The 85,613-nt window shown below is 68.4% G+C and carries 81 protein-coding genes and 2 pseudogenes (1 of these 83 only partly in view); 46 read left to right on the plus strand and 37 right to left on the minus strand.

What is annotated here, in order from left to right; all coding sequences use genetic code 11:
- Positions 1-79: the final stretch of a nuclear transport factor 2 family protein gene (locus tag Q5425_RS35640; protein WP_308676775.1), read on the plus strand. The gene continues 413 nt to the left of window position 1, outside the view; 79 of the gene's 492 nt are visible here — the last part of the coding sequence; its start codon lies off the left edge, out of view; its stop codon occupies positions 77-79.
- Positions 80-600: 521 nt separating this feature from the next.
- On the opposite strand, the gene Q5425_RS35645 is transcribed toward Q5425_RS35640, so the two are convergent.
- Entirely contained in the window at positions 601-1,167 is a 567-nt protein-coding gene (locus Q5425_RS35645) for a TetR family transcriptional regulator (protein WP_308676776.1), read from the minus strand.
- Between the two features lie 83 nt (positions 1,168-1,250).
- Here Q5425_RS35645 and Q5425_RS35650 point away from each other — a divergent pair, with 83 nt between their 5' ends.
- Together Q5425_RS35650 and Q5425_RS35655 are read left to right on the plus strand one after the other, a co-directional pair.
- On the plus strand, positions 1,251-2,132 hold the full coding sequence (locus Q5425_RS35650; RefSeq protein WP_308676777.1) for an aldo/keto reductase: 882 nt from the start codon (positions 1,251-1,253) through the stop codon (positions 2,130-2,132).
- 192 nt (positions 2,133-2,324) lie between these two features.
- Complete coding sequence (locus Q5425_RS35655) at positions 2,325-3,296, plus strand: DJ-1/PfpI family protein (protein ID WP_308676778.1); 972 nt, start codon at positions 2,325-2,327, stop codon at positions 3,294-3,296.
- Here Q5425_RS35655 and Q5425_RS35660 read toward each other — a convergent pair.
- Positions 3,293-3,859 (minus strand): hypothetical protein, encoded by a 567-nt coding sequence (locus tag Q5425_RS35660; RefSeq protein WP_308676779.1) that lies wholly within the window; start codon positions 3,857-3,859, stop codon positions 3,293-3,295. The two genes, Q5425_RS35655 and Q5425_RS35660, sit on opposite strands and share 4 nt — an antisense overlap.
- Before the next feature lie 134 nt (positions 3,860-3,993).
- On the opposite strand from Q5425_RS35660, the gene Q5425_RS35665 reads away from it, so the two are divergent.
- The 3 genes from Q5425_RS35665 to Q5425_RS35675 are packed head-to-tail and all read left to right on the plus strand — an operon-like array spanning position 3,994 to position 5,104.
- Complete coding sequence (locus Q5425_RS35665; protein WP_308676780.1) at positions 3,994-4,146, plus strand: hypothetical protein; 153 nt, start codon at positions 3,994-3,996, stop codon at positions 4,144-4,146.
- 18 nt (positions 4,147-4,164) lie between these two features.
- Positions 4,165-4,479, plus strand: a complete 315-nt coding sequence (locus tag Q5425_RS35670; protein WP_308676781.1) for a hypothetical protein — start codon at positions 4,165-4,167, stop codon at positions 4,477-4,479.
- 31 nt (positions 4,480-4,510) lie between these two features.
- Positions 4,511-5,104 carry a class I SAM-dependent methyltransferase gene (locus Q5425_RS35675; protein ID WP_308676782.1) on the plus strand — a complete coding sequence of 198 codons (594 nt, stop codon included), beginning with the start codon at positions 4,511-4,513 and terminating at the stop codon, positions 5,102-5,104.
- Positions 5,105-5,688: 584 nt separating this feature from the next.
- Here Q5425_RS35675 and Q5425_RS35680 read toward each other — a convergent pair.
- A complete protein-coding gene (locus Q5425_RS35680) occupies positions 5,689-6,660 on the minus strand; it encodes a LysR family transcriptional regulator (RefSeq protein ID WP_308676783.1) in 972 nt (323 codons plus the stop codon).
- A 31-nt stretch (positions 6,661-6,691) separates the two neighbouring features.
- On the opposite strand from Q5425_RS35680, the gene Q5425_RS35685 reads away from it, so the two are divergent.
- Together Q5425_RS35685 and Q5425_RS35690 are read left to right on the plus strand one after the other, a co-directional pair.
- Complete coding sequence (locus Q5425_RS35685; protein ID WP_308676856.1) at positions 6,692-7,915, plus strand: NAD(P)-binding domain-containing protein; 1,224 nt, start codon at positions 6,692-6,694, stop codon at positions 7,913-7,915.
- Positions 7,916-8,302: 387 nt separating this feature from the next.
- A pseudogene (locus Q5425_RS35690) lies at positions 8,303-8,893 on the plus strand (FAD-dependent monooxygenase); the annotation flags it as partial.
- Positions 8,894-9,747: 854 nt separating this feature from the next.
- Here the strand turns inward: Q5425_RS35690 and Q5425_RS35695 are convergent.
- The 3 genes from Q5425_RS35695 to Q5425_RS35705 form a co-directional block, all read right to left on the minus strand.
- On the minus strand, positions 9,748-10,140 hold the full coding sequence (locus tag Q5425_RS35695; RefSeq protein WP_308676785.1) for a hypothetical protein: 393 nt from the start codon (positions 10,138-10,140) through the stop codon (positions 9,748-9,750).
- A gap of 186 nt (positions 10,141-10,326) precedes the next feature.
- The gene (locus Q5425_RS35700) at positions 10,327-11,475 is read right to left on the minus strand and encodes an ATP-binding protein (protein ID WP_308676786.1); all 1,149 of its coding nucleotides are present in this window, start codon (positions 11,473-11,475) and stop codon (positions 10,327-10,329) included.
- Positions 11,476-11,492: 17 nt separating this feature from the next.
- Entirely contained in the window at positions 11,493-12,155 is a 663-nt protein-coding gene (locus Q5425_RS35705; protein WP_308676788.1) for a response regulator transcription factor, read from the minus strand.
- 110 nt (positions 12,156-12,265) lie between these two features.
- On the opposite strand from Q5425_RS35705, the gene Q5425_RS35710 reads away from it, so the two are divergent.
- From Q5425_RS35710 to Q5425_RS35725, 4 genes are read left to right on the plus strand one after another with little or no spacing between them, the layout of a single operon-like run.
- On the plus strand, positions 12,266-12,754 hold the full coding sequence (locus Q5425_RS35710; protein ID WP_308676789.1) for a hypothetical protein: 489 nt from the start codon (positions 12,266-12,268) through the stop codon (positions 12,752-12,754).
- A 4-nt stretch (positions 12,755-12,758) separates the two neighbouring features.
- Positions 12,759-13,847, plus strand: coding sequence for a peptidoglycan-binding protein (locus Q5425_RS35715; protein ID WP_308676790.1), 1,089 nt, complete (start codon positions 12,759-12,761; stop codon positions 13,845-13,847).
- The gene (locus Q5425_RS35720) at positions 13,844-14,536 is read left to right on the plus strand and encodes an ABC transporter ATP-binding protein (protein WP_308676791.1); all 693 of its coding nucleotides are present in this window, start codon (positions 13,844-13,846) and stop codon (positions 14,534-14,536) included. The genes Q5425_RS35715 and Q5425_RS35720 overlap by 4 nt, the downstream gene beginning before the upstream one ends.
- Before the next feature lie 5 nt (positions 14,537-14,541).
- Positions 14,542-15,753 (plus strand): ABC transporter permease, encoded by a 1,212-nt coding sequence (locus Q5425_RS35725; RefSeq protein WP_308676857.1) that lies wholly within the window; start codon positions 14,542-14,544, stop codon positions 15,751-15,753.
- A 145-nt stretch (positions 15,754-15,898) separates the two neighbouring features.
- Here Q5425_RS35725 and Q5425_RS35730 read toward each other — a convergent pair whose 3' ends face one another.
- The 4 genes from Q5425_RS35730 to Q5425_RS35745 form a co-directional block, all read right to left on the minus strand.
- Positions 15,899-17,200 carry an MFS transporter gene (locus Q5425_RS35730; RefSeq protein ID WP_308676792.1) on the minus strand — a complete coding sequence of 434 codons (1,302 nt, stop codon included), beginning with the start codon at positions 17,198-17,200 and terminating at the stop codon, positions 15,899-15,901.
- Entirely contained in the window at positions 17,197-17,805 is a 609-nt protein-coding gene (locus Q5425_RS35735) for a DUF5825 family protein (RefSeq protein WP_308676793.1), read from the minus strand. Before Q5425_RS35735 ends, Q5425_RS35730 begins: the two co-directional genes overlap by 4 nt.
- Before the next feature lies 1 nt (position 17,806).
- Positions 17,807-19,639 carry a RiPP maturation radical SAM C-methyltransferase gene (locus Q5425_RS35740; protein WP_308676794.1) on the minus strand — a complete coding sequence of 611 codons (1,833 nt, stop codon included), beginning with the start codon at positions 19,637-19,639 and terminating at the stop codon, positions 17,807-17,809.
- Between the two features lie 1,119 nt (positions 19,640-20,758).
- On the minus strand, positions 20,759-21,331 hold the full coding sequence (locus Q5425_RS35745; protein ID WP_308676795.1) for a TetR/AcrR family transcriptional regulator: 573 nt from the start codon (positions 21,329-21,331) through the stop codon (positions 20,759-20,761).
- Between the two features lie 102 nt (positions 21,332-21,433).
- On the opposite strand from Q5425_RS35745, the gene Q5425_RS35750 reads away from it, so the two are divergent.
- Both Q5425_RS35750 and Q5425_RS35755 read left to right on the plus strand, forming a co-directional pair.
- Positions 21,434-22,351 (plus strand): zinc-binding dehydrogenase, encoded by a 918-nt coding sequence (locus Q5425_RS35750; RefSeq protein WP_308676858.1) that lies wholly within the window; start codon positions 21,434-21,436, stop codon positions 22,349-22,351.
- An 816-nt stretch (positions 22,352-23,167) separates the two neighbouring features.
- Positions 23,168-23,551 (plus strand): nuclear transport factor 2 family protein, encoded by a 384-nt coding sequence (locus Q5425_RS35755; protein WP_308676796.1) that lies wholly within the window; start codon positions 23,168-23,170, stop codon positions 23,549-23,551.
- A 52-nt stretch (positions 23,552-23,603) separates the two neighbouring features.
- Here the strand turns inward: Q5425_RS35755 and Q5425_RS35760 are convergent, their stop codons facing one another.
- The 6 genes from Q5425_RS35760 to Q5425_RS35785 form a co-directional block, all read right to left on the minus strand.
- Positions 23,604-24,575: a LysR family transcriptional regulator gene (locus Q5425_RS35760; protein WP_308676797.1), complete on the minus strand. Its 972-nt coding sequence runs from the start codon at positions 24,573-24,575 to the stop codon at positions 23,604-23,606.
- Positions 24,576-24,952: 377 nt separating this feature from the next.
- Positions 24,953-25,162 carry a hypothetical protein gene (locus Q5425_RS35765; protein WP_308676798.1) on the minus strand — a complete coding sequence of 70 codons (210 nt, stop codon included), beginning with the start codon at positions 25,160-25,162 and terminating at the stop codon, positions 24,953-24,955.
- A 142-nt stretch (positions 25,163-25,304) separates the two neighbouring features.
- A complete protein-coding gene (locus Q5425_RS35770) occupies positions 25,305-26,744 on the minus strand; it encodes a hypothetical protein (protein ID WP_308676799.1) in 1,440 nt (479 codons plus the stop codon).
- A gap of 28 nt (positions 26,745-26,772) precedes the next feature.
- Positions 26,773-28,257 (minus strand): hypothetical protein, encoded by a 1,485-nt coding sequence (locus tag Q5425_RS35775; RefSeq protein WP_308676800.1) that lies wholly within the window; start codon positions 28,255-28,257, stop codon positions 26,773-26,775.
- Between the two features lie 523 nt (positions 28,258-28,780).
- Positions 28,781-30,232, minus strand: a complete 1,452-nt coding sequence (locus Q5425_RS35780) for a S8 family serine peptidase (RefSeq protein ID WP_308676801.1) — start codon at positions 30,230-30,232, stop codon at positions 28,781-28,783.
- Between the two features lie 1,035 nt (positions 30,233-31,267).
- Positions 31,268-32,161 carry an NAD(P)-binding domain-containing protein gene (locus Q5425_RS35785; RefSeq protein WP_308676802.1) on the minus strand — a complete coding sequence of 298 codons (894 nt, stop codon included), beginning with the start codon at positions 32,159-32,161 and terminating at the stop codon, positions 31,268-31,270.
- A 189-nt stretch (positions 32,162-32,350) separates the two neighbouring features.
- Between Q5425_RS35785 and Q5425_RS35790 the strand changes: the two genes are divergently transcribed.
- Positions 32,351-32,695 (plus strand): helix-turn-helix domain-containing protein, encoded by a 345-nt coding sequence (locus Q5425_RS35790; RefSeq protein WP_308676803.1) that lies wholly within the window; start codon positions 32,351-32,353, stop codon positions 32,693-32,695.
- Positions 32,696-34,851: 2,156 nt separating this feature from the next.
- On the opposite strand, the gene Q5425_RS35795 is transcribed toward Q5425_RS35790, so the two are convergent.
- On the minus strand, positions 34,852-35,715 hold the full coding sequence (locus Q5425_RS35795) for an alpha/beta hydrolase (protein ID WP_308676804.1): 864 nt from the start codon (positions 35,713-35,715) through the stop codon (positions 34,852-34,854).
- Positions 35,716-35,834: 119 nt separating this feature from the next.
- Here Q5425_RS35795 and Q5425_RS35800 point away from each other — a divergent pair, with 119 nt between their 5' ends.
- Positions 35,835-36,398, plus strand: coding sequence for a TetR/AcrR family transcriptional regulator (locus Q5425_RS35800; RefSeq protein WP_308676805.1), 564 nt, complete (start codon positions 35,835-35,837; stop codon positions 36,396-36,398).
- 403 nt (positions 36,399-36,801) lie between these two features.
- On the plus strand, positions 36,802-37,353 hold the full coding sequence (locus tag Q5425_RS35805; protein ID WP_308676806.1) for a permease: 552 nt from the start codon (positions 36,802-36,804) through the stop codon (positions 37,351-37,353).
- Between the two features lie 153 nt (positions 37,354-37,506).
- Here Q5425_RS35805 and Q5425_RS35810 read toward each other — a convergent pair whose 3' ends face one another.
- Entirely contained in the window at positions 37,507-38,097 is a 591-nt protein-coding gene (locus Q5425_RS35810; protein ID WP_308676807.1) for a zinc-binding dehydrogenase, read from the minus strand.
- Positions 38,098-38,492: 395 nt separating this feature from the next.
- Here Q5425_RS35810 and Q5425_RS45910 point away from each other — a divergent pair, with 395 nt between their 5' ends.
- From Q5425_RS45910 to Q5425_RS35820, 3 genes are all read left to right on the plus strand, one after another.
- The gene (locus tag Q5425_RS45910) at positions 38,493-38,876 is read left to right on the plus strand and encodes a phospholipase A2 (protein ID WP_396135330.1); all 384 of its coding nucleotides are present in this window, start codon (positions 38,493-38,495) and stop codon (positions 38,874-38,876) included.
- Between the two features lie 3 nt (positions 38,877-38,879).
- A complete protein-coding gene (locus Q5425_RS35815; RefSeq protein WP_308676808.1) occupies positions 38,880-39,110 on the plus strand; it encodes a hypothetical protein in 231 nt (76 codons plus the stop codon).
- Positions 39,111-39,212: 102 nt separating this feature from the next.
- The gene (locus Q5425_RS35820; protein ID WP_308676809.1) at positions 39,213-40,553 is read left to right on the plus strand and encodes an FAD-dependent oxidoreductase; all 1,341 of its coding nucleotides are present in this window, start codon (positions 39,213-39,215) and stop codon (positions 40,551-40,553) included.
- Positions 40,554-40,790: 237 nt separating this feature from the next.
- Here the strand turns inward: Q5425_RS35820 and Q5425_RS35825 are convergent, their stop codons facing one another.
- Positions 40,791-41,645 carry an NAD(P)H-binding protein gene (locus Q5425_RS35825; RefSeq protein WP_308676810.1) on the minus strand — a complete coding sequence of 285 codons (855 nt, stop codon included), beginning with the start codon at positions 41,643-41,645 and terminating at the stop codon, positions 40,791-40,793.
- Positions 41,646-42,011: 366 nt separating this feature from the next.
- Here Q5425_RS35825 and Q5425_RS35830 point away from each other — a divergent pair, with 366 nt between their 5' ends.
- Positions 42,012-44,804, plus strand: a complete 2,793-nt coding sequence (locus Q5425_RS35830; protein WP_308676811.1) for a BTAD domain-containing putative transcriptional regulator — start codon at positions 42,012-42,014, stop codon at positions 44,802-44,804.
- 355 nt (positions 44,805-45,159) lie between these two features.
- Positions 45,160-48,477 (plus strand): BTAD domain-containing putative transcriptional regulator, encoded by a 3,318-nt coding sequence (locus Q5425_RS35835; protein ID WP_308676812.1) that lies wholly within the window; start codon positions 45,160-45,162, stop codon positions 48,475-48,477.
- Here the strand turns inward: Q5425_RS35835 and Q5425_RS35840 are convergent.
- The 4 genes from Q5425_RS35840 to lxmK all read right to left on the minus strand — a co-directional run bounded on the left by Q5425_RS35840 (position 48,451) and on the right by lxmK (position 51,906).
- A complete protein-coding gene (locus tag Q5425_RS35840) occupies positions 48,451-49,674 on the minus strand; it encodes an MFS transporter (protein ID WP_308676813.1) in 1,224 nt (407 codons plus the stop codon). The genes Q5425_RS35835 and Q5425_RS35840 overlap by 27 nt on opposite strands.
- A gap of 18 nt (positions 49,675-49,692) precedes the next feature.
- Complete coding sequence (locus Q5425_RS35845) at positions 49,693-49,848, minus strand: hypothetical protein (RefSeq protein ID WP_308676814.1); 156 nt, start codon at positions 49,846-49,848, stop codon at positions 49,693-49,695.
- 97 nt (positions 49,849-49,945) lie between these two features.
- Positions 49,946-50,770: a T3SS effector HopA1 family protein gene (locus Q5425_RS35850; protein WP_308676815.1), complete on the minus strand. Its 825-nt coding sequence runs from the start codon at positions 50,768-50,770 to the stop codon at positions 49,946-49,948.
- Between the two features lie 89 nt (positions 50,771-50,859).
- On the minus strand, positions 50,860-51,906 hold the full coding sequence (gene lxmK, locus Q5425_RS35855; protein ID WP_308676817.1) for a class V lanthionine synthetase subunit LxmK: 1,047 nt from the start codon (positions 51,904-51,906) through the stop codon (positions 50,860-50,862).
- 48 nt (positions 51,907-51,954) lie between these two features.
- On the opposite strand from lxmK, the gene Q5425_RS35860 reads away from it, so the two are divergent.
- From Q5425_RS35860 to Q5425_RS35915, 12 genes are all read left to right on the plus strand, one after another.
- Positions 51,955-52,692, plus strand: a complete 738-nt coding sequence (locus Q5425_RS35860; RefSeq protein ID WP_308676818.1) for a GNAT family N-acetyltransferase — start codon at positions 51,955-51,957, stop codon at positions 52,690-52,692.
- 173 nt (positions 52,693-52,865) lie between these two features.
- Positions 52,866-53,810 carry a ParB/RepB/Spo0J family partition protein gene (locus tag Q5425_RS35865; RefSeq protein ID WP_308676819.1) on the plus strand — a complete coding sequence of 315 codons (945 nt, stop codon included), beginning with the start codon at positions 52,866-52,868 and terminating at the stop codon, positions 53,808-53,810.
- Positions 53,811-53,825: 15 nt separating this feature from the next.
- Positions 53,826-54,251 (plus strand): Os1348 family NHLP clan protein, encoded by a 426-nt coding sequence (locus tag Q5425_RS35870; protein ID WP_308676820.1) that lies wholly within the window; start codon positions 53,826-53,828, stop codon positions 54,249-54,251.
- Between the two features lie 228 nt (positions 54,252-54,479).
- The gene (locus Q5425_RS35875) at positions 54,480-55,169 is read left to right on the plus strand and encodes an aspartyl/asparaginyl beta-hydroxylase domain-containing protein (RefSeq protein WP_308676821.1); all 690 of its coding nucleotides are present in this window, start codon (positions 54,480-54,482) and stop codon (positions 55,167-55,169) included.
- A 13-nt stretch (positions 55,170-55,182) separates the two neighbouring features.
- Entirely contained in the window at positions 55,183-56,577 is a 1,395-nt protein-coding gene (locus Q5425_RS35880; protein WP_308676822.1) for a B12-binding domain-containing radical SAM protein, read from the plus strand.
- A 37-nt stretch (positions 56,578-56,614) separates the two neighbouring features.
- Positions 56,615-57,385 carry a hypothetical protein gene (locus Q5425_RS35885; RefSeq protein WP_308676823.1) on the plus strand — a complete coding sequence of 257 codons (771 nt, stop codon included), beginning with the start codon at positions 56,615-56,617 and terminating at the stop codon, positions 57,383-57,385.
- Positions 57,386-57,435: 50 nt separating this feature from the next.
- Positions 57,436-58,713 (plus strand): hypothetical protein, encoded by a 1,278-nt coding sequence (locus Q5425_RS35890; protein WP_308676824.1) that lies wholly within the window; start codon positions 57,436-57,438, stop codon positions 58,711-58,713.
- Positions 58,622-59,623, plus strand: a complete 1,002-nt coding sequence (locus Q5425_RS35895) for a radical SAM protein (RefSeq protein WP_308676825.1) — start codon at positions 58,622-58,624, stop codon at positions 59,621-59,623. The genes Q5425_RS35890 and Q5425_RS35895 overlap by 92 nt, the downstream gene beginning before the upstream one ends.
- Positions 59,620-60,930 (plus strand): class I adenylate-forming enzyme family protein, encoded by a 1,311-nt coding sequence (locus tag Q5425_RS35900; protein ID WP_308676826.1) that lies wholly within the window; start codon positions 59,620-59,622, stop codon positions 60,928-60,930. The genes Q5425_RS35895 and Q5425_RS35900 overlap by 4 nt, the downstream gene beginning before the upstream one ends.
- Positions 60,923-61,231 carry a phosphopantetheine-binding protein gene (locus Q5425_RS35905; RefSeq protein WP_308676827.1) on the plus strand — a complete coding sequence of 103 codons (309 nt, stop codon included), beginning with the start codon at positions 60,923-60,925 and terminating at the stop codon, positions 61,229-61,231. The genes Q5425_RS35900 and Q5425_RS35905 overlap by 8 nt, the downstream gene beginning before the upstream one ends.
- Entirely contained in the window at positions 61,228-61,944 is a 717-nt protein-coding gene (locus tag Q5425_RS35910) for a 2OG-Fe(II) oxygenase family protein (protein ID WP_308676828.1), read from the plus strand. The genes Q5425_RS35905 and Q5425_RS35910 overlap by 4 nt, the downstream gene beginning before the upstream one ends.
- Positions 61,934-63,214: an MFS transporter gene (locus Q5425_RS35915; protein WP_308676829.1), complete on the plus strand. Its 1,281-nt coding sequence runs from the start codon at positions 61,934-61,936 to the stop codon at positions 63,212-63,214. Before Q5425_RS35910 ends, Q5425_RS35915 begins: the two co-directional genes overlap by 11 nt.
- Positions 63,215-63,627: 413 nt before the next feature.
- On the opposite strand, the gene Q5425_RS35920 is transcribed toward Q5425_RS35915, so the two are convergent.
- Together Q5425_RS35920 and Q5425_RS45915 are read right to left on the minus strand one after the other, a co-directional pair.
- A complete protein-coding gene (locus Q5425_RS35920; RefSeq protein WP_308676830.1) occupies positions 63,628-64,104 on the minus strand; it encodes a hypothetical protein in 477 nt (158 codons plus the stop codon).
- A 39-nt stretch (positions 64,105-64,143) separates the two neighbouring features.
- On the minus strand, positions 64,144-65,109 hold the full coding sequence (locus tag Q5425_RS45915) for a site-specific integrase (protein ID WP_396135324.1): 966 nt from the start codon (positions 65,107-65,109) through the stop codon (positions 64,144-64,146).
- Positions 65,110-65,115: 6 nt separating this feature from the next.
- Between Q5425_RS45915 and Q5425_RS35925 the strand changes: the two genes are divergently transcribed.
- Positions 65,116-66,054 carry an aminoglycoside phosphotransferase family protein gene (locus tag Q5425_RS35925; RefSeq protein WP_308676831.1) on the plus strand — a complete coding sequence of 313 codons (939 nt, stop codon included), beginning with the start codon at positions 65,116-65,118 and terminating at the stop codon, positions 66,052-66,054.
- Between the two features lie 68 nt (positions 66,055-66,122).
- Here the strand turns inward: Q5425_RS35925 and Q5425_RS35930 are convergent, their stop codons facing one another.
- The 4 genes from Q5425_RS35930 to Q5425_RS35945 form a co-directional block, all read right to left on the minus strand.
- Positions 66,123-66,311: a hypothetical protein gene (locus Q5425_RS35930; protein WP_308676832.1), complete on the minus strand. Its 189-nt coding sequence runs from the start codon at positions 66,309-66,311 to the stop codon at positions 66,123-66,125.
- A gap of 302 nt (positions 66,312-66,613) precedes the next feature.
- Positions 66,614-67,360, minus strand: coding sequence for a dienelactone hydrolase family protein (locus tag Q5425_RS35935; protein WP_308676833.1), 747 nt, complete (start codon positions 67,358-67,360; stop codon positions 66,614-66,616).
- Positions 67,361-68,383: 1,023 nt separating this feature from the next.
- A complete protein-coding gene (locus Q5425_RS35940; RefSeq protein ID WP_308676834.1) occupies positions 68,384-68,578 on the minus strand; it encodes a hypothetical protein in 195 nt (64 codons plus the stop codon).
- A gap of 143 nt (positions 68,579-68,721) precedes the next feature.
- The gene (locus tag Q5425_RS35945) at positions 68,722-69,093 is read right to left on the minus strand and encodes a helix-turn-helix domain-containing protein (protein ID WP_308676835.1); all 372 of its coding nucleotides are present in this window, start codon (positions 69,091-69,093) and stop codon (positions 68,722-68,724) included.
- A 56-nt stretch (positions 69,094-69,149) separates the two neighbouring features.
- Between Q5425_RS35945 and Q5425_RS35950 the strand changes: the two genes are divergently transcribed.
- Positions 69,150-69,755 carry an SDR family NAD(P)-dependent oxidoreductase gene (locus tag Q5425_RS35950; protein WP_308676836.1) on the plus strand — a complete coding sequence of 202 codons (606 nt, stop codon included), beginning with the start codon at positions 69,150-69,152 and terminating at the stop codon, positions 69,753-69,755.
- Positions 69,756-70,064: 309 nt separating this feature from the next.
- On the opposite strand, the gene Q5425_RS35955 is transcribed toward Q5425_RS35950, so the two are convergent.
- Positions 70,065-70,409, minus strand: coding sequence for a hypothetical protein (locus Q5425_RS35955; RefSeq protein WP_308676837.1), 345 nt, complete (start codon positions 70,407-70,409; stop codon positions 70,065-70,067).
- A gap of 560 nt (positions 70,410-70,969) precedes the next feature.
- Between Q5425_RS35955 and Q5425_RS35960 the strand changes: the two genes are divergently transcribed.
- Entirely contained in the window at positions 70,970-72,247 is a 1,278-nt protein-coding gene (locus Q5425_RS35960) for a serine/threonine-protein kinase (RefSeq protein ID WP_308676838.1), read from the plus strand.
- Between the two features lie 597 nt (positions 72,248-72,844).
- On the opposite strand, the gene Q5425_RS35965 is transcribed toward Q5425_RS35960, so the two are convergent.
- Complete coding sequence (locus Q5425_RS35965) at positions 72,845-73,708, minus strand: LysR substrate-binding domain-containing protein (protein ID WP_308676839.1); 864 nt, start codon at positions 73,706-73,708, stop codon at positions 72,845-72,847.
- Between the two features lie 147 nt (positions 73,709-73,855).
- Between Q5425_RS35965 and Q5425_RS35970 the strand changes: the two genes are divergently transcribed.
- The 4 genes and pseudogenes from Q5425_RS35970 to Q5425_RS35985 form a co-directional block, all read left to right on the plus strand.
- A complete protein-coding gene (locus tag Q5425_RS35970; protein ID WP_308676840.1) occupies positions 73,856-74,713 on the plus strand; it encodes an NAD-dependent epimerase/dehydratase family protein in 858 nt (285 codons plus the stop codon).
- A gap of 14 nt (positions 74,714-74,727) precedes the next feature.
- The gene (locus Q5425_RS35975) at positions 74,728-75,351 is read left to right on the plus strand and encodes a dienelactone hydrolase family protein (protein ID WP_308676841.1); all 624 of its coding nucleotides are present in this window, start codon (positions 74,728-74,730) and stop codon (positions 75,349-75,351) included.
- Positions 75,352-75,371: 20 nt separating this feature from the next.
- Entirely contained in the window at positions 75,372-76,304 is a 933-nt protein-coding gene (locus tag Q5425_RS35980) for an alpha/beta fold hydrolase (protein ID WP_308676842.1), read from the plus strand.
- A gap of 200 nt (positions 76,305-76,504) precedes the next feature.
- Positions 76,505-76,726, plus strand: a pseudogene (locus Q5425_RS35985) (CocE/NonD family hydrolase C-terminal non-catalytic domain-containing protein); the annotation flags it as partial.
- Between the two features lie 45 nt (positions 76,727-76,771).
- Here Q5425_RS35985 and Q5425_RS35990 read toward each other — a convergent pair.
- Entirely contained in the window at positions 76,772-77,611 is an 840-nt protein-coding gene (locus Q5425_RS35990) for an alpha/beta hydrolase (RefSeq protein ID WP_308676843.1), read from the minus strand.
- 103 nt (positions 77,612-77,714) lie between these two features.
- On the opposite strand from Q5425_RS35990, the gene Q5425_RS35995 reads away from it, so the two are divergent.
- Entirely contained in the window at positions 77,715-78,308 is a 594-nt protein-coding gene (locus tag Q5425_RS35995; protein WP_308676844.1) for a TetR/AcrR family transcriptional regulator, read from the plus strand.
- Between the two features lie 9 nt (positions 78,309-78,317).
- Here the strand turns inward: Q5425_RS35995 and Q5425_RS36000 are convergent, their stop codons facing one another.
- Entirely contained in the window at positions 78,318-78,899 is a 582-nt protein-coding gene (locus Q5425_RS36000; protein ID WP_308676845.1) for a TetR family transcriptional regulator, read from the minus strand.
- A 67-nt stretch (positions 78,900-78,966) separates the two neighbouring features.
- Here Q5425_RS36000 and Q5425_RS36005 point away from each other — a divergent pair, with 67 nt between their 5' ends.
- Genes Q5425_RS36005 through Q5425_RS36015 form a run of 3 tightly spaced genes read left to right on the plus strand, consistent with a single transcriptional unit; the run spans position 78,967 to position 81,937 of the window.
- On the plus strand, positions 78,967-79,836 hold the full coding sequence (locus tag Q5425_RS36005) for an aldo/keto reductase (protein ID WP_308676846.1): 870 nt from the start codon (positions 78,967-78,969) through the stop codon (positions 79,834-79,836).
- 3 nt (positions 79,837-79,839) lie between these two features.
- Positions 79,840-81,444 carry a DUF6351 family protein gene (locus tag Q5425_RS36010; RefSeq protein ID WP_308676847.1) on the plus strand — a complete coding sequence of 535 codons (1,605 nt, stop codon included), beginning with the start codon at positions 79,840-79,842 and terminating at the stop codon, positions 81,442-81,444.
- A gap of 7 nt (positions 81,445-81,451) precedes the next feature.
- Positions 81,452-81,937: an LppA family lipoprotein gene (locus tag Q5425_RS36015; RefSeq protein ID WP_308676848.1), complete on the plus strand. Its 486-nt coding sequence runs from the start codon at positions 81,452-81,454 to the stop codon at positions 81,935-81,937.
- 269 nt (positions 81,938-82,206) lie between these two features.
- Here the strand turns inward: Q5425_RS36015 and Q5425_RS36020 are convergent, their stop codons facing one another.
- Together Q5425_RS36020 and Q5425_RS36025 are read right to left on the minus strand one after the other, a co-directional pair.
- Entirely contained in the window at positions 82,207-82,707 is a 501-nt protein-coding gene (locus tag Q5425_RS36020) for a hypothetical protein (RefSeq protein WP_308676849.1), read from the minus strand.
- Between the two features lie 545 nt (positions 82,708-83,252).
- Positions 83,253-83,603 (minus strand): Lsr2 family protein, encoded by a 351-nt coding sequence (locus Q5425_RS36025; RefSeq protein WP_396135325.1) that lies wholly within the window; start codon positions 83,601-83,603, stop codon positions 83,253-83,255.
- A 146-nt stretch (positions 83,604-83,749) separates the two neighbouring features.
- Here Q5425_RS36025 and Q5425_RS36030 point away from each other — a divergent pair, with 146 nt between their 5' ends.
- Positions 83,750-83,971, plus strand: a complete 222-nt coding sequence (locus tag Q5425_RS36030; protein WP_308676850.1) for a hypothetical protein — start codon at positions 83,750-83,752, stop codon at positions 83,969-83,971.
- A 223-nt stretch (positions 83,972-84,194) separates the two neighbouring features.
- Here the strand turns inward: Q5425_RS36030 and Q5425_RS36035 are convergent, their stop codons facing one another.
- Positions 84,195-84,374, minus strand: coding sequence for a hypothetical protein (locus Q5425_RS36035; RefSeq protein WP_308676851.1), 180 nt, complete (start codon positions 84,372-84,374; stop codon positions 84,195-84,197).
- 1,028 nt (positions 84,375-85,402) lie between these two features.
- A partial coding sequence (locus tag Q5425_RS36040; RefSeq protein WP_308676852.1) for a hypothetical protein occupies positions 85,403-85,613 on the minus strand: 211 nt, incomplete at its 5' end.

Consider the following 85,613-nt stretch of genomic DNA (forward strand, 5'->3'; position numbering starts at 1 on the left):
AGCCACACCAGTCATCCCCGGCCCCGAGAAGTCAGCAGCCCCGGCAGACAGTCCAATCACCGGCAAGCCGCAACCTTGAGTTACCACTGGCGGCCAGCTCCTTCCCCGCTAACTGGCCGCCAGCGGGGATTTCCAACTGGCCACCAACAGCTGGCCATCAACAGCAGGCCTCAGCAAGCGCGCGGAGCCTTACGCCGTGCTGGACTGCAGCATCGGCGAGATCATGACTCCGGAACCCGAGGCGTTCCCCCTCCCGACCGCCGACACATCCACCAGGCCGCCCCCGGCGGACACCGGCCCGACGTCGTCCCCAAGCGCCGTGACGGACGCTCGCTGCCGCCGACGTGACCGCGACGGACAGAGGCCCGGTCGGGTCATGCATCAGCTGCCTGGCCTGGGGCTACCCCGGACCGAGGGATCACTGTTCGGCCTGCTGCGCAACGGTCCGCAAGTGGGCCTGAGGCACCTGCCTCGCTGCCGACGAGTGACGCATCGCGCCGCGAATACTGCCGGTCGTGCCGGGATAACGCCCGGACCATCGCCCCCGGGACCCGCGACTCCGCCGGCGACCTCCGCCGGCCCGATCCGGGCGGCGTGGACTCAGGGGCGGACGGCGTCGGCCACGAGGTCCAGCAGCCGCCGGGTGCGCTCCGGGTCGTGCCCGGCGGGCGCCGACAGGAACACCCCGAGGAGCAGGAACGTCACGTCTTCGGGGTCGGCGTCGGGGCGCAGCGTGCCCGCCCGTGCGCCCGCCTCGAGGATCGCGCCGATCGCCGCGGTGATGCGCGCGCGGGTTGCGGGCGTGGCGATGCGGCCCGACGCCAGGTTCACGCGGAGGGCGTCGGCCATTCCGCGTTTCGTGGCGAAGAAGGCGGCGTAGCGGTCCATCCAGGCGCGGAGGGCCACCGCGGGCGGGTGCTGGGCGAGCAGGGCCGATGCGCTGGCGGTGACGTCGTCGAGCTCGGCCGCGTAGACGGCCTCGACAAGCGCCTCGCGGGTCGGGAAGTGCCGGTAGAGCGTCCCGATTCCGACGCCGGCCGCGCGGGCGATGGTTTCGAGCGCGACGGAGCCATCGGTGGCGAAGGCCGCCCGCGCGACCTCGACGAGCTTCTCGCGGTTGCGGCGCGCGTCGGCGCGCGCCGCACGCCCGGTTTCGGACGAAGACAAAACGGAGGTCCCTCCGGTTATGCTACGGTCGGCTTAGCGGAGGTTCCTCCGCTTAATCAGCATTGCACGAAAGCGGGACAACCATGCCCTCCAGCCAGCTCGCCGGCCACACCGTCTCCCGCGTCGGGTACGGCGCCATGCAGCTCGAACGCCACCACGACGACCGAGCTGCGGCCGTCGCACTCCTGCGCCGCGCCTTCGACCTGGGCGTCGACCACGTCGACACGGCCGAGTTCTACGGCAACGGCTTCGTCAACGCCGCGATCCGCGAAGCGGCCGGGGACGACGTCCTGGTGGCCACCAAGGTCGGCGCCGAGCCCGACCCCGGCGGTCCGGTCCCGCTCCGCCTCGCGCAACGCCCCGAACAGCTGCGGGCGAGCGTCGAGGCCAACCTGCGCAGCCTCGGCACCGAGCAGGTCGCACTGGTCAACCTCCGCCGCGCCGACCGCCGTCCGGGCGTGCTGGCCGAGGGCGACCAGCTGGTCGACGTCGACGCCCAGCTGGCGGTGCTCACGGCGATGCGCGACGAAGGCAAGATCGGCGCGATCGGCCTCAGCAGCGTGACGCTCGAGACCCTGCGCCACGCCCTCCCGGCGGGCATCGCCTGCGTGCAGAACGCCTACAGCCTCGTCTCGCGTGACGACGAGGAGATGCTGGCGCTGTGCGTGGCGGAAGACATCGCGTGGGTTCCCTACTTCCCGCTCGGCGGTGCCTTCCCCGGCCTGCCGAAGGTGACCGACGAGCCGGCGGTGCTGGCCGCCGCGGCCACGCTGGGTGCGACGCCGGCCCAGATCGGGCTGGCCTGGCTGCTGCACCACGCGCCGAACGTCCACTTGATCCCGGGCACGGCGAGCGCGGGGCACCTGGAGGCGAACATCGCCGCGGGCCGCCTGGTGCTGGACGAGGAGACGCTCGCGGCGCTGGACGCGGTCCCGTCGCGTTCGATGGACGCCGCTCTGGGCTGAGCGCACGTAGCCTGAACCGCGTTCCCGGGGCGAGGGGGATGGGATTTCGAGCGCCCACGACACGGCGGACCGGCGGGTGCAGGTCGTCGCCTACGACAACGCGCAGATCCTCGACGTCGCCTCCTCCAGCGCGACGTTGGAGATCGTGAACGAGTACCGGGCCGGCCACCGTACGCGATCGAACTCGCGACCGTGACCGGAAAGCCGGTACGCAGCTCGTCTGGGATCGGCCTCACCGGAGCCAGGCGGCTCGCCTCGGTGACCGGCCGGCGCGACACGATGCCGGTCGTGGGCGGCCACGGCACGGAAGCGGCGATGACCGACGACAACCTGCTCACGCGGGTGCGGCGGCTGGCGCCCCGCAGCAGGCGGATCGCCTCGGTGTGCACCGGCGCGTTCGTGCGGGCCGCCGCCGGGCTGCTCGACGGCGGCCGGGCCACCACCCACTGGGGCTACAGCGAGCTGATGGCCTCGGCGTTCCCCGCTGTCACCGTGGACCTCGCCCCCGCTCTGCACCCGCGACGGCAACGTCTACACCTCCGCCGGTGTCACCCATCACGCCGCCGACAGGCTGGTCTGGACTACGTGCGTGCCGGTCGCGGAACGACCGTGTTCACCAGCAACGACATCGAGAGCCCTGGCGAGTCCTCCAGCGTGCCGCCCGCGGCGAGTAGCCCTCGACCATCGTGGGCGAGGAGACCTGAGGTCGGCTGCGATCTACAGTGCCCCGGTGCGCTGGGCTACCTGGGCGTAGAGGTTCCCGCAGGGCTGGCCAGTACGCCAAAGATGGGAGATGCACGGGGAGGGTTCAACGGCTTTGTCGTCATTTGCAGGGGCGACGTCCAACAGCCCGCCGGAAGCGCTCAAGTGTTCGCTGGGGCAGCGACCACGATGAAGCCCCGGTTTTCTCGCTGCAGAGCTGATTCGGCCATTCCGAGTCGCGGGCTAGCCGTCGACGGAGATACGGGTCAGATACCGCGTGATTGGTTTGGTGCTCTCGTTGTCGAGGTGGCGCCGCTGGGTGTTCACCAGGTGTCCGGTGTTCAGGTTCTTCTTGGTCGACGAACCATCTACCGGAGACTTCGCTCATTCTCGAACACCAACACACCCAACACCGTCGCCGGCAGCTCGACCCATCGGAGACGAATTCGGTACACGCCTTAGCCGACACTCACCGGCACGTCGCTCAGCCGCCGGACCGCGTCCACGATCTCGTCCGGAGTCGCGTCGAGGGTGTGGGCGAGTACGAGGAACGGGCTGCCGTAGAGCTTCGTCCGCCAGCGCGTCATCGGGCGCACAGCCTTCTCGCCCTCGAGCGCCACATCGAAGACCACGGTCGAGGGCACCGCGCCCGGCTCGCGGGGCACGAACGCGATCACCCGGTACCGCTTCGGTTGCAGGATGAAGAACCACCGCGGCCGCAGGCGGCGGACCCGCACCTCCGCCAGCGCGGACCACGGCACGGTTTCGAACCCGCGCGCTTCGACGCCGTCCGCGCCCAGCCTCACCTGCCACGGTTTGCCGCGGGACCGGACGAACGAGACGACGCCGATGGCCAGCGCCACCACGAAGACGGCGGGCAAGGCGATGGCCACCCACGTCGGCAACAGGCCCCGCGAAGCGACGACCACCTCGAACACCAGGAACGCCGCCAGCACGCCCAGCGTCGGGAGCTGGCCCCGGGCCGAGGGCTTGAGCAGCAAAGGTTCCGAAGACTCGATTCCCATGCTCCGAGTTATACCCGGTGAGGTCGGTAACGAACTCCGCACACAGATGCAAGTTCAGCATAGATTCACGTAATCCTGCATCAATCAGTGCTTGCCGGATGGTTGAGCCGGCGTTATGTCGAAACCCTTACTGCATGGAAGCGCTTGCCGGCCGGTACGACTCGGTCGTCGACGCGCACGGCCGGGCGCTGCTGGAGGAGAAAGACAGCACGCGGTTCGTCGCCGGCGACATCTTCGAGCCGAAGTCGATGATCGAGGACGACACGGTGCGCGAGCACCTGGACTGATCCCGGCCGATCGCGCCGATGTTTGTCGTAACGCTGCACCACGACAAAGGCGATCAGCGCCCGGCTGAGATCATGCGCGTCCGGGCTCGGGTGAAGGTCGGCATCGGGGTCAGCTTCCACGACCTGCGGCACACCGGGCAGACCCTCGCAGCGAGTGCGGGAGCGACGCCGGCCGACTTGAGGAAGCGGCTCGGAGAATCGTCCGCTGCTGCGGCTCTGCGTTATCTCCACGCCGTGGAAGGTCGGGACCGGGAGGTTGCCGACGAACTGAGCAAGCTCGCTGCACGTGGGGACGCTGCCAAGCTGCCCAAGTCGATCATCGTCAAGCACTGAAAATGTCGGTGGTCGCTGAGACGATGCCAGTGTGACGGAGCGTAGGAAAGAGATCTGGGATGCCGAGGCGGCGTCGTTCGACGAGCAGCCGGATCATGGCCTGAGAGACCTGTCGGTGCGGGCAGCGTGGTCCGATCTTCTTCTGCCACTGATGCCGACGGCTCCCGCCACGGTGGTCGACCTTGGTTGCGGGACGGGCAGTCTCGCCGTCCTGCTGGCCCAGGCCGGGTACGCCGTGGACGGCGTGGATCTATCCAGCCGGATGCTCGCCGTAGCCAAGGAGAAGGCCGAAGCGGCAGGGGTGAGCGTCGGGCTTCGCGAGGGCGACGCCGCCAAACCCCCGTGCTCGCCGGGCACGTTTGATGTCGTCCTCGCGCGGCACGTGCTGTGGGCGATGCCCGATCCGGCCGCCGCTCTGGGCAATTGGGTGCGCCTCCTGAAGCCAGGCGGTCGCCTGGTGCTCGTCGAAGGTCGCTGGTTCACCGGGGCGGGAATCTCGGCGGACGAGTGCGAACGGCTCGTGCGTGCTCGCCGAGAGGACGCGACGGTGACCCTGCTGGACGACCCCGCCCTGTGGGGCGGCCCGATCGAAGATGAGCGGTACCTGCTTGTCAGCCGGAGCTGAACGATACCCAAGCCGCCTTTGTCGCCGAGCAACGTAAGGAACCGCGATCGTCACCATCGATCGGTTCGGCGGCCTTCGAATCAGTCGCTGGCCAGGTGCTTGCCGGCTGCGGCGGCGGACCGGGTGCTGCCCACGGTCACCGACAGGCGCAGCATGCTCGTGGGCTGGTGGGCGCCGGTTCGGGTGAAATTTGCCGTCCGGTGACGAGCTACCGTCCTCGGGCATGAGGACGGTAGCTGGCCCCCATGCACGCAAGCCTGCTTACGCCTGGGCCGCGCGGAATTGCATCCAGTGCAAGGAATTTACCGGTCATGCTGTCGGCGTCGGACAGCAATCAGGGCACTTCGACGCCGGGCCGCTGTTCGCCGGCTTCGGAGGTCATGACGCGCAGGATGTTCCGGTCTGGGCGGCGCCGAGACAGATGCATTCCCTGGTGCTGTCTTGGGTGCCATCTGCGAGCGCGGCTGGATAGGCGGTGCTGGCCGCGGTGGCCGCGTCACCCCGGAAGGTGGTGATGCTGGACATGGTGTCCGGCGCATCCTTGAGTAGTCCGGACGATTCGGCGATTGTGACGACTCGATTCTTCACCCCATCGGTGGGGTGGAAGTGGCGGTTCGTGCCGGGCGTGGCACCTCGCGACAGATTTCCGCGGCGGCTCCCCGCAGGGCCGCTACAAACGCTTCGGATGCGGAAGACGGGAGGCGGCCCTTGGCGGTCGCCGCGTACACCGCTCGTGCCGGTGCTTCCTCGTCGAGCACGGCCAGCAACACAATGTCGGGACGCACGGACGTGGCAGCCAGTGCGGGCACAAGAGTGACCCCTAAGCCAGCGGCGACGTAGCCTTGCTTGGCCAGCCATTCGGCGACCACGTGGGTGACGCGCGGCCGGAACCCCTGCCGGACGGCCGCCTCGAGCAGGGTGCCCTCGAGCCGGGCGGAACCCGAGATCCAGTCGTCTTCGGCGAGTTCGCCGAGCCGTACGGTAGCCCGTTCCGCGAGCCGGTGCCTGGTGGGCACTGCGACGTACAGCGCTTCGTCGAGCAGGTGGTGGAGGTCGTACGACTCCAACGGCGCGCGTCTCGTGGTCGAGACGACCGCCAGGTCGAGGTGGCCGGCGGTGAGCCGGTCCAGGAGATTGGGCGTGAAGCCTTCTTCGCGGAACAGCCGGACTCCGGGGCGACCGGCGCGGAATGTGGCCAGCGCCTGCGGCACCAGCGCCGCGTCGGCGGTGGCGAACGCGCCGAACCGCAGCCGGCCGCCGGCCACGTCACGCAACGCCGCCAGTTCGCGGGCGGCACCGTGCAGGGTGTCGGTGACGATCTCCGCGTGCGGAACCAGAGCGCGTCCCTGCTCGCTGAGCCGCACTCCCCGCGGCAGCCGGTCGAACAGCGGCGCGCCGCCCAACGCCGACTCCAAGGACGAGATCTGGCGGGACACCGCCGACTGCGTCCAGCCCAAGGTCCGTGCGGCGGAGGTGAACGAGCCCTGACGGGCGACCTCCAGGAACACACGGAGCCAGACGGTGGACAGCTCGGGACCGTCATGCGCAGTAGGCATGGGAACCATGCTATACATTTGCTTGTCGCATGTGGAGCGGATGCCTACCGTCGAAGTCATGGAGCACATTGCTTTTCTGGGTCTGGGGCGAATGGGCGCTCTCATGGCCCGCCGCCTGCTCACCACAGGCCATCCTCTGACGGTGTGGAACCGCACCGCTGACAAAGTCACCCCACTCGTCGAAGCCGGGGCCGCGAAGGCCACTTCGCCCGCGGAGGCCGTGCGTGAAGCGGACATCGTCATCACGATGCTCGCCGATCCGGACGCGCTCGCCGCTGTAGCCGACGTCATCGCGGATCACCTCCCCGCGGGCAGCCACTGGATCGAGATGTCGACGGTCGGCCCGGACGCGGTGCACCAGCTCGCGGAACGGATCGACCGGTCCGTCACCCTGGTCGACGCGCCCGTAATGGGCAGTAGTGACAAGGCCGCGACCGGGGGACTGCGCATCCTCGCCGGCGGCGAAGTCGGAGGTGTCGAGCACGTCCTCACCCGGTTGGGCACCATTTCGCGAACGGGCCCGCTGGGCACGGGCGCCGCGCTCAAGCTCGTCGTCAACTCCGCCGTCCTCGGCGGGGTCGCCGTGATCGCCGAAGCGATGCGGCTCGCCGACGCGTTCGGACTGCCTGAAGACGTCGCCCGCAGCGCACTCGCCACCGGCCCGCTGGCCGGTGCCGCTGCGCGCGCCTTCGCCGAGGGACTGCACTTCGCAACCCCCCTCGCGGTGAAGGACCTCGACCTGGCCGCCGACGCCGTCCACCTGCCAGTCCTCGAAACCGTATCCGGCCAGTACCGCCGGTTCGCCGGCACTGGCGACATCGCCGAAGCCGCCACTCGCATCCGTTTCGCTGAAGGGAAACCCGTGAAGATCACCATCGACAGCCCGGCTTCCGCGCCCCAGCCGCTCAATCCGTTGTACTCCCAAGTCGCGCGAGTCGAGCAAGCCGACGGCAGCGCGCTGTTGTTCCTCTCCGGTCAGATCGCCGAGGGCGACACGCTCGCCGAGCAGACGCGGGGCATCTTCGAAGCACTGCAGGCCCTGCTGAAGGCGCACGGTGCCACCCTCGCCGACGTTGTCAACATCCGCACCTACCTCACCGACATCGGCAAGGTGCGGGAGTACGGTGCCGTGCGCCGGGAGTTCCTCACCGGAACCCCGCCCACCAGCATGACCTTCGAGGTGTCGAAGCTCTTCCGGCCCGAAGCACTGGTCGAGGTGGAGGTCGTCGCGGTGACCGGCCCACGCACGAGGTGAACCACGGAGGAGTGCCCGCCCGGCGAGCAGGGCGCGGCGCTCCTTCCCCGGCCGTGGCATACACGCGGCGCGTAGGCGGAGCCGAGCTCTGGGTAACCCGCACGACTTGCGCGCAGCATGACCGAAACATCTGCCCGAGACGCACTGGCGGTGATCCGCGCGGGGCGACCGGGCCGCACCATCGCGATCGTGCGCCGACACTCCGGTGGGGCTCGCGCTCGGCCTTCCGCTGGTCGCGGAGCACGGTGTTCGCGGCGAACGTGCTGGCCTGGCCGCGCCGGTCACCCGGGAAACGCCGGAGGTCGGCACCGAAGTGCCATTGCGGACAGGTAACGGGTCACCGGTATGACCGCAGCCAGGCGGTAGAGCGAGAACGCCGAGCAGGCGCTCACCTACCGGAAGAGCAGGGTGCTGCCGTCCGGCGATGCTGCGTACAGGCATCCGCCGATCGGAGGTCGAGGCCGCAACCTGGGTTTGCAAGACGCGATGAAGCTGGGTCGGAAGCCCGGCCTGGTGGCCTGCGGACTGCCGCCGGAGTGTCTCTTGGACACTTATCCGGCTGAACGGCATCCCGTCGGCGAACCAGTACTGCGCAACCGTCGTGCGCAGGTGGCGCTGAAGTGGCGTGGTCTGCAGGCGGCGGTCATGCGGATGGCCTTTTCGAGGTGCTGGCCGTCCCCGCTCTCAACCGCTACTTCATCGCGATGGTCGACGGTGCCGACCTGCCGGGCCCCGCCCCGGGCATCCGTGACCTCACCGCCGTGCCACTGCGGCGGGGGTGCCTTCTCGACCTGGCCGGATCGGCCGGAGATCCGTTCCGCGGCAGCGGGCTGCTCCGGCTGGGTACAGACCACCGCTGGATCCGTTGCAACGCACGGCGACCCGGCCGGTCTGCTCATCCGTCCCGAAGCTGCGGCGCCTGGGCGTCCGCGGCAGCTGACCTGGCGGGCTTGCCCCAGGCGCTCGCGTCGTCCATAGGGCAGGCAGTGCGCCTTTGTAACCCACGGGCGGGCCGGCCCACCGCCCCGGGACGTACTTCCCGGCGTCGGCCCGGACGTCGGGGTTGCGTTGCCGGAGATAAGGGCACAGATGCAGCTGATCGCCCGGTACGAGGGGACGCCGCCCAGCTGCGGCTGGTTCGGACACCGGCACCGGCGGCAGTACCGTGCCCGCAGGCAGACCGGGACGCCGGGCGCGGTCCAGGCGAACACCCTGGACGCAGCGCGACAGATGGCACCGGCCGGGCCATGCAGGGCCTGGCCGACGTCGAAGGAGGAGCCGAACGCGGCATGGAGCGTCGTCGGGAGCTCGGCTGAGTCGCCCGCCGCCCACCGGCGGAAGACAGCGTCGGCGCGGCTGTGTGCCACGCGGCCCGCAGCCGCCGCAGGGTCGAGCTGGTCCGGTCAAGCCCGTCCGAAGCGGAAAGGGCCTCTTGGAGGGAACGCCGAGCCGAGGCCGAGCGGCCGGGGAAGAGCAGGCGGAAAGCGCGCGGGGCGAGATCGCTCCGGATTCGGCGGACAGCCGCAACTCGGCGGCGGCGCGGTCAGCCGGCGCCGCTCGCCATGCTCGGTCCAGTTCGCGCCCGCACGGGGTTGGCCGGGCGGCTGCGTGCGGAACTGGGCACCCGATCCGCTGCGGCGCCGGCGGACGAGCAGGCGGTCAGTAGTTTGCGTAGTGAATGACCCCGGTGGCGCCGAGTTTGCGGTTGCGCAGGCTGTGCGCCACCGAACGGGCGAAGAATCGCGCGGCGCGTGAGCGCGGAAATTGCTTGCTGAACGACAGATCCCGCGACTCTTGTCACGCTGCTCATCGCCCGATGCTCGCCGAAGTGGTCAGAAGCTGACCTGGCCGCAAGCGCGCCCGACCGAATTCACTCCGCCGTTCACGTGGGACCATCCTTCGACGCAGATCACGGACCCGTTGGGCAGGTTCCGGTTGACGGGAAGCGTGTAGCTGTTCGGGTACCCCCAGCTCTGGGTGACGGTGTTGCGATCCAGGCCACCGCCGTAGATGTGGAAATGGCCGTAAAATCGGCTGTTGGAAGTGAGCGACGCGCGGACCGACTTCACGTTGAGGCCGCTGCCGTCGATGCGGATGCACACGAGGTTGTTGCAGCCCGACATCCCGGCGTATGCGGGGGTGGCCAACGTGGCCGACGCGGTCGCGGCCATGCCGACCGCAGCCAGGCCGGTCACTACCCGGCCGACGGTGTTGCGTACAGACATTTCGAAACCCTTCAAGGCGCCCAGTCGTGCTGGCCGCCGACTGGTCCGGCGCAGCAGACAAACGATCAATTACTCGTGCACCCTTTCACAGATTTCCGGGCCGCCACAACGGCTACTTGATACGCATTGCGCAGGAACGATAAACGGTACTGCATGGATGTTGCTGTCGTCCGGTTCGTCGGCTGCTCACTTTGCCGCGAGAACCGCGAAACGGGCGGTGACGACCAGGCCGCCGTCGACGCGAGGTTCGGCGGAGACCGTACCCCCGTGGGCCCGGGTGATCGAGCGGACGATGGCAAGACCCAGCCCCGCACCGTCCCCCAGCCCGCGGCCGCCGCCGCGCTGGAAGGGTTCGAAGAGCGAGTCGACAGTATCGACCGGGACCGGGGGGCCGGAGTTGGCGATCACCACGCGTCCGTCCGAATGGGTCTGCACCGACACCCAGCCACCGCTGTGGTTGTAGCTCAAAGCATTGCGCAACAGGTTCTCGACCAACTGCGTCAGGAGTCCCTCATCGCCCATGACCACCAGCGGGTCGATCCGCACCTGGATCCGCGTGCCGGGCGGTGCGGCCGCTGGAGGAAGCGCGGTGTATTGCCCGGCCAGCCGGGTTGCGGTTGCGGCCATGTCGACAGGGTGACGCACGTCCAATCCGTGATCGCTGCGCGCCAGCAGGAGCAGGCCGTCGAGCAGGTTTTCGAGGCGGCGGTTGGCGGCCAGCAGGTCGGCGCGGACGTCGGCCAGGTCGGCGGGCCCGGGAGCGGCGAGGCGGACCTGGATTGTGGCGCGCTCCACCGCCAAGGGGGTGCGCAGCTCGTGCGAAGCGTTGGCAACGAAGCGACGTTGGCTGGTGAAGGACCGCTCCAGGCGTTCGAGCATGTCGTCGAACGTGTCGGCAAGCCTGCGCAGTTCGTCGGGAGGCCCCGGCAAGGCGATCCGCTCGTGGATGTTGTGAACGGACATGCTGCGAGCCTGTTCGGTGATGGCGTGCAGGGGACGCAGGACGCGGCCCGCCACCCACCAGCCGACCGCGCATGCGAACACCACGATGGCGCCGATGGCCAGGCTGGACGCCAGAAACAGCTGCCGCAGCGCCTCGTCCCGCAGTTGCCCGGCCAGCTCGTTGATTTGCCCCGGGCTCAACGGAGCCGCGGTCGCGAGTGAGCTGCCCTTGGGCACCACCGCCACGTTCTTCTGGTGTTCGGTGCCGACGGCGTCGCGCAGGATGACTCCAGCGTGGCCGGCGAGCGTCTGGCCGGAAAGCAGGAAGACCAGTCCGATCAGGACCACGCCGGAGAGCAGGCACAGCGCACCGTAGACCAGGGTGAGCCGCATGCGGATACGGTAGCGGGTCAGCCGCTGCCGAGCCGGTAACCGACTCCCTGCACCGTCTCGATCAACGGAGGATCGCCGAGTCTCGCTCGCAGCCTGCTCATGGTAATGCGTACCGCGTTCGTCAACGGGTCGGCGTTCTCGTCCCACACGTTCTCCAGCAGATCTTCGGCGCTGACCACTTGCCCAGCGCGGCTCATCAGCACTTCCAGCACGGCGAACTCCTTCCGCGACAGGCGTAAGAAGCGGCCACCTCGACTCGCTTGATGCCGCAGGGGGTCCAGTTCAAGGTCGATGTAGCGCAGTACCGGGGACAGCCGCCGACCGGCACGACGTCCCAGTGCGCGCACCCTGGCCAGCAACTCGTCGAAATCGAACGGCTTGGCCAGGTAGTCGTCAGCGCCCAGGGCCAGGCCGTCGACCAGATCCCGTTTGCTCGAGGCCGCAGTGAGCATCAAGATCCTGGTGTCGAGTCCGTCGGCGATGATGCGTTCGCACACCTGGTCGCCATGCACCCCCGGCAGGTCCCGGTCGAGCACCACCACCCCGTACTCGTTGACCGCCAGGCGCTCCAGTGCCTCGTCGCCCGTCAGCGCGACATCGACAGCCAGCGCGTTGCGGCGCAGGCCTTCCGCCAGCACAGCGGCCAGCGTCGCTTCGTCCTCGACGACGAGCACGCGCATGGACGACCCCCCGTTCTGCGTCGGCGCGACCCTAGCGCCTCGGATGTTTCACCGGCATATCGCCGCGGCGTTACGGTCCGGATAGCGGGTACGGACTAGAACTCGTCACCGTGAAGCCCAACACCATGACCACACCGCGGCGCCGGGCACTCGGCACGCTTGTCCTCAGCTTGGTCCTGGCCACGGCGGCCTGCTCGGAAGCCGATGCGCCGGGCGGTGCTCCGAGCACGGGCCCGGTCGCTGCCGACGGACCGGTGAAGTTCACCCAATGCCTGCGCGAGCGGGGCATCACCGTGGCAGATCCGCCGCCCGGCGCGCTGACCGTGCAGCTGCCGCCCGAGGCCAAGACCGATCCGGCAACTCGCGACGCGGTCGCTCAGTGCGGCCACCTGCTCGACACCGGCAGCGGGAAGAACCCCGCCGACCCCGCCGCGCACGACAAGGCCGTCCAGCTCGCCGGTTGCCTGCGGGCGCACGGCTTGGACATCGCCGACCCGGCCCCCGGCGAGCCGCTACGGCTCACCATCGACGCCAAGGATCCGGCCGCCATGCAGGCAGTGCAGGGCTGCCGAGACCAAGCACAGCGCAATGGCGGGTGAGAGGATGCCGCGGCAGTGGTGCACGGTGGTCGGGATCGTGGCGGTCCTTGTGCTGGCCGGGGGAGCGGCGCTGTGGTTGCGCCCGGCTCCCGCGGCCGAGAGCGCCGATGTGGGCGCGGCTCCTCCGACGGCCGCGGTCACCAGGACCGACCTGGCCGAACGGACGCGTCGGGAGGGGACTCTCGGCTACGACGGGAATTTTTCCGTACCTGGCGGTACGGGAGCGAGCCGGGTCACCTGGTTGCCCGCCGTCGGCGCAGTCGTCGCTCGCGGTGCCCGCGTGTTCTCGGTGGACAACCGGCCGATTCCGCTGCTGATTGGCGACACTCCACTGTGGCGTGAGCTGTCCGCGGGTGTGTCCGACGGTCCGGATGTCCGGCTGCTGCGGCAGAATCTCCACGACCTCGGGGTGGCGCCGAGATTGGACACCGCGAGCGAGCACTTCAGTGAAGCGCTGGGTGACGCGCTGGGCATCTGGCAGCGCGCGCTCGGCGTCGACGACACCGAACGGCTGGTACCGGCCGACGTGGTGACCGCTCCGGGAGAGCTGCGGGTGGTCGAGGTGCGCGCGGTGCTCGGAGCGCCGGCGCCCCCGGTGGTGTTGGTGGCGTCCGGCACGACGCGCGTTGTCACCGTCGACCTCCCCGTGGGCGACCAGACCTTGGCCACGGTGGGCGCGCCCGTGAGCGTGCTGCTTCCCACTGGTCCGAGCACGATCGGTCGCGTGCTTTCGGTCGGTGCCGTGGCGACCGCGACCGAAGCGCCGGAGTCCCAGGACGACCGGCGGGTGTCGGCGACAGTGCCTGTGCGGGTCACGCTCGACCGTCCCCAGGACGCCGGCGTCCTGGACCAGGCGCCGGTCTCGGTCGAGTTCACCAGCGCGGTGCACCGGCAGGTACTGGCTGTACCGGTCGTGGCATTGCTGGCGCTGCGGGACGGTGGCTACGCCGTGGACGTGGTCGAAGGAGGTCAGGGCTCGTCCTGGTCGCGCAAGCGGATACCGGTGGAGGTGGGATTCTTCGCCACCGGGCTAGTCGAGGTCCGCGGCGGTGGCCTGGCCGAAGGTGCTCGAGTGGAGGTGCCGGGACGGTGACCGCGGCGATCAGCTTGGAACGGGTGAGCAAGGTCTATCCCGGTGGGGTGTGCGCACTGGACGAGGTTGACTTGACCGTGGAACAGGGCGAACTAGTCGCGGTCGTAGGGCCTTCCGGGTCGGGCAAGTCGACGCTGCTGCAGCTGATCGGTACCCTCGACGTGCCCACCAGCGGGACGGTGCGGCTGCTCGGACACGACGTGTCCGGACTGAGCGACTCTCTCCTGTCCGCCGCGCGAGCGCGTTGGATCGGCTTCGTGTTCCAGCAGTTCTTCCTCAGCGGGACGCTGTCTGCAGTGGACAACGTGGCCACCGGCCTGCTCTACACCGGTGCCGGCCGGCGAGCGCGGAAGGAACGCGCGGCGGAAATGCTGCACCAGGTGGGGCTCGGCCACCGGCTCGACCACCGGCCCGCCCGGATGTCCGGCGGGGAAAGACAGCGGGTGGCCATCGCCCGCGCGCTGGTCGCCGGGCCGCGGGTGGTGCTCGCCGATGAGCCGACCGGCAATCTCGACACCGCCTCCGGGGCGGTCGTGTTGGATCTGCTGCGTGAGCTGCAGCGGGCGGGCACCACGGTCGTGGTCATCACCCACGACACCGAGGTGGCCGACCGGTTGCCGCGTCGCATCCGGGTGCGCGACGGCCGGGTCGTGGCCGACCGGCCGACGCCCCGCGGGGGCACTCGGTGAGCGCTTTGCCGGACACGCCGGTACCTCCGCTGCCCGAGGCCTCCCGGATCGCGGTGCCGGACCTGGTGCGGGAGAGCGCATCCGGCGTGCGTGGCAGGCCGGGCCGTGCGGTGCTTTCCTTACTCGGCGTCGCCATCGGGGTGACCGCTTTGGTCTGCGTGCTCGGCATCAGCGCAGCGGCACAGGCGGGACTGCTGGCGAAGATCAGCGGACTGGGGACCAACCTGCTGACCGTCTCACCCGGACGGGACCTGTTCGGCACGCAGACCGAGCTTCCCGAAGAGGCCGTGGCCATGGTCGGGCGCATCCCCGGTGTGCAGTCGGTGACGGCGGTCGGGGCGGTGGGTGAGCAGTCGGTGCGCCGCACCGACCGGATCGCTCCGGCCGAAACCGGCGGTATCGCAGTGCTCGCCACTCGGCTGGATCTGCTGCCCACGCTGGGTGGAGCCGTGGCCTCGGGGACTTTTCTCACCGAGGCCACGGCTGCCTACCCGGCTGTGGTGCTGGGATCGGTGGCTGCCGAGCGGCTGGGCGTCCGGACGCCGGGCGAAATGGTCTACTTGGGACAGCGTTGGTTCACCGTGGTGGGTCTGCTGGCGCCGTTGCCGCTGGCGCCGGAAATCGACCGGGCCGCGTTGGTCGGGTGGCCGGTCGCGGTCGCGGATCTCGGTTTCTCCGGGCGGCCGACCACAGTCTACGAGCGCTCCACCGACGCCAGCGTCACCGATGTGCGAGCGCTCCTGGCGGCCACCGCCAATCCGCGGAGACCCGAGACCGTAGCGGTGAGCAGGCCATCGGACGCATTGTCGGCTCAGCTGGCCGCGGAGACCGCTTTCAACGGGTTGTTCCTCGGCCTGGGCGCAGTGGCTCTGCTCGTGGGCGGGATCGGGGTGGCCAACACCATGGTCGTCTCGATACTCGAGCGGCGTGGGGAAATCGGCTTGCGCCGGTCGTTGGGAGCCACGCGCGGGCACGTACGAGCCCAGTTCCTGGTCGAGGCCGCGGTCCTCTCCGGAACAGGTGGCCTGCTCGGTACGGCGCTGGGCGTGCCCGTGTGCCTCGGCTACGCGCTGATCCGAGACCTGCCACCCACCTTGCCGTGGGCTGGGATCGGCGTGGGCCTGGCGGCAGCCGTGGGCACCGGGTTGGTGGCCGGCCTGTACCCAGCCGCGCGCGCCGCGCGGCTCAGCCCGTCTCAGGCGCTGGCCCTTGGATGAGCCATCGGGACGGTGCGGACGAGGTTGCGTGCCGGGTCGAGTGCGGTGCGTAACCGGGTCACGTGTGGGCGTCCGGCCTTGGACCGCTCGACCGGCGGCGAAGGTCCCACCGCCGGTCGAACAAGGACGACAGGACACGAAAGGTTCACGGCGAATCGGCCCGTTCGCTCGGGACCGCCCCTTCCGCGGCCGGCCCCGCGCGACTTGTGCGGTTGCCGGAACCATCGGTGTGGACCCGCACGCTGGACGGGCCGGGGTTCAGGCCGGGACCGAAGCGGCGCAGTGCCAGACCGGCCACACCGGCCAGAACCAGCTGCAGCACCCCGGACACGACGTACACGGCGGCGGTCTCCGAGGTCGCCTTCGCGATCAGGCCGCCGGCCAGTGCGCCGAGCGGGATAACGCCGAACACGACCGTCCGCCATGCGCCAAGCACGCGACCCAGGTACCGCTCGGGAACCGCGGTGTGCCGGACGGTGGCCGACACGACGTTCACCGCCATCACCGGAACCCCGAACATGCCGTACACGACCGAGGCCAGCACCGGGTCGTGGGTCATGCCCATGGCGGTGAAACAGGCGCCCGCGGCGAGCAGCCCACCGGTCAACGCCGCCCTGCGTCCCCACCGCGCGATGAGCTTCGGCGCGAGCGCGGCACCGGCCAGACCGCCGATTCCGCCGACGGCGCCGAACAGGCCGAACGCCGATTCGCTCAGCCGCAGGTGCTCCAGTGCGTAGAGCACGAGCTGGGCGAGGGCGAGCTCGTACACCACGCTGGCCGCCCCGATGAGGAGGATCAGCCGCAGCAGCAGCGGGCTGTCGCGGATCCAGCGCAACCCTTCGCGCAGTTCGGAGAGCACGGTCTGGGGAGGCGCCCCTCCAGGAGCGGGCGGGCGGCCTGCCTTGACCCCCAGCAGCAACACCGCGGCTACCGCGAAGCCGGCGGAGTTCAGCAGCAGGGGGAGTGCCGCGAACACGGCGAAGGTGAGGCTGCCGGCCGGTCCGCCGGCGAAGTTCTGTCCGAGCGTCTCGGCGGATTGCAACTTGCTGTTCGCGTGGTCGAGCCGCCCGTCCTGCACCACCGCGGGAACGAGGGCGTTGCTCGCCGTGTCTGCCACTGTCTCCGCGGCGCCGAGCAGCACGGCGGTGAGGTATACCGTCCACATCCCGGCCGCGCCGGCCGCCACCAGCACCGCGAGCCCGCCGATGAGCAACGCGCGGGCCGCGTTGGCCGCGGCGGCGGCCCTGCTGCGGTTCACCCGATCGAGCAGGACGCCCGCCGGCAGGGCACATACCAGCCACGGGAGGAACTGCGCGGCCGACAGGCCGGCGATGAGAGCCGGGTCGCGAGTGAGGGTCGTGGCCAGGAGCGGCAGTGCGACCTTCCCGATTCCGTCGCCGAGGTTGGCAAGGGCGTGGGCTGACAGCAGAAGCCCGAACCGGCTCACACGGGATCACCGTTCGGCACGCCGGTGTGTCGTGTGACGGGCCACCGGCGTGGCCGGCAGGGCAGCAGCACCGCATCGTGCGGACCAGTGCGCACCGCGAGGTCGGCGGCGGCCAACGACGCGAACAGAGTGGTGTCGGCCTTCCCGTCGTCCGCCAGGGCGGTGAACGCGGGCACCCATTCGCCCGGGACAGTGATCGAAGACCGGTGCCCTCCGGGGCGCAGATCGGTGATCGACACGAACCCCGGACCGAACCGGTAGGTGCACAGCCCGGCCTGGTGCTCCCGGCGCCATGAGGTGACCGCGGCGTCGGCTGACGGACGGGGCGGCGGCAGGTGGACGACCTGGCGCACCGAGAACGGCAGCCGCCCGGAGAGTGCCCAGCCGACCGGCAGGAGGTGACCGGCAGCGACGGAGAGCAGCCGCAGCAGCATGGCGTCTCGGCGGGCGTCGGGGCCGAACCGGATCGGCTCGGCCAGGGCCAGCGACTGACCGGCGGCGACAGCGCGGGGCACGCGGTCCAACACCGTGTCACCGGACAGTTCGCCGAGCTCGACGATCGCCGTGGGCGGCCAGCCCGGGTGGAGGTCCAGTACGCGCACCACGTCACCCCACCCGGGTACGGTGGTCGACGTCGCCGGGCGTGGTGACCGCCATGCCGGGGTCGGTGGCGAGGGCGAGCCAGGTGTGCCCGTCGGTGAACACGAGCCCGTGCGCGACCAGTTCGGCCAGGAACGCCTCGACGTCCTCTTCGGACCACGGGATGCCGGCCTCGGCGAGCCTGTGGACCAGCGCTCCCACGGTCCGCCCGTGCGCCAGTTCCGTCCACACACGAATCTCCCGTGCGGACTCCAGTACGTAGTCCTGGTGCGGGCGGCGGGCGCGCCGGTCGCGGACCACCACCACACCGGCCACTGCGCGGGCGACGAGACTGCTGTCCGGGTACAGCTCGGTCCACGTCCGATGCCAGGCGTGCAGACCGGCCGCTTGTTCTTCGGTGAGCCCGCGAGGAGGTGTCTCGAACGTGTAGGCCAGCTCGGCGAGCACGTCTGCCGGTCTGTCGTACACGTGGTGGAGGAACTCCGGTGCGGTGCGCTCGGCGAAGCCCAGCTCCGGCCGGTCGAAGTTGGGGGAGAAGCGGTGCAGCTCGACGCGGGCGACCGCGCTGGGCGGCTGCAGGTGAACGAGTGCGGGCAGCTGCTCGATCAGCGACCGGTAGGTGACCTCCGACTCGCCGGGAAATCCGTAGAGCCAGTTCCAGGCGACCGTGATCCCGGCACCTTCCCCGTCCCGCAACGTCCGCACGTTGTGTACCGACCGCACCCCCTTGTCCATAGTGGAGAGTACGTCGTTCGCGAGTGACTCGATGCCGGGCTGGATGTTCCACACCTGCCCGGCGCGCAAGGTTCGGATTTGGTCGGTGGTCAGGTTCGCCTTCACCTCGTAGTGCAGCTTGAGGTCCAGACCGCGGTCTTCGATTGCCGGCAGAACCGTACTGAGGTAGGAGGTGGGCAGGATGTTGTCGATGGTGGTCACGTCCAATACGCGGTGCCGGGCGACGAGGCCGGTGAGCTCACCGAGGAAGACGTCGGGCGACTTGGCCCGGAACGACATGGTCGCGCTGTTCAGTCCGCAGAAAGTGCAGTGGTGCTTTTCGCCCCACCAGCATCCGCGTGAGGACTCGAGCGTCAGTTCCGGAAAGAGGTGCTCATGCACCGCACTGGCGTCGAGGGCGGCGAACCAGTCATCGTAGTCGGGCCGGTGCATGGCCTTCGGCGTGACCGGTGGTCCCGGTTCGTTGACGTGCTGCTTTCCGTCTTCGTCACGCCAGCACAGGCCGGGTACACCGGCCGGATCGCCACCGGCCAGGGCCCGGAGCAGCAGGGGAAAACTCACGTCACCCTCGCCGCGCAGCACCAGGTCCACCCAAGGGTATTCGCGATGCAGCGCGACACCCATCGCGCCTTCGCAGTTGTAGCCGCCGAGTACGACCGTCAGATCCGGGCGCAGCTGCTTCAGCCGCCTCGCGACCGCAAGACTCGGCACGTTCTGCGAGAACGTGCTCGAAAATCCGACCAGCTCAGGATCCTCCGCCAAGATGTCCTGGGCAGCGCGTTCGATGAACGGCTCCGCCAACGCACGGATCGCGCCTGCGGTGCGCATCGGGACACCCATGCGTGCGGCGAAGTCCAGCATGCCGGACCATCCGAAAGCCGGGCCGTTCAGCACGCCCGCGAACGTCCATTCGCCAATCGCGTACTGGAAGCCGGCGTCCGCGATCGCGTCGAAATCGGCCACGGACAGCCCGGCTTCCAGCATCTGCTCGGCGAACGCCAACGTCCCGTGGTAGGTGTGCGGTACGGGCAGCCCGTCGGCGGCGCACGCCGCTCGGAGCACCCCGAGCGCGAGCGACGGCCGGTTCAGGGAGTGCCACGGCATCGAAACCAAGCAGGTACGTGGCGTGCGCGCGGTGGTCACCGGCCGGCGGTGCCGTTCCCGGCCGACCGGTCCAGGCTCGCGGTGGCCATGCCCGCCACGGTGTTGCTCCGGTTCCTGGTCACCCTCGTCCCCCGGCTGACCGGCCTGGCCTGCACGGACATCGTCCTTGTTTCCAGCGGATCCGACATATCCAATCCTCTCTGTCGTGAGCTGCCCCGAGCCTGGCAGAGGGTGGTTTCACTTCGGCTTCACCGGTCGGGCCCGTCGGGTGGCTTTCTGCCGCTGCGGTCGTTCGATGTACAAGCGGCTATCGATCTGCGCGGATCGGCATGGCGGATCTTCTTGACTCGCGCTTCATCCGTTGCTGAACTGCCGAAGACCGGGGACGGTCGAAGGGGCATCCACTACGAGCAGAGGAGGCGGCTTGAAGAACCGCGAGTACTGAAGCTCAGGCCGCAGAAGTTCGAGGTACACCACGATACGGTGAGGTAGCTTCACCGGTCCTCCCTCGCGGAGCGGCGCCGAATGCGGCGCCGCTCCGCTTTGCCGTCGGTACGTTCCGGCGTGCGCAGCCGGAAGGGCGAAGTCACCACGACGGCGGGTCTGCAGTCTATTGTGGACCGTTCCGCAACGCCCGCCCGAGCCGAGGCCGCCGGACAACGGCCTGGTGGCCTCGGCGGCCGGCGCGGCCCGGCCACCGTCGCCGGCTCGACGACGAGGCGGTCGTTCCCGGCAGCGTCAGCCCCTGGCCACCCGGAACCGCGCCGATCGCGCGGAACGCCGCTGCGCGGACCTCCGGCGACGCCGGCAAGGTGGGCACCAGGAAAACGAGCAGCTGAAGCAGCAGCCGTTCCCGGTGTTCCGCGGTTGGCGGGCCCGCCCTCGTCCGCTCGTCACTGTGCTTCGGTGTTTCCACAATCCAGTCCCACAACGCCAGGGTTCGGCGGGGCAGTGGGCTGGGCTGTTCCCCGCCGGCATCTGGTACTCCGGGAACACGCCCCGCACGAGCACTTCACGACAAGATAGGCAAGTTTCCCAAGGGGCTCACCCGCTGCGCCCGCCGGCGCGACACCAGCCCGGACCCGCACGTTTTGGCGTGCCCTGCCTGCTCTGTGGCCGCTACTTGTCGAGCAGTGCTGTGGCCATGTGCTGGATGGAACGGGTGAAGCGTCGGGGGTCGTCAGGACGTGTCGTCTTGCGAACCAGGTCACCGTCGAAGACGGCGAGCACGGCGTGAGCGAGGAAGTCGGTGTCGAGATCGGGGCGTTCTTCGGAGAGGAGCGTGCTGAGATGGCGGTGCCAGAACTGGTAGCTGGGGTCGGCGTACTTGTCCTCGGCACACGCTTGCTCATGTGCCGACAGCAGGACGGCGTTGCCTTCGGCGATTGCGCCCAATCGATCGAGGAAGGCGAGCAGTCGCTCCCGAGCGGACGCTCCCGGCCCCAGCGGCGCCGGGCCGTTGTCGATCGCGTCACGCAGCTCGCGAGACCTTTCCTCCAACAGTGCCTGCAATAGTCCGGCACGGTTGCCGAAGCGGCGGAACACGGTACCCTTCCCGACCCCGGCGAGGGCGGCGACGCGATCGAGGGACACGTGCTCACCACCGCCTTCGGCCAGAAGCTGTTCGGTCGCGTGAAGCACGGCACGGCGGTTGCGGGCCGCGTCAGCCCGTTCGGCACGCTGCTGAACCATCGGCATCCCCGGTTAGACGGACTTACGGTCCGCATATGCTACCGTGCATCAAGCGGACCAACGGTCCGGTTAAAGCTTGTGGTGGAGGAGTCGTTGAAGGACATGCGCGCGATCGTCGTCGATCCCGATGTGCCGGGGGCGCTGCGTCTCGGCCGGGTTGCCGAGCCCCAGGCCGCCCCCAACCAGGTGGTGCTCGAGGTGCGGCACATCTCGCTCAACCGCGGTGAGGTCGCCTTCGCCGGTCGGCGTCCGGCCGGAACGGTGCATGGCTACGACGCCGCCGGTGTCGTGGTACGCGCGGCGGCGGACGGCACTGGGCCGGCTGTGGGCACCAACGTGGCGGCGTTCGGCGTCGGCGCATGGGCCCAGCAGATGGCCGTGGAAACCACCGCGGTGGCCGAGGTGCCCGTCCAGGTCGATCTCGCCGATGCCGCCGCGGTGCCGATGGCTGGGCTTACGGCTCTGCGCACATTGCGCACCCGGTCCATCCTGGGCCGGCGGGTACTGGTCACCGGCGCGGCCGGTGGGGTGGGCCGTTACGCGGTCCAACTGGCGGCCTTGGGCGGCGCACACGTCATCGCCTCGATCGGGTCCACCCCCCGTGCCGCCGGCTTGACCGAACTCGGCGCCCACGAGGTGGTGGTCGGGCTGAAGGGTGTTGATCGGCCGGTCGACCTCATCATCGACAACGTGGGCGGACCGCAACTGGCCGCCGCCTGGGAGTTGCTCGCGCCGGGTGGGGGTGTGCAGAACGTCGGCTGGGCGTCCGACGAGCCCGCGGTGTTTGAGCCGTACTCGCTGTTCTTCATCGGTCCGGCCAAGACGATGAGCACGTTCGGCGACATCCGCGAGGTGGGGCCCGACCTGGCCACCCTGCTGGATTTCCTGGCGGCGGGAAAGCTGTCCCCGGAGGTCGCCTGGCGTGGCTCGTGGGAACGCGTTACCGAGGCCGCCCAAGCACTGCTGGACCGGCGCATCGCCGGCAAGGCTGTGCTGGACGTGGAACCGGCGACCCGCTGACACTCCCGCCACTTGCCCGTTGCCTGCTGCGGCGTGACTCTCGTTGGGCGCAGCCGAGGATGTTTGGACCTCGACCAGGCGGAGGATGGGAGTTGACCGCCGCTGTGTCGTGGCTGGTCCTGCCCGAACGGTTGCGTGCCGTTGGCGTCGAGGAAGGCCGAAGCGGGCAAGGTCGGCGTGCAGGGTGCCGATGCTGTAGCCGGCGTTGCCGACGAAGCTGAGCAACGACGGTTTCAGCCGGCTGCGGCCTTGGGATAGCCGGTCGGCGATGAACATGAGCAGTTCGACGAGTTCGGCGGCGTCGCCCGCATCGAGGTGGCCCTGGTCGTCGCACACGAACTCGATGCGCCCACCGGCCGGGTCGACACGACCCGCGGGTGCCCCCGCCCGGCGCACTCACTCGGTCGAGGCGTCCTGGGCAACGTCGGGACCGACGTGCTGGAACAGCACGTCGATGGGAGCTGGCCCAGCGCGCCGTGCGCGTGGGCCGGCGCGCAGGCGGTCCGGTGGCCGTTGCCGCGGCGTACGGCGCCGGCGGCGATCAGGGTTGCCAGGCGGGCACAGGCCCGAGGTCGGTGCTGCCGCGGTCTTACTCCGGCACCGCCACCACGGATACGCCACCGATGAATAGTCACGACAGCCTTGCTCGGAAAATTTTCATGCCTAATGGTTTATGGGTAGGCTCGAAGAGATGATAGATAGGTTCTTGCAGTGTGACTTGCGATCTGGAAAGGTTTGCCGGACCGCAAAGGCGCCAGATTTATTTTCAGTGCGGCGATGAGGGCTGACGCTCGCTGAGGCAGGAGGTATCCAAGGATGAATCACGTGGCGGCGCAGCAGTTCGTCAACAGCTGGCTGCAAGCCTGGAACACCCATGATTTGGACGAAATCCTTTCCCATTTTACCGAAGAAGTTACCTTTCGATCACCGATGGCGGTTCGGTTGCTCGACAGCAGTGATGGCGTGGTGCGCGGCAAGACCGCATTGCGGGAGTATTGGGCCGAGGGGCTGCGCAGAATGCCGGAACTGCACTTCGAGCTGATGGGCACGTACATCGGTGTCGACTCTTTGGTGATCAATTATAAGAATGAACGAGGCGGACTCGTCAACGAGGTGCTCATCTTCAAGGGCTCGCTTGTGGTAGAAGGCTACGGGACCTATCTTGGGGTGGATGCTGCTCCGGCTTCGGGTCTCTCCTGAGTGGTGTGTTCACTGAGGCCACCGGTCCGACGCGACGATCGCAGCGATCGCACTATGGCCTCTGTCGCCCGGTGGCATTGTGGCTGACTGTCGGTAGGGAGGCCCGTATCGGCCACGCGTCTTCGGCTGCTTGACGGATTGCCTTGACGACGGGCCGGTTCTCCGCCGTGATGTGCCAGGCCAGTGCCGAAGTGCACGGAGGCAAATCGCTCACCGCGACGTACGCGACGCCGGGACGGGGGAAGAACTGCCGTGCCGCTGCGGGCTGGAAGCTGATGGCCCCTCCTCTCGCGATTTCGGCGAACAGGGCTTCCATGTCCCTCACCATCGGCCCGTAGGTGACGGGAACGCCGCTGGGGCGCGGATCCGCGGCCCAGAAGTCGCGCCAGGCCTGCGGAGACTCGGGCGGGAAGGAGATCATCACGCGATCGTCCAGTTCAGCAAGGGTGACGCGGTCACGGCCGGCCAGTGGATCGCCGGCCGGCAGGCAAACCACCCTGGGTTCGGTCTGCAGGTGGTGAGTCTTGACTTCGTCGGGTGCAGGCGGACGGCAGAACACCGCGTCGACCTCGCCCGTGGTCAGGCTGCGAAACTGGGCACCCAGGTCGAGGAGCCTGATGTCGAGTTCGAGCGCCGGGTGCCGTTGCCGCAGGGCTTCGAGCACGACGGTGGTGTGCTCCATCGCCGCTTCGGCGCCGACGGTCCCGATTATCAACTTGCCCGTCAGGCCGCGTGAGTAATTGTCGGCTATCCGACGGAGTCTGGTGGCTGCTCGCACCACCGCGAGGGCGTCGGGCAGCAGCGCCGACCCGGCGGGGGTGATCGCAGCGGATCGGCTGGTCCGGGCGATTACCTCGACCCCCAGACGCCGTTCCAGTGCGCCGAGCTGGCGGCTCAAGGCAGGTTGACTCATGTAGAGCCGAGTCGCGGCTCGACCGAAGTGCAGCTCTTCTGCGAGCACGAGGAACGCTCGTAGTTGGTGGATGGTGGGAGCTGACGGCCAGTCTTCTTCAACGTATGTCATCGAAGCGCCCTTACGCACAGTGTTCGTTGTGTCGCTGTGACCTGGATTGATAGATCATTCTAGCGACTCTACCGCGTTTGCGCAGCTCAGGGCTGAGGGTCCAGCTGGCGAACATCACGAGTAGAGGGGACAGGGATATCGCGCACGCGGGACCTCACCGGTGTTGGCGGCCGGATCCGCCCCGCCGCGACCTGGAGTTTCCGGCCGCGTTGGCTATGGAGTGTGGCAGTGAGTGACTTCATCCTGCCTTCACCTGTACGGCCGCCGGCTTCCCCCGGAGGGGTGGCGGGCGAGGCCAACGGGTAGCGGTCGCAGTCACGGCGAACCGACGGGCAACGCGGTAGGTCGCGGCCCACTACTTTGCGCGAGCGCCGACGTCAGAGATCCGGCTCGGAGGAAAACGTGGCTTCGCCGCGTTCGCCTGTGTGCTGCGGCGCTATCGCGAGCATGCTCATCGCGTCGGCTGCGTACCCGGAGCCGGCGCCCTTCTGAAGCATGGCGAGCGCCACCCGCAGGTCGATGGCTGGCTGGAAGTGATCGCGCGCGCGGTCGCTGGAGCGGAAAGCCCGGCGGCCCGAGAAGTTCACAACCGACGCAAACCCGCTGCGACTGCAGCGTCCGGGTTGCGTCGGCCTCGTCGTGCCGGTGGTAGGTGGGTGAAATTGGGTGAGCAGCCCAGCTGCCGGTTCCCTCGTCCGCTTTTGCGGACCAGGGAACCGGCAGCCGGGTTCAGCCAACCAGGACCAAACGGTCGTTGTTCTGGATGTGTTTGACGTCGCCGCCCCCGGCCATCGGCCGCCACGTCGCGTCCAATCCGTCCTTCAGCAGGAAGTTGCCGTCGAGCACTGCACCGATATTGGCTCCTTCCAGCTGCCACTCGCTTGCCCGGCCCGCGGGATTCAATGTGTGCCATCCAGCGTCGCGTTCGTCCTTGGCCAAAATGACACCAGCACCATTGCTGAACGCGATCCGGGCGCCCTCCAGCTGGATGTGTTTGACGTCGCCGCCAGCCGCCATCGACCGCCACGTGTCGTCCAGATCTTCCTTCAGCCAAAAGCTGCCGTCGAGGATCGCGCCGATCCGTCGACCCTCGAGCACCCACTGAGAAGCGTGACCCGCCGGATTCAACGTGTGCCAATTACCGTAAACTTCGTCCTTCGCGAAGACCACGCCGGCACTGTTGCTGAACGCCATGCGGCCGCCGTCCAGCTGGATCTGCTTGACGTCGCCCCCGGTGGCCATGGGACGCCACAGTTCATCGAGGTTTTCCTTGACGAAGAAGTTTCCGTCGAGGATTGCGCCGACCCGGTTGCCCTCGAGGATCCATTGGGCTGCTCGTCCGTCGGGGTTCAACACGTGCCAGTCGCCGTCCATCTGATCCTTTGCGAAGATGATCCCGGCGCTGTTGCTGAACGCGATGCGGCCTCCGCTCAATGCGATCTGCTTGACGTCGTGGCCGCCAGCCATCGTGTGCCATGTGTCGAACAAACCGTTTTTCAGGAGGAAATCTCCGTCGATGATGGCACCGATCCTGTCGCCGTCCAGCACCCACTGCGACGCCATGGTTCCCGGATTCAACGACTGCCAGATCCCATCCCGCTCGTCCTTCGCGAAAATAGTCCCGGCCGTGTTGCTGAACCCGTACCGCGTCACCTTTGTGTACTGTGGCGGTACCGAATTCGCTACCTCGCTGAGTAAGGACGTCGCTTTCACCTGGGCGTCGTTGTAGCGGCCGCGAAGGTCCGTCCGTGGACGCTGAACGTCAGCGGCGATGTCGCCGGCCCGGTAGGTCGGGTGCGTCCGTTCGACGTTCATGGCGGCTTGGAAGTACCGCGTGGCGGCGTGGTTGACGTCTGTAATCTCGGCGGGTGTGCCCCACCCTTGGCTGGGACGCTGCTGGAAGACGCCGAGGGAGTCGGCGTCTCCGCACATAAGGTTGTTGAGGTGGGACTCGACCCATCCGGTTTCGAATCCGGACAGCATGACTCGTTGCGAGACCCCGAGCCCGACGCCGACCTGGTGGACAGCACGGCTGACGTTCAGATCCCGGTCAGCCGGAACCGCGCAGGCAACGGCAGCGGGGACTGCGCTCGCGAGCGGGGTGGCGGTGAGGACACCACCCGCGACCAAGGCGACAGCTGCGACGGTCTTGTTCAAAGGGAACAACACGAAATTCTCCTTGAAGCTGGGGCGCGGATCAACCGGCCTGTACCGCGCGGTCGTTGTTCTGGATGTGTTTGACGTCGCCGCCCCCGGCCATCGGCCGCCACGTCGCGTCCAATCCGTCCTTCAGCAGGAAGTTGCCGTCGAGCACTGCACCGATATTGGCTCCTTCCAGCTGCCACTCGCTTGCCCGGCCCGCGGGATTCAATGTGTGCCATCCAGCGTCGCGTTCGTCCTTGGCCAAAATGACACCAGCGCCATTGCTGAACGCGATCCGGGCGCCCTCCAGCTGAATCTGCTTGACGTCGCCGCCAGCCGCCATCGACCGCCACGTGTCGTCCAGATCTTCCTTCAGCCAAAAGCTGCCGTCGAGGATCGCGCCGATCCGTCGACCCTCGAGCACCCACTGAGAAGCGCGGCCCGCCGGATTCAACGTATGCCACGACCCGTCGCGATCGTCCTTCGCAAAAATGATTCCGTTTGCGTTGCTGAACGCGACGCGACCGTTGTGGAGGCTGATCTTCTTCACGTCGCCGCCGGTGGCCATGGGGCGCCACAGTTCGTCGAGATCCTCCTTGAGGAAAAAGCTTCCGTCGAGAATGGCGCCGATCCGATCGTGGTCGAGGATCCATTGGGCTGCTCGTCCGTCGGGGTTCAACACGTGCCAGTCGCCGTCCATCTGATCTTTTGCGAAGATGATCCCGGCACTGTTGCTGAACGCGATGCGACCTCCGCTCAATGCGATCTGCTTGACGTCGTGGCCACCAGCCATCGTGTGCCATGTGTCGAACAAACCGTTTTTCAGGAGGAAATCTCCGTCGATGATGGCACCGATCCTGTCGCCGTCCAGCACCCACTGCGACGCCATGGTGCCCGGATTCAACGACTGCCAGATCCCATCCCGCTCGTCCTTCGCGAAAATAGTACCGGCCGTGTTGCTGAACCCGTACCGCGTCACCGTCCTGGAAGACGGGGGGATGGAGCCGTCTTCGACGATGTTGTTGTAGCGCATGGAACTGAACGTGTTCGCGTAATTAGGCGACCACGCCCGCTCGGTGGCGTTGTGGCCGTTGTCGTACTCCTCGCGCACTACCGGACTGGTTCGCGCGGCGTCGTTCCAGCGAACGAACAACGCGATGTGACCGGTCCGCCACAAGGCGTCACCCGGTCTCAGGTCGGATTTCGCGATCGTGTGCATGACGGCCGGGAGGCTGGCGGTGGAACGACTGAAGCCCAGGTGCCAAGCCATCGACACGAAACCCGAGCAATCCTGCCGGTAGGTCCCGTACTGGTTGGTCCAGGAAATCGATTGGCTGTAGGGCACGCGCTGATCGATCCAGGACTGGGACCGGGAAAGCACTTCGCTGCGGGTGATCTGGCCGTCGACGACGGAACCGGCGGACGCGGGCGTCGCGACGGTCGATGCTGCGACAGCGAGCGAGGGGAACGAGACAACTGCCAGGGCTGTCGCTGCCAGCACGGTACGCCGGCGACACAGGCGTTGGGGAGACGGTTTCATGACTTGACCCTTCCGACTGAATTGCGAATCTGTGGCCACGGCGGACCGTAGTCACAAAGTAGAATTTGAGCTGCTGGGCAAGGCCACTCTCGTACGACGGCTGCGCGGCTCGATCACGCGGCGACGCCTACTGGATCACCCACACTCGACATGGCGAGCTATTTTGGCGACAGAACCGATCGTCTATCGCAAATACGAGAGCAGCGCGACTTTGTCGTGGATGACGTCGGCTGGGTAGGCCTCTCGCGCAGTCCCGGGTATCCCTCGGCTCGGCGGTTTCGCCATTGGACGTGCGAGATATGCCCAAGAAGACTGCGGTGGCCGAGGCAGCGTGTGTCTCGGCCACCGCAGCGTTCCGGCCGACCCAGCCAGCCGTGGGGGACGGCGGGGGCTGGGCAGCCGGGCTCGCGCGAATACGCGCGAGCTACGTGGCCCCTGGGGAGTGTGGCCACGCATCCGGGTGGATAGGAGCAGGCGGAAGAACTTGGTTCCGTAAGTCAGGTCTGCGCGTTCCAGCCGTCGTTCAGTGCACGGCGTTGAGGGCGTTGATCAAGCCGTGACCGTAGAACCCGGCGCCTGTGGCACCGCCTTCACAGACAGCGCGGTAGGTCCCCTGGCCGTCCGGATCGTGCACACCGGATGCAGGACACGGCAGTACCTCGGCACCGGCCGCGGCCGCGGCGATCAACAGGTTTCCGGACAACATCGGGTTGCGGCTCTTCAGCAACGCCAGGACGCCGGTGACGTGCGGCGCCGCCATGGACGTGCCCTGCATGTAGCCGTAGGTCCCACCGGGCAAGGTCGACAGAATCTGCCCGTTGGCGTCCGGAGTGGCCGGGATCTGGAACTTCCGGTCTCCGCCGGGAGCGGCGAAGTCGACGACCCCGGTGCCGTAGTTCGAATTGTAGTAACGGCTCTTCGAGGCCCCCACCGAGGAAACTCCGACGACCCCATTGAGCTCGACCGGCAGCTGCGCGCACCCGGCGCCCGCGGTGCGGGTGACCGGAGCCCCATTGGTGGGGCTCAGCGGATCGACGACGTCATGGGCGAGGTCCCAGTTGTAGTTGCCCAGTGACGCGACCGTGGTGACCCCGCGGACCGCGGCGTAGGAAACCGACCGGCGAATCGCCTCGGTCGTGGCGGCCTGGTCGGGGTCCGAGCCACACCAGAAGTACCACGGATCGATCGAGAACGAGCTGTTGGCGATATCCACTCCGTGGTCAGCTGCCCAAAGATACCCACACATGGCGGACTCGGGGTAGATGTACCCTTCCGCGTCGCCGACCTTGATGGCCGCGATGTGGACGTCCGGTGCGACGCCCGCAGTGCCGATCCCGTTCTTCGCCGCCGCCACGATACCCGCGACGTGAGTGCCGTGACCGAAGTTGTCCTGCCAGGACGCTTCGGCGGTGTCAGGAAGACCGTCATTCGCGCAGCTCACCGACGCCGACTTGTCCAGGTTGGGCGCCAGGTCCGGGTGCGTGGCGTCGATACCGCTGTCCAGCAGGCCGATCAGGACGTCCGGGCTACCCTGGTACTCCTCGTTCGCCTGGTCCGCGCCGATGAGCTTCATGTCCCACTGGTTGGCCGCCAGGGGTTCGGGCCCCAGCGCCCCGCGTTGGCTCGTCACCTGACCGTGAACGGGTACGGGCATCGACGTCGGCTTACTGGTCGTTGCCGTCAGTTCGGCGAGATTGCGGGTCGCGCCGGCTGCCGCGACACCTCCCTCGCGCCGGACCTTCGCGGCGAAATCCGCTCGCTGCGAGCGCGCGAGGACAACCCCAATCTGCGGCAATTTCCGTACGACGACCCCATCATTGGCGACCACCGCACTTTCGGCATCGTCGAGTGGTGCCCCTTTCGGCACCAGTACGACGAAGTGTGCGCCGGAAGCGGCCGCGCTGGCCGGCTCCGCGCTCACGGAAGGCGCCGAGGCCAAAGTAAGCCCGACGGTGAGGGAGCCGATCGTGGCCATGACGCGGCCTTGCGTTTTCGAATGGAATGCGAACATGTAAAGTAGACCTCCGCTATACACCCCAGTTATAGAATCCGTTGGGCGCTACACGAAGGCACAGCGTTACCGCCGTCGATGTGACCCCCAAGATCCTGATCGCCAGCCTGGCAGCCGGATCCGCGCGGGGCAAGAAGTGATCCATGCAAGATCGGTTCGCATCTATATACGGTGCGTGTTCGGCAGCGGCGGACTGCGCCGAGGATAGGTTATGACCGGCACCGGAGTGGCGGCCGACGACGTCGCGTCCGTCCGGCCCGGCCGCAGTTGACCGCTGACGCTCGCGGCCAGCCCCGCGCCACGGCCATCTCGGACGCGCTGTGACCGGCCCATGGAGCCTCTAAGAATTTCGGCCGGGGTGCCCAGGCTGCATGGCGCGACAATCATGTTCACCAGGCGCCGCCATGCACCTCGACCAGCCTGTTGGCTGGGTTCGCCGGCGCCAGGACGTATCCGACCTCCGCCCGCGGTGCGCCGCAGACCTGGCTCGCGGCCGCTGGGGATCGGGCCTTCGGTGTGGACGAGGTCGGCGGTGCTGCATGCGTGGCCTGGGCCATCGCCTTCGCCGGCATCGTCCACTGCGGGAACATCGCAGTGGTGCTGGCCTGTTTCGGCAGCTACGAACGTTCCCGTGCCCTTCACCCCGATAAACCGGCGCCACCACAGCAGGCCGCCAGCCAGGCACACGCCACACTCTGTAACAGGTTTCCTTCGGGTGTCGCAGGGGGTTGCGTGCGGCGGGCGGAGGGGCCCGCCCGGTGACCCTGCCGCGCACCGCCCGGTCCCCGTTCAACGCTGGTCCCACGTTCCGGCCGGGTCTCGCGGAAAGACTTCTCCGTCGTGATTCCGCGTAGCCGGGGTCCGGTGTTCCGGCGGACGATCCGCAACGCGTTCGTCGTGACGGACGGGATGGGTGTCGGGGATCGGGCTGTGCTGTGCGCGGTTGCTGCCGGGCGATCGGCACCAGGGACGTCGCCCTGGTGCCGATCGTCTGCGGTGTCAGGCCGATTGTTCAGGCTTCCTGAGCATTTCGACCAGCGCTGAAATGCTGTGATCGCGGTGGCCTTCGGCGATGGCCCGGTTGAGGATGTGGTGGATGGGGGCCTGCCAGGAGACGTCGACGTGTTCCTGCCGACCGTAGTGGCGCTGCTCCGCGAGGACTTCCTCGAAGATGCCTACGGTGGCGCCGATAGGGCCGGTGTAATCGCGGGTGTCGATTTGCTTGGCCAGGTGCGGAAGAGCAGAGATGATCATCTCCAGCCACTTGGCGGTGTAGCGCACCAGGGTGTCGGCTTGCAGGCCACGGGCGGTGACGTAGGTGGTTCCCTGGAAGAAGGCGAGCAGGGACGGCAGCAAGACCCCACCCACGGCCATCTCGTACAGAGCGGCCAGGTCGGGCTGCTCACCCAGGTGGACCGTGTCACCGCCCAGCACCCGCAGGGTCGCCTCGTGCTCGTCGAAGACGGCCTTGTCGCCGCTGTAGTACAGCAGCGTGTCCGGCTTGCCCACCGCGATGGGCACGTTCTTGATCGCGCCATCGAGGAATCGGGCTCCGTGCCCGCTTGCCCAGCCGGCCATTCGGCGGGCACCGTCCGGGGTTCCTGTGTTGAGGGTGACCAGGGTGTGCCCGGCCAGTTCGGCGCCGGCGTGCTCCAGTGTGTGGATGGTGGCGTCGTAGGTGGACAGACAGACAACCACCAGCGGGCTCGCGGTGACCGCTTCCCGCACCGTTGGAGCGGCGACCGCTCCCTTGTCGACGAGCGACCCGGCTTTGCCCGCGGTGCGGTTCCACACCGTCGTCGTGTGCCCGGCGCCGATGAAGGCCTCGGCCAGCGCCGAACCCATCGAACCCAGTCCGATGACAGTCACCGGTGTGTGGTCGTTCCCGGCCATATGTCGTGCTCCAGTTCACAAGTAAGTCTCGGATTCGCGGTGGTGGCTCTCGGGACTGCGAGTGCGTGTCGTCCGCGGCGGTCCGTAGAGGTCTGTGAGGTCTCGACATCGATCATGGAAGGTCGCGGAAGTTTCAACAAGTACCTACAATTTTGTCTGGTACGGACATTCTTGTTAGTGGGGGTGTGGATGAAGGGGAAAACCTTCTCGTGCGGGCTGGACGCCGCCATCGCCGTCATGGGCGGCAAGTGGAAGGCGCTGATCCTGTGGGAGCTGACCGAAGGGCCGCGGAGGTTCGGAGAGCTGCGGCGATCGGTGCCCGGCATCAGTGAGCGCATGCTGATCCTGCAGTTGCGGGAGATGCAGACCAGCGACCTGGTGGCCCGTGAGGCCTATCACCAGGTCCCGCCGAAGGTGGAGTACTCACTCACGGACTTCGGCCACTCACTGGTCACCGCGCTCACAGCGCTCGGCGAATGGGGTGAAGCACACATGGAACGCATCGAGGCCATACCCGATGCCAAGGCTCGATGAACCGGCGACCCGTGGCAACGTGGCCTGACCACCCCTACGGCATCCAGCCCGGTGCACTGGATCGCACCCATGCAGCACTGGGGAATGCCTCCGCCTCGACACCGCCCAGACCGGAAACATCCTGCGCGTCACGGCTTCCGAAGCCGGCGAACAGTGGCCCTGACTGGCCGCCGACCTCGGCGCCCACCAGCCCACGGGCATGGCCGACGACTGGTCCTTCCTCGACGACGCGCTGCGCACCGAACTCGAGGGGGAACTTGGGTCGACAGCATCCCCCTGTCCCCGGCCGATACGGTCGACAAGGTCCTGGCCGGGCAGAGGCCGCGGGTGGGTGCGGCACCGCGCGGGCCGGACCCGCTGACCGGGGTCGGCCGCCCTGGATCGCGCGGATCGTGCGCAGCCGTGCCCGCATGTGGTGCGCGCTGCAGCGCAGGAAGGCCCGTGCCTCTGGGGTGTAAGGCCTTGCCCCGCCATCGCGGCGAGGTCCACAGCCCGTGGCTGAGCGACTCGTACGCCTCGATGTAGGTCGACCGCTGAGCTCGAACCAGGCGCCCCGCGGGCGCACCGCCAGCCGCGTGACCGCGTCGACGTCCGGGTCGTAACGGCACGACATCTGGCTAGCTCGGGGTTCCGGTACGAGGTCCTTCGGCAACACCCCCGGCCTGTACGACGTGCACCCGCCCGAACGGGGTCGACCGATGACCGCGCGGCCGATCGGCTGACAATTAGGGAACGTCTGCCTTCATTGGAATGGAAGGCACGCGGAAAATCGTGACCGTAGGGGCCGAGGAGGTTCAGTTCCCCCGCCACCACGGCTTCCGGCTTGCCAGCTGGTCGGGGCCGGCTGGCGAGACCGGCGCCTGGGGCTCACCTACGCAAGAGGCGTGGCCCCAGGGAAGGGAGGCCACGAATTCGCGGAGCCCAGGCGACGAGTGCCACGCGCAAGACGGAACGGTCCGGTGGCGGAATGTGAGAGACGAGCTCCCTGGGCGGCGGCCAACTACGTTACCTCAGCGTGGAGCGTCAATGTACTCAATCGGACGGCGGTGGCTGGGCTGCGCTGACCGCCTCGCCCCGTCGCGTCACGGAATACCCGACAGCAGGTGGCGCGTATTGACAGCGAAGCGGAGTGACGCTGATCCTCCGCGGTGCCGGATGGAAATTCACTCGGCATCGGCGAAGGATCAGCGGGGCGCCGGAGGGGGCGGCCGAGCCACGAACCGACTACTCTGCGTATTCGTGCGGATCACCCTGATCGGAAACTTGAAGCCAATTGTCCCGTTTGTGGAACCAGCTTCAGAACGCAATGTGACCTCCACCTGGACGGAATCCGGGAGTAAGTGCTCGTACACAGCTCAAAGGGCGACCCCGTCCCGAATTCAGGTTTTCAGACTGACACCAGGAGATCCGTTCCGGCAAGGGTCCGGCGATGCGAGGTGGCGGTTATCCATACCTCGCCTGCATGGATCCGGCAAGACGAGCCACCGGATCCGGCTGACGCCAAAGCGCGAGTGCGGGTTGGCCATCAACCCGGTTCGCGCGGCTACGCCAGGCTTGTGCCGATGCCGGCCCGCGGCCGGGTCGGTGGAGTCCCGGACCGGCGCGTAGCCGAGGCATGCGCGCGGGCCGGCGCCGTGCATGAGGAGCCCGCCCGTGCCCGAGAGGACTGTGGTGTCGGCCAGGAACTGGATCGCCCGCGAGGGTGCCGAGTCGAGAAGCCGCTCGGCAAGCACCGGTTGGTCGCTGAACGCCCCGTTGCCTGGCGCTTGGGACGCCAGTGGCTGACGACCCGGTACGACCGCTACGCCAATCACTCCTGCGTGGTATCGGACGTCAGTCCTTCTTCCGACGCCGGCTTTTCACGACAGTGACCACGGGTATCGAAAGAATGATCAAGACGATGACTACCAGCAGCAGAACACCCAGTAAGCCATCCGGCAACAGCGGTTGCAGCACTCATCGATTGAACGCCAAAAAGGCAGCCACTGCCAGGCCATCAATTGCGAGTGTCAACCAAATACGTTTTCGCTTCACTGCCATGCCCCCTTGTCTTTTCCATGCAACCTCGTCCAGATCGATCTTGACTGGCCGGACAGGCTCGGCTTGGGTTCACGACACCATCCACTCGTCGCCAGTCATCCAACTCCGTTGCGGCACTAGGAGCCGGTGTCCTCGAGGAGGGGGGCTGCACCGGTGTCGGCGAGGAACTTCAGCATCGCGTTGGCGAGCTCTTCCGGTTGGTCTTCGGGGATGAGTGTCCATGAGTCGCGGATTTCGACCAGCCTGGCCTGTGGGAAGAGGTCCACGAGCCGGCGGCCGTGTTCCACTGGCATCATCCGGTCTTCGGTCGCCCACACGATCAACACGGGACGTTCGAAGTTGCTGAGGCTTTCGCTCCAGTCCAGCAGTACTTCGCGCTTGGGTGCGGAGGTCCCGAATTTGGCAAGATCGCGGCGGATATCCTTATCGCGCGTCGACGGGGCGAACCAGTCGTCGAGAACGCTGTCGGGAATGCCCTTCTTGCTCAGTACGCCGTAAAAACGAGGATTGTGGCGGAACAACTTGGTACGCATGATCTTGGTCATCAGCCAGGTGCCACCGGGGAGACCGACCAGTGTCACCAACGGCTTCACCGGTTTCGGCGGGAAATTGTCGAAAGCCTCGCACGCGACCATGACGAGCCTGCCGATTCGACTGGTTCTGCCCTCGTGCACCAGGAACTGCGGACCTCCCCAGTCATTCATCACTAGGGTGACTTCGGTCAGGTCGAGGCGCTCCAGCAGTTCGGCGATCAGGAGCGCCTGCCCGCGCTGGGACAGATCCGCGTCAGCGCGCATCGGCTGACGATGGCCGCCGAGTGGCAGCGTCGGCAGCACGCAGCGGTAGCCGCGGAGCAGCGGAACCACCCTGCGCCACTGAGTTTCGTTCATCGGAAACCCGTGCGTGAATACCAGTACGGGCCCGTCGCCACCGGTGTCGACGTAATCGATGCGTCCCGCTGACAGTTCGATGCTCGGCACGTGCACTCCTCTAGATAGATCGTTCTACTGATGGTACTCTAGGATGCCCGATAGCGAGTTGTCGAGGAGTCGAGAATATGGTCAGCGGACAAGCGGGCAACCGGGGCACTCGCGCGAGAGTGTTGGAGGCCGCGGGGCACCTGTTCCAGCGCAACGGGTATGCGGGTACGGGCGTCAAACAGATCGCCTCCGAGGCAGAGGCTCCGTTCGGCTCGATCTACCATTTCTTCCCTGGCGGGAAGGAGCAGCTCGCGGACGAGGTGATCCGCACGACCGGTCCCGAGTACTGGCGCCTGGTGTCGTCGTTGCTGGAGAGCAGTGGGAGACCTGTCGAGGCGCTTGATTTTGCCTTCCGCAAGGCTGCGGAAGACCTGGCGGCGACCGATTACGTGGATGCTTGCCCGATTGCGACGATTGCGTTGGAGGTGGCGAGTACGAATGAGATGCTGCGCATGGCGACCGCGGAGGTGTTCGCCGGCTGGGTGACAGGGGCAGCGGCTTGGTTCGGTCGCTTCGTGCCCGACAAGGGCCGGGCGCGGACCCTGGCGTTGGCGATGATCAGCATGCTGGAAGGCGCGTTCATGCTTTCCCGGGCGGCCAGGAGCGGGGAGCCGTTGCTGGCCGCCGGAAGGTCCATCGTCGAACTGACGCGAATCGCACTGTCGGAGGAAGCCGTGGATTGAGTCGTCTCCACCACGGGAGGAGGCCGGCACTTCGCTGCGCCAGTTGGTCGTCGGCTCTGCCGGGACCGCACTGCCGGCCAGGCGTCGGCCTGCATTCACCTTCGGGTGTCGGCGCTGTGGTCGCGCTCGCGGACGGGTACCGGAGCTATCTGCGGCGGTATCCGCACCGCACCGCTGCCTTGGTCGCCGACCCGGACCGCAATGACTTCAGGCGGCTTCGGGCGTCCCGAAGACATCGACGAGAGCTTCGAAGTTCTGAAGAAAATGCTCGTCGACGGTCTCACCACCTTGAAGAAGACTTCTCAGTAAAGGAAGAACAGATGACTCTCCTCGTTGCGGTACTTTTGTTCACCGTCGGTTTGGGTGTCCTCGACGCCCGATTCCCGTGGACGGAGACCCACAGATGATCGCCGGGCACTTCGGGCTGGCCGCCGCGGTGAAGGCGGCGCGTCCGGCAATTCCTTTGTGGATGCTCATGTTGGCGACCGCGTGGCTGGATGTCGTGTTCATCCCGCTCTACCTGATCGGCGTCGAGAAGATCGACGGCGCCGGCGGTTACGGCGAAGGCGTGATCCACGCTGACTACACACACTCTTTAGTTGGTGCGGTCGTCCTAGCTGCTCTGTTCGGCGCTGTTGCGGCGTGGCGCCTGGACCGTCAAGCAGGGTTTGTCCTCGGCGGCGTGGTGTTCTCGCATTGGCTGCTCGACCTCGTGGTGCACCGCGCTGACCTGCCGGTTCTGCCGGGTAACGCCGGTGATCTGCCTGTGTTCGGCTTCGGGCTCTGGCGTTCGCCCGGTGTCTCGGCGGTCGTCGAAGTGTTGCTGCTCGTGGTTGGCATCGGACTCTATTGGCGCGAGGCGGCGAAGCACGATCCAAAGCGTGCTTGCACGCTTGGCCTGACGTCGGCGTTGTTCGGCGCAGTCACCATCACCGCCGATTTGCTCGGCATCTGACTGGCAGCCGACGGTGTCCTCTGGGCGAGCAGCTTGCCCGGGTGGGTGGCGCCGAAAGCGCCGCCGTCACCACCGGCGGCGAACCCGCCCGCATCCTTCAGGCCGCGCCAAGACGTCGCTCGACTACACGACCGGATCGACGCCGGCGCGTGGTCAGAGGGTGATGAGGGCTTTAGGACGCGACGGTCGGTCATCGCCTGCTAGGCGCCCGGGACGTGATCGAGGGTGCCGGCCTGGTCGAAGACGCGACCGGGGGTGAATCGTGCCGTCGAGCACGTCGGGCAGCAGCCCGTCGATGTAGGCGCGGGCCGGGCTGGCGCCGCCGGTCAGGGTGACGTTCCGCATGATCATGGACTGGCCGACGGGGCCTTCGTCGCACTGGGGAACGCCCAGGCGGCTGATGGTTCCGCCGTCGTCGACCGCGGCGAGGGCGGTCTCGAGGGTCAAGCGGGTGCCGACGGCTTCGATGACCTCGGCGACGCTGTCACCGCCGGTCAGGTCGTGCACGCGGGCGGCGCCTTCTTCGCCGCGTTCGGCGACGACGTCGGTGGCGCCGAAGGGCCGGCCGAGGTCAGTGCGGTCGGTGTGCCGGTCCATGAAAACGATTTGTTCGGTGCCGGGGCGGGCGCCGGCAGTGACGGCGCCGTGGTGGCCGGTGCCCAGCAAGTCGGACAGGGTCAGCAGCGAGGAGTCCGCTTCGACGGGCAGCGGGACCAGGGCGCCTACGGCCTGCGGGACCCGCACTGCCTCACCTTGGCCGCCGTCCACACCATCGAGGCCGTACAGGGGCTGCCCCGAGGATCATTCTTCCCGGCCTCGCAGGGGCGTGCCACCTCTCTGGGCAGACGCTGCACGTGACCGGAGGAAGCCACACCACCCGCTGGAATCCACCGCGCCGGATTGCTGGACGTCGATCGGGAGCACGCGTTCGTGCTCATCCCGGTGGCCTGAGAGCGAGCACCGGTGATCAGGTGCGGGGAGTGGTCCGGATTTCGTCTTGACGGTTCGATGAAGCTGAACTGAAGCGCGGTGAGCCTAGGTTCTGGTCATTGCTCAGGTGCGCAGTACGTCTACTGAAGGAGCAGGGAATGATGATAAAAAGGCTTGCCGGGCTACTGATCGCGGTCGTGGGATTGATCATGCTCGGTGGGGCGACCGCGTCAGCGGAAGCGTTGACCGGTGCTGGCAACGTCCAGGTCACCGTCACTCAGGCCGCTGTTCGGGCCGAGCCAGGCCCTATCAATGTTCAGGGCGACGGGTGCACGTGGGCGCCGGACCAGTTCTATTGGGCGAACTTCCGCCCGGCGTGCGACGCGCACGATAATTGTTACAGCTCGGGAAGCAGAACTCCTCGACTGGTCTGCGACGATGTTCTGCGCGGATCGCTCAAAGTGGTTTGCGCTGGCGCGTTCGGTCCCAGCAATCCGCTACGGGCCGGCTGCTACAGTGAGGCGGAGACGTTTTACGTAGCGGTCCGCACGTTGGGAAAGCCGCATTACCAAGGATCCGGAAACCCTTACTAGGGCGTGCCTGACAATGCCTTGTTCCAGGTGATGGCCACGCCACTGTTTGGGCAGCCTGAACCGTCATTCGACGACGTTGCGGCCGCGGTGGCCGACCGGATCGGACACGAGTGGGCGGCCGCCGCGGGAACCGCGGCGTTTGCGGTGCCGGGCCCGATCAACCTGCTCCGGGATTTGCGAACAACCTCCGGGCGCAGATTGACCCATATCCGTGGTCGCCGATTGACCCTGTAGCACCGGTCAATCTCTGTTTAGAGTTCTGGTCGTGCGATCGACCGAACTCGGCATCGCGACCGGCTCCGCGCCGAATCTCGCGGACTCATCCAAGGGAAAACCATGACTCAGACCGCAGCTTCGCCCTCTCCCGCCTCGGCCGTGCGCGGCCGGGTTCTGCTCGCAGCCGACGCCGGCTTCGCTGAGGCCGCCCGCCCCTGGAACCGTCACATCGAACAGTCGGTGGCAGCGGTCGTCGAGGTTGCCGACGCCGACGACATCGCCGGCCTCGTGCGCTACGCCGGCACCCATGGTTGGGTCGTCACCGTGCAGCCCAGCGGACACGGCGCCACCGGCGATACAGGAGCAGAGGACGCTCCGGTGGTGCTGGTACGCACCGGACGGTTGAATCGGATCATCGTCGACCAGGTCGCTCGGACCGCCCGGGTAGGCGCCGGTGTCACCTGGGGCCAGTTGCAGGTCGCCGCGGCGCCGTCCGGGCTGACCGGGTTGCCCGGCAGCTCTCCGGTCGTCAGCGTGGTCGGGTTCATTCTGGGCGGCGGTCTGAGCTGGTTCAGCCGTCGGCACGGTTGGGGTGCCGACAGTGTTCTGGCCTTCGAGATCGTCGACGCGGCCGGTCGGCGGCGGCGCATCGGGCGAAGCAGCGATGGATCCGACGCCGAACTGTTCTGGGCGCTGCTGGGTGGCGGCGGCGATGTCGCCGTTGTCACCGAAGTCGAAGTCGAACTCCACCCGGCACCCGCGGTCTACGGTGGACGGATGGTGTGGCCTGCCACCCATGCCGATGAGGTGCTGTCGCGGTTTCGGGAAGTCACGGCGAGCGCTCCGGAATCGCTCACCGTCTGGACCGATCTGCTGCGGTTCCCCGGTGCCGATCCGCTGGTGGCGATCGACACCACCTACCTCGGTGACAGTGTCGCCGCGCGCGCTCTGCTGGCTCCGTTCGACCGCGTCAGCGGCCGGTTGTCGGATAGCCGTGCGGTGTTGCGCGCCGACGAACTCGGCGCGATCACGGCCGAACCGACCGCGCCGAGCGCCGGCCTCTCCTGTGCCACGCTGCTGACAGGTTTCGACGAGCACACCGCGAAGGCGTTGATCGCCGCGCCGACCGAGAGGCAGCTCAGCGTGCAGGTGCGCCACCTTGGTGGAGCGCTGGCCGGCCCCACGGCGACGGCGTCCGGACCGCTCGTCGAACCGTATCTGCTTTACCTTTTCGGTCTGCCGGGCACGCCGGAAGCCACCACTGCCGTTGAAGCCGGGCAAGAGGACACTCTCGCGGCGGTGGCCGGATGGCGGGGAAGCCGGGTCCCGTTCACCTTCCTGGCCCCGGGTCAGCGCGCCTCGGACGCTTTCCCTCCGGAGACCATCACGCGACTGCGGGAAATCAAACGACGCCACGATCCGGCGGGGACTTTCCGGGCGAATTTTCCGTTGGAAGGATGAGGTTCCCGCTTTCCTGCGGTCGGGCGTGCGATCGGGCGACGGCGAGACAGCGGGGAAGCGCGTCGAGCTTTCCCTCTCGGAGGTGGCCTGACGCGCGGGTGGCTGGAGGTGCGGGGGATCCAATTCAGCCAGGCGACGAGGGCTGCCGGGGATTCGCGGACACGGTGATCCCCGCACTCGGCACCCCGGGCCGGGCAGACGCGGGTTGACGTTCCTCGGTGCCTGCCCGGCCGGATGTCACCGGAAGTCGGCCGCGTGGTCGATTGCCCACTGGGCGAACGTGCGGGGTGGGCGCCCGGCAACCCGCTCGAAGGTGTCCGTCGGCGGTAATGCGCCGTCACCCTCGCGCGCGTCGGCAAGCAGCTCCAGACGCCAGTCGAGGTAGCCGGCCGGGCAGCCGTCGGCCAGCCATTGGACACGGGCTTCTTCGGGGGACAGCTCGTCGAGGCGCACGGGCTCGCCGATCGCGGCGGCGATGGCGGCCACCTGCTCGACCTGTGTCACCTTCGCCGGACCCGTGATCGTGAGTGCCTGGCCGACGTGGTCGTCGGTCACCAACGCCGCCACCGCAACGTCGGCGACGTCGGCCTCGTGCACTACGGGGTAGCCCGCCGATGGGTACGGTTCACGCACCACCCGCTCGGCTCGCACCCGTGGCGCCCACGCCAGTGTGTTGATCGCCAACAGGCCCGGCCTGATGTGTGCCCACTCGGCGCCGGTCGCCTCGACCGACGCCTCCACGGCGCGGTGTGCCACCCGCTCCTCCTCGAGGTGCCGGTCGAGTGCGGTGGCTCGCCCGCGCGGCGGGAAGCCCGCGGCCGCCGCGGAGTGCACGACGAACCGGCGGACCCCCGCCTCTGCCGCTTGTGCGACGAGTTCCGGCGGAACCCGGGAAAAGACGTACATTCGCGTCACGCCCGCCAGTGCCGAGGGCCAGGTCGACGGGTCGGTGAAGTCGCCGGTCACCACCTCGACCCCGTGCAAGTCCTGTGTTGTGCGGGTCATGGCCCGCACTCGCCGGCCCGCGCCGACCAAACCCGCCACGACGTGGCGACCGATGTTACCGGTCGCGCCGGTCACCAGAATTCGCATTCGCTTTCCTCCGCTTTGGCTGAACCAGCCCGAAGCTAGCTGCCATGGGAGACGTCCGCACATAGAACTTTTCGATAGCAAACTTCGCCTGGCGGACGCATGTGCGAACATCAGTTCCCAAACCATCATCGATCGATGCAAATCGTGCATCGAAAGGTTTGCGTTCGCATTGGCTACTGACGCGCTGCACGCCGTCCCCCGGACCCGGAAGTGGCCGGTCTTGAGCTGCGTCGCTTCGGACGTGGTCTGCACTCCGGAGGAGACCGGTCCCTTATGGACGGATCAGTCGACGCGTGAAGCTCTCAAGACAGACGTCCTTCTGAAAAGGTTCATCGCAGCCGTCGCATTTGTACTACCTTGGCGTTGGTGAGGTTCTCTGTACTCGGCCCGCTGGCGATCTACCACGACGGCGAGCCCGTCGAAATGACCACGGCCAAGCTCCGCGTGCTGCTCGTGACTTTGCTGCTGTCGGCGAACCGGCCAGTCCCGATGTCGTCCCTGCTCGACCGGCTGTGGGACCGATCGCCACCGGCCGACCAGTCCAAGGCCGCACGCCTGTACGTGACACGGTTGCGCGCCGCGCTCGGCCCGGCGCGCAATCTCGTCCGCACCGTCCCGGGCGGCTACCAGATCGACGTGCGCCCCGATCAGCTCGACCTGTTGCGCTTCGAACAGCTCGTCGCGGAGGCCGACACCACCGACGACTGCAGCGCACGAGCCGAAACGTTGGGCGCGGCACTGGCGCTGTGGCGGGGTGATCCGTGTCCCGACGTGGCCTCCGACGTGCTGCGGTCCGACGACTTGAGTCGGCTCACCGAACGACGTTTGCTCGTCGAGGAGCAGTACGCCGATCTCGGACTGGCGCTCGGCCGGCACAGCGAGCTGGTGCCCCGCCTTCGTGGCCTGGTCGCGCAGACGAGTCTGCGCGAGCGCTTGTGGGCACAGCTCGTCCTGGCCCTGCACGGCTCCGGGCGACGGGCAGAGGCCCTGGATGCCTACCGCACGATCGCCGCACAGCTCGCCGAGGAGCTGGGTGTCGATCCCGGCGAAGAACTCCGCGCGGCGCAGCAGGCCGTGCTCACCGACGGCTTGCCGGAGGCGGCAACGAACGGCGACGGTTCCCGGCCCCGCCAGCTTCCCGCGGACCTGGCCCGGTTCACCGGCCGCGGCGGCTACCTCGCGCAGCTCGACAGGTACATTCTCGACAGTGACGTCCCCGTCACGCTGGTTGCGGTCGACGGCCCCGCGGGAGTCGGCAAGACCTCGCTGGTGCTGCACTGGGCGCACCAGCGTGCGGACCGGTTCCCAGATGGACAGTTGTTCGTCGACCTGCGTGGGGGTCAGCGGTCGGCGAACGACGTGCTGGGAAGCTTCCTCAGAGCGCTAGGCCAGCCCGCTGACCGTATCCCCGTGGACCTCGACGAGCGGGCGGGGCTGTTCCGCAGCGTCACCGCCGACAGACAGCTGCTGGTCGTACTGGACAACGCGGATGACGCCGCACAGGTACGGCCGTTGATGCCGGGTCCCGGCGGTGTCGCGATGGTGACCAGCCGCCGGCGACTGCGTGGGCTGTCGGTACGCAACGGCGCGGAGCGGCTCGCGTTGGCACCGTTCGGGCGGGAGGAGGCGATCGAACTGCTGTCGCGGATCGCCGGTCCGGCACGAATCGCGGCGGCGCGAGACGCCACGGCGACGCTGACCGACCACTGCGGCCGCCTCGCCCTGCCGCTCGTCATCATGGCGGAACGGCTGGCCGACGGCACGCCGGTCGACCAGCTCCTCCACGACCTCGGCGACGAGCGGAAGCGGCTCGATGCGTTCGCCGTCACCAGTGATGCGGAGACGGATCTGCGGGTCACACTCGGGTCGGCCTACGCGGCGCTGCCCGCGGCGGCGGCACGTCTGTTCCGGCTGCTCGGCACGTGGCCGGGCCACCGCGTCGGCGCGTCGGCCGCAGCTGCCCTCGCAGGCATCGACAAATCCGCGACTCTCCAGCTGCTCCACACCCTCGCCGACGCCCACCACCTTCGGCAGGTCGGCCCGGGACGGTACGAGCTGCACGACCTGTTGCGCGCGTTCGCGGTGGAGCTGTTCGCCGCGGAACCAGACGACGAAGCGCTCTCGCGAATGCTGTCATGGTGCCTGCACAGCGCGTACAACGCCGCACGGCGGCTCGAGGACCACCGCCCGCTGAGACCGCCTCCGCTCGAACCCGGTGTCGCACCGATCGAGCCGGCTACCGAGCAGCAAGCCATCGGGTGGTTCGGCACCGAGCTGGACAACCTGATCGCCGCGGTCGCGCTCGCCGCAGAAAGGGGCAGGAACGACTACGCATGGCAGATCGTGGCGACTTTCAACGAATTCCGGGAGCGCAAGCTCCGCTGGGCCGACCACACTGGCGTGATCAACATCGCGTTGACCGCAGTGCGCAGTACAGGCGATCTGCGTGGTCAGGCGCTGATGTCGACCACACTCGCCAACAACCAGCAACACCTTGGCCGGTACACAGAGGCACTGGCCAACTACCGCCGCAGCCTCGACCAGTGCAGAGAACTGGGCGACGATGTCGGTGAAGGACTGGCGCTTGGCAACATCGGCCGGTCGCTGTACCGCCTCGGTCGTCACGAGGATGCCTCGACTCATTGGCAGCACTCACTTGCCGTGCACCGCCGGCTCGGCCGACGCGGCAGCGAAGCACAGGACCTGCACAACATGGCCATGTGCCGGCTTGACGCGGGCCATCCCGCCGAGGCGATCGCGCTGGACGAGCAGGCTCTGGAGCTTCAGCTCGCCCAAGGCGACCGCTTCGGCGCAGCACTGGTGCACGGTCAGCTGGGGGAGGCCCATCTCGCGCTCGGGCGGCACGTCACTGCAGTGACCCACCTGCGGACCGCGCTCACCATGCTCCAGGACGGCGGTGGCTCTGTGTACGAAGCCGACGCGATGAGCATGCTTGCGATAGCGCTGCAGCACGCAGGCGAACGCGGCGAGGCCACCGCGCTTGCCCGCGAAGCCGCACGCCGCCTCCACGCCGACGGTGCCCCGGCGACGAAGAAGCTGCTCGCCATGCTGCGCGCCGTGTTCGCTCCACCCATCATCGACACCGGCCGGCCAGTGAGCTCGGCGAAGCCGTACTCCGAGCCGGGCCCCCGGAAATGATGCGCTTGACCACCATTGCCGGCAACTGCGAGTTGTCGAGTGTCGTTGTGGCAGGGGGTTTGCCCCAGCTGTGCCCCCGTGAAATCGGTGAGAGACTGGCCGGGTCTATCTCGGCCATCTGGTGCAGCCCGCAGACGACTCAGGCATGGATCCAGACGAGCAGGATCAGGTCGGGCGGTGGGTGTCCTCGGCTTGAGACTGCCCGTGGTGGTCTCCCGAGTTGTCTCCACCCCTCCGGGATCTGTTGCCGGTCGTCGTCACTCCCCGATCTGAGGTTACGGACCGGACGCAGCAGTTGGCACGATCGGACTGTTTCGCACGCCGACTCAGCCAGGTGCTGGGGTCACATCCCGGTATGATCATCGTTCGTGGCCGTTGGTGCCAGAAAGGGGGCGCGGTGCGAAAAAATCTTCGATTTCGAGTGCTGGGCCCGCTCGAAGTGGTCGTCGAAGACGACGTCGTTCCGGTCAATGCGACGAAGCAGCGCATCCTGCTGGCGATGTTGTTGTTGTCCGCCAACAGCATGGTCACCGCCGATGACTTGGTCGACCAGCTGTGGGACCAAGACCCGCCGCGAGGTGCCCGTGCGACACTGCAAACCTACGTGCAACGCCTGCGCCGGGTCATCGGCGATGCCGACCGCATCACCGCGATGACCGGCGGTTACCGGATCCGGGTTGAACCGGGAGAACTCGACCTGCATCGATTCCGGGAGTCCGTCGACCGCGCCCGGCGGGTCGCAGACCTGGCACAGCGCAGCGAAATCCTGCGTGAGGCTCTTGCCTGCTGGCGTGGCGGGGCGCTCGCCGATACGCCATCGGATCTCCTGCGCACGGTCCACGTGCCTCGGCTCGAGCGCGAAAGGATTGCCGCTCAAGAGGCGTTGTTCGCTGCCGAATTGCAGCTCGGACGTCACCGGGAACTGGTCGGTGAACTCCAAGCGGCTGCGGATGCCGCACCGCTGCGAGAGAAACTGCACGGTCAGCTCATGCTGGCGTTGTACCGCTCCGGTCAGCAGGCCGAAGCGTTCTCGGTGTACAACCGGATCAAGGCCGCCCTCGCCACGGAGCTCGGTGTCGATCCCGAGGTCGAGCTGCAAGAGGTCTACGAACAGATTCTGGCGCGAGACCCGATTTCAGCGCCGCCTCCCGCGAGCCATGGCGCGGGGGAGGCGATGTCCGACGACCTGGTGCCGCACGAGCTGCCGGCGGACGTGCCGGACTTCGTCGGCCGGGACGAGCTGGTGGGCAGGATCGAGCGAGCTCTGTCGTCGTCAACGGGTGTTCCGGTCGTCGTGGTGACGGGTCTGCCTGGCGCCGGGAAGACGGCGTTAGCGGTGAAAGTGGCTCATGGGCTGCACGGCCGGTTCCCGGACGGCCGGTTGTACGTCGATCTGCGCGGTCACGCCGCTACGCCGGCGTTGACACCGACCGAGGTGCTGGCTCGCTTCGTCATCGCGCTGGGCGCGACGACCACCCGCCTGCCTTCCGGTCAAGAGGAACTCGTCGCGCTTTACCGCACCCTGCTCCGCAACCGGAAGATCCTATTCGTGCTCGACAACGCGGTCAGCCCGAGTCAGGTGCGACCGCTGCTGCCAAGCGCACCGGGTTGTGGCGTGGTGATCACCAGCCGGAACGACTTGCGTGGGCTGGTCGCGCTCCAGGGGGCCGCACTGTTCCACGTCGACGTGCTGTCCGAGGAACACGCGCAGGCATTGCTGACAACCATGATCGGTGCCGAACGGGTCGCGGTGGATCCGGACGCAGCGCGTGAACTGGCGAGCTTGTGCGGGTTCTTGCCCCTCGCGCTGCGGATCGCCGCTGCGAACCTGGTCAGCAGGCCGGATTGTTCTCTGGTCGAGTACGTCGCCGAGCTGCGCCGTGGCAACCGGTTGACGGCACTGGAAATCGAAGGGGACGAGGAAGCCACGGTCCGCACGGCGTTCCGGTCGTCCTACGTGAGGTTGGACCCGGTCACCGCGCGGGTGTTCCGGCTGCTCGGGCTCATCGCCGGGCCGGATTTCTCGGCCGCGGCCGTCGCTGCGTTGACTGGTTTGCCCGACGGCGCGGTCCGGGCGCGACTCGATCGGCTGACGGTGGCGAACCTGATCGTGCGGAAGTATGGGGCGAGGCACCAGTTGCACGATCTGTTGCGCGTCTTCGCCGCCGAGCGGTGCCTCGAGGACGACCGCGAGCAGGCGTTGAACTCGGCACTGGCCGGACTCCTCGAGTTCTACCTGCGGCACACGGAATCGGCGGGAAGTCTGTTGTACCCCACGTATGTCCGGCTTCCCTGGCCGGACGGGCTCACGCCGCCGGAACCGGCGGCATTCGCCCACCCCGGCGAGGCGATAGCGTGGATGAACACCGAATGCCTCAACGTACTGGCGGCCGTGGTCCGGGCCTCCGAGGGGCCGCAAGAACAGTTGGCCTGGCTTCTGGTCGAAGCTGTACGACCGTACCTGGTGACGAGCGGTCGCTATCGCGAAGAAGGGATGGGTGCCTTCACCGCCGCTCTGCACGCGGCGATGGCACGCGGCAAACTTCCCGCGATTGCCTCGGTCCATTCGTGCTTGGGCTCCCTCAGCTTCCGTCATGGTGACAACCGGGCCGCCGCACACCACTATGCGGAAGAGTTCGTGGCCTACCGAAAGGCAGGGCACCACGAGGGGCAAGCTCGGGCACTCATTGCTTTGGGCAGCGTGGACAGAGACGTCGGGCGAGTCGACGACGGTGCGGCGCAGATCCGTCAGGGTCTCGCCCTGGCCTCGAAAACGAAAAACCGGCCACTGCAACGTTTCGGCTGGCTCGCGCTCAGCTACGCCGAACTGCTGCGCGGGGAACTCGACGAAGCCGAAGGCGCCGCACGCCACGTGCTCCGCCTGTGTGACGTCTCAGGCGAGCGTGCCACAGAAGGCAACGTCCGGGGGATCCTCGGCGAAATCCTGTTGCTGCGCGGCCGTTGCCACGACGCCATCGAGCAGTTCACCCGGTCGCTGGACCTGCTGCGACGCGGCTCGGTCAGCCACTTCGAGGCCGATGTGCTCGGCCACCTCTCCCGAGCTTATCTCGAGGTCGGCGATCCGACAGCCGCCGGTCGGAACGCCCGGCTGGCACTAAGGATCGCTCGGGGCAGTGCCGCCAGGGAAGACGAGGCGGAGGCGCTGACCGCGCTCGCTGGGGCGCACGAGTTCAGCGGTGAGCTGGATGAGGCCCGTCGGCTCTACCGTTCGGCACTTGGCGTGTGCCAGGAGATCGGGTACCGCCGCGGGAAGGTATCCGCTCTCACCGGGTATGCCGAGTTCAGCCGGCTGACCGGGAATGTCCGGATGGCCGTTTCGCGTGCTCGGAGGGCCGTGACACTGTGCGAGGACGCCGGACTGCGCATCCTGGGTATGCGGGCAAAAGTCGTCCTGGCGCAGGCGGAACTCGACAGCGGCGACGTCGACACCGCGACCGCGCTCGCCGAATCGGCCTATGCCGAAGCTCAGCGCTTCGGGGCTCAGCTCGAACAGGCCCGGGCTTTGCGGGTCCTGGCGCTGGCGCGGCGGGCCGCAGGGGATCTGGCTGTCGCGGACAAGTACTGCCGGCTCGCCGTCGAGCGTCTCCGCGGTACCGGGCTGCCGGGTACGGCCGAGCTGCGGCGGTCATCGGCCGAGGCTTGCGGCAGGTGATCGCTCCGCGCTGCCGACGCGCTGCCAGGCGCGTCCGATCACCCCGGAGACGACCACGCCGAGCAGGCCGGCCGCTGCGATGACCGCTGAAGGCGGGAAGATTTCGGCGAGTAGCCCGTAACCCAGGATCGCGGTTCCTTGGACGAGCCTCAACAGTGCGAACACCAGGCCGCTCATCTGGCCGCGCATGGCATCCGGGGTGGACTGCACCACACCGGTGGTGACGGGGACCCAGAAGCACGTCGCGGCGCCGTTCACGAACCAGATCACCGCGTCGGCGACGAAGCCCGGGTGCCACGCGCATGCCACGAACGGTGCCGCCGATGCCGCCGCCAGCACGCTGAGCAGCCGCATCCGGGTCTCGGGACGGAGCCACCTGGCTACCGCCCACACGCCGACGACCATGCCCACCGAGCCGATGCCCATCAGCGCTCCGGCGGCAGCCTCACCGTTGCCCGACTCCACCGCGTAGGGTGCCGCCAGCGCGGTCGCCACCATGCAGATGCCAGGGATGACGGCGAACGATATCAGCGTGCGCAGCCGCCGGTCGGTGCGGACCAGCCGCGTGCTGGCCGAAAGAGAGCCCCACCAGCGAGCCGCCGGCGAGGTGCCCGGTCCCGCCATCGGACGGGACCGGACACCTGCCCAGATCAACAGCGCGGAACCCGCGAACGTGCCCGCGTTGATGTAGAGCGCCGTGCTCATGCCGACTTGCTGGGCGACGGCTCCCGCTCCAGCGAACCCCACGCCCACCGCCATATTGGCCAACATGGTGTTGGCCGATGTGCCGACCACGTAACGGTCGCCGGTGAGCACCAACGACAGTGTTGCCGTTTGCGCACTGCGGAACGGCGAATCGAGCAGGCGCACCGCGAGCAGCAGCAGCCACACCGCCGCGAGCGGCAGCCCGGAAGTCGCCATCACGGCGACCAAGCCGGCCCGCAGAAGGTCGGCCGTGATCATCACGGTCTTGCGGCTGAACCGGTCCGCGAGGCCGGACAGCAGCGCACCGCCGAGGAGATCGGGGAGGAAAGTCAGCGCGTAGGTGACCGCAGCGAGCATGGGCGACTGGCTCGATGCGTACACACCGATGGTCACCGCGCCCCTGGCCAGGAAGTCGCCGGCCGTCGACAGGCCGAACCCGCAGAAGATGGCCCTGAATTCGGAATCGGCGAAGACTTCCCGGAACGTGGTCACCTCTCCTCCCGTCCCGGACTACTCGCTCACCTGCTCCGGACGGGGCTCGGAATACGAGAGGAAGGCCGGAGTCGTGGTGTTGCGCGAGACGGCGTGGGCGTCTGCCCACGGCGCGGCGAGATCGGCCGGTGTGGTGAATTCGGCGTACGCCGCGAACAGTTCTTCGGAGTGCATTGGAGGTACCTTTCGAAGAAGATCGGTTCCCGGTTGAAGACCTTCACCCTGCATGCGGTCACACGCGGAGACAAGCGGGCAACGGGTGTGGCGTACTTCACAAATCGGGCGACGTGGTGTTCCGGAAGACCTTCGTCGCATCGACGTTCCCCGCCGCGAGCGATCGCGCCAGTTCCTCTTCTCGCGCTCCCGGGACAAGCAACGCGTCGGCGATCACCCGTGAGCGGTGCTCCCCGAAGCTGAGTCCGCGGTGCCCCGGCCGGGAATCAGCGGGGTCCCAGGCCGCCGCCACGCCGTCCGCGATGCGATGCGCGTAGGCCGACACCGTCGCACCCAGTCCCTGAAGCCCCGACAGTTCTTCCGCGATCTCCGGTGCGGCGTGCCACGCGTGGCGTCCCAGGTAGAGGACCAGCGCGTCCCGGCGGGGCAGGTGGAGGCTGACCTTGGCCCGATAGGGAACACCGAGCTCCTCCAGGAAGACGAGGACCGCGTGCCACGCGGCAGTCGCAGAACGCGGTTCGGCGAGGTGGAGATAGAGCCGAAGGGTGTGGTCACCGGACGCCAGCCCGTGTCCGGATGATCCGTCGACCAGGAAGAAGCCCGGAGCGAGATTCGGGCGGCGGCAATCGATTTTGATGGTGGTGACGGCGCCGACCGGCGGAGCGCCGGCCGCCGAAGCCGGCACGCGGACCCGCAGGCCGTCGATCTCGATGACGGCGTTGGCCGGGGCCGCGGACGACCGCACGCGGCCGTGAACGCGAGTGAGCTGGTGCGGTACGGCCGCGGCGAGCCGGTCGCGGAAACCGGCGAGTTCCGCTCCACTCCGGCTCTCCCCGGCGTGGAAGTGGTCGTACAGTGCCGTCGCCAGCTGCGTGCGCAGTGCGACCGGATCGGCCGCATGCAGAACCTGGCCGGCGACCACCGCGCGGTTTTTCCGGTGGTCGACTTCGACGGCGCGCAGGGTGTGGAGCAGGTTCCTGATCGATCCGCTCTCGGCGGGGAAGAGCGGGGTCACGCCACCAGCCCCAAGGTGGTGGCGAACCGGCGGGGGGCCAGCAGTACAGTGCGGCCGATTCCGGCGGCCGCACGTTCAACCGGGAGCAGCCTGGACTGCTCCTCGGCTCCGGCGAGGAGGCGGTCGAACTGGTGCCAGCCGGCGAAAGCCGCTGAACGTCGGACTAGATCGGCGTCCGGCTCGCGGCGGTCTTCCAGGTAGGCGAGCCAGAACGCGGTGACCAGCGGGCGCACCTCCTCGAACCGGGTGGCGCCGCGGGCGACGATCTCCTCGTGGCCGGCCGTTCCTCCGGCGTCCGCGATGCCCAGCGTGCTGCGGAACAACCATTCGCCGACGAAGGCACCGATGTCTCGTGCTGGGTCACCGCGTCTGAGCTCGTCCCAGTCGGTCAGCCGGACATCGCTGCCGCTGATCACAAACTGGTCGAGCCGGAGGTCGCCGTGCACCGGGGTGAGGGCCGCCCCCGGCGGGCTGCACAACGACCGGATCGCCGCGGTCAACGCCTCATCCCGTTGCAGCAGCCGCCACAGCTCGAGTTCGGCGGCGCACGCGTTGCGGTAGACCTCCAGCGGCAGCGCGTCGAGCTCGTCCAGTGGGGGGAGCCGGGGAATCGACGAGTCGAGCCACGGCGGGCAGGTCGCGTTGTGCAGCCTCGCCACGAGCCGCCCCAGCCGGCCGGCCGTCGCCTCGTCGAAATCGCCGTCGTCGGCCAGTCGTCGCCCGTCGCGTGCGGGAGCGACCAGTTCGTAGGCCAGCACCCCGGTTTCTGCGTTCCAGCCGAGGCACCGCGGCCTCGGCACGGGCGCCCAGTCCGACGACTCCAGTGCGATCAGCCTGCCGATCGTGCGGGCGCCACTCGGGGTGCCGGGTGCGATTCGCTTTACGAATACCTCGGTTCCGGAAACGGTTGCGCCCGCCCAATTCCGGTGCCTGCCGCCATATGCCCGCACCGAGCCGAGTGCGCCGAGGCCGAGCGTCACCAGCAGCGAATCGACAAGCTGCTGTTCCGCGATGTTCGTGTCGCCGGAGCCGGTTTCTGCCATCGGTCCCATGTTAACCTCCGGATCGGTGGCTGAGACAGGGGAGCAAGGGTGCGGGAGATTCGCGTCGACGCCGATGGTGTTCCGGTGCTTTCCTATCTCCGGCGTGAGAGCGCCGGGCGGCCGTGGGCCGATCGGGTCGAAGTGCTCGGCGCCGGCGCCGCGGAAGTCGCCATTCGGGAAATGTCCGGATGGGCGGCAACAGCTCCGCGGTCACTCGCCGAAGAACTGCTGTCCCGCGGTGCGCGGCTGGTCCGGGCGACCCATCGCATGACCTGTGACCTGTCCGCGCGACGCCCACCGGGTGACTGGGAGCGTGCGATGCCGGGATCGTCGCTGCGGTGCGAACCGTTCGACCGGCCGGTCGACGACCTGATCCCGGCGTGGCGGGCCGCGTACGCGCCCGATCATCCGGATTACCGGTACGAGTACGAGAACGTCGTCGCGGTGCGGGACCGGTTCGAGGCGCTGGTGGCGGGGACGTCGTACGGTCCGCTGTCGCCCCTCAGCGGTGTCGTCAGCCACGACGGCGTGGTGGTGGCCGGACTGCTGCTCAACAAGTTCCCGGGTGAGGTGCCCTGGGGCGGGTTCCTGATCACGGACCTGTTCCGGCACCCGGCGTACCCGCGGGCGGGGACGCTGCTGCTCCGCTGGACGCTGGCCCGCGCGGCCGCGGCGGGGCTCGGCGTGGTCGGCCTGGTCGTTACGGACGGCAACCCGGCGCGTCGCCTCTACGAGCGGCACGGTTTCGAGGTCTTCGAGAGCCCGGTAACCATCGCCATCCCCTGAGAACCAGCTCTGACCTGCATGGACGTCGGGCGTCTGCGAAACGTCTGCGGCGTCGGCGAGGCTCGCGGTGTCCGAAGGGGGAGTGGGACGGCCGCCGCGCGGTCGTCCCGGCTGCGGCCGGGGTCGGCGGTTGTCCTGCCCGGCCCTGACCAGGGGCAAAGGAGGGACGCAGGGTGAAGGGCCAGGTCGCCGGACGAACCGAACTGTCGGCGGTGCCGGAGAAGGTCCCGATCGTCCGGCTGGTGGCCGCGGATTCCCCGCGCGTCCACGGCGAGCACGCCGAGCACGTCAAGGCGCTCGCCGCGATGGACACGCCACTGCCGCCGATCGTCGTGCACCGGCCGACGATGAAGGTCATCGACGGGATACACCGCCTCCGGGCGGCTGTACTGCGCGGTGAAGAAGTCCTCGACGTGCTGTTCTTCACCGGCACGGACGCGGACGCTTTTGTGCTCGCCGTCGAGCTCAACCACGCGCACGGTCTGCCGCTGTCGACCGCCGACCGCAAGGTCGCGGCCGCTCGCATCGTCGACTCGCACCCGACGTGGTCCGACCGTCGGATTTCGGCGGTCACCGGCCTGGCGGCCAGCACCGTCGCGACGGTCCGGAAGTGTTCGAGCGAACGGATCAGGCAGTCGAACACCCGGATCGGCAAGGACGGCCGGGTGCGCCCGGTCGACGGCACCGAGGCACGCATGCGCGCCGCCGAACTGATGACGGCCAACCCGTCCGCTTCGCTGCGCGAGGTCGCGAAAGCGGTGCGGATCTCGCCGTCGACCGCGAAGGACGTGCGCGCCCGGCTCTCGCGGGGCGAATCGCCGGCGACGCCTCGGCAGCGAAAACGGGACGATCCGCGGCCGCCGGCCCGAGACACGGCCGCCGAACTCGTCGCGTCCCTCGCCCGGGATCCGTCCTTGCGGTTCAGTGAATCCAGCCGCGTCCTGCTGCGGTTCATCGGCTGCGCCGCGGTCGGTGACGAGCAATGGGAGGAAATGCTGTACGCGGTGCCCGTGCACCAACGGAAGACGGTGGCCCAGCTGGCTCGGGAATGCGCCTCGGCGTGGCGCGGGTTTGCAGAGCGTCTCGAATGCCGGCCCGATCGTGGTGCCGGGTCATGAGGAATGTGAAATCGGGTGACCGTCGAATGGTTGACGGAGATGATCGCTTCTGGCAATGTCGAAGTCCTGGGCGGGCTTGTCCAGGAAATCATTCGACATGGAACGGGAGAAATCATGTCCAATGTCACTCATGAATACACCGCGGAGCAGATCGCGGAGGCCGCCAAGGTCGCCCAGGTCATGGACGCGGTCGTCGGGCGCCTGACGTACGACAAGGACTTCGCGGCGGCACTGGCGAACAACCCGGTCGAAGCTCTCACGAGCGCGGGTTTGCGCATGGAGAAGGAAGCCGTCGAGGTCCTCATGGCGACCGATCCCGACCGCTTCGACCGGTCCTGCGAGGCGCTGTTCGACCTCGTCGACTCGGACTTCCTGCACAAGCTCGTGATGCCTTCGTGCGGCCCGCGCCTGGCGCCCGAGGAGCAGTACGACGTGGCCTGACGAGCGGGTGCACCCACCGCGGTGGCGGGTGAACCAAACCGATGGAAATGACGAGGCGGGCTCCTCAGCTTCCCCGACGGGGAGCCCGCCCGTCACCGGCGTTCGAACCGCATACTTTGGGAGTGGTGCGTGATGCAGCCGTTGGTCGAGAAGAGTTCGGAATACCTCCGGCAGTGGATCGATCGGAACGGAGTCGATCGGCGCGAGGTGGCTCGCATTGTCGAAGGGGTGAACCTCAGTTCGCGGCGCGAGGTGCCGGAACTGCCGGACGGACAGCAGCCCGAGATATTCATCCCAGGGCTGACGGCGTCGGCGTGGTGGGACAGCGGGGAATTTTCGTGGCTCGGGGCGTTGGAAGCCTCGACCGCCGACATCACCAGCGAGTTCCTCGCCGCGGGCGGTTTCGGCGGTGGTGGCGTGGTTTCGCAGCCGAGTGAGCTCACCGACCAGGGTCGGTGGACGGCGCTGTACCTGTACTGCATTGGGAAGGCCTACTCCCGGAACGTCGAGCTGTGCCCGGTGACGATGCGGGCGCTCGCCGCCGTTCCCGGCGCCACGGCGGCCGGCGGCGGAATGTGCTACTTCTCGATCATGGAGCCCCGGACGCACGTTTCGGCGCATACGGGCTACACCAACGCGCACCTGCGGTGCCACCTGGGGCTCGTGGTCCCCGGCGGGAGCCGGCTCCGGGTCGGTGGCGAAATTCGGGAATGGGAGCAGGGCAAGGCGTTCGTCTTCGACGATTCGTTCGAGCACGAGGCGTGGAACGACGCCGAGTCAGGGCGTGCCGTCCTGCTGTTCGACCTGTGGCACCCCGATCTGACCGACCTGGAGGTGCGGGCGCTCGCTCACATGACGGGCGTATGGCGGAGACTGACCGCACGCAGTTTCTGGTCCGCCGAGCTGGCCCGGTCGTAGGCGGGGGACGCAGATGGCTCGCGTCGCGCTGGTCAACCTGGCCAGCCTCCCCATGCCCGGCAACGACCCGATCTTCCCCATCGGCCTGCGCTGCGTCCAGGACGCCCTCGACCGGGCCGGGCACCAGACCCGTCTCGTCGATTTCGTGGAGAGTCCTGCGGCACTCGACGACCTTTCCTGGGCGGCCGAGGAGTGGGATGTCATCGGCTTCACGATCCGCAACATCGACCCGATCGACCTCACCTGCGACGGCCACGTCGATCACTACCAGGCGTTCCTTGAGCGGGTCAGGGAGGCCGTCGGCGCGGCCACACCGCTCCTGGTGGGCGGCGGACCGGGCTACAGCCTCTTCGCGGACGCGTTGCTGCGCCGGCTCGGGTTCGACGTCGGCGTCGTCGGCCCCGGCGAGCAATCGATCCTCGAAATCGTCGCGGATCCGGACGCGCACCGCGGATCCGCCCGGAACCTCGACGGTAAGCGCAACCCAGAGTTCCTCGAGAACGTCCTGGCGCACCCGCACTCGCTGATGTCGGCCTACGTCGACCGCCAAGGGCAGGTCGAAGGAACCATGATCGGTGTCGAAACGCGCCGCAAGACCTGTTACCAGGGGTGCGTCTACTGCCCGTACGCCTACATCAGCGGCCAGAACGAGGGGGACCTCAAGCCGGTCGACCTCATCGCCGCCGAGCTGCGTTCCATCCACCGGTCGGGCATCCGCCGGGTCTTCTTCACCGACGGCATCTTCAACAGCGAACTCAAGTACGCCAAGGAGGTCGTCCGGACGATCATCGAGCAGGACCTCCCCGGGCTCACCTGGTCCGCCTACTTCACGCCGAAGCCGTTCGACGACGAGTTCGCCGCGCTGCTCGGCCGGAGCGACGTCGAATTCGTGGTGGTCTCGCCGGACAGCCTCGACGACCGGATGATGAAGGTCCTCGGCAAGAGCTTCGACACCCGGCACGTGACCCGGTTCATCGACCGATGCCGGCGGTACGACCTCGGCATCCGGATGAACATCGTGTTCGGCGGACCGGGGGAGAGCCGGGAGAGTGTGCGCGCCACGGCTCGGTACGTCAACGCGAACCTGGCCACGGAAGAGCTGGTGATGAACCTGGGTTACCGGGTGCTGCCCGAGACCGCGCTCGCCCGGCGACTCTCGATGGCAGGAGACGACCTCCTCGACCCGACGTTCTACCCGTTCGACCCGGATTTGTTCTCCTGGGTCATCCAGGAACTCGGCAGTCGCTTCATGAACACCCGCGTGCTGCTGAACCTCATGGCCGCGCAGAGCTCGAGCCGCCGGATGACGAAGGTTCCGCTGCCTCCACAGGCGCCGGACGCCGTCGCCGCGAACTTCCCGTACCTCGCGTTGAGCCGGTCGCGGCCCGGCACCGAACAGATCGGGTAGGTCGCGAGTGAAAGCGGAGGACTGCACTGTGCGCCGGTTGACCACAGACGACACCGAAGAGATCCACGAGCTGATCACGTTCGACGGCTTGAGCGCGGCGCGGCTGGCGGTGGAGCTCTCAGCGGGCGACGACTACCACTGGGTGGGCCTTGCCGACCCGGCCGGCCGGCTGCGCGGCGTCCACCGAAGCATGCGGTGGGGCAGCCACCTCCTGCTGAAGGGCGTGTTCGTCGAGAAGTCCGCCCGCAGCTCCGGTGCGGTGCTGCGGCTGGCCTTCGCCCTGCGCGAGCTGGCTCGTGACGCGGGTTGCGTCGGGATCGCCGCGTGGGTGGAACCGTCCAAACCCGAGACCGCGTTGGCGCGCGTGCTGCGGCTGCGCACGGACGGCTCGCTGCTGCACCGCTTCGAGGTCCGGCTCGCCGATGGCGGCGAAGCCGGTCCAGGGGCCGGCCGCCCGCCGAACTCGGGCGTGCTCACCCGGCGGGCCGTGGGTGCCGCTCCGGGTGCGCCCCTGGTGGCCGATCTGCTTCGAGCCGACGAGACGGGCGAAAAAGTGGCCCACTGGGTGATCGACGGACGACGTGCCGTGTTGAGCGCCTGTCCCGTGTGGACGGTCGGCCAGCTCGATCGGGTGGTTTCGGCCGTGCGGGACCTGGCCGCGGATGTCGACGCCGTGGAATTTCCGTTGCCCGCCGGTGACCTGGCGGCCGCGCTGGTGCTGGCAGGGGCCGGGGCGCGGCGGCTGAGCCGGACGCCGATCCGGCTCGGCCGGTACGACTTCGCCGTTAGGAGGCCAGTCCCGTGTTGAGTCCTCGCGAAGCACGTGCCCTTTGCGCTGGTTCCGATATCGAGCCGGCCTTGCGGGTCCTCCGCCGCGAGCGCATCGGCGCCGTAGCGCTGAGAAAACTCCTGGCACAGCGTGAAGACGACGGCGAAGTGCCGCGGCGAGCCGCGGCCGAGCTGGTCGACCAGCACGGCGGGATCAGCGAAGCGGCGGTCCACGTTCCGGCCGGGATCCCCCGCGGCCGGCTCGGCGCCCTGATCGTCTTGCACGGCGCCGGTGGCTCCGGTCCCCAGGTGCTGCCGTACTTCAGAGCGCTCGGGGACCACGTCGGAGCCGCCGTGATCTGTCCGACGGCCCAGGTGCCGCCGCACTCGGCGGACGGCCTGGACCTGTCCGGGATCTTCGGCAAGCGGTTCGCCCGGCCGAGCTGGGACCTGCGTGGCGGAGACTTGGCGCTGGCCGCGTTGCGCTGGGCCCGGTCCGTGCTCGACGTCGATCCCGATCGCTGCTTCGTCGCCGGGGTGTCGATGGGCGGCCTGGCGACGTGGAACCTCGGCATGCGGTTCTGGCCGCGGTTCGCCGGAGCCGTTCCGCTCAACGGTGCCCTTTCGATGTGGGAAATGTTCGGCACGGACCGGCGGAGCCGCGCGCTGCTGCCCAACCTCCGCGCGCTGCCCTTGTTCGTCGTTCACGGGAGCGAGGACGAGCAGATCCCGCCGCGGTTCGACCGCCGGTCCGTGGCCACGCTCCGCGAACTGGGCCACCGCGACGTCGAATACGTCGAGGTCGCGGACGGCCAGCACGGCTTGGAGACGTTGGGGATGGGCCCCGGCACACCGCTCCACCGGAGGCTGGAGCACTGGCTGGCGACGCGGCGGCGCGCCACCTGCCCGGTCGCGATCCGACACCGGGCGGACGAGGACCGCCACGGGCGGGCGCACTGGGTCCAGGTTGCCGGGATCGGCAGGCAGGCGTCCGCGCGGGTGCAGGCTCACCGGAAGGCCCGCGGCCAGGTTGTCGTCGACGTCGAACACGCCACAAGCGTGACGCTCCACCTGAGCAGCGCGTGGGTTTCCCCGGGCGAAACCCTGCTGGTTTCCGTCAACGGCGAGACGTCGGCGGTCCGGTTCGAGCCGGACCTCGCGACCGTCGTCGTCTCATTCCGCGAGACGGCGGACCCGGAGTCGACGGCCGAGCAGGTGGTCTCCTTCGAGGTTCCGCCCGCCGCCGTCAGCGTATCCGACACAGAAGCGAGGGACGATGCCGCTCACCCGATCCGAGATCCGCGAGATGCTGCTCGCCAGGGGCACCGAACAGGAGGAGATCTTCGCGCGGGCACGGCAGGCCCGTGAGGAGTGCTTCGGATCCACGGTCGTGCTCCGCGGTGTCGTCGAGGTCACGAACGTTTGCCGCGTGAACTGCGACTACTGCCCGATGCGCCGGGACAACACGAGCGGCAACGACCGGTACTTCATGAGCGTCGAGGACATCCTCGGCCGGGCCGAGCTGATCAAGGACGCGGGCATCGACGTCATCCTCCTGCAAGGCGGGGAGACGCCACGGGAGCTGTCGGCGGTCGAAGAGGCCATCCCGCGGATCAGGGCGCTCTTCGACGACCGCGTCGAGATCCTGCTGAACCTGGGCAACATGCGGAAAGCGCAGTACGCGCGGCTGCGCGAGGCCGGGGCGACCAGTTACATCCTCAAGCACGAGACCAGCGATCCAGCGTTGCACCGGAAGCTGCGGCACGAAAGCCTCGAAGAGGGGTTGCGGTGCATGCGGGACCTCCTCGACCTCGGCTACAAGGTGGGGACCGGGCTCATCTCCGACCTTCCGGGGCAGAGCCTCGACAGCGTGGTGGACGACATCGAGCTGGCGGGCGAGACCGGCGTCCACATGTGCAGCGTGAGCCCGTTCGTGCCGGCCCGGGACACCCCACTGCAACTCGGGGTGCCGGGCTCCGTAGACCTGGCGCTCAACGTGCTGGCCTGCCTGCGGATCAGCTACCCCGAACTGCTCATCCCGTCGGTGAGCGCCCTCGAGAAGACCAGCGCGGGAGGGCAGTCACGTGGGCTCGCGGCCGGTGCCAACGTCATGACGGTGAACTTCACCGGCGACTCCGACCGGCACCGCTACCTGATCTACGGCAAGGACCGGTTCGTGGTGAAGATGCAGCACGTTCGGGAGCTCCTCCGCGCGGCCGGCTTGCGAGTCCGCGGGTCGGTGTTCCTGGACGAAGGGGCACCGGTGGTGTCGCGATGACGGGTGAACGCCAGGAGCTCGCGGCGTTGCTCCTCGCACAGGGGACGAGGATCGACGGAGTGCCGCTGGAGGAGGGCGAATCCCGCCTCGAGGTGGTCGGCCGCGGGCTGGCCGGTGCGGGTGTCCGGCCCGGCGATCCGGTCGTGCTCGCGGACTTGCGGGGCCGGGACCTGCTGCTGGCGGCCGTCGCCGCGTGGCGGCTGGACGCGGTTCCGGCGCCGGTGCCGATGAGCTCGGGCGGAACCGCCGCGCTCGCTGGTGCATGCCGGGTGGGGACGGACCTGGCAGTCGCGCCGAAGGTGGCGGACGCGCCGGCCCTGGGCCTGGACGGCACGGCGGTGCTCCACCTCAGCTCGGGCAGCACCGGCCGGCCCAAGGTGGTCAAGCGGGGGGTGGGCAGCCTGGTCGTCGAGGCCGACGGGTACCGGGTCGGACTGGCGCTGGTGCCAGAGGACCGCGTGGCGGTCCCCATTCCCCTCGCGCACTCCTTGGGCTGGGGTGTCGCGGTCAGCGCGCTCGTCAACGGCAGCAGCATCGAAGTGACGCCGTTGGCGGGTGCCGGTTCCGTGGCGCGGCGGATCGACTCGGGCGCCGTCTCCGTGGTGGCGATGACCCCGCCCCTGGCGCGGGTTCTCGTTGCGACCCAGCGGCGGGGTGACGGCGGGCTGCGCACCGCGGTGGTCGGAGCGGGCCCGGTTTCCGGTGAACTCGCCGACGCATTCCGCACGCGGTTCGGTGTCTCCCCGCTGCGCGGGTACGGATCCTCCGAAACGGGTGGGACGTTCTGCGGGACGGAGGGGATCGGGCGGGCGTTGCCGGGGGTCGAAGTGGCCCGGCCCCAGCCGGGGGAGACCGGCGAGCTCGTGCTGCGGCTGGCGGCTCCGCTGCAGGGGTACCTCGACAGCGGCGAACCACCCTCGCACGAGTGGTGGACGGGTGACGTCGTCCGGCGCGAACCCGGCGGCACCGTGCGGTTCGTCGAACGGATCCGCGGTCCGCTCCGCCTCAACGGCCGGTTCGTCGACGTTTCGGCGATGGACGTGGACCTGCGCTCGCAGCCGGGTGTCGACGACGTCCACTTCCTCGTGGTACCCCGGCAATCGGCTCCGGAGATCGAGGACTTCTTCGTCGTGGTCGCGGGATCCGAGGTCGCCGAAGCGGCGCTGACGGACCGCGTGGAGCTCGTCGCGGCCGGATTGCCCGTCCCCCGGCTGGTCCGGTGCGATCGGCTGCCCTCGACCGCGATCGGCAAACCGGACCGGGACGCAATGATCGCGCTGGTGAGAAAGGACGACGCCGTTGCCTGACCATGAACTCCTCGTCGCGACCCAGCTTGCGGAGACCCTGGCCGAACGGGGAATCTCGGCCGGGACCGCGGAAGAGATCGTCCGGAATTACGAGTGGTGCCACCGGGACTTCGCGCTGCTCGGCCTGGGTTCCTTGGACTGGCTCGCCATCGCGGTCAAGGTCGAGGCTGCGGCCGGTGTGGAGCTACCGGAATACGCGTTGCTTGAACCGGAGCACCGGTGCGTGAGCGGGTGGGCCGCGGCCCTGACTCCGGCGGTCCCGACTGCGTTCGCGAACAGTGAAACCAGGAGGTCGGAATGAGAGTCTCCCAGCGTGGCAAGCGGTTCGTAGTCATCGACGACTTCCTCGACGATGCGAAGCTAGCGTCGGCGCGGGGCATACTCACCCGTCCCGGCTTCACCGAGGCGGAGAGCGTCATTTCGCCGGAGGAGGACGGCGTTGCCTTCCGGGCGAAAGGCATCCAGTACCGGGACGAGCTCAGTGCTGCCGGCGTGGGGGGACGGCCCGGTCACTACGAAGAGCTCGTGCGGATCGTGCACCGCGAGCGCGAGTTCTACGGTGAGTGGGGGACCGAGTGGAACCGGATCGCGTTCACCTTCTGGAAGTACCCGGCCGGCAGCAGGCTCGGCTGGCACAACGACGCCGGACTCGGCAGGCGAGGCGAGTTCATCCTGTTCCTCCACCAGACCTGGCGCCCGTCGTGGGGCGGCGAACTGTTGCTGCTCGACGTCGATCCCGAGGAACTGCGTGGGGTCGAGGCCGCGGGTGGTACGCCCGTGGCGCGGATGGAGGCGTTCCTCGACGCCTGCCCGATCAGCCCGGTGGCGATCGCGCCGAAACCGAACCGACTGGTCTTGGTGAAGGCCGAGACGGTCCACCAGATCCACCGCGTCGACGAGACGGCGGGTGAATCGTTGCGGTGCACGCTCACGGGCTTCGTTTCGCGGGACGTCCGTGATGAGAACGCGCCCAGCGCACGAGAAAGGCTGGCGGAAGCTCTTGATGTTCGCTGAACGGGGGATGAATCGGCTGCGCGTGTTGCATGTCGCCGGTGCGCTGCACGGACGCCCGGAGCGGTTCCTGGCGACGGCGATGGCAGTTCTGTACCTCGGAACCGGTCTTTCGTATTCGCTGCTCACCCTGTATTGCATCCGGCACCTCGACCTGAGTCCCGTGGCGTACGGCGCGGGGATGAGCGTAGCCGCGTTGCTCGGGATCGTTTCCGCGCCGGTGATGGGTTCGCTGGCCGACCGGTACGACGGGCACCGGCTGTACGCCCTCCTCGTGTGGATCATGTGTGTGGCCACCGCGGCGATCATCGTCGCGCCCGGCTGGCTGGCGCTGATCCTGTTGAGCGTGCTCACGATCTGCGGGCGTGGGAGTGCGGCCGTGATCGGGGCGTTGATCGGCCGCACGGTGGCCAAGGACCGGCGGATCCGCTATCGGGCTGTGGTCAAGACGTTGAGCAACTCGACGATGTTGATCGGCCTGGGGCTGGGGGCACTCGTGCTGGCCGAGGGTTCGAAAGGAGCGTTCCGGCTCGGGTTCGCCGCCGAGGCGCTGACCTTTGTCGTGGCGGGTGCGCTCGTCTGGTTGGTGACCCCCAGGGGAAACGCGAAAGCGACGGTTCCTGACGGGGAAGTGCGGGACCAGTCGGTCCGCCGATCCCGGTTCGAGGTGCTCAAGGACGGCAGTTTTGCGGCGCTGACCGTGCTGAACGGTGTCCTGACCTTGTCCGAGTCGATGCTCACTATCGCTTTGCCGTTGTGGGTTTCCGCGCGCATGCACGCTCCGCTCTGGCTCGTGTCGGTCGCGATGGTCGTGTACACGGTCGGAATCGTGATCCTGCAGATACCCGCCTCGCGCGGCGTGAAGGACGTGCGTACTTCGGTTCGCGCAAGCCGGCGTGGCGGCCTCCTGTTCGCCGCCGCCGCCCTGGTGTTCCCCCTGGCGGCGGTGCCTTCCGGGCTGTCGCTGGCGCTCGGCGTCGTCGTGCTCCTTGCGGTCACCGTGGTGGTGGGTGAGGTGTTCTACACGGCGGGTTCGTGGGGGCTCGTCTACGAACTCGCGCCGGAGGAGTCGCTGGGGCAGTACCAAGGGTTCTTCAACATCGGCTTCGACCTCAGCATGATGCTCGGGCCCGCCTTGTTCGCCTGGCTGGTCGCCGACCAGAGCATGGTCGGGTGGGGAGTGCTCGCGGCGGTATTCCTGGTCGCGGCGCTCGTGATCGCACCGCTCAGCACCCGCAGCCGGAAAAACAGGCCGGTGGAAGCGCCGAGCTGATTCGGTCCGAAAATCCGAATTGTCATAGCAGAGTTTCGTGCGGCCCTCCCTCGTTGGGGTGCTGCTTGGCGTGGCTCGGCCGGACAGCTCGTCGACCCGGACGTTCGCCCATCAGGCGGACAGCCTCGGCCGGACGGACATGGACGGCCGTGCCGGTCGATCCGTCCGCAGCGATCGGGACGAGATCGGTCACCGGCAGTGCTTGCTCATAACGCTGTCAACGCATTGATCCGCTAACCCGCTAAAGGGCCCGGTAGAGGGCGGCTGGCGTCAGTGGAGAACAGTCCGGCGATGCGGATGCGCAGCCGGCGCCACGAGCGGGCGCGCAGTAGGCCGGGCGCCGCGACGTCGAGCCCGTAGACTTCGTGCAGCTGATCTTCCGGGCGCTACCGTCACGAGACTGCGGGAAGCGGTCAGTTGCGGAAATAGTCGTGGTCGTATGTGTGGAAGGCTTCTGTGACATCGCCGTCCAGGATCATGGTCAGCGCGTAGGAGATGGTCCATATCCATTCTTCCAGTCGAACTGCTTCCACGTCGTCGATATGGCCGTCCCGGCGAAGCGGGCCGGCGGAGTCGAGGCCCCAAGCCCGCGCGAAGTGGCAGATTCCGATGACGCCGGAAACCACATCGCGTGGCACCATATCGGCCTGCAACGGTTCGGCGAGGGTTCTCAATGCCGACATGACCTCGTGGAAGTTTTCCTCCTGCAATCCGGTGAATGGCCGCAGCGAGCCAAGAAAGCCCCGCTGCCATCGCGGGCTGTCCACATCAGGGTGCTTGCACGAATGGAATAGGAGCGTCTCGCGTGCGTCGGCAGAAGTCACCGGTAACCTCCCGACCGTGTCACGGTCATATGCGGCCTGGCCGAGCGTCGTCTCGTCTGTCTGCACGGAGGCGATCCTGACGTTGTTCCACGAAGCGCTACCGTATCAGAGAAAGCAGCGTCTGAAGTGAGGTACGCTGGGTACCCTCGTGATGAGTGGCGTTGAGGAAAGCTTCCGTTTTGTCGCTGCCGGCGGTCGACTCCACGAGCGTGGGGACAGCCTGATCCGCAGCGAACGTTCGCGTGGAAACCGACTACACCGCGGCGTCGTGGATGCCATGTACACCGCCAGGATGTAGTTGGGGTGCCGGTCGCGGTCCTTGCGGGCGCGCTCGTAGCGCGTGGTCGTGCGCGGGCCGGCATGGTGGGCTGCGATCTGGGCGTCGCGTAGGTCGACGCCGGCGTCGAGCATGGTGGTGACGAAGGTGTGGCGGAGCACGTGTGGGTGCATTCGCGGCAGTCGCACGACTGACGCCCTCGGCCGGCCTGCGCAGCCGGCGGGTGGCGCAGTGTCGGTCCCTGCGTACGCCTCGTCGATTGAGCAGGGTCGGGCCGCGATCGCGGTGACCGACGGCTCGGTCGATCGCCCGTCTGACTCCTGCATCCAGCGCACGTACAGCTCAATCTGCGGCATGTGAGTGCGTCGAAGAGCCGGGCGCGGACAAATGGGTGGTGACGTGGGGCGGCGATCGGCACAATGAGCGGAGTGCAGTCCGGAACCACACCAGCCGACGACCAAGTTCCGCCCCTGGGCGGTGAACGACGTGCCTGACCACCGGCGCCACGCGGCGCCGTCCGTCACGATCCGCGAGGTTTGCGAAGACGACTGGCCCCGGGTTTGGCCGATCATCCACGACGTCATCACCGAGCAGCAGACTTTTCTTACGCCCCACCATGAGCGAGGTCGATGCCAAGCGGATGTGGCTATTGGGCGCATCAGCAAGGGCGGCCCACCCCGGGAGACGTTGGTCTCCGCATCATGTGGCTGGATCTGCGACGCCCAGGACACACGACCATCTGGTTCGACCCCCGCTCCGGCACGACTGGTGTCACCCGCGAGTCTTCGTGTCATCGGTCCGTGGTCGTCTCAACCGCGGGCGGCATGCTCCTCGGGATCGCTGCCGCCGCCTACCCGCAGCAGCTGTCCATGACCGTCGAAACAACTCCGGCCATCGATGCCGCGCTGGCGAGGCGTCTGGTCGACACGCAGTTCCCGCAGTGGGCCGAGTTGCCGCTGCTTCGGCACGCCCCGTCCGGCTCGGATCATGTGATCTACCGGCTGGGCGAGAAGCTGTCCGTTCGGCTGCCTCGCCATGCCGGCGCGATCAGACAGGCGGGAAAGGAAGCCGAGTGGCTGCCCCGGCTGGCCTCGCACCTGCCTCTGGCCATCCCCGTCGTGGTGGAGGTGGGCGAGCCGGACTTCGGCTATCCGTGGCCGTGGGCGGTGTCACGCTGGCTGGATGGCGAGGTGGCGACCGTCGATGCCCTGTCCGGCTCGCACGAAGCCGCCGGTGTGCTGGCCGAGTTCCTGACAGCACTCCACCGGTTGGCCGCCGACACCGCCGAGCACCTCACCGGTCGGCCGCTGGCCGCGCGGGACGCGGCGACGCGATCTGCCTTTACGAAGGTCGGCGACGCCTTCGACACCGCGGCGATGGCCGAGCTGTGGGATGCGGCTCTCGCCGCCCCTGGGTGGGACCGTTCACCGGTCTGGTTCCACGGCGATCTCCACACCGGCAACCTGCTGACGACCAGCGGCCGCCTCAGCGCCGTCATCGACTTCGGTGAGCTTGGTGTGGGCGATCCGGCGCGCGATCTGACCATTGCCTTCACCCTCATGTCGGCTGAGACGCGAGCCACCTTCCGCGCCGCGCTCGATGTGGACGACGCCACCTGGACTCGCGGTCGCGGCTGGGCCTTGGCCACCGGTTTGAACGCCTACGTCACCTATGCCGCTGTCAACCCCCGCGTCGCCGCACAGACCATCCGCCAGATCACCCAGGCCCTCGCCGGCTGAACAACGCTTGCGAGGCGAGGTGGTTCAGGCGAGGCGAACATCGAGAACACGGCCGAGTCCTCCCCTGCTCACGTCGCGTCTTCGGTGAGCAGGGGTACGGGCGCAGCCGGTGTCGTGGCCGGGTCGGTGGGGGAGCGGTCCGCGGTGGCGAGCTTGGGCGACAGTGCGGGAACGACGCGGTTGCGGCCGGTTTTCTTCGCGTGCAGCAACGCCCGGTCGGCCGCGAGAAGAAGCAACTCGCTCGAGACGACTTCCATCCAGGCTGGCGAGGCAACCCTCACCCGCCCGTCGGGTTCGTAGAACTTCGTTTGAGGGAGCGACCAAACAGAGACTCGCCTTCGATCGAGTTGCGCGCGAAGCGCGGTCGCAGGATGACGATACGCGTCTCGCGTAACTGGTCATCTACGCGAAACCGTCCGTCAAGGTGAACCTGACGCAGCAGCGCGGGAATGTCGGTGGTCGGGTTTGACCACGATCATCAGGTTTCGGCCGCTGCTTTGCGGCTGGCGTGCGAGCCTGGCCTGGATTCGTGGGGCCACGGATCCAGGCCAGGGGGACCTCAGCTGTTGGCCAGAGTGCGGTTCAGGAGAGCGCGCAGGCGGTCCCAGTGGCGCCTCAGCCCGGCGGAGCTGAAAGCGTCGGTGTCGGCCATGGTGAAACCGTGGACCGTGCCGGGGTAGATCTCGGAGGTGTAGTCGACACCCGCGGTGTCCAGGGTCTGGTTGAGCTCGCCGAGGGCCTCGGGCGTTAGGTCTGTTTCGGCGTGGCCGAGGTGGACCTGGGCGGTGATCTTGGAGAGGAGGCGGTGCAGGCCGTCGGGCCCGTCTGCAACGACGGGGCAGTGGAATCCGGCGACGGCGGCCACCTGGCTGGGGTGGGCCGAGGCGGTGCGGATCGCCAGGAGTCCGCCGATGCAGTAGCCGGTCACCGCGACCGGTCCGGCGCTGACCTCGGGCTGGGTGGTGAGGAACCTGAGGTAGGCGTCGGCGTCGCTCAGGACACGTTCGGTGGTGTGCGCCTCGATCATCGGCATCAGCCGGGCGAAGATCGCGGGCCGGGCTTCTTCTCCGATGTGCTCGGGGAGTTCGAGCACCGGCGCCGGGCCGTACCGGTAGAAGAGGTTGGGGACGAGCACGTAGTACCCGTACCCGGCCAGTTCGCGGGCCATCTCCCGCAGCACGGGCCGGATGCCGAAGCCGTCCGCGTACATCAGCACACCTGGGTGTCGCTCACCACCGTCAGGGAAAGTGGCGAAAGCGTCGGCGTGGCCGTCCGCAGTGGGAATGTGCAGTGTCTTGGTGGGCAAGAAATTCTCCTGTCGTGGTTGATGTGTCGAGCTTGTGATCAACACGACGGAGGCGGGGCCCGCGCAGCAGCGCAAGATCCTCGATCGAACAGCGGGCCCGCACCGGCCCGTACGGCACTCAGAAGAGCACCGGGTCACCAATCCCTGCGTGGCGCAATGCCGTCCCGGTAGTCATGCTGCAGAGCCTAGCCCACTGGCCAAAGCCGACGCCAGCAAGCTGACCAGGCGACTCCAATCCGGATCAGCCTCCTCGCGCTGGCACCGTCGAGTCGATCTCGACGATCTCCCCGGTCCGGGACGCAAGAGGTGGGGCTGGATGGTGGGCATGTCACGCGCTTCGACACGGACGTCGCCGGGGGCGCGCATGATGGTGGCTCGCGCGGACTGCGGTGGTTCGGGTGACTGTGGTGTCGCTACGCGGGTCAGCTGGCTCGCAAGAGATTTCCCAGGTTGCACGTAAAACGGGTCCAGGCGCTCATCGCACAGGCCGTTCAAGCTGGGGCTCTTGCCGTTTCCGGGGACTCGGTTAGGGCTGCGGCGGTCGATGAAACCCCGCGTCCGACCGCTTCGACTCGCGAAGACGCCGACGAGTTGGTGCGTGCGGTGGTCGTTGACCTGGAGTCTGTTGTTCGCATCACGGCGGCGGAGCCGTACCTCGAGAAGCGGATCTTCCAGATCGGTGCAGTTCGGATGGGCACGGACCCGGAGTGGGTGCAGGTGGCCCCTGAGTTCGACGTGCTGGTCGAGCTGCCGGCTGATGATGCTTGGCAGATCCGCAACGAACAGACCAGGCTGCTGCACCAGAGCGCAGCGGTTCCGGCGGCCGAGGCGCTGCTCGCTTTGCACTCGTACTGCTCGGGCGCTGACATGGTCGTCACCTACAACGGTACTGCCGCTGATTTTCCGCTGCTCGCCGAGGCGTATGCGCGAGAGGAACTGCCCGCGCTCGCGGTCACACCGGTCGACGCCCACTACTTGGCACTGGCGCTCTGGCCGACCTCAGAGACGCACCAGCTAGCTCCCCTAGCTGACTTCGTAGGAGTTGAACGAGACGACCTGAGCTGGCACCACGCGCTCGACGACTGCCGCGGCGCGGGAGACGTTCGAGCGCCTGAACGCCAAGCCGTGGCTGGAGCGGGCGGACGGCGAGCTCGTCGCCACCGGCGTCGCGGGCAGCGGGGGAGGGGTCGCGGCACCGGGACTGCCGGCCCGGCTCACACCGCAGAAGCTGCAGATCGTGCGGCCGGCCGCGCAGGGGACAGTCCAAGTAGGACATCGCGGCGCAGTTGTTCCTCACGACCTTCGCCGACACTTCGCGGCCATCACCGACGCCATGCCGGACACCGGCGCTCGGGCGATCGTCAGCCTGACGCTTCCGCGGCGCCGGCTCGTTCGCGCGCAGCGAGGATGTCCGGGACGTGTGTCTCCGCCCACTGTCGTACGGCACGCAGCGGAACCAGCAGGGAACGGCCGAGCTCGGTCAGGGCGTACTCGACGTGCGGCGGGTTGCCGCCCAGGTCGGTGCGGGCGAGCAAGCCGTCGGCCTCCATGGCGCGCAGCGTCTCGGTGAGGGCTTTGGGGGTGATCCCGCGGATATGCGCTTTGAGCTCGGTGAACCGCATCGGCCCGTCCTCCAGGGCGTTGACGGCGAACACCGTCCACCGCGCCCCGATGCGGTGCAGCACGGTGCGGCTCGGGCACGTCGCCGCCATGACGTTGTACGCCTTGCCCACGGGGGTCCTCCCGGTAGCGTTGAAGATACCGGTAGCAAATCTATACCGTCGCGATCATGAGCGAGAACTTGACAGGCAAGCGAATCCTGGTCGTTGGCGGGGCCCGCGGTATCGGCGCTGAGATCGTCCGGCGCACCGGGCAGGACGGCGCCGACGTCGTCGTCGCCACCCGGTCCGGCCCCGAAGTCCGGATCGACGTCACCGACGAGGCCACCATCGCGCGGGCCGCGGAGTCGCTCGGCGCCTTCGACCACGTGATCTCCACCGCGTCGGCGCACCACGACGTGCCGGTGCCCGACCTGGAACACGACAAGATCCGAACCGCGTTCTCCACCAAGGTCGTCGGCCCGCTGCTGCTGGCCAAGCATTTCGCCCCGCGGATGCCCGCCGGCGGATCCTTCCTGTTCTTCTCCGGCATCGTGGGCTGGAAGCCGAAGTCCGGCACCGTCGTCAAAGGTACGGCGAACGCGGCCCTGGCCGCCCTGGTCACCCACTTGGCCGTCGAGCTCGCGCCGCTGCGGGTCAACGCCATCGCGCCCGGTATCACCGACTCGGGCACCTGGGACCGGCTCGCCACGGTTCGAGGGAGTAGTCACCGAAGTGCCCGCAGAGCACCGCGATCAGTTCCCGGTTGTCGGTCAGTTCGGACAGCACCTCGGTGACCGTGCGGTCGGTGTGGTCCAGGAACGGTTCGCACATCTGCTCGTACAGGTCGCTGACGAGCGGCATGGGGAGCGCGCGGTGCGCTTGGAGGAGCATGGCCCGCCCCGTCACGGCGCCGGAACGAGAGTCCATTCCTGACGGGCAAACCGGGCGGGCCGAGGCCGGTGCACACCTCCGGCCCTGCGAGAAGGTTTTGTCCCTAAAGGACGGTGACGCCGGTCGGGCCGCGCGACATCCGGGGCGCGAAGTCGTTTCGGAAGCCGGGGGCGAGCGGTCAGCTTTGGAGCCGACTCGCCCTCGGCGCTTCGTCAGCGGTGGCTGCCGCTGCGCTGGCGCGCGCCTGCCTTGGCCAAACCGCGGCTGATCATGTAGCCGATCGCGAGGAAAGTGATGTATCGGAGGGCTTGTTCGGCGTTGAACGGGTCGCCGCCCGTACTGGCATCGCCGTCGACGGTCAGGGCGGTGATCACGATGGCGATGACACCGGCGAGGAAGACGAAGAACTCGGTGGTTTTGAAAGCCGGTTTCGTCTCCGTTGCGCCGGCGCGGTCCGCGTCGAGCGCTGCGGGCGGTCGGCCCGCGGCTGCGGCGGGTCCGGCGGGTGCGTGCTGGCCTCCGGGGACGGGGCCGGCGGGGCGTGCTGCGCTGGTCATGGCTTTTCCTTTCCGAAAGGAGCGATTCTTCGGCTCATTCCTACTGGACAGTAGGTACCCGGGCGGTTGGCCGGTAAACGCCGGTGGCCGGCCTGAGGCCGCGGTCGGGCTTCGACGCGGGGTCTCTGCGTGGTGGAGCCGACTCTCATTCTCCTCGGAATGGCTGTACCCGTGCGTTTTGTTGCGCCACGGAAGCCGTCGTGCTTGCCGGGAACCGGTGCGGATGTTTCACCCGGATGAGGGAGGAGTGGGCCTGTGTGCGTGCGGGTGCCTGGTCGGCGGGAAGTCCGCCGACGAGGCCGACGAGCGGAGGACCAACAGCACGTCTGGGTCGTCGGGCAGCACGAGATCCGGCGCTGCATCCGAGGCGGCTGTCCGACGAATCTTTCTGCGATGCCACAAAGGACGGCGATCGGGCCAGGTGGAACTCGGCCTCGATGACGTCCCGCACCCGTTGGGCGTCGCGCCCCTGCCCGTGTCGCACGCCTCCCGGATTGTCGTTTGCCCGGTCGGGGCCCCCGGGTACTCGGCGGTTCACCGAGAGCGGAGGGTGTCTGGCGATGACGGCTGAGCCGGTCAGTAGCGACGATGTGGGCACGTCTCCTCGATTTTCGCTGGAGCAGGGCGGGAGTTTCCCGTCGGCGGCTCAGAACGACCTGCCGGTGTCGTTCGCTGGGCGCTATGAGGTGCGGTGCCTGCTCGGCACTGGTGCCACCGCGCAGGTCTACTGGGCTCATGACCGGCGGCTGGGCCGGGACGTCGCGGTCAAGCTGTACGAGCGGGGCGCGGTGGCGGTGGAGCAGTTGCGCCGGGTGCGGGAGAGGACCATCCAGGCCAGCATCGACCATCCTCGTGTCGTGGCCCTGTTCGACAGCGGCACCGATGGCGACCGGCCCTTTCTGGTCATGCAGCTGGTCGAGGGGGAGAACCTCGCTCAGCGCCTGCTCACCGGCCCCCTGCCGGTCGAGACGGTCACCGAGCTGGGGTCTCTGCTGGCCGAGGCGCTGGCGCACGTCCACGGCCGCCGGATCGTGCACCGGGACCTGAAACCCGCCAACGTCCTGCTCGGTTCCGACGGCCCGATGATCACCGATTTCGGGATCGCGCACGAACTGGATACGACCCACATCACCGGTACGGGTCTGGTGACCGGCACGGCCGCGTATCTGGCGCCGGAGCAGATCGTCGGTGACGCGGCCGGCCCGGCTGCGGATGTCTACGCGCTGGGCTTGATCTTGCTGGAGTGCTTGACCGGGGAGCGGGAGTACCCGGGCACGCTGGCCGAATCGGCGTTGGCGCGGCTGCACCGGCCGCCCCGGATCCCGGCCGGCCTGCCCGCCCCGCTCGCGCGCACGATCGAGCGGATGACCGCCCGCGAACCGGAAGATCGTCCCACCGCCGGCGACATCGTGCGGAGGCTGCGCGAGCCGGTCGCCTCCGCGGCCTCCGCGCCGGCCTCGGCTGCCGTGCCGGTGCGGCGTCGCCGCACGCTGGCTGCGACCGGAGGGCTGGCGACCGCGGGTGCCGCGGTGGTGCTCGCGGTGCTCTTGACCAGGCCGGACGGTGCAGCTTCCAGTCCGGATCGGCTGCCGGCCGCTGGGCCTCCCGTCACGACAAGTTCGGCTCCGCCCCCGTCCGCGACGCCGCCCGCGGCGACCGCCATGGCCGCATCGTCACAGAGAGCGAACTCAGCGACGCCTCAGTTGGCGGCCGCGACACGCCCCAGCGCCGTCACCCCGGACACCGACCACTCCGCCGACGCGACGGGCGGAAACGCCAAGGCCAAAGGCAAAGCCAAGGGCAAAGCCAAGGGAAACAGCAAGAGCCACGGGGGATAGCAGGACACCGCCACCGGCACCGCCTCGGCCGGCCCTCGCCACCGGTAGTACGCGCAGCAGTGTCGATAGGTCACAAGCACAGATGCAGCGCGCGTCCGGGCTCGGCCGCGTCATTGATTGTAGACGAGTGAGGGTGGGAGCGAGGGCGAGCAGAGTGTCGGCGCCAGCCAGCCGCAGCGCACCACCGGCCGGCGCGGACGGCCGGAATGAGGCTGCGGCGAAATCGGACACGGTCGGCACATCCGCCTCTGCTTTATCCCGGTAAGGCCGCTCACCGTCCCGTCCTGCCCGGCACGCTCTACTACCGGCAGCGCGAGCATGGCATTCCTGTCCTCTCCGCGCGCAACACCGCGCGGCTCGCGCTCGCCGCGGAGCTGCCGGCTGCCGTGCGGGGACCTCGTCAGCGTCACGCGAGGAGGGCCCAACGCCGCGCCTGTCGCCAGCTGACCGGACTGCGGCGTTCAGCAAGAGCGGCGACCGCCGAGTTGCGACAACGTGCTGGCCCTGTTCGACGCAAACTCGACGACGCGGTGTGGTGCCAGACATCGTCGCGCTGGGCGGTGCGTTCGCGGAAGTAAACTGGCGTGCTTGCCAGGATTAGGGCACCAGGCTTGCCGCAGCGTCGTGGAAGGCGTCGATCAGTGGTGACCGGCGCGTCGCGAGCCAAGCCAGGCAGACGTGGTTCGGCCCGATGTCCTCGACCGGGATGCCGAGGACGTCCGGGCGGGTGTAGAACGTCGCCGTCGACAAGGGGATCACGCTGATACCCGCTCCGGCGGCGACTAGTTCCAGTTTTTCTTCGACGCTGTGGATGCGCGGGACTTCGGGGCGGTCCGGTTTGCGCAGTTCGATGGCGATGTCCCGCCACTCCGGGACGGCGTCGGGGTCCTGCAACAGGTGCTCGTCGGCGAGTTCGGTGACCGACACGGATTCCTTCCCGGCCAGCCGGTGCCCGGCGGGCACCATCACGACGCGGGGTTCGGTGAACAGCGGCCGCACGGTCAGGCCGCGCTGCTCGACCGGCAGCCGGACGATGCTGAGGTCCACGCGGCCGTCGTGGACGACCTCCACCTGATCGTGCCAGCTGGTGCGCAGCAGCCGGACGCTGACGTCCGGCCGCCGCCGGGCCAGCACTCGTACCGCCGGGGTGACCACGATGCCCGGCATGAACCCGACCGTGAGCACCGGTTTCGCCTCGGCCGCGGCCGTGACTCTCCGGTGGACGGCTTCGGCGGCCGCCAGCAGGTCCCGGGCGTCCGCCAGGAGTTGTTCGCCCGCCGCGGTGAGGACCGTGGTCCTGCGGTCGCGGACGAACAGGGTGGTCTTCAGCTCGTCCTCGAGGGCGCGGATCTGGCGTGACAGCGCGGGCTGGGCGATGTGCAGCCGCGCGGCGGCGCGCCCGAAGTGCAGCTCTTCGGCCACCGCGACGAAGTACCGCAGCTTCCGCAGGTCGAAGTCCACGTCGGCGCACCTCCCGCTCCCATCACCCCCATCATGGCAGGTCGGTGATGCCGTCGCGGCATCACAGCGCGCGGAACGGGTCTTGGACGCACCGCGGGGGCCCGGGTCACCCTGGAAGAGGAACAAATTCCGGTTGAAGGGACAGCGATGAAGATCTTCCTCACGGGCGGCTCGGGTTACATCGGCCGCGCGACGATCGGCGAGCTGGTACAGCGGGGGCACACCGTCGAGGCGCTCGCCCGCAGCGAACGGGCCGAGGCGGCCGTGGTCGCCGCCGGGGCGAGCGCGGTCCGTGGTGGCCTGACCGACCTCGACGTGCTCAACCAGGCGGCGGCGCGGGCGGAGGCCGTGATCCACCTCGCTCAGGCCACCAGCGGCGAGGAGGACCTGGCGGCCGCGACCGCGATGCAGGACGGCGTCGGCGGCGGCACCTACGTGCACACTGGCGGCAGCTGGGTCTACGGCGACACCGACGGCATCCAGGATGAGAGCGCGCCGTGGAACCCGCCGGCGATCGTGGCCTGGCGCCAGGCCGTCGAAGACGCGGTGCTGGCCCGGGCCGCGGACGGCGGACGGCCGGTCATCGTGCAGCCGGGTCTGCTCTACGGCGGTGACAACCGCCTGATCGACATCTTCTTCGTCCAGCCGGGCACGGAAAGCGGCGCGACCCCGTACATCGGCGACGGCGCCAACCACTGGGCGCTGATCCACCTCGACGACCTCGCCCCGCTGTACGCGGCGGCGCTGTCGGCTCCGGCGGGCTCGGTGTACCTCGGTGTGAGCGGGGTCAACCCGACCGCCAAGGAGGTCGCCGAGGCGTGCGCCCACGCCGCCGGGCTCGACGGGAAGACCGTCTCCCTCAGCCTCGAGCAGGCCCGCGAGCAGATGGGCCCGATCGCCGACGCGTTCGCTCTCGACCAGCAGCTCACCTCCGCCAAGGCGCAGCGTGAGCTGGGCTGGACCCCGGTGCACACCGACCCGCTGACCGAGCTCGCCGCAGAATGAGCCGGGAACCGGGAATGGACCGCGGGGCGGTGCTGTGGTCCGAAGAGGAGCGTGGACGCGGGTCTCGGCCGCTGCTGGTGATGCTGCACGGCTGGAGCTACGACGAGACGCACCTGCACCGGCTGATCACACCGCGGCTGCCGGACGAGGTCGTGGTCGCCTCGGTGCGGGCGCGAATTCCCGAAGCCGGTGGGTATGCGTGGTTCCCGAGTGCGGGCAACCCGATCGGTGATCCGCGGCCGGCGGTGGCGAACGCGGCGGCACTGGACGTGCTGTCGTGGCTGGAGACCGTCGAGGCGCCGTCGATCGGGCTGCTCGGTTTTTCGCAAGGCGGCGCCATGGCCCATCAGCTCATGCGGTTGGCGCCGCACCGGTTCGCCTACTGCGTGAACCTGGCTGGGTTCGTAGTGCGGGACGAGCAGCCCGGCGACGAGGCGCTGAGCGTCACGCGGCCGCCCGTCTACTGGGGACGCGGACGCGACGACCGGGTCATCCCGCCCGGCGCGCTCGTGCGGACCGAACGGTGGCTCGCTCGCCACGCCACCGCCGAGATCCACGTTTTTCCGGGGCTGGGCCACGACGTCCGCGGCCAGGAAGTCGACGATGTCGCCGCCTTTGTCAGCAAGCAGATCCGCTAATGGGTTTTGAGGGAGTGTTCATGCGTCACGACATCGAATTCGACGCCGAAGGAGCGTTGTTGCGAGGCTGGTTCTACGAGGCCGAAGGGGCCAAGGGGCCGGCGCCGTGTGTCGTGATGGCCCACGGCTGGAGCTCGACGCGGCGGATGTACCTCGACCGGTTCGCGGAGGTGTTCGCCGCGGCCGGGCTGGCCGTGCTGGTGTACGACAACCGCGGCTGGGGCGATTCCGAACCGGCGCCGGGACAGCCGCGGCACGAGATCGACCCGTGGGTCCAGGTCGGCGACTACCGGCACGCCATCACCTGCGCCCAGAACCGGTCCGAAGTGGACCCCGACCGCATCGGCGTGTGGGGAACCAGTTTCTCGGGTGCGCACGCCTACGTCGTCGCGGCGATGGACCGGCGGGTGAAGGCTGTGGTCACCCAGGCGCCGTTCATCAGTGGCCGCGCGACCTACGCCAACCTGGCGCGGGTGGACAACCAGGTCGTCGGCCCGGACGTCTTCACGGCCGACCGCCGGGCCCGCGCGCGAGGCGAGGCCGCCGCGACCATCCCGGTGATCGGCACCGACCCCGGCCGGCTGGTGGGGCTGCCGACGCGGGATTCCCACGAGTGGTTCACCCAGGCACGGGGTGAGCTCGATCCCAGCTGGCCCAACGAGGTCACGCTGCGCAGCTTGGACAACTACTACTGCTACGAGCCGGCGAAGTACCTGCCGGAGGTCACGCCGACACCGCTGTTGATGATCGTCGGCAGCGAAGACGGCCTGACCGGCGGCAACCTCGCAGCTGTTGCCTACTCCAGCGCGGCGGAACCGAAGGACATCGTCTTCCTGCCCGGTGGTCATTTCGACGCCTACACCGGCCAGGGCTTCGCCGTGGCCTCACAGGCGGCACGCGACTGGTTCGTGCGGCACCTGCCGGCTCCGCTACTCGCGGACGATCACCGCTGACTGGAGGCGGAGGGCGTCCCGTCCCGGTGGGGCGCCGAACATCCGCCGGTACTCGCGGCTGCGCTACCACCCGGCGGATCCGACACCGCCGATCGGCGGTCGTGTCATGGCTCCCGGCGGCGGAGCCCGGGACAACCGGAAACTGGAAGCGCGCTGACGTGCTCACGTTCACCGCCGCGCCCCTCACAGCCTCCATCGAAGTGCACGGACAGCCCGAGCCGGATGCGAGGCCCGGCGACGTCCGCAGGGTCGAGATCACGCTCGACCCCACGGCACATCGGTTCGACGCCGGGCACCGCATCCGGTTGCAGCTCTCGGGCGGCGCGTTCCCGAGGTTCGCCCGCAACCCCGGCACCGGAGAAGCCCCCGGGACAGCGACGAGACCCAACCGGGTCACGCACACGGTTCACCACAATGCGGTTCACTCGTCGAACATCGCGCTGCCCGTGGTGCGACAGCGGGGGCCGTCAGTCGCGGAGGAACTCCAGTGCCTGCCGGACGAACAGCTCGTGGTGCTGGAAGAGGCCGCCGTGGCCGGAGTCGGGGTAGATGCTCAGGCGGGCGTTCGGCAGTGCCTGGGCGAGGGTGAACGAGCTGATCGTCGGGATCATGACGTCGTTGTCGCCGTTGACCACCAGGGCGGGCTGGGAGACGTTCGCGAGGCCGGCCGGTGTGCTGCTGCGTTCCCATTTGGCCAGAGCGGTGACCTGGGCGCCGATGGTCTCGTCGGTGGCCGCGGGGTCGCGGTCGGCGGTGCGCTCCTCCAGGCGGGCGAGGAACGCGTCGGCGGCCGCCTGGCTCGTCTCCGTGGGGGAGAAGAACAGGAAGTGCTTGGGGTGCTTGCCCGCGGCGGCCGCCTTCTCGATCGCGTCCTGCAGCACGGGGAGGGCACTGGCGGGTCCGGCGTCGCCTGCGGGTGCGGTACCGGCCAGGATCAGGCGGCGGACGAGGTCCGGCTCCTGCTGGACGACCGCCTGCGCGACCATGCCGCCGAGGGAGAAGCCCAGCAGGTCGACCGTCTCCAGACCGAGGGCGCGGATGAAGGCGACGGCGTCCGCGGCCATCGCTTCGACGCTGTCGGGTGTGCTGCCGCCGGTGGCGCCCACGCCGCGCAGGTCGACCAGGACGACCCGGCGTTCCGTGGCCAGGCCGTCGACCACGGCGGGGTCCCAGTCGTCGAGAACGGCCGTGAAGTGGTGCAGCAGGACGACCGGAACGCCGGATCCGGGGCCGAGTTCCCGGTAGGCGAAAGCGGTCCCGCCGACGTCCACCGTGCGGGTGGGGGCTTCGTTGTGGCTCGTGGACATGGGTGTTTTCTCGTTTCTCGCATAGGATAACGATCGCTATATAACGATCGCTATCGTATGGTGGCGGCAGCGCGAAGGCAAGGGCGGAAGGTGAGGACCCGGCGTGCGGTACCCGAAGGACCACAAGGAGACGGCGCGCGCCGCGATCCTGGCCGCGGCGGCTCGCCCGCTGAAGGAGAAGGGTTTCGGCGGCGTCGGCGTCGACGGTCTCGCGGCGGCCGCCGACGTGACGTCCGGAGCCATCTACTCGAACTTCGGCAGCAAGGACGCGTTCCTCGAGCAGGTCGTGAACGAGCAGCTCGGGGCCGAGTTCGCCGTGATCGACCACCTGGACCCGGACGAGCGGCGTCGCCGACTCGCCGATTTCCTGCACGTCTACCTGAGCGACGAGCACTGCGCGTCCGTGGCGGACGGCTGCCTGATGCCGGCGCTCAGCGCGGACGTCTCGCGCGCGAGCGACGCGGTCCGAGAAGCCTACGAGCGTCGGATCGCGGCCCTGATCGAGCGGCTCATTCCGGCGTTGCCCGGCTCGCCGGCGGAGCAGGCGGAGCGCGCGTGGGCACTGGTGGCCTCGGTCGTGGGCGCCGTGACGATCGCCCGCGCGCTCCCCTCGGGCGATCGCAGCCGGGCGATCCGCGCGGCCACGCTTCGCTGCGTCACGGCCGCCCTCGACGGCAGTGGCCCCGCCGCCGGCTGACCGCCCGCGTCACCTCGCCGAGGGACGGATCCCGTCGAGCACGATCCCGATGGCGCGCTCGCGCTGCGCGTCGTCGACGTAGATCCCGGCGGTCACCGCGAACACCAAGCGCATGACGTCGTCGGCGGTGACGTCGGCACGCACCACCCCGGCTCGGTGGGCCAGCTCGATCAGCGGGCCGGCGACCCCGTAGATCGCTTCCCGGCCGGGCAGGTACGCCGCGGATTCCCGGGTGAGGACCGTCGTGAGCACGTGCTTGGTGGCCAGGTGCGTGACGAACCGGCTCAGCCAGCCCGACAACGCCGCCCACGGGTCCGCCCGGTCGAGTTGCCGCCCGTACCGGACGAGCTCGTCGACCGAGGTCAGGTAGACGTACTCCATCAGATCCGTCCGCGTCAGGAAGTTGCGGTACAGCGTGGCGATGCCGACCCCGGCGCGCCGGGCGATCTCCTCCATGGGCACGTCCGCGCCGAGCTCCGTGTACGCCTCGGTGGCGGCGGCGACCAGGGCATCGAAGTTGCGCCGGGCGTCGGCGCGGTGCGGGCGACGTTCGGCGAGCAGCTCGGCGAGTGTCAAGCGGGGTATCTCCACCTCTTGAAAGTGATAACTGGACTCCGTTAAAGTGAGAAGTCGACTATCACTCTAGCAGGAGGTCCGGATGACTTCGAATGTCCTCACCATCGGCGGTGACCTGCGGGTCGGCCGGATCGGGTTCGGTGCCATGCAGCTGACGGGGAAGCAGGTCTGGGGCGAGTACCCCGATCGCGACGGCGGCATCGCCGTCCTGCGCGCGGCCGTCGACGCCGGTGTCACGTTCCTCGACACCGCCGACGTCTACGGCCCGCACACCAACGAGGTTCTCATCCACGACGCACTGCACCCCTACCCCGACGACCTGGTCATCGCGACCAAAGGCGGATTCGTGCGCGGCGGCTTCGACTACGCCACGCTCGGCGCCGTCGGCAACCCCCATTATTTGCGACAAAGCGCCCACCTGAGCGCGCGCCGGCTGGGTGTCGACACGATCGACCTGTACTACCTGCACAGCGGCCGCGCCACCGATGCGCCGTTCGAGGACCAGGTCGCCACCTTGGCAGCACTGCGGGAGGAAGGACTGATCCGGCACATCGGACTGTCCAATGTGACGCTCGAACAGTTCCGGGCCGCGCAGGAGATCGTGGAGATCGCGGCGGTCACGGCTCACTTCAACGCCGGTGCGCGCACCGGCGCGGACCTGCTGCGGGCCGCCGAGGAAAGGGGCGTGGTCTTCTCGCCCTGGCACCCGGTCACGCTCACCGAAGGCCCGGCCCCGGACACGGTCATGGCGGAGATCGAGCCGATCGCCGCCCGGCACGGGGTGACGGCCCGGCAGATCGCGCTGGCGTGGTTGCTGCACCGCTCGCCGGTGATGCTGCCGATCCCGGGCACGACCAGCGTCGTGCACCTGAAGGACAACCTGGCGGCAGCGGAAATCGAGCTGTCCGGCGCGGACGTCGCGGCGATCACCGGCCTCGCCACGGAGGCGTGAGCCATGCGACCCGCACACCACAGAACCTGGTCCGCCGCGGCCGGACTGGCCAGCGTCGCGCTGCTGGCCGCTGCCGTGCCGGCGACCGCTTCAGCGGGTGACGGGCCCGGCGTCACCATCACCACCGTGTCCAACCCGCGACCGGGCCTCGTCGGCGGCCCGGAGGTCCTGGTCCGGCTGACCGCAGCCGGCTCGGTCGTCCTGCGGGCCGACGGCCGCCCGGTGGCGGGCCTGACGAGACAGGCGGACGGGAGCTTCCTCGGGCTCGTGCGCGGGCTACGCCCCGGAGTGCACCATCTCGTGGCGGAATCCGGTCGTCGTCAGGCCGCGCTGACGGTGGTCGACCACGCCGCCTCGGGCCCCGTGTTCTCCGGACCCCAGCAGCAGCCCTTCTACTGCGAGACCACCGCGTTCGGCCTCGCGCCGGCCACCGGCCCGTCGTGTTCCGCGCCACCCCTGGTCAGCTACCAGTACCGCACCGCCGGCGGCGCCTTCCGGGCCTTGGCCGACCCGGACGGCCGCCCCGCCGACCTGGCGACCGCCAAGGTCGACGGCCGCGCGATGCCCTACGTCATCCGGGTCGAAACCGGCACGATCGACCGCGCCGTCTACCGGATTGCCGCGCTCTACGACGGGCACGAGCCGTCGCCGCTGCGGCCGGACACGAGCTGGAACCGGAGGCTGGTCTACTCCTTCGGCGGCGGCTGCAACGGCGGGCACCACCAGGGCAGCAGCACCGGAGACGTGCTCGACGACCTGTTCCTGTCGCAGGGGTACGCGGTCGCTTCGTCCAGCCTCAACGTCCTGGAAAACAACTGCTCCACGATCATCTCGGCCGAGGCGGCGATGATGGTCAAGGAACACTTCATCACCACCTGCGGACCGGTGGCGCACACGATCGGCTGGGGCGGATCCGGCGGATCGATCCAGCAATACGACATCGCCGACGCCTACCCCGGCATCCTGGACGGCATCATCCCCGGCTTCTCCTTCCCCGATCCCTTCACGGTGCTCAACGTCGCCGGAGCCTGCCGGCTGCTCGACCGGTACTTCGCGAAGCCGGGCACCACCTTCAGCGCCGCCGACCGGCAGGCCGTGGCGGGATTCCTCGATTACGACAGCTGCACATCCTGGGACAACAGCTACGCGAGCCGCCTCACCGCGACCGGCAGCTGCAACCACGGGATCGCTACCGACGACAACACCGCGATCCCGGCCCCGGCGATCTACGACCCAGCCACCAACCCCACCGGTGTCAAGTGCAGTGTCGCCGAGCAGTACGCCAACCAGTTCGGCCGTGACCCGAAAGCCGGTTTCGTCCGCGGCCTCGTCGACAACACCGGTGACCAATACGGACTGACCGCACTGGAACACGGCCGGATCAGCCCGGCCCAGTTCACTGCGCTCAACGCGGGCATCGGCGGGTACGACGCGGCGGCAGCGCCGACAGCACCAGCCTCTACAACATCGCCGCGATCGTCAGTGGACAGCCCCAGTACGCAATCGCGGGCAACTGACCGCCATGGCCCGACGAAGCCGCACCGCCGCCGTCACCTTGGCGGCCCTGGCCCTCGTCACCGCCTGCGGCACCAGTCCGCCCGCCTCTGAAGCCGCTATGCCCAGCCGCCAGCAGCAATTTGCGACCCTCCTGCAGAGACCCACCATCGACGAGATCGTCAGCTCCTACACCGCCCTGCTACAGAAGCGCCGCGACGCCCTCGAGCACACCGGCTCGATCGGCCCCTGGACCCAGAAACCCAACGCCGTCACCCGCAGCTGCGCCCCCGAATTCGCCGACCTGGACGACTACGACGCAGCCCGAACCCACCTCGCTCTGTGGTACGCCCCCACGCCCGCCGACCCCGCATTCTGGACCGGAGCGAAGAAAACGGTCACCGACACCGCCGCACGCGCCGGCTTCACCACCGTCACGCTTTCTTCCGACGCGCCCAGCTACTACCAGCTCGCCCTTACCGACAGCTTCGGCGCCGCTCTGTCATTCGGAGCCGACAAGAACGTCGTTCTTGATCTCACCACCGGCTGCCACCTGACCGCGCAAGCCAAAACCCGCGGAACCCCATCGGCTGCGCCAAGCCGATGACCGGTTCCCTTGCTCGAAGAGAGGACCTGCTCAGGGGGGCGAACAGGCTCCGTGTGCAGCGTTCGGCTCTGATGGTCAGGTGAGATCGAAGGTGCGCATCTTCGGAGTACCGGGAGATTTTGTGAACAAACCCGTCGCTGTCACCGTCACCTTGGGTTTGCTGTCGTTCGTGAAGGTCACGATCTCCACCTCGCCGTCCTTCGCAGGGAAGTTCATCCACTTTGCAGTGCCTCTTGGACTGGTACCCGAACTGCCGGCCGCGTGGGGCATCAACGTCGCCATGAGGAGCTGAGGTGATTCAGGTAGGCGTCATCCCTCTTACCGTCGAGCTCGGTCTTTACGTACGCCAGTACGGCCTTCCAGGCCCAGTGTTCGAGAAGAACACTCTCGCCCGTGTCGCGGACGCATGCCAGCCGGTCGATCGCGGGGTTCCACTCCTTGGCCGGGCCGACCGAAACGAGGCTGGTTCCAGGAACTATGTGTCCGTATGCGGCCGCGCTGTGCCACTTCAGGTTTTGATCCTTCGCGGCCTTATGCGACGTTGCTTTGGTCGGCTCTTCCCACTTCTTCCATGCTTCGGTGAAGACCCATTCGGCGGCGTCGACCGTCTTGGTCGCCAGTTCCGCCGCGATGCCCGTGGTGAACTCCTTGAACCATGCGGAGGCCGTCACGCCTGCGACTATGGCACCTCCGCCTTCCACGGCAGCCGGAACCGCCGGTGCGGCACAGGCTGCGGTGACTCCGGCCAGGCCGGTGCCGGCCGTGGTCACGAGCAGTTGTCTCCGGCTCAACACCGAGGCACCGTCCTTTCTGAGACGTTCACTTGGCAAGCAGGCTCATGCCGGTGATGTCTGGTTGCTCATGGGAGGCGTGGGTCGCGCATCCACCCGCCGGAGCAGGGTTCGACGTGCCTCGAACAACGGTGTCGCTTCGACATGCGGTGGTGTTACAGTCCCCGGCTGATTACCTGGATGCCTGCATTGTCGGGTTGAAACGAACTGATCGGGTTCGACGAGAGCGTCTCAAACGAGTCCTTGCTCGCCTGAGACGTGAAGACACCTTCGTTGGGTGCTGTAGTCTTATGGCCGAAACAGCAGTACCTCGGGCTCGCTCGGCGGGAGGGTGAATTCGCGGCCGCCGCACCGCGATGTACCTCGCGCATGGAAATTGATGACCGAGCGACCTGTCTCTCTTCATGACGAGAGCAAGCAGGGGTCTGGACGGCCGAGAGTTTGAAGAGCCGGAGCAGAATGATCGTTGGGCCTGTCATTGGCGGCGCGCTCGCACCTGCGGGCCACAGGCGCCTTTCGGTTGATCAGCCCCTATCTTTCGACCTGGCTCCGAATGCCGGCATGTTCCCCGGTACATCCGCCTCGGCGACCTGAGCCTGCTCGTAGGCGGCGATCACCTCGGAGGACAGGCGTCCCCGCTCGGAGACCTCGTAGCCGTTCGCGTTGGCCCAGGCGCGGATCTGCTGGTTGCGCTCACGGTCGGACGCGTTGGTGGTTGTCGACTGGCCGGTGGCGACGCGAACCTTGCGGCCGCCGATGCGACGGCCGGCGCCGACGTAGCGGGCCAGTTCGTCGCGCAGGGCTGCGGCGTTCTCGTCCGACAGGTCGATTTCGTAGGTCACGCCGTCTGGCGCAGACCGGCCTCGGCCGGGCACGAGCGATGGGGACCGGTCCCCACGACGGTGGGCTAGAAACCAGACATGCCACGGTCCAGGAAAGGGAAATCCGGGAAGCCAGGACACCGCACCGGTCCGAACGATCCGACCCTCGTCGCCGAGAGGGGCCGGTCGCGAAGACCGTGGTGCGGCTTGCGCCTGGGTTCCGCGACGCTGCCGCGTTCGAGGAGCTGTGCCGGGGCCTGATCAGTGCGGCGTACCCGCTGCGAGACGGGCACGATCCCCGGTTGCTGCGAGCCTCCCTGGAGGGCCGCCGACTGGCCGCCGAGCCCATGAGGCCGGAGACCATCCGGCGCACGGTGCGGACCGAGACGCCCAGCCGCACCGCCGCCGACTCGTCGGTGTAGCCGGCCGTGAACAGCATGAGTAGCTGCCGTTTCCGATCGCTCAGGTCGTTGTCGATGCTCGTGACTCAGACGACTTTCCCGGGTTCGTGCTGCCGAACGGTCCACAGTGGATGAGCCGAGCGGGTGCCCGGCGCTGCCGCGGCTTCGCGCACCGCACCCGGAAGGCTGTGGCAGCGTCGCACGGGCTCGGCGACGGCCGGCTCGTCCGCGACCGCACCGCGTTCTACGGCCGAGGCCGCGCGGAACAGCGCGCGGCCTCGGCCGCAGACAACGGCCCGAGCCGCACGCGGACCGCGCCGTCGGCGTGCAGGCTGCCGGCCGGCCGGTGATCAGCGCCGCGCTCGAGCCGGTCGCGGGGCGGCAGCGGCTCGACCTGGGCGGGATCCGCGACGTCGTCGAACACCAGCAGCACCTGCCGGAACGCGAGTTCAGAGCGCCACAGTGCGGCTCATTCGTCCACCTCGGACGGGGCCGGGCGGCCGGGATGCCGGTGCTGTGCAGCAGCCTGGCCAGTACCGTCGCGGTCGGCACCGGCATGCCTGCCGCACACAGGTGGATGTGGAACTGGCCGTCGGGGAACCGCGGAGCCGGCCGGTGCGCCGTTTGCACCGCGAGGGTCGGCGGCCTTCGTGAACAGTTCGTAAACGTCGGGCTGGAGCCGCAACCGGCCGTACTCGGATCGGACGGCACTGGCCGGAGGTGCTGCGACGGCGCAGTCGGCACAACCGCCTGAACTGGGCGCGGACGGGGGCATCGCCAGACGATGGCTGCTGCCGCCCACCGAAAACGCCCATTCCGTTGCTGCGATCTCCGGACGATCCTCAATGGACAAATAAAGCTCACCGAAATCGACGTTGGCGCGCGGCTGAGTGGCATGCCGGAGCAGCGCTACGCTCATCGGGTGAATTGATGCAGAGTCGTGTCGCATGTGGGCAAAATCCGTACTCTGTAAATGGAGGGCAATCTGTCCGGGGGGAGGATTCCAATGGTTGGGTCGAGCAGCAACCGGCGCCGGCGAGGCGAGGGTTGCCGCCGGTCCGCATGGTTGGTGGGTGCGGTTGCGCAGCATGGCGAACCGGACGTCGCGACGGCGCCGGGTGGAGGAGTCCGGCACGGCGGCACGGGTCCCGCTCTCGACACGTGTGCAGTGGTAGCAGGCCCTGCTTACCGAGGCGCACAAAGCTGCGAACTCGGCGGGAAAGAAGGCTTGAGCGTCGGCGCCGGCGAGAGATTCGCTATTGACGCCGGCGTTGGACCTGCTGTTGGTCCTGGGCGGCCGGGCGAGTCGAACTGCGAATGCCGGGGTTCGTGTCGGGCAGCGGCTCGTCGTGCGGCTTCGCGGTGGCGACCACCTCGGTTACGGGCTGGGCAACCTCGTTCGTGCGCGGGAGTGCGCCGGGAGTTGCCGCTCATCCGTGATTGTGCTCGGTTTCAGCGCCGATCGATCGACCGATATTGCGCGACGCCACCTGTGTTCGCGAGGAAGCTGATTGAACGTGCGGTCGCGTCCTCGTCCGGGTCGATCGATGACGGTCCTGGTGTCACGTTCCCTTTCCGGATTAAAAGGGTCTGCTGCACCAGTAGGTGACATCTGAGTTGGCTTGCCGTGATGGTGAGCTGGGAGGATGTCGCGGTGCCCAAG

This window comes from Amycolatopsis sp. A133, assembly GCF_031082405.1.
Lineage (GTDB): Bacteria > Actinomycetota > Actinomycetes > Mycobacteriales > Pseudonocardiaceae > Amycolatopsis.

What these genes read in the sequence shown, in the direction of transcription:
- Q5425_RS35950 (WP_308676836.1), top strand. Translation starts at nt 69,150, where the DNA reads ATGAGCGAGAACTTGACAGGCAAGCGAATCCTGGTCGTTGGCGGGGCC.
- Q5425_RS35895 (WP_308676825.1), top strand. Translation starts at nt 58,622, where the DNA reads ATGCCGCTCACCCGATCCGAGATCCGCGAGATGCTGCTCGCCAGGGGC.
- Q5425_RS45915 (WP_396135324.1), bottom strand. Translation starts at nt 65,109, where the DNA reads ATGACACGAAGACTCGCGGGTGACACCAGTCGTGCCGGAGCGGGGGTC.
- Q5425_RS36005 (WP_308676846.1), top strand. Translation starts at nt 78,967, where the DNA reads ATGACTTCGAATGTCCTCACCATCGGCGGTGACCTGCGGGTCGGCCGG.
- Q5425_RS35820 (WP_308676809.1), top strand. Translation starts at nt 39,213, where the DNA reads ATGACTCAGACCGCAGCTTCGCCCTCTCCCGCCTCGGCCGTGCGCGGC.
- Q5425_RS35930 (WP_308676832.1), bottom strand. Translation starts at nt 66,311, where the DNA reads ATGGAAGTCGTCTCGAGCGAGTTGCTTCTTCTCGCGGCCGACCGGGCG.
- lxmK (WP_308676817.1), bottom strand. Translation starts at nt 51,906, where the DNA reads ATGGCAGAAACCGGCTCCGGCGACACGAACATCGCGGAACAGCAGCTT.
- Q5425_RS35750 (WP_308676858.1), top strand. Translation starts at nt 21,434, where the DNA reads ATGCGCGCGATCGTCGTCGATCCCGATGTGCCGGGGGCGCTGCGTCTC.
- Q5425_RS35755 (WP_308676796.1), top strand. Translation starts at nt 23,168, where the DNA reads ATGAATCACGTGGCGGCGCAGCAGTTCGTCAACAGCTGGCTGCAAGCC.
- Q5425_RS35670 (WP_308676781.1), top strand. Translation starts at nt 4,165, where the DNA reads ATGTTTGTCGTAACGCTGCACCACGACAAAGGCGATCAGCGCCCGGCT.
- Q5425_RS35665 (WP_308676780.1), top strand. Translation starts at nt 3,994, where the DNA reads ATGGAAGCGCTTGCCGGCCGGTACGACTCGGTCGTCGACGCGCACGGC.
- Q5425_RS35695 (WP_308676785.1), bottom strand. Translation starts at nt 10,140, where the DNA reads ATGTCTGTACGCAACACCGTCGGCCGGGTAGTGACCGGCCTGGCTGCG.
- Q5425_RS35845 (WP_308676814.1), bottom strand. Translation starts at nt 49,848, where the DNA reads ATGCACTCCGAAGAACTGTTCGCGGCGTACGCCGAATTCACCACACCG.
- Q5425_RS35990 (WP_308676843.1), bottom strand. Translation starts at nt 77,611, where the DNA reads ATGTCCACGAGCCACAACGAAGCCCCCACCCGCACGGTGGACGTCGGC.
- Q5425_RS35975 (WP_308676841.1), top strand. Translation starts at nt 74,728, where the DNA reads ATGGACCGCGGGGCGGTGCTGTGGTCCGAAGAGGAGCGTGGACGCGGG.
- Q5425_RS35705 (WP_308676788.1), bottom strand. Translation starts at nt 12,155, where the DNA reads ATGCGCGTGCTCGTCGTCGAGGACGAAGCGACGCTGGCCGCTGTGCTG.
- Q5425_RS35960 (WP_308676838.1), top strand. Translation starts at nt 70,970, where the DNA reads ATGACGGCTGAGCCGGTCAGTAGCGACGATGTGGGCACGTCTCCTCGA.
- Q5425_RS35805 (WP_308676806.1), top strand. Translation starts at nt 36,802, where the DNA reads ATGATCGCCGGGCACTTCGGGCTGGCCGCCGCGGTGAAGGCGGCGCGT.
- Q5425_RS35825 (WP_308676810.1), bottom strand. Translation starts at nt 41,645, where the DNA reads ATGCGAATTCTGGTGACCGGCGCGACCGGTAACATCGGTCGCCACGTC.
- Q5425_RS35900 (WP_308676826.1), top strand. Translation starts at nt 59,620, where the DNA reads ATGACGGGTGAACGCCAGGAGCTCGCGGCGTTGCTCCTCGCACAGGGG.
- Q5425_RS45910 (WP_396135330.1), top strand. Translation starts at nt 38,493, where the DNA reads ATGCTCGGTGGGGCGACCGCGTCAGCGGAAGCGTTGACCGGTGCTGGC.
- Q5425_RS35780 (WP_308676801.1), bottom strand. Translation starts at nt 30,232, where the DNA reads ATGGCCACGATCGGCTCCCTCACCGTCGGGCTTACTTTGGCCTCGGCG.
- Q5425_RS35955 (WP_308676837.1), bottom strand. Translation starts at nt 70,409, where the DNA reads ATGACCAGCGCAGCACGCCCCGCCGGCCCCGTCCCCGGAGGCCAGCAC.
- Q5425_RS36015 (WP_308676848.1), top strand. Translation starts at nt 81,452, where the DNA reads ATGCCCAGCCGCCAGCAGCAATTTGCGACCCTCCTGCAGAGACCCACC.
- Q5425_RS35740 (WP_308676794.1), bottom strand. Translation starts at nt 19,639, where the DNA reads ATGCCGTGGCACTCCCTGAACCGGCCGTCGCTCGCGCTCGGGGTGCTC.
- Q5425_RS35775 (WP_308676800.1), bottom strand. Translation starts at nt 28,257, where the DNA reads ATGAAACCGTCTCCCCAACGCCTGTGTCGCCGGCGTACCGTGCTGGCA.
- Q5425_RS35700 (WP_308676786.1), bottom strand. Translation starts at nt 11,475, where the DNA reads ATGCGGCTCACCCTGGTCTACGGTGCGCTGTGCCTGCTCTCCGGCGTG.
- Q5425_RS35650 (WP_308676777.1), top strand. Translation starts at nt 1,251, where the DNA reads ATGCCCTCCAGCCAGCTCGCCGGCCACACCGTCTCCCGCGTCGGGTAC.
- Q5425_RS35715 (WP_308676790.1), top strand. Translation starts at nt 12,759, where the DNA reads ATGCCGCGGCAGTGGTGCACGGTGGTCGGGATCGTGGCGGTCCTTGTG.
- Q5425_RS35785 (WP_308676802.1), bottom strand. Translation starts at nt 32,161, where the DNA reads ATGGCCGGGAACGACCACACACCGGTGACTGTCATCGGACTGGGTTCG.
- Q5425_RS35880 (WP_308676822.1), top strand. Translation starts at nt 55,183, where the DNA reads ATGGCTCGCGTCGCGCTGGTCAACCTGGCCAGCCTCCCCATGCCCGGC.
- Q5425_RS35910 (WP_308676828.1), top strand. Translation starts at nt 61,228, where the DNA reads ATGAGAGTCTCCCAGCGTGGCAAGCGGTTCGTAGTCATCGACGACTTC.
- Q5425_RS35680 (WP_308676783.1), bottom strand. Translation starts at nt 6,660, where the DNA reads ATGCCTACTGCGCATGACGGTCCCGAGCTGTCCACCGTCTGGCTCCGT.
- Q5425_RS35760 (WP_308676797.1), bottom strand. Translation starts at nt 24,575, where the DNA reads ATGACATACGTTGAAGAAGACTGGCCGTCAGCTCCCACCATCCACCAA.
- Q5425_RS36010 (WP_308676847.1), top strand. Translation starts at nt 79,840, where the DNA reads ATGCGACCCGCACACCACAGAACCTGGTCCGCCGCGGCCGGACTGGCC.
- Q5425_RS35915 (WP_308676829.1), top strand. Translation starts at nt 61,934, where the DNA reads ATGTTCGCTGAACGGGGGATGAATCGGCTGCGCGTGTTGCATGTCGCC.
- Q5425_RS35970 (WP_308676840.1), top strand. Translation starts at nt 73,856, where the DNA reads ATGAAGATCTTCCTCACGGGCGGCTCGGGTTACATCGGCCGCGCGACG.
- Q5425_RS35745 (WP_308676795.1), bottom strand. Translation starts at nt 21,331, where the DNA reads ATGGTTCAGCAGCGTGCCGAACGGGCTGACGCGGCCCGCAACCGCCGT.
- Q5425_RS35980 (WP_308676842.1), top strand. Translation starts at nt 75,372, where the DNA reads ATGCGTCACGACATCGAATTCGACGCCGAAGGAGCGTTGTTGCGAGGC.
- Q5425_RS35790 (WP_308676803.1), top strand. Translation starts at nt 32,351, where the DNA reads ATGAAGGGGAAAACCTTCTCGTGCGGGCTGGACGCCGCCATCGCCGTC.
- Q5425_RS35660 (WP_308676779.1), bottom strand. Translation starts at nt 3,859, where the DNA reads ATGGGAATCGAGTCTTCGGAACCTTTGCTGCTCAAGCCCTCGGCCCGG.
- Q5425_RS35835 (WP_308676812.1), top strand. Translation starts at nt 45,160, where the DNA reads ATGATCATCGTTCGTGGCCGTTGGTGCCAGAAAGGGGGCGCGGTGCGA.